This is a genomic window from Novosphingobium colocasiae, assembly GCF_014652555.1.
GTDB classification, from domain to species: domain Bacteria; phylum Pseudomonadota; class Alphaproteobacteria; order Sphingomonadales; family Sphingomonadaceae; genus Novosphingobium; species Novosphingobium colocasiae.
Window position 1 is genome coordinate 110,728 of record NZ_BMZA01000002.1, and the last position, 114,546, is coordinate 225,273.

General features: G+C 64.9%; 106 protein-coding genes (2 of these 106 cut by a window edge). 62 read left to right on the forward strand and 44 right to left on the reverse strand.

Features of this window, described 5'->3' with window-relative positions; all coding sequences use genetic code 11:
• Positions 1-35 carry the 3' portion of a lysine--tRNA ligase gene (locus IE122_RS04355; RefSeq protein ID WP_189619890.1) on the forward strand. 1,582 nt of this gene lie to the left of the window's left edge, so only the last 35 of its 1,617 coding nucleotides appear in the window; its start codon lies off the left edge, out of view; its stop codon occupies positions 33-35.
• Entirely contained in the window at positions 10-540 is a 531-nt protein-coding gene (locus IE122_RS04360) for a DUF1003 domain-containing protein (RefSeq protein WP_189619891.1), read from the forward strand. The genes IE122_RS04355 and IE122_RS04360 overlap by 26 nt, the downstream gene beginning before the upstream one ends.
• 172 nt (positions 541-712) lie before the next feature.
• On the opposite strand, the gene IE122_RS04365 is transcribed toward IE122_RS04360, so the two are convergent.
• Complete coding sequence (locus IE122_RS04365; RefSeq protein WP_189619892.1) at positions 713-2,572, reverse strand: DUF885 domain-containing protein; 1,860 nt, start codon at positions 2,570-2,572, stop codon at positions 713-715.
• Positions 2,573-2,695: 123 nt separating this feature from the next.
• On the opposite strand from IE122_RS04365, the gene IE122_RS04370 reads away from it, so the two are divergent.
• Positions 2,696-3,223, forward strand: coding sequence for a cytochrome b (locus tag IE122_RS04370; RefSeq protein WP_189619893.1), 528 nt, complete (start codon positions 2,696-2,698; stop codon positions 3,221-3,223).
• A gap of 81 nt (positions 3,224-3,304) precedes the next feature.
• Here IE122_RS04370 and IE122_RS04375 read toward each other — a convergent pair whose 3' ends face one another.
• Together IE122_RS04375 and ettA are read right to left on the reverse strand one after the other, a co-directional pair.
• Positions 3,305-4,315 (reverse strand): RcnB family protein, encoded by a 1,011-nt coding sequence (locus IE122_RS04375; protein WP_189619894.1) that lies wholly within the window; start codon positions 4,313-4,315, stop codon positions 3,305-3,307.
• 275 nt (positions 4,316-4,590) lie between these two features.
• On the reverse strand, positions 4,591-6,264 hold the full coding sequence (gene ettA / locus IE122_RS04380) for an energy-dependent translational throttle protein EttA (protein WP_189619895.1): 1,674 nt from the start codon (positions 6,262-6,264) through the stop codon (positions 4,591-4,593).
• 169 nt (positions 6,265-6,433) lie between these two features.
• On the opposite strand from ettA, the gene IE122_RS04385 reads away from it, so the two are divergent.
• Entirely contained in the window at positions 6,434-6,820 is a 387-nt protein-coding gene (locus IE122_RS04385; RefSeq protein ID WP_189619896.1) for a VanZ family protein, read from the forward strand.
• Between the two features lie 13 nt (positions 6,821-6,833).
• Here the strand turns inward: IE122_RS04385 and IE122_RS04390 are convergent, their stop codons facing one another.
• On the reverse strand, positions 6,834-7,706 hold the full coding sequence (locus IE122_RS04390) for an HpcH/HpaI aldolase/citrate lyase family protein (RefSeq protein ID WP_189619897.1): 873 nt from the start codon (positions 7,704-7,706) through the stop codon (positions 6,834-6,836).
• Between the two features lie 748 nt (positions 7,707-8,454).
• On the opposite strand from IE122_RS04390, the gene prfB reads away from it, so the two are divergent.
• Genes prfB through IE122_RS04405 form a run of 3 tightly spaced genes read left to right on the forward strand, consistent with a single transcriptional unit; the run spans position 8,455 to position 11,817 of the window.
• Complete coding sequence (gene prfB / locus IE122_RS04395; RefSeq protein ID WP_189619898.1) at positions 8,455-9,582, forward strand: peptide chain release factor 2; 1,128 nt, start codon at positions 8,455-8,457, stop codon at positions 9,580-9,582.
• 26 nt (positions 9,583-9,608) lie between these two features.
• Complete coding sequence (locus IE122_RS04400; protein ID WP_229813746.1) at positions 9,609-10,379, forward strand: class I SAM-dependent methyltransferase; 771 nt, start codon at positions 9,609-9,611, stop codon at positions 10,377-10,379.
• A 31-nt stretch (positions 10,380-10,410) separates the two neighbouring features.
• The gene (locus IE122_RS04405; RefSeq protein ID WP_189619899.1) at positions 10,411-11,817 is read left to right on the forward strand and encodes an NAD(P)H-dependent flavin oxidoreductase; all 1,407 of its coding nucleotides are present in this window, start codon (positions 10,411-10,413) and stop codon (positions 11,815-11,817) included.
• Positions 11,818-11,826: 9 nt separating this feature from the next.
• Here the strand turns inward: IE122_RS04405 and IE122_RS04410 are convergent, their stop codons facing one another.
• From IE122_RS04410 to IE122_RS04420, 3 genes are all read right to left on the reverse strand, one after another.
• Complete coding sequence (locus tag IE122_RS04410) at positions 11,827-12,297, reverse strand: DUF805 domain-containing protein (RefSeq protein WP_189619900.1); 471 nt, start codon at positions 12,295-12,297, stop codon at positions 11,827-11,829.
• Positions 12,298-12,302: 5 nt separating this feature from the next.
• Complete coding sequence (locus IE122_RS04415) at positions 12,303-13,631, reverse strand: ammonium transporter (protein WP_189619901.1); 1,329 nt, start codon at positions 13,629-13,631, stop codon at positions 12,303-12,305.
• A gap of 133 nt (positions 13,632-13,764) precedes the next feature.
• Positions 13,765-14,772 (reverse strand): 2-hydroxyacid dehydrogenase, encoded by a 1,008-nt coding sequence (locus IE122_RS04420; protein ID WP_189619902.1) that lies wholly within the window; start codon positions 14,770-14,772, stop codon positions 13,765-13,767.
• 104 nt (positions 14,773-14,876) lie between these two features.
• Here IE122_RS04420 and IE122_RS04425 point away from each other — a divergent pair, with 104 nt between their 5' ends.
• Positions 14,877-15,356 carry an SH3 domain-containing protein gene (locus IE122_RS04425; protein WP_189619903.1) on the forward strand — a complete coding sequence of 160 codons (480 nt, stop codon included), beginning with the start codon at positions 14,877-14,879 and terminating at the stop codon, positions 15,354-15,356.
• Between the two features lie 53 nt (positions 15,357-15,409).
• On the opposite strand, the gene IE122_RS04430 is transcribed toward IE122_RS04425, so the two are convergent.
• Positions 15,410-16,603, reverse strand: a complete 1,194-nt coding sequence (locus tag IE122_RS04430; protein WP_189619904.1) for a thiolase family protein — start codon at positions 16,601-16,603, stop codon at positions 15,410-15,412.
• A gap of 316 nt (positions 16,604-16,919) precedes the next feature.
• Between IE122_RS04430 and IE122_RS04435 the strand changes: the two genes are divergently transcribed.
• The 22 genes from IE122_RS04435 to IE122_RS04540 all read left to right on the forward strand — a co-directional run bounded on the left by IE122_RS04435 (position 16,920) and on the right by IE122_RS04540 (position 37,318).
• Entirely contained in the window at positions 16,920-17,294 is a 375-nt protein-coding gene (locus IE122_RS04435; protein ID WP_189619905.1) for an NADH-quinone oxidoreductase subunit A, read from the forward strand.
• Positions 17,291-17,866 carry a NuoB/complex I 20 kDa subunit family protein gene (locus tag IE122_RS04440; protein ID WP_229813748.1) on the forward strand — a complete coding sequence of 192 codons (576 nt, stop codon included), beginning with the start codon at positions 17,291-17,293 and terminating at the stop codon, positions 17,864-17,866. The genes IE122_RS04435 and IE122_RS04440 overlap by 4 nt, the downstream gene beginning before the upstream one ends.
• A 6-nt stretch (positions 17,867-17,872) precedes the next feature.
• A complete protein-coding gene (locus tag IE122_RS04445; RefSeq protein WP_189619906.1) occupies positions 17,873-18,682 on the forward strand; it encodes an NADH-quinone oxidoreductase subunit C in 810 nt (269 codons plus the stop codon).
• A 2-nt stretch (positions 18,683-18,684) separates the two neighbouring features.
• A complete protein-coding gene (locus IE122_RS04450) occupies positions 18,685-19,890 on the forward strand; it encodes an NADH-quinone oxidoreductase subunit D (protein ID WP_189620225.1) in 1,206 nt (401 codons plus the stop codon).
• 467 nt (positions 19,891-20,357) lie between these two features.
• Positions 20,358-20,681, forward strand: coding sequence for a nuclear transport factor 2 family protein (locus IE122_RS04455; protein ID WP_189620226.1), 324 nt, complete (start codon positions 20,358-20,360; stop codon positions 20,679-20,681).
• A gap of 34 nt (positions 20,682-20,715) precedes the next feature.
• Entirely contained in the window at positions 20,716-20,919 is a 204-nt protein-coding gene (locus IE122_RS04460; protein ID WP_189619907.1) for a hypothetical protein, read from the forward strand.
• A complete protein-coding gene (locus tag IE122_RS04465; protein WP_189619908.1) occupies positions 20,912-21,580 on the forward strand; it encodes a complex I 24 kDa subunit family protein in 669 nt (222 codons plus the stop codon). The genes IE122_RS04460 and IE122_RS04465 overlap by 8 nt, the downstream gene beginning before the upstream one ends.
• Before the next feature lie 210 nt (positions 21,581-21,790).
• Entirely contained in the window at positions 21,791-23,089 is a 1,299-nt protein-coding gene (gene nuoF / locus IE122_RS04470; protein WP_189619909.1) for an NADH-quinone oxidoreductase subunit NuoF, read from the forward strand.
• Complete coding sequence (gene nuoG, locus IE122_RS04475) at positions 23,089-25,107, forward strand: NADH-quinone oxidoreductase subunit NuoG (protein ID WP_189619910.1); 2,019 nt, start codon at positions 23,089-23,091, stop codon at positions 25,105-25,107. Before nuoF ends, nuoG begins: the two co-directional genes overlap by 1 nt.
• Complete coding sequence (locus IE122_RS04480; RefSeq protein WP_189619911.1) at positions 25,107-25,508, forward strand: clan AA aspartic protease; 402 nt, start codon at positions 25,107-25,109, stop codon at positions 25,506-25,508. Before nuoG ends, IE122_RS04480 begins: the two co-directional genes overlap by 1 nt.
• A complete protein-coding gene (gene nuoH / locus IE122_RS04485) occupies positions 25,505-26,557 on the forward strand; it encodes an NADH-quinone oxidoreductase subunit NuoH (protein ID WP_189619912.1) in 1,053 nt (350 codons plus the stop codon). The genes IE122_RS04480 and nuoH overlap by 4 nt, the downstream gene beginning before the upstream one ends.
• Complete coding sequence (locus tag IE122_RS04490) at positions 26,554-27,057, forward strand: hypothetical protein (RefSeq protein ID WP_189619913.1); 504 nt, start codon at positions 26,554-26,556, stop codon at positions 27,055-27,057. Before nuoH ends, IE122_RS04490 begins: the two co-directional genes overlap by 4 nt.
• Positions 27,054-27,539 (forward strand): NADH-quinone oxidoreductase subunit NuoI, encoded by a 486-nt coding sequence (gene nuoI / locus IE122_RS04495; RefSeq protein ID WP_189619914.1) that lies wholly within the window; start codon positions 27,054-27,056, stop codon positions 27,537-27,539. Before IE122_RS04490 ends, nuoI begins: the two co-directional genes overlap by 4 nt.
• A gap of 141 nt (positions 27,540-27,680) precedes the next feature.
• Positions 27,681-28,298, forward strand: coding sequence for an NADH-quinone oxidoreductase subunit J (locus tag IE122_RS04500; protein ID WP_189619915.1), 618 nt, complete (start codon positions 27,681-27,683; stop codon positions 28,296-28,298).
• 160 nt (positions 28,299-28,458) lie between these two features.
• The gene (gene nuoK / locus IE122_RS04505) at positions 28,459-28,764 is read left to right on the forward strand and encodes an NADH-quinone oxidoreductase subunit NuoK (RefSeq protein WP_189619916.1); all 306 of its coding nucleotides are present in this window, start codon (positions 28,459-28,461) and stop codon (positions 28,762-28,764) included.
• 6 nt (positions 28,765-28,770) lie between these two features.
• Complete coding sequence (nuoL, locus tag IE122_RS04510; RefSeq protein ID WP_189619917.1) at positions 28,771-30,825, forward strand: NADH-quinone oxidoreductase subunit L; 2,055 nt, start codon at positions 28,771-28,773, stop codon at positions 30,823-30,825.
• A gap of 4 nt (positions 30,826-30,829) precedes the next feature.
• Positions 30,830-32,362, forward strand: a complete 1,533-nt coding sequence (locus tag IE122_RS04515) for an NADH-quinone oxidoreductase subunit M (RefSeq protein WP_189620227.1) — start codon at positions 30,830-30,832, stop codon at positions 32,360-32,362.
• Positions 32,362-33,825: an NADH-quinone oxidoreductase subunit NuoN gene (gene nuoN / locus IE122_RS04520; protein WP_189619918.1), complete on the forward strand. Its 1,464-nt coding sequence runs from the start codon at positions 32,362-32,364 to the stop codon at positions 33,823-33,825. The genes IE122_RS04515 and nuoN overlap by 1 nt, the downstream gene beginning before the upstream one ends.
• A gap of 28 nt (positions 33,826-33,853) precedes the next feature.
• Positions 33,854-34,567, forward strand: coding sequence for a biotin--[acetyl-CoA-carboxylase] ligase (locus IE122_RS04525; protein ID WP_189619919.1), 714 nt, complete (start codon positions 33,854-33,856; stop codon positions 34,565-34,567).
• A gap of 35 nt (positions 34,568-34,602) precedes the next feature.
• On the forward strand, positions 34,603-35,382 hold the full coding sequence (locus IE122_RS04530) for a type III pantothenate kinase (protein WP_189619920.1): 780 nt from the start codon (positions 34,603-34,605) through the stop codon (positions 35,380-35,382).
• Positions 35,379-37,004, forward strand: coding sequence for a ribonuclease J (locus IE122_RS04535; protein WP_189619921.1), 1,626 nt, complete (start codon positions 35,379-35,381; stop codon positions 37,002-37,004). The genes IE122_RS04530 and IE122_RS04535 overlap by 4 nt, the downstream gene beginning before the upstream one ends.
• Before the next feature lie 11 nt (positions 37,005-37,015).
• Entirely contained in the window at positions 37,016-37,318 is a 303-nt protein-coding gene (locus tag IE122_RS04540) for a DUF1467 family protein (protein WP_189619922.1), read from the forward strand.
• A 24-nt stretch (positions 37,319-37,342) separates the two neighbouring features.
• Here the strand turns inward: IE122_RS04540 and IE122_RS04545 are convergent, their stop codons facing one another.
• Positions 37,343-40,003 (reverse strand): coiled-coil domain-containing protein, encoded by a 2,661-nt coding sequence (locus IE122_RS04545; protein ID WP_189619923.1) that lies wholly within the window; start codon positions 40,001-40,003, stop codon positions 37,343-37,345.
• 71 nt (positions 40,004-40,074) lie between these two features.
• Here IE122_RS04545 and IE122_RS04550 point away from each other — a divergent pair, with 71 nt between their 5' ends.
• Together IE122_RS04550 and IE122_RS04555 are read left to right on the forward strand one after the other, a co-directional pair.
• Positions 40,075-40,377, forward strand: coding sequence for an Hpt domain-containing protein (locus IE122_RS04550; protein ID WP_189619924.1), 303 nt, complete (start codon positions 40,075-40,077; stop codon positions 40,375-40,377).
• 91 nt (positions 40,378-40,468) lie between these two features.
• A complete protein-coding gene (locus IE122_RS04555) occupies positions 40,469-41,647 on the forward strand; it encodes a hypothetical protein (RefSeq protein ID WP_189619925.1) in 1,179 nt (392 codons plus the stop codon).
• A 31-nt stretch (positions 41,648-41,678) separates the two neighbouring features.
• Here IE122_RS04555 and IE122_RS04560 read toward each other — a convergent pair whose 3' ends face one another.
• Entirely contained in the window at positions 41,679-42,782 is a 1,104-nt protein-coding gene (locus IE122_RS04560; protein ID WP_189619926.1) for a helix-turn-helix transcriptional regulator, read from the reverse strand.
• Positions 42,783-42,851: 69 nt separating this feature from the next.
• On the opposite strand from IE122_RS04560, the gene cysD reads away from it, so the two are divergent.
• The 4 genes from cysD (at position 42,852) to IE122_RS04580 (ending at position 47,134) form a co-directional block, all read left to right on the forward strand.
• On the forward strand, positions 42,852-43,811 hold the full coding sequence (gene cysD, locus IE122_RS04565) for a sulfate adenylyltransferase subunit CysD (RefSeq protein WP_189619927.1): 960 nt from the start codon (positions 42,852-42,854) through the stop codon (positions 43,809-43,811).
• Between the two features lie 143 nt (positions 43,812-43,954).
• Positions 43,955-45,874 carry a sulfate adenylyltransferase subunit CysN gene (gene cysN, locus IE122_RS04570; protein ID WP_189619928.1) on the forward strand — a complete coding sequence of 640 codons (1,920 nt, stop codon included), beginning with the start codon at positions 43,955-43,957 and terminating at the stop codon, positions 45,872-45,874.
• The gene (locus IE122_RS04575) at positions 45,874-46,611 is read left to right on the forward strand and encodes a 3'(2'),5'-bisphosphate nucleotidase CysQ (RefSeq protein ID WP_189619929.1); all 738 of its coding nucleotides are present in this window, start codon (positions 45,874-45,876) and stop codon (positions 46,609-46,611) included. Before cysN ends, IE122_RS04575 begins: the two co-directional genes overlap by 1 nt.
• Before the next feature lie 82 nt (positions 46,612-46,693).
• Positions 46,694-47,134 (forward strand): MarR family winged helix-turn-helix transcriptional regulator, encoded by a 441-nt coding sequence (locus IE122_RS04580; protein WP_189619930.1) that lies wholly within the window; start codon positions 46,694-46,696, stop codon positions 47,132-47,134.
• Between the two features lie 74 nt (positions 47,135-47,208).
• Here IE122_RS04580 and IE122_RS04585 read toward each other — a convergent pair whose 3' ends face one another.
• The 6 genes from IE122_RS04585 to IE122_RS04610 form a co-directional block, all read right to left on the reverse strand.
• Positions 47,209-47,481, reverse strand: a complete 273-nt coding sequence (locus IE122_RS04585; protein ID WP_229813753.1) for a type II toxin-antitoxin system RelB family anti-toxin transcriptional regulator — start codon at positions 47,479-47,481, stop codon at positions 47,209-47,211.
• Between the two features lie 28 nt (positions 47,482-47,509).
• Positions 47,510-47,893, reverse strand: coding sequence for a type II toxin-antitoxin system RelE/ParE family toxin (locus tag IE122_RS04590; RefSeq protein WP_189619932.1), 384 nt, complete (start codon positions 47,891-47,893; stop codon positions 47,510-47,512).
• 146 nt (positions 47,894-48,039) lie between these two features.
• The gene (locus IE122_RS04595) at positions 48,040-48,534 is read right to left on the reverse strand and encodes a MarR family winged helix-turn-helix transcriptional regulator (protein WP_189619933.1); all 495 of its coding nucleotides are present in this window, start codon (positions 48,532-48,534) and stop codon (positions 48,040-48,042) included.
• A 68-nt stretch (positions 48,535-48,602) separates the two neighbouring features.
• Positions 48,603-50,009, reverse strand: coding sequence for an efflux transporter outer membrane subunit (locus IE122_RS04600; protein ID WP_189619934.1), 1,407 nt, complete (start codon positions 50,007-50,009; stop codon positions 48,603-48,605).
• Positions 50,006-53,209, reverse strand: coding sequence for an efflux RND transporter permease subunit (locus tag IE122_RS04605; protein WP_189619935.1), 3,204 nt, complete (start codon positions 53,207-53,209; stop codon positions 50,006-50,008). The genes IE122_RS04600 and IE122_RS04605 overlap by 4 nt, the downstream gene beginning before the upstream one ends.
• A gap of 7 nt (positions 53,210-53,216) precedes the next feature.
• Positions 53,217-54,350 (reverse strand): efflux RND transporter periplasmic adaptor subunit, encoded by a 1,134-nt coding sequence (locus IE122_RS04610; protein ID WP_189619936.1) that lies wholly within the window; start codon positions 54,348-54,350, stop codon positions 53,217-53,219.
• A 624-nt stretch (positions 54,351-54,974) separates the two neighbouring features.
• On the opposite strand from IE122_RS04610, the gene IE122_RS04615 reads away from it, so the two are divergent.
• From IE122_RS04615 to IE122_RS04655, 9 genes are all read left to right on the forward strand, one after another.
• A complete protein-coding gene (locus IE122_RS04615; protein ID WP_189619937.1) occupies positions 54,975-55,223 on the forward strand; it encodes a hypothetical protein in 249 nt (82 codons plus the stop codon).
• Positions 55,224-55,592: 369 nt separating this feature from the next.
• A complete protein-coding gene (locus IE122_RS04620; RefSeq protein ID WP_189619938.1) occupies positions 55,593-56,780 on the forward strand; it encodes an O-antigen ligase family protein in 1,188 nt (395 codons plus the stop codon).
• Between the two features lie 32 nt (positions 56,781-56,812).
• Positions 56,813-57,901 (forward strand): hypothetical protein, encoded by a 1,089-nt coding sequence (locus IE122_RS04625; protein WP_189619939.1) that lies wholly within the window; start codon positions 56,813-56,815, stop codon positions 57,899-57,901.
• 92 nt (positions 57,902-57,993) lie between these two features.
• On the forward strand, positions 57,994-60,039 hold the full coding sequence (locus IE122_RS04630) for an acyltransferase family protein (protein WP_189619940.1): 2,046 nt from the start codon (positions 57,994-57,996) through the stop codon (positions 60,037-60,039).
• A 131-nt stretch (positions 60,040-60,170) separates the two neighbouring features.
• Positions 60,171-60,728 (forward strand): polysaccharide biosynthesis/export family protein, encoded by a 558-nt coding sequence (locus IE122_RS04635; RefSeq protein WP_268249002.1) that lies wholly within the window; start codon positions 60,171-60,173, stop codon positions 60,726-60,728.
• Positions 60,729-60,747: 19 nt separating this feature from the next.
• Positions 60,748-62,160, forward strand: a complete 1,413-nt coding sequence (locus IE122_RS04640; RefSeq protein ID WP_189619942.1) for an outer membrane beta-barrel protein — start codon at positions 60,748-60,750, stop codon at positions 62,158-62,160.
• Between the two features lie 28 nt (positions 62,161-62,188).
• A complete protein-coding gene (locus IE122_RS04645; RefSeq protein ID WP_189619943.1) occupies positions 62,189-64,327 on the forward strand; it encodes a GumC family protein in 2,139 nt (712 codons plus the stop codon).
• Positions 64,328-64,358: 31 nt separating this feature from the next.
• Positions 64,359-65,630, forward strand: a complete 1,272-nt coding sequence (locus tag IE122_RS04650; RefSeq protein WP_189619944.1) for a hypothetical protein — start codon at positions 64,359-64,361, stop codon at positions 65,628-65,630.
• On the forward strand, positions 65,627-66,631 hold the full coding sequence (locus IE122_RS04655; RefSeq protein WP_189619945.1) for a glycosyltransferase family 2 protein: 1,005 nt from the start codon (positions 65,627-65,629) through the stop codon (positions 66,629-66,631). The genes IE122_RS04650 and IE122_RS04655 overlap by 4 nt, the downstream gene beginning before the upstream one ends.
• A gap of 7 nt (positions 66,632-66,638) precedes the next feature.
• Here IE122_RS04655 and IE122_RS04660 read toward each other — a convergent pair whose 3' ends face one another.
• The 20 genes from IE122_RS04660 to IE122_RS04755 all read right to left on the reverse strand — a co-directional run bounded on the left by IE122_RS04660 (position 66,639) and on the right by IE122_RS04755 (position 85,040).
• Positions 66,639-67,748: a glycosyltransferase gene (locus IE122_RS04660; protein WP_189619946.1), complete on the reverse strand. Its 1,110-nt coding sequence runs from the start codon at positions 67,746-67,748 to the stop codon at positions 66,639-66,641.
• Positions 67,745-69,313 (reverse strand): O-antigen ligase family protein, encoded by a 1,569-nt coding sequence (locus IE122_RS04665; RefSeq protein ID WP_189619947.1) that lies wholly within the window; start codon positions 69,311-69,313, stop codon positions 67,745-67,747. Before IE122_RS04665 ends, IE122_RS04660 begins: the two co-directional genes overlap by 4 nt.
• The gene (locus IE122_RS04670; protein WP_189619948.1) at positions 69,314-69,799 is read right to left on the reverse strand and encodes a glycosyltransferase; all 486 of its coding nucleotides are present in this window, start codon (positions 69,797-69,799) and stop codon (positions 69,314-69,316) included.
• The gene (locus IE122_RS04675) at positions 69,796-70,230 is read right to left on the reverse strand and encodes a glycosyltransferase family protein (protein ID WP_189619949.1); all 435 of its coding nucleotides are present in this window, start codon (positions 70,228-70,230) and stop codon (positions 69,796-69,798) included. The genes IE122_RS04670 and IE122_RS04675 overlap by 4 nt, the downstream gene beginning before the upstream one ends.
• 210 nt (positions 70,231-70,440) lie before the next feature.
• Positions 70,441-71,886 (reverse strand): O-antigen ligase family protein, encoded by a 1,446-nt coding sequence (locus tag IE122_RS04680; protein WP_189619950.1) that lies wholly within the window; start codon positions 71,884-71,886, stop codon positions 70,441-70,443.
• A 24-nt stretch (positions 71,887-71,910) separates the two neighbouring features.
• Entirely contained in the window at positions 71,911-73,275 is a 1,365-nt protein-coding gene (locus IE122_RS04685) for a lipopolysaccharide biosynthesis protein (protein ID WP_189619951.1), read from the reverse strand.
• An 80-nt stretch (positions 73,276-73,355) separates the two neighbouring features.
• Entirely contained in the window at positions 73,356-73,580 is a 225-nt protein-coding gene (locus IE122_RS18480; protein ID WP_189620228.1) for an SMP-30/gluconolactonase/LRE family protein, read from the reverse strand.
• A complete protein-coding gene (locus IE122_RS18485; RefSeq protein WP_189619952.1) occupies positions 73,577-74,188 on the reverse strand; it encodes an SMP-30/gluconolactonase/LRE family protein in 612 nt (203 codons plus the stop codon). Before IE122_RS18485 ends, IE122_RS18480 begins: the two co-directional genes overlap by 4 nt.
• A complete protein-coding gene (locus tag IE122_RS04700; RefSeq protein ID WP_189619953.1) occupies positions 74,185-74,928 on the reverse strand; it encodes an SDR family NAD(P)-dependent oxidoreductase in 744 nt (247 codons plus the stop codon). Before IE122_RS04700 ends, IE122_RS18485 begins: the two co-directional genes overlap by 4 nt.
• Positions 74,925-75,869: an NAD(P)-dependent oxidoreductase gene (locus IE122_RS04705; RefSeq protein WP_229813755.1), complete on the reverse strand. Its 945-nt coding sequence runs from the start codon at positions 75,867-75,869 to the stop codon at positions 74,925-74,927. Before IE122_RS04705 ends, IE122_RS04700 begins: the two co-directional genes overlap by 4 nt.
• Positions 75,869-76,561, reverse strand: coding sequence for an acylneuraminate cytidylyltransferase family protein (locus tag IE122_RS04710; RefSeq protein WP_229813757.1), 693 nt, complete (start codon positions 76,559-76,561; stop codon positions 75,869-75,871). Before IE122_RS04710 ends, IE122_RS04705 begins: the two co-directional genes overlap by 1 nt.
• Positions 76,558-77,529, reverse strand: coding sequence for a glycosyltransferase family 2 protein (locus IE122_RS04715; RefSeq protein ID WP_189619954.1), 972 nt, complete (start codon positions 77,527-77,529; stop codon positions 76,558-76,560). The genes IE122_RS04710 and IE122_RS04715 overlap by 4 nt, the downstream gene beginning before the upstream one ends.
• Positions 77,526-78,323 carry a 6-hydroxymethylpterin diphosphokinase MptE-like protein gene (locus IE122_RS04720; protein WP_189619955.1) on the reverse strand — a complete coding sequence of 266 codons (798 nt, stop codon included), beginning with the start codon at positions 78,321-78,323 and terminating at the stop codon, positions 77,526-77,528. Before IE122_RS04720 ends, IE122_RS04715 begins: the two co-directional genes overlap by 4 nt.
• 62 nt (positions 78,324-78,385) lie before the next feature.
• The gene (locus tag IE122_RS04725) at positions 78,386-79,264 is read right to left on the reverse strand and encodes a hypothetical protein (RefSeq protein WP_189619956.1); all 879 of its coding nucleotides are present in this window, start codon (positions 79,262-79,264) and stop codon (positions 78,386-78,388) included.
• A 5-nt stretch (positions 79,265-79,269) separates the two neighbouring features.
• A complete protein-coding gene (locus tag IE122_RS04730) occupies positions 79,270-79,794 on the reverse strand; it encodes a glycosyltransferase (protein ID WP_189619957.1) in 525 nt (174 codons plus the stop codon).
• Positions 79,773-80,210: a glycosyltransferase family protein gene (locus IE122_RS04735; RefSeq protein WP_189619958.1), complete on the reverse strand. Its 438-nt coding sequence runs from the start codon at positions 80,208-80,210 to the stop codon at positions 79,773-79,775. The genes IE122_RS04730 and IE122_RS04735 overlap by 22 nt, the downstream gene beginning before the upstream one ends.
• A gap of 24 nt (positions 80,211-80,234) precedes the next feature.
• On the reverse strand, positions 80,235-81,329 hold the full coding sequence (locus tag IE122_RS04740; protein WP_229813759.1) for a Gfo/Idh/MocA family protein: 1,095 nt from the start codon (positions 81,327-81,329) through the stop codon (positions 80,235-80,237).
• 342 nt (positions 81,330-81,671) lie between these two features.
• Positions 81,672-83,177, reverse strand: a complete 1,506-nt coding sequence (locus tag IE122_RS04745; RefSeq protein ID WP_189619960.1) for a phosphomannomutase — start codon at positions 83,175-83,177, stop codon at positions 81,672-81,674.
• Positions 83,178-83,260: 83 nt separating this feature from the next.
• Positions 83,261-84,202, reverse strand: a complete 942-nt coding sequence (locus tag IE122_RS04750) for a glucosamine inositolphosphorylceramide transferase family protein (RefSeq protein ID WP_189619961.1) — start codon at positions 84,200-84,202, stop codon at positions 83,261-83,263.
• 46 nt (positions 84,203-84,248) lie between these two features.
• The gene (locus tag IE122_RS04755) at positions 84,249-85,040 is read right to left on the reverse strand and encodes a metallophosphoesterase (protein ID WP_189619962.1); all 792 of its coding nucleotides are present in this window, start codon (positions 85,038-85,040) and stop codon (positions 84,249-84,251) included.
• Positions 85,041-85,448: 408 nt separating this feature from the next.
• Between IE122_RS04755 and IE122_RS04760 the strand changes: the two genes are divergently transcribed.
• On the forward strand, positions 85,449-85,883 hold the full coding sequence (locus IE122_RS04760; protein WP_189619963.1) for a glycosyltransferase family protein: 435 nt from the start codon (positions 85,449-85,451) through the stop codon (positions 85,881-85,883).
• Positions 85,880-86,362 (forward strand): glycosyltransferase, encoded by a 483-nt coding sequence (locus IE122_RS04765; RefSeq protein ID WP_189619964.1) that lies wholly within the window; start codon positions 85,880-85,882, stop codon positions 86,360-86,362. The genes IE122_RS04760 and IE122_RS04765 overlap by 4 nt, the downstream gene beginning before the upstream one ends.
• Positions 86,363-86,389: 27 nt before the next feature.
• Here the strand turns inward: IE122_RS04765 and IE122_RS04770 are convergent, their stop codons facing one another.
• Positions 86,390-87,403 carry an NAD-dependent epimerase/dehydratase family protein gene (locus IE122_RS04770; protein ID WP_189619965.1) on the reverse strand — a complete coding sequence of 338 codons (1,014 nt, stop codon included), beginning with the start codon at positions 87,401-87,403 and terminating at the stop codon, positions 86,390-86,392.
• Positions 87,404-87,768: 365 nt separating this feature from the next.
• Between IE122_RS04770 and IE122_RS04775 the strand changes: the two genes are divergently transcribed.
• Genes IE122_RS04775 through IE122_RS04800 form a run of 6 tightly spaced genes read left to right on the forward strand, consistent with a single transcriptional unit; the run spans position 87,769 to position 95,305 of the window.
• Positions 87,769-88,476, forward strand: a complete 708-nt coding sequence (locus IE122_RS04775) for a polysaccharide biosynthesis/export family protein (RefSeq protein WP_229813761.1) — start codon at positions 87,769-87,771, stop codon at positions 88,474-88,476.
• 10 nt (positions 88,477-88,486) lie between these two features.
• Positions 88,487-90,652 (forward strand): GumC family protein, encoded by a 2,166-nt coding sequence (locus IE122_RS04780; protein WP_189619967.1) that lies wholly within the window; start codon positions 88,487-88,489, stop codon positions 90,650-90,652.
• Positions 90,653-90,674: 22 nt separating this feature from the next.
• Positions 90,675-91,937, forward strand: a complete 1,263-nt coding sequence (locus tag IE122_RS04785; protein WP_189619968.1) for an O-antigen ligase family protein — start codon at positions 90,675-90,677, stop codon at positions 91,935-91,937.
• A gap of 58 nt (positions 91,938-91,995) precedes the next feature.
• Entirely contained in the window at positions 91,996-93,165 is a 1,170-nt protein-coding gene (locus tag IE122_RS04790) for a glycosyltransferase (RefSeq protein WP_189619969.1), read from the forward strand.
• Positions 93,166-94,350, forward strand: a complete 1,185-nt coding sequence (locus IE122_RS04795) for an acylneuraminate cytidylyltransferase (RefSeq protein WP_189619970.1) — start codon at positions 93,166-93,168, stop codon at positions 94,348-94,350.
• A 13-nt stretch (positions 94,351-94,363) separates the two neighbouring features.
• The gene (locus IE122_RS04800) at positions 94,364-95,305 is read left to right on the forward strand and encodes a hypothetical protein (protein ID WP_189619971.1); all 942 of its coding nucleotides are present in this window, start codon (positions 94,364-94,366) and stop codon (positions 95,303-95,305) included.
• A 10-nt stretch (positions 95,306-95,315) separates the two neighbouring features.
• On the opposite strand, the gene IE122_RS04805 is transcribed toward IE122_RS04800, so the two are convergent.
• Entirely contained in the window at positions 95,316-96,623 is a 1,308-nt protein-coding gene (locus IE122_RS04805; protein WP_189619972.1) for a polysaccharide pyruvyl transferase family protein, read from the reverse strand.
• Between the two features lie 107 nt (positions 96,624-96,730).
• Here IE122_RS04805 and IE122_RS04810 point away from each other — a divergent pair, with 107 nt between their 5' ends.
• The 3 genes from IE122_RS04810 to IE122_RS04820 all read left to right on the forward strand — a co-directional run bounded on the left by IE122_RS04810 (position 96,731) and on the right by IE122_RS04820 (position 99,612).
• Positions 96,731-97,426 carry a class I SAM-dependent methyltransferase gene (locus tag IE122_RS04810; RefSeq protein WP_189619973.1) on the forward strand — a complete coding sequence of 232 codons (696 nt, stop codon included), beginning with the start codon at positions 96,731-96,733 and terminating at the stop codon, positions 97,424-97,426.
• Positions 97,427-97,649: 223 nt separating this feature from the next.
• On the forward strand, positions 97,650-98,528 hold the full coding sequence (locus tag IE122_RS04815; RefSeq protein ID WP_229813814.1) for an N-acetylneuraminate synthase family protein: 879 nt from the start codon (positions 97,650-97,652) through the stop codon (positions 98,526-98,528).
• Between the two features lie 46 nt (positions 98,529-98,574).
• On the forward strand, positions 98,575-99,612 hold the full coding sequence (locus IE122_RS04820) for an acyltransferase family protein (protein ID WP_189619975.1): 1,038 nt from the start codon (positions 98,575-98,577) through the stop codon (positions 99,610-99,612).
• On the opposite strand, the gene IE122_RS04825 is transcribed toward IE122_RS04820, so the two are convergent.
• The 6 genes from IE122_RS04825 to IE122_RS04850 form a co-directional block, all read right to left on the reverse strand.
• Entirely contained in the window at positions 99,605-101,509 is a 1,905-nt protein-coding gene (locus IE122_RS04825) for an acyltransferase family protein (RefSeq protein ID WP_189619976.1), read from the reverse strand. The genes IE122_RS04820 and IE122_RS04825 overlap by 8 nt on opposite strands.
• Entirely contained in the window at positions 101,506-103,413 is a 1,908-nt protein-coding gene (locus IE122_RS04830) for an acyltransferase family protein (RefSeq protein ID WP_189619977.1), read from the reverse strand. The genes IE122_RS04825 and IE122_RS04830 overlap by 4 nt, the downstream gene beginning before the upstream one ends.
• A complete protein-coding gene (locus IE122_RS04835; protein WP_229813763.1) occupies positions 103,413-104,522 on the reverse strand; it encodes an acyltransferase family protein in 1,110 nt (369 codons plus the stop codon). Before IE122_RS04835 ends, IE122_RS04830 begins: the two co-directional genes overlap by 1 nt.
• 5 nt (positions 104,523-104,527) lie before the next feature.
• Positions 104,528-105,460, reverse strand: coding sequence for a capsular polysaccharide synthesis protein (locus IE122_RS04840; protein WP_189619979.1), 933 nt, complete (start codon positions 105,458-105,460; stop codon positions 104,528-104,530).
• Positions 105,457-106,755: a lipopolysaccharide biosynthesis protein gene (locus IE122_RS04845; protein ID WP_189619980.1), complete on the reverse strand. Its 1,299-nt coding sequence runs from the start codon at positions 106,753-106,755 to the stop codon at positions 105,457-105,459. Before IE122_RS04845 ends, IE122_RS04840 begins: the two co-directional genes overlap by 4 nt.
• A gap of 64 nt (positions 106,756-106,819) precedes the next feature.
• Positions 106,820-108,640, reverse strand: coding sequence for a right-handed parallel beta-helix repeat-containing protein (locus IE122_RS04850; protein ID WP_189619981.1), 1,821 nt, complete (start codon positions 108,638-108,640; stop codon positions 106,820-106,822).
• 144 nt (positions 108,641-108,784) lie between these two features.
• Between IE122_RS04850 and IE122_RS04855 the strand changes: the two genes are divergently transcribed.
• From IE122_RS04855 to IE122_RS04880, 6 genes are all read left to right on the forward strand, one after another.
• Entirely contained in the window at positions 108,785-109,138 is a 354-nt protein-coding gene (locus tag IE122_RS04855; RefSeq protein WP_189619982.1) for a hypothetical protein, read from the forward strand.
• 94 nt (positions 109,139-109,232) lie between these two features.
• The gene (locus tag IE122_RS04860; protein ID WP_189619983.1) at positions 109,233-109,661 is read left to right on the forward strand and encodes a hypothetical protein; all 429 of its coding nucleotides are present in this window, start codon (positions 109,233-109,235) and stop codon (positions 109,659-109,661) included.
• Positions 109,658-111,649: a hypothetical protein gene (locus IE122_RS04865; protein ID WP_189619984.1), complete on the forward strand. Its 1,992-nt coding sequence runs from the start codon at positions 109,658-109,660 to the stop codon at positions 111,647-111,649. Before IE122_RS04860 ends, IE122_RS04865 begins: the two co-directional genes overlap by 4 nt.
• A 224-nt stretch (positions 111,650-111,873) precedes the next feature.
• The gene (locus IE122_RS04870; protein ID WP_189619985.1) at positions 111,874-112,941 is read left to right on the forward strand and encodes an acyltransferase family protein; all 1,068 of its coding nucleotides are present in this window, start codon (positions 111,874-111,876) and stop codon (positions 112,939-112,941) included.
• A 66-nt stretch (positions 112,942-113,007) separates the two neighbouring features.
• Positions 113,008-113,400, forward strand: coding sequence for a hypothetical protein (locus tag IE122_RS04875; RefSeq protein WP_189619986.1), 393 nt, complete (start codon positions 113,008-113,010; stop codon positions 113,398-113,400).
• Between the two features lie 59 nt (positions 113,401-113,459).
• Positions 113,460-114,546: the 5' portion of a TolC family protein gene (locus tag IE122_RS04880; protein WP_189619987.1), read on the forward strand. The gene runs 215 nt beyond the window's last position; the window shows 1,087 of its 1,302 coding nt (coding positions 1-1,087); the start codon lies at positions 113,460-113,462; its stop codon lies off the right edge, out of view.

Here is a 114,546-nt window from a genome sequence, read left to right on the forward strand (position 1 = left end):
AGGCCCTGCATGAGACCGACGTCACGAACGCCTGAACAACTGGCCGAGGATCTGCTCGGCCGCATTTTCGACGAGCTTGACGCCGAGGAACAGCACGTCCTCAGGCGCATCGCCTCGCGCGAACTGGTGGGCCCCAGTTCGGACGAAGTGGCGGCGATCCACATGACCTATGGCGATCGGTTGGCTGACAAGGTGGCGGCGATCGGCGGGTCCTGGGCGTTTATCCTGAGCTTCCTGGGCGTGCTGATGGCATGGATCATCATCAACAGCCGCGTGCTCGAAGCGATGGGGCTGCATCCGTTCGATGCCTATCCGTTCATCTTCCTCAACCTGCTGTTGTCGATGCTGGCGGCGATCCAGGCCCCGGTGATTATGATGAGTCAGAACCGCCAGTCGGAAAAGGACCGCATCACCGCGCGGCACGATTACGAAGTGAACCTGCGTACCCAGCTTGAGATCATCCACCTCCACCGCCGGTTCGACCACCTCGTCGAATACCTCGCCACCCGCGCGGTGGTCGCCGACGGCGAGGAAACCTGACGATTTTCCCCGATGGGGGAAGGGAAAGCATCGCACATCAAGCGGGACCCCGGGGCAAGCCCGGGGAGACGACAGTCGGCTGATTTTGACCGTTCGCTGACAGGTGCCGTCATCCGCTCGTGCCCCTCCACCATGCTACGCATGGTCCCCCTCCACGGTTCGGGGAAGACCTTCAGCGCGACGCCGGAAGCACGGGTATGCGCGCGGTGCGATCGATCCAGCGGTCCAGTTTCTCCTCCAGCACCGGCAGTGGCAGGGCACCGGACCCCAGCACCTGCTCATGAAAGTCGCGAATGTCGAAGCGGGGGCCCAGCCGGGATTCGGCCTTGTCGCGCAGGCGCTGGATGGTCAGCGCGCCGATCTTGTAGGACAGCGCCTGCGCCGGCAGCGCAATATAGCGGTCCACCTCAGTCTCGGCGTCCTGGCGTCCCATGCCGGAATTGGCCAGCATGTAGGCCACCGCCTGATCGCGAGTCCAGTGCCGCACGTGCAGCCCGGTATCGACCACCAGCCGCATCGCGCGCAGCATCTCGTCGTCCAGCGTACCCCAATGCTGCAGCGGATCGGCATAGAGCCCCATGCGGTAGCCCAGCGTTTCGGCATAGAGCGCCCAGCCTTCGACGAAGGCGGTGCTCATTCCCTGACGCTGGAACGGGGCCAAGGAGGCATCCTCGGCGGCGAGGCTGAGTTGCAGGTGGTGGCCCGGCATCGCCTCGTGCAGGTATAGCGTGGTCATCCCGCTCAGGAAGCGATGCGGCAGGTCCGATGTGTTGTAGAAGAACACTCCGGGGAGACCATGCGCGGGATCGCCTTCGCTGTAGCTGCCGCCGGGCTCGTAAAGCGCGCGGAAGTCCGGGTAAGGCTGCACGATCAGCGGCGTGACCGGCAGGCGGTGGAACAGTGCCGGCAGTTGCCCGTCCACCCGCGCACCGATCGCGGCATAGCCTTGCGCCAGTTCGCCGGCCGACCGCGGGTGAAAGCGCGGGTCGGTGCGGACGGTCGCGAAGAAGGTGTCCAGCGGCTCGGCATAGCCTAGCTGGCGGCGGACGAGGTCCATCTGCGCTCGGATGCGGGCCACTTCGGACAGGCCCAACTGGTGGACCTGCTCGGGATCGAGGGCGAGGCCGGTTTCGTGCGCAACCAATTGGCGGTAAAGCGCATCGCCGCCCGGCATCGCCCACAGCCCCGGCTGTTCGCGCGCGGCGGGCAGGTAAGTCTCGGCCAGGAACCGCCGCAAGCGCGCGTAGGCGGGGCGGACCTGCCCCGTCACCGCCTGCTCGAAGGCGCGCCGCTGTTCGGCCCGCACCTCCGGCGCGGTGTCCGCTCCCTGCGCTTGCAGGGGGGCCAGAAAGGCACTGCCCGCCAGCGGCTGATTTTGCAGCATGTCGATCTGGCTGATCATCAGTTCGACGGTGCGCCTCGGTTCGACCACCCCGGCTGCCATGCCCTCGCGAAAGCGCAGGATCGCGTTGTCGATCGCTTCGGGGAACACCGCATACAGCGCCAGGATGTTGCGCAGTGCGGCGGCGTTCGCAGTACCGCTGGGCGCGCTGCCGCTGCTGGTACCGGCGAACAGCGCCGGGAAGGCGATGGGCAGCCCGCCAAAATGGTTGAACGGCCGCACCCGGGTCAACGCCCGGTTTTCAGGGCGCAGCATCGCGAGCTGGTCCTGCTTGATAACTGCGAAGGCGTCGTAGGCAAGCTGCAGGCTGGGCGGCAGGCTGTCGTGCGGGATCGCGTTTAACCGCGAAAGGCTGTCGCGCACCTCGGCCATATGCTCGCGATCAAGCTCGTCCGTGAAGATCAACCGCATCGTCCCGGCCTCGGGCAGTTCGCCGCGCAGGATCTGGCCGAGCGGATCGAGACCGGCTTCCGCCTGCGCGTCCTCGTCGAACAGTGTCCGCAGCGCCGTCACCGCGTCGGGTGCCGGCGTCGCGTGAGGAGCCGGTGTGGCCCTTTCCTGCGCCGCCGCCGACACGTAGGTGAGCGCGAGGGTCGCAGCGAGCAGGGCGGTTCGAAAAAGGTCAAGCATGCGCCGCCCTTGTGTCGGCAGCGGGACAGCCGCGCAAGGGACGGGCGGGCAATGATCCGCTGATACAATCGATGACCGGACCGGCGTTGCACCGTTGCGGCGGTTCGTGCAGAACTGCGCACTATGAACACCACCGCATCGGCGCGGTATACGCGCACCGCCATCGTCCTGCACTGGCTGATCGCCGTGCTGATCCTTGCCAACTTCGCGCTGGCCTGGGGTTCGGAAGACCTCTCCAAGGCTGCGCACGCGGCGGCAATGGGCTATCACAAGTCGATCGGGCTCAGCATTCTGGCGCTGTCCCTTGTCCGCCTGTTCTGGCGCATCGGGCACAAGGCCCCGCCCTATCTGCCCAGCGTCAGCCCGCTGGAAGCGCGGGCGGCCACCGTTACCACCTGGGGTTTTTACGCCCTGATGATCGCCATTCCGCTGTCCGGCTGGGCGATGGTATCGGGCGGGCAGAAGCCGCTGGAGTATTTCGGACTGTTCCCGGTGGCCAAGCTGCCAGTGACCAAGGCGTTGGCCGAGGCCGGGCACGAAAGCCACGAAGTGCTCGCCTTCCTGTTCCTCGCGCTGCTGGCGCTGCATCTGGCCGGGGCGTTGAAGCACCGGCTGATCGACAAGGACGGTACGCTGCAACGCATGATGTGAACGCGAAAACCCCCGACCGCTGCGACACGGCCGGGGGCTCCTGATCCGGGGCTGCGCCCCCGGAAATGACTGCGATGCTTTTTACCAGAAGATATCGTAGATCACGTCCACCACTTCTCCGGTGTAGGTGTCGACCAGCAGGGCATCGTCGTAGTACCGCACCCAGCGATACGGGCCGTAGGCCGGCGGCAGGCGATAGCTCCATGGATCATTGATCCAGTACCGATCGCTGTAGAACATCGCCCCTAGGCTGAAGCCGATGCTCAGCCGGCGGTACGACCAGTTGTTGTAGGGCGAATAGTAACGGCCCATGCGATAGTGCGAGCGGTTGCGATCGCGGTAGCTGCGCCAGTCGTAGCGATTGTCGCGCCGCCAGTTGTCGCGGTCCCAGTTCCTGCGATCGTTGTTGCCCCAACGGTTGTCGCGATCGCGCCAGCCGTCGTTGGAGTGCCAGCGGTTATCGTTGCCCCGCCAGCGCGTCTGGCTGCGGTTGTCGTTGTCGCGCCAGCGATCCCGATCGCGGTCGCGATCATTGCGGCCATCGCGATCCCGGTCGCGCCAGCGGTTATCATTGTCGCGCCAGCGGTTGTCGTTATCGCGCTGGTTGTCGCGATCGCGGGCGTTGTTGTCGCCGCGATTGTCGTTGCTCCACCGGCCCGGCGTTCCGGTCGGAGCCGCGCCACTGTTGCCGCGCCAGTTGCCATCACCCCGGCCGCGATCGGGACGATTCGCGCCCTGATCGGTTGCCTGAGCGTCGCGCCAGTCGCGCTGGGTGCGCGCCTGAGCCTGAGCCTGAGCCTGAGCGCGGGCTTGCGCCTGAACCGAGCGTTCGGCCTGCGCGTTCTGTACGGCCTCGCGACGGGTCTGGGCCCAGTTGCCGCCGTTGTCGCCGTTGCCCGGTGCCCGGCCGCGCCATGCGCCGGCGTTGCCCTGGCTTTCGCTGCGGCGGCTTGCGCCGTCGCCCTGGCTCTGGCCGCGCCAGCCACCGCCGCGCTCGCCGCCGTTGCCCTGCGCCTGCGCCTGGCCGCGCCAGCCGCGCTCGTCCGCCGAAGCGACCGAGGGGAGAACCAGTCCTGCGGTAACCAGCGCCATGGCCGTCCATGCGGCCGCTGTTCTCGATATATGCCGTTTCACGTCGTGGTGCCTTTGCGCTCTCCCGTCCCTCTCCGGAGCGGGAACTGTTGTCAGGCTGGGAGCGCCCGGCGACTGCGCTTGTTCCGACCTTATGCCAGACATCTACGCGCGGCGCGCTGTCCGCTACGTGAACCGCTGCATGTCCTGTTGTTCAGATTGTTGAGTTAAAAAATGAACAGGCCGCCGGTCCCGAAAGACCGGCGGCCCGCATTTCTGCTATTCCGGCCGAAGGATCAGCGCGTCAGCTTCTTGTAAGCCAGACGGGTCGGCCGGTCGGCGGCATCGCCGAGGCGGCGGCGCTTGTCTTCTTCATAGGCTTCGAAGTTACCTTCGAACCATTCGACATGGCTGTTGCCTTCGAACGCGAGAATGTGAGTCGCGAGCCGATCGAGGAAGAAGCGGTCGTGGCTGATGACCACGGCGCAGCCCGCGAAGTTCTCGATCGCCTCTTCCAGCGCGCCGAGCGTTTCCACGTCGAGGTCGTTGGTCGGCTCGTCGAGCAGCAGGACGTTGCCGCCCAGCTTCAGCATCTTGGCCATGTGCACGCGGTTGCGTTCACCGCCCGACAGCTTGCCGACGTTCTTCTGCTGATCCGCACCCTTGAAGTTGAACGCGCCGACATAGGCGCGGGTCGACATGTCGTGCCCGTTGACCTTCATGTAATCGAGCCCGTCGGAGATTTCTTCCCAGACGTTGTTCTTGGCGTCGAGGTGATCGCGGCTCTGGTCGACGAAGCCCAGATGCACGGTCGAGCCGATATCGATCTCGCCCGAATCGGGCGTTTCCTTGCCGGTCAGCAGCTTGAACAGCGTGGACTTGCCCGCACCGTTCGGGCCGATGACGCCGACGATGCCGCCCGGCGGCAAGATGAACGACAGGTCTTCGAACAGCAGCTTGTCACCATAGGCCTTGGAGATGTTCTTCACCTCGATGACCTTGCCGCCCAGGCGTTCGGGCACCTGGATGACGATCTGCGCCTTGCCAGGCTTGCGGCCGGCCTGGGCCTCCTGCAACTGCTCGAACTTGCGGATACGCGCCTTGGACTTGGTCTGGCGGGCGGCCGGCGTCTGCCGGATCCACTCCAGCTCTTCCTTGAGCGCTTTCTGGCGGCCGGATTCCTCGCGGTCCTCCTGCTCCATGCGCTTGGCCTTTTTCTCCAGATACGTGGAGTAGTTGCCTTCATAGGGGAAATACTTGCCGCGATCGAGTTCGAGGATCCAGTCCACCACGTGATCGAGGAAGTAACGGTCGTGGGTGATCATCAGCACCGCGCCGGCATATTCCTTGAGGTGGTTTTCCAGCCATTCGACAGATTCGGCGTCGAGGTGGTTGGTCGGTTCGTCCAGCAGCAGGATCGACGGCTTCTGGATCAGCAGCCGGGTCAGCGCGACGCGGCGCTTTTCACCGCCAGAAAGCTTGTCCACAGGCCAGTCGCCCGGCGGGCAGCGCAGCGCTTCCATGGCGATTTCGAGCTGGTTGTCGAGCGTCCAGCCATCGACCGCGTCGATCTTGTCCTGAAGCTCGCTCATCTCGGCACCGAGCGCGTCGAAATCGGCGTCTTCCTCGGCCATTTCCATGCCGATCTGGTTGAACCGCTCCACCATGTCGGCGGTGGCGCGCGCCCCGTCCTTGACGTTTTCCAGCACCGTCTTGGACGGATCGAGTTCCGGTTCCTGTTCGAGGTAGCCGACAGTGATGTTCTCACCCGGCCAGGCTTCGCCGGTGAAATCGGTATCGATGCCGGCCATGATCTTGATCAGGGTGGATTTACCCGCACCGTTCGGGCCGACGATGCCGATCTTCGCGCCCTGATAGAACTGCAGGCTGATATCGGACAGCACCGGCTTCTGGGCACCGGGGAAGGTTTTGGTCATGCCCTTCATGACGAAGGCGTATTGGGCGGCCATCGGATTCCTCTGGGATCGAGCGTATGGAAGATTGCCGGCCGCTCTACAGGCGGCGGGCAGGGGCCGCAAGCGTGGCAGTGCCGGCATCCTCCCTCATGCCGTCGCGACAGGACTGCGCCCGATCTTTTTGCAAGTGCGAAGGCGGCGATGATCTGCGACAAGGGCCGCCATGCCCCGTTCCGCGATTCTGTCCATTGCGCCGAAGCTAGGTTTCTTCGCGCTGTTTGCCGTCATCCTGGTCCTTGCGCTCGAACCGCACCCGCCAGCCGTCGGCGCGCGCTGGGACAAGCTCAACCACATGGCCGCTTTCTTCGTGCTCACCGCCGCAGCGCGGGTCCTGTGGCCGCGCCGCAGCGCTTTGGCGCTAGTGCTGGTGATGATCGGTGTCGGGGGTGCGATCGAGCTTTTGCAGCTTTGGTTGCCGTTTGGCCGCGATGCCGAGTGGATGGACTGGGTGGCCGACAGCTTCGCCACGCTGGTCGGTCTCGCCGTCGGCTCCGCCGCGTTGCTGCTGCTGCCGCCTTCGCCGGAATACGACGCGGAGGATGCCGCCTGAACCGGCCGCCGGTTCAGAGCCCGGCGATCTTCCCGGCAACCGCGACGAGCCGCTGAGCCTGTTCCAGATGCAGCAACTCGGTCATCTTGCCATCGACCCGGATCGCTCCGCGTCCCTGATTTTCCGGCAGCGCGAAGGCGGCTATCACGCTGTGCGCCCAGGCAAGATCGCTTTGGGAAGGGCTGAACACCGCGTTGCACGGCTCGATCTGCGCCGGGTGGATCAGGCTCTTGCCGTCGAAACCGAACATCAGCCCCTGCCGCGCTTCAGCGCTGAAGGCCTCGATATCGCGAAATTCGTTGCAGACACCGTCGAGGATGGCGATGCCACCGGTTCGGGCCGCCGCTACCGCCATCGTCAGGAACGGCAGGAACGGGGTGCGGCAGGGGGTAAGCTGCGCCCGCATCTCCTTGGCGAGATCGTTCGTCCCCATGATCCACAGCGAGAGCCGTCCGCCGGCGGCGCAGTTCGCAATGGCCGGCAGATTGGCCACGCTCGCGCAGGTCTCGATCATCGTCCACAGTTGCATGCCGGGATGCGCACTTGCCAGCGCGGCGTCATAGCGGGCGATATCGGCAGCGTCGTTCACCTTGGGCACCAGCACCGCATCGACCCCGCTGGCAGCAATCGCTGCCAGATCCTCGGCACCCCACGGCGTATCGATGCCGTTGGCCCGGATCGCCACCTCGCGCCCGCCGAACCCGCCTTCGGCCACGGCGGCGATGGCGGCGGCACGGGCCTCGTCCTTCATTTCGGGGGCGACAGCATCCTCCAGGTCGAGAATCACCACGTCGCACGGCAGCGTGCGCGCCTTCGCGATCGCCTTGGCGTTCGACGCGGGAAGATAGAGCGCGGAACGGCGCGGGCGATCGGATGCTTTGGTCATGCTGGAATGTCCCTGTATTCGCGGTGCAGTCCCTGGCGTGATGGCATGCGGGCGGTCAAGCCCTGATCGGTCGCCCCCTCGGACGGCGTTCAGACGCAAGGGCGACGTTTGCCCGCACAAAAGCCTCATGTCGTTTGGTGACGTGTGCCTGTTCTTTGGGGCGTTGTTTGCCTTTGCCACCCTCGTACTGAAGGTGGTTGAGGTGGCCCGCCACAAGTAGGCATCGGGCGGGGGGCGCGTTGCCGCGCGTCCCCCAAACGATTGACCCCCCGCCATTGCCGTGGCGAGGGGTCATCCAAAGGCAAAGCCCATGTCGTTTGGTTAGACGTAGATACAATGGATCGGATCGTATTTCAACCCGGCGGCCAAGTGACTCATCCGTATCGAACAAGCTGGGGAGGCGTAAATTCAACTCACCATGAACATAGTGCTTTTGACGGATTTAAATCGATTGCAGGTATGCTATAAGCGAATCACGTCGCGGCAAAGCCGAACCCTCCCGGCCGCAGGGTGTCCCCGCACAGGTGCCCTGCACGTGACGAGCCCGCAAGGGTCGCAAAGTCCGCCTCGCGTCGGTCCTCCACCACAGTCATGTCGGTGCGAGGCGGCACTTTCCCCCATCCACAGCCTGCAAACGGACACTTGAACAGGTGCCGTCCCCGCGGGTAAGAGCGCCGCTTTCCCGTGCGCTGCGGGATGGCTGTTCGCCGCATCCGCAGCGTGCCCTCGTCGAACTGGAGTTGCTGTCATGCGTGCCGAAGGGCAGGCCCATGTGGATCGCATCGAGAAAGCCCTGGCACTGGTGCGCAAGTTCCTTGACTGGGACCGCGCGCTGCGCCGGTTCGATGAACTCAACGCGCGAGTCGAGGACCCGACCTTGTGGGACAAGCCCAAGGAAGCCGAAGCGGTGATGAAGGAGCGCCGCCGGCTGGAAGCGGCGATCGAGGCCGTCAACCAGATCAGCCGCGAGATGACCGACGCTGTCGAATTCGTCGAGCTGGGCGAGATGGAGGATGATGACGACACCATTCGCGAAGGCCTGGATTCGCTCGCCGCGCTGGCCGAGCGCGCCGACAAGGACAAGGTCACCGCGCTGCTCTCGGGCGAGGCGGACGGTAATGATACCTACCTAGAAGTCCACGCCGGGGCGGGCGGCACCGAAAGCCAGGACTGGGCCGAAATGCTCCAGCGGATGTACACCCGCTGGGCCGAGCGCCGGGGCTACAAGGTGGAACTGGTCGATTATCATGCCGGCGAAGCTGCGGGCATCAAGAGCGCGACGTTGCTGATCAAGGGCGAGAACGCCTATGGCTATGCCAAGACCGAAAGCGGCGTCCACCGCCTGGTCCGGATCAGCCCTTATGACAGCTCGGCGCGCCGCCACACCAGCTTTTCCAGCGTCTGGGTCTATCCTGTGATCGATGACAACATCGAGATCGAGATCAACCCGGCCGACCTGAAGATCGATACCTATCGCGCCTCGGGCGCCGGTGGCCAGCACGTCAACACCACCGATTCGGCGGTGCGCATCACGCACCAGCCGAGCGGCATCGTCGTCGCCAGCCAGATCGACCGGTCGCAGCACAAGAACCGCGAAATCGCGATGGGCATGCTGAAAGCGCGCATGTTCGAAGAGGAAATGCGCCGCCGCGAGGAAGCCGCCAGTGCAGAACATGCGAGCAAGAGCGACATCGGCTGGGGCCATCAGATCCGCTCCTACGTGCTGCAGCCCTATCAGCAGGTGAAAGACCTGCGCACCGGCGTCGTTTCCACCTCGCCGGGCGATGTGCTCGATGGCGAACTCGACCCGTTCATGGCCGCCGCCCTGTCGCAGCGCGTCTCGGGCGAGAAGGTCGAAGTTGAGGACATCGACTAGGAACGGTTTACGGCCTAGAGAAGCGCATGCTCTTTTTCGGACGCCCGACCGGCACGATTGCCTGCGGGGCGATGGCACTGGCCATCGTCGCGCTGGGGCTGTCCGGGTGCAAGGAAAGCCGGAAGGACGACAAGCGGGCCGAGGCGGTGCGCGCCTTTCCGATCGCCGATCGCCCGGTTTCGAAATCGGCCGATAATACCTTCGCCACCGAAGTCCAGCGCGACAGCATGAACGAAGCGCGCACCGTCATGGACCTGGCGCGGATCGAGCCGGGCATGACCGTGGCCGATATCGGTGCGGGCGAGGGATATTACACAGTCCGGCTGGCCCAGCGGGTAGGGGCCAAGGGCCGGGTGCTGGCGGAGGACATCGACAGCGCGGCGATCAATCGCCTCGGCCTGCGCATCGAGCGCGAGCAGTTGCAGAACGTGTCGATCAAGTCCGGCCTGCCCGAAGACCCGCGCCTGCCCGAAGGCAGCTTCGATCGCATTTTCCTGGTCCACATGTACCACGAGGTGACCGAGCCTTATGCGTTCCTGTGGAATCTCAGGCCGGCCGTCAAGGCGAAGGGCCGCGTCATCGTCGTCGATGTCGATCGCCCCACCGATCGCCACGGGATACCGCCCGCCTTGCTTTTCTGCGAATTCGCGGCAGTAGGCTTTCGTTTGACGGAATTTGTCCGTAAGCCGGAATTACAAGGGTACTATGCCCAGTTCGAAGCGAGCGGCCCGCGGCCGACGCCGGGGGAAATCAAGTCCTGCCGTCTCGCAGCCACTCCGGCTGCGGCTGCACGGTGATTGCAGGGTTATTTGAAAGTCGAAAGTTAAGATGGGTTTCAAGGGTCTCAAGCCGATTGTTTATGGCGGGCGCGAAGTCTGGCCGCTGGTGGAAGGGGGCAAGGGCGTTTCAGCCACAAACCACATGAGTTCGGGCGCATGGGCGGCTGCCGGCGGCATCGGCACGGTCAGCGCGGTCAATGCCGACAGCTATGACGCCAGCGGCAAGATCGTGCCGCAAGTCTACAACGAGCTGACCCGCCGCGAACGCCACGAACAATTGATCCGCTATGCAATCGATGGCGCTGTCGAACAGGTGCGCCGCGCGCACGAGATTTCGGGCGGACAGGGCGCGATCAATATCAACGTGCTGTGGGAAATGGGCGGCGCGCAAGCGGTGCTCGAAGGGACGCTGGAACAGACCAAGGGGCTGGTCACCGGTGTCACTTGCGGGGCCGGCATGCCCTACAAGCTGTCCGAGATCGCCGCGCGCTATAACGTCCAGTACCTGCCGATCGTCAGCTCCGGCCGCGCGTTCCGGGCGTTGTGGAAGCGGGCCTATCACAAGGTCCCGGAACTGCTCGGCGCGGTCGTCTATGAAGATCCCTGGCTGGCGGGCGGTCATAACGGCCTGTCGAACGCGGAAGACCCGCTCAAGCCCGAAGACCCCTATCCGCGCGTGCAGGCGCTGCGCGATGTGATGCGCAAGGAAGGCATCGCCGATAGCGTGCCGATCGTCATGGCCGGCGGCGTCTGGTACCTGCGCGACTGGAACGACTGGATCGACAGTCCCGAGCTGGGCTCGATCGCGTTCCAGTACGGCACCCGTCCGCTGCTCACGCACGAAAGCCCGATCCCGCAAGGGTGGAAGGATGCGCTGCGCGACCTCGATCCCGGCGATGTGCTGCTGCACCGGTTCTCGCCCACAGGCTTCTATTCCTCGGCGGTGCGCAATCCGTTCCTGCGCAGCCTTGAGGCGCGTTCCGAACGCCAGATCCCGTATTCCAAGGTCGAGGCCGGCGAACATACCGCCCGCCTTGATGTCGGCGTCAAGGGCAAGAACTTCTGGGTCACGCCCAAGGACCTCGAACGCGCGCGGGGCTGGGTCGCGCAGGGTTATACCGATGGCCTGCGCACGCCGGACGATACCATCGTCTTCGTCGGCGCGACTGAGCGGGACGAAATCCGCAAGGACCAGGCGGACTGCATGGGCTGCCTGTCGCACTGCGGTTTCTCGTCGTGGAAGGACCATGACGATTACACCACCGGCCGCCTTGCCGATCCGCGCAGCTTCTGCATCCAGAAGACGTTGCAGGACATCGCCCACGGCGGCCCGATCGACGAGAACCTGATGTTCGCCGGTCATGCCGCTTACAAGTTCAAGCAGGACCCTTTCTATTCCAACGGCTTCACGCCGACGGTGAAGGAACTGGTCGACCGCATCCTGACGGGCGACTGATCTGCCGGGTTAACCGGCCGGCGCTTCCTCTGCAGCGTCGGCCGCCTCGGGCTGTTTGCTCGCGGGCAGGATCGCCAGCAGCGCGGCAAGGATGAACGCGGGCAGCGCCAACAGCCAGTCGACATACGACAGCACCCGCTCGACCATAGATCTGGGCGTGTCGCCCGCCAGCGCCAGCAGGTCCAGGCCGAGCGCCCGCAGCGCCAGTGCCAGCAACAGCAGCCCAAGCGCGGGTGGCAATCCGCAATCGCGCAACCGGCGGGTCACCAGCGCCGGGGCGGGGATTAGCATCAGCCAGGACAGCCCCGCCAGCACCGGTTGTGCGGTGGCAGCCGGGACCAGCAGCCGGACCGGTACGGCCAGCAGCAGCAGCGGCACTTGCGACAGGATCAGGTAGGACAGAAATTCCGCCCGGCCGGCGCGGCCGGTGAAATCGAAAGTCCGGCGCAGCGCTTGTGCGGAAAGCCTGAGGCTGTCCATGCGCGTCAATCGCCAAGGCCGTGGCTGGCCCGGTCCAGCCCATCGCGTTCGGCATCTTCCGAAACTCGCATCGGGAACAGGGTGGAGACCATCACCGCCAGGATGACGGTGGCGATGATCGCCCAGACGCTGACCACCAGCATGGCGACCACTTGCGCCGTCATTTGCGCGATCATCCCCATGCCTTCGTCGTAACCGACGCCGCCGAGGCTCGGGCTGGTGAACACGCCGAGCAGCAGCGCGCCGAGCAGGCCACCGATGCCGAAGGTGGCGAAAACGCTGAGGCGATCGTCGATGCCTAGCCGGTCCTGGAACAGGCGGGTCGCCGCGCGGCAGGCGGCGGCACCGACGATGCCGAACAGGATCGCCGCGCCGGGCGAGACATAGCCTGACGCCGGCGTCGCGATCGCCAGTCCGGCTATGGCCCCGCCGGCAAATCCCGCGGCCGTGGGCTTGCCATGGCGCCAGTTGTCGAGCGCCAGTCCGGTCAACGCGCCGGCGGCGGCAGCGGCGTGCGCGGCGATGATGGCGGCGGCGGCATCGTCATTGGCAGCCAGCGCCGCGCCGCCGACCAGCCCGAGCCAGCCCAGCCACACCAGGCCCGCTCCGGCGAGCGCGCCGAATGCGGGGGGCGCAGCATCGCTGGTTGCGAACTTGCCGCGTCCCAGCATGATCGCCACCACCAGCGCGGAAACCCCGGCCGTCGTCTCGACGACGATGCCGCCACCCCAGTCGAGCGTGCCCACGCCTTGCGACAGCCAGCCGCCGCCCCAGATCCAGTGCGCGACCGGGGCATAGACGACGAGCGACCACAGCGTGCAGAACGCCAGCACCCAGCCGAAGCGTGCGCGCCCGGCCCAGGCCCCGGTCATCAGCACCGCCGCCAGCGCCGCCAGCGCGATCTGGTACAAGGCAAAGGCGCTCTCGGGCGCGCCGGTGTTCTGGCGGACATTGCCCAGCTCGATCAGCATCCAGGCATTGCCGCTGCCCAGCCAGCCGTTCGTCACCGTGCCGAACGCCACGGTATAGCCGACGATGATCCAGACCAGCGATACCGCCATCGTCACCGCGGCGGCCTGAAGCATCACCGAGACGGCATTGCCGGCCCGCACGCGTGCGCCATGATAGAGGCCAAGGCCCGGCACTGCCGCGAGCAGCACCAGCAGCGCCGCGATCAGCAGCCAGCCGGTGTCGCCGCTATCGGCCACGTCGAGCGCGCCGTCCTGCGCCAGCGCGGCCTGGGGAAGCAGCGCGAGGACCGCCAGCGCGGCGCGGCGCAGCCGTGATGCGCTGGGGGGGCGATGCGGCGAAACGGGCCGTGGTGAACTGGTCATTGCATCATCCCCCGAAAGGCGGGCAGCCTGGCCACGCCTGTCGCGCCGGAGTAAAGCAGGAAATCCCGCGCAGACAAGCCGATGGTGGCGTCCACGATGTCTTGACTGGGGAAAGCCGATCCGCTCGCCGCGATCACGGCAGGGCGGGCAACACCATGTCAGGCGGGCGATGGCCATCGGCCCAGAAGCGGATGTTGGCGATGATGCGATCACCCGCCGCCTCGCGCCCTTCGACGGTAGCGCTGCCGAGATGGGGAATGGCCACAAGGTTCGGGGTGGCCAGCAGGCGCGGGTTGACGTCCGGCTCGGTGGCGAAGACATCCAGCCCCGCGGCGGCGATCCGCCCTTCGGTCAGCGCGGCGATGAGGGCATCCTCGTCGATCAACTGGCCGCGTGCGGTGTTCACGATGCAGGCGTTCGGCTTCATCAGGCCGAGCCGGCGCGCGTCGATCAGGTGGTGGGTTTGCGGCGATGCCGGGCAATGGAGCGTCACGAAGTCCGATTCGGCCAGCAGCCGGTCCAGATCGGGCTCGTAGTGCGCCGCCAGCATGTTCTCGATCGCGGCGGGAAAGCGGTGGCGGTTGTGATAGCGAACCGCCATGCCGAAGGCGCGGGCGCGATGCGCCACGGCTTGCCCTATCCGCCCCATGCCGACGATGCCCAGTCGCTTGCCGCCGAGCGACTGGCCGAGCAGTTCGGCCGGTCCCCACCCGCCCCACGATCCTTCGCGCAGCACGCGTTCGCCCTCGGCGAAGCGGCGGGCGGTGAGGATGATGAGGGCCAGCGTCAGGTCAGCGGTATCGTCCGTGAAGACGCCGGGGGTGTTAGTGACCATGATCCGCCGGGCATGAGCGGCGGCAAGATCGATATGTTCGGTGCCCATGCCGAAGCTGGCGATCAGGCGCAGGTCCGGCCCGGCCTGTTCGATCAGTTGCGAATCGATGTGGTCCGTCACGCAGGGAACGAATACCTCGCACTCGCGCATCGCCGCTGCCAGTGCATCGCGGGTCATCGGCACGTCCACCTCGCGCAGTCGCACGTCGAACAGCTCGCGCATGCGCGCTTCGGTCAGCGGCAGCAGCCTGCGGGTGACGATGACGCGCGGTCTGCCTTCGAAACGCTTTTCTTCATAGTTCGCCATGCCTGCCGGGCTAGGCGCTTCGTGGCGCTGTGGTCAAGATTGCACGGCGTCTGCGGTGCGGTTGCCCTCTTGAACAGGGACCGGCGACGGCGGTAGAACGGGCCATGATGAAACGCCCCCTGCTTTCGGCCATCGCCCTGGCTTCGCTGGTGATTTGCGCTCCGGCGCGCGCGGACGAGGATGACAAGGTGCCGTACTGGGCCACCATCGATACCGATCTTGCCAACCTGCGCGTCGGCCCGGGCGATAGCTACCGGATCGACTGGGTTTACCGCCGGCTGCATTTGCCGGTGAAAGTGGTGCGCCGCGAAGGGCCGTGGCGGCTGATAGAGGACCCTGACGGCACGCAGGGGTGGATGCGCGACCTGCTGCTGTCGCGCCAGCGCGGCGGCATCGTCAAGGGCAAGGAGCTGGTGGCGATGCGGGTCAAGCCCGACGATTCGGCACCGATCGCCTGGCGGATCGAGCCGGGGGTGGTCGGCGTGATGCCCGAAGACTGCAAGCAGAGCTGGTGCCTGTTCGATGTGAACGGCCACAAGGGCTTCGTCCATGAAACCCAGCTCTGGGGTACCGGAGCTCCGTAACGCGAAAAGGGCGGGTGTGACCCCGCCCCTCGGTGCCGCTTAGCGCCGCGAGATCAGGCCAGTTCCACCGCGATGGCCGTGGCCTCGCCGCCGCCGATGCACAGCGAGGCGATGCCGCGCTTCAGGCCGCGTTCCTTCAGTGCATTGATGAGGGTGACGACGATCCGGGTGCCCGATGCACCGATCGGGTGGCCCAGCGCGGTGGCGCCGCCGTTGACGTTGATCTTGTCATGCGGGATGCCGAGATCGTGCATCGCGAACATCGCCACGCAGGCGAACGCCTCGTTGATCTCGAACAGATCGACCTCCCCCAGCGACCACCCGGTCTGCTTCAGCAGCTTGTTGATCGCGCCGACCGGAGCGGTGGTGAATTGCGCCGGTTCCTGCGCATGCGCGGCAACGCCGACCACGGTGGCGACCGGCGAGAGGCCCTTGGCGGCCGCGACGCTGGCGCGGGTCATGACCACGGCGGCGGCACCGTCCGAGATCGAGCTGGAGGTGGCGGCGGTGATGGTGCCGTCCTTGGCGAAGGCGGGGCGCAGTTCGGGGATCTTGTCCGGCTTGCCCTTGCCCGGCTGCTCGTCGGTATCGACCAGCACTTCGCCCTTGCGGCTCTTGACCGCCACCGGCACCACTTCGCCGGCGAACGCGCCCGAGGCGATGGCATCCTGCGCGCGGCGCAGCGATTCGATCGAATAGGCGTCCTGCGCTTCGCGGGTGAGCTGGTATTCGTCAGCGGTCACTTGCGCGAACGAACCCATCGACCCGCCAGAATAGGCGTCCTCCAGCCCGTCGAGGAACATGTGGTCATAAGCGGTATCGTGGCCGATGCGGGCGCCGCTGCGGTGCTTCTTGAGGAGGTACGGCGCGTTGGTCATCGATTCCATGCCGCCCGCCACGATCAGGTCGAGCGTCCCGGCGGCAAGCGCCTCCGCGCCCATGATCACCGTCTGCATGCCCGACCCGCAGACCTTGTTGACCGTGGTCGCTTCGACCGACTTGGGCAGGCCCGCCTTGATCGCGACCTGACGCGCCGGTGCCTGGCCCAGCCCGGCGGGGAGCACGCAGCCCATGTAGATGCGTTCGATATCCTCGCCCGCCACGCCCGCGCGCTCGACAGCGGCCTTGACGGCAGTGGCCCCCAGTTCCGGGGCCGAGACGTCGGACAGCGCCCCCTGCATTCCGCCCATTGGCGTGCGGGCATAAGACAGGATGACGATCGGATCGGATGCGGAAATCTGGGGCACTGGCTTCCCTCTCTTCTGAGCCGAAAATGACGGGGTGGAGGGGGAGATAGTGCTGCGCTGCCGCAAAGGCAATGTGGCTAATAGTCGCATGCCATGCGGGGCATGGCGGGGGCGCGGATTGCCGTCGGTCGCCGAGCTCGCCATGCCGAGTGGGTGCGGCTCATCAACATTGTTGCAGTGCGGTGTAATTCGCCCCAATATTGCGCGGGGACGGCTTGCGATAGCGGGGCGGCTGGCCTAAGAGCGCCGCCAACGCCTGTGGGCCGTAACTGCGCCTGCGAGTCCGCCAGCCGTTTCGGTATGAGGCAAGAAACCATTGACTGACCTGTCGCAATACCTGCCGATCCTGATCTTCCTGGTCATCGCGGTGGCGCTATCGTCCATCATCGTGCTGCTGCCGATGGGCGTTTCCCTGCTGACCGGCACGCACCGCCCGAATGCGGAAAAGAACAGCGAATACGAATGCGGTTTCCCCGCGTTCGAGGACCCGCGCAGCCAGTTCGACGTGCGCTTCTACCTCGTCGCCATCCTGTTCATCGTGTTCGACCTTGAAGCCGCGTTCCTGTTTCCCTGGGCGGTCAGCCTGAAGATGACCGGCTGGGCCGGTTGGCTGACGATGATGGTGTTCCTCGGAGAACTCGCCATCGGCCTTGCCTATGCCTGGAAAAAGGGAGCTCTGGACTGGGAATGAGCACTCTCGTGAACTCCGCCGGACAGCCGCTGGCCGCCGCCCATCCGGGTACCGCTCATGGCGCGGTGACCGCGCCGGATCAGGGCTTTTTCAACGACCTCAACCAGGAAGTGTCTGACAAGGGCTTCCTCGTCACCAGCACCGAGGAGCTGTTCCAGTGGGCCCGTACCGGCTCGCTGTGGTGGATGACCTTCGGGCTCGCCTGCTGCGCGGTCGAGATGATCCACGTCAACATGCCGCGCTACGACATGGAACGCTTCGGTGCCGCCCCGCGCGCTTCGCCGCGCCAGTCGGACGTGATGATCGTGGCCGGCACGCTGTGCAACAAGATGGCCCCGGCGCTGCGCAAGGTCTACGACCAGATGTCGGAACCCAAGTACGTCATCTCGATGGGAAGCTGCGCCAACGGTGGCGGCTATTATCACTACAGTTATTCGGTGGTGCGCGGGTGTGACCGGATCGTGCCGGTGGATATCTACGTGCCCGGCTGCCCGCCCACTGCAGAGGCGCTGCTCTATGGCGTGATGCAGTTGCAGCGGAAAATCCGCCGCGTCGGCACGGTGGAGAGGTAAGGCCAGATGCCCGTTCTGCATTCCGCTCCCAAATTCGCCTCCAACGATGGTGTGCTCGAAACGCTGTCCGCCGCGCTCGGCGCGATGCTGCTGTCCGGCGTCGAACAGCATGGCGAGCTGGTCCTGACCGTTGCGCGTGATCGGATCGAGGACGCGCTGCGCCTGCTGCGCGATGACCACGAATACCAGCAGCTCATGGAAATCGCGGGGGTGGACTATCCCTCGCGGCCCGAGCGTTTCGAAGTCGTCTACATGCTGCTGTCGGTGACGAAGAACCACCGGCTGCTGGTGAAAGTGACGGCTGCGGAGAATACCCCGGTGCCCACCGTCACCACGCTGTGGCCGAACGCCGGCTGGCTGGAACGCGAAGTGTTCGACATGTACGGCGTGATCTTCGCCGGCAACCCGGACCTGCGCCGCATCCTGACCGACTATGGTTTCGAAGGGCACCCGTTCCGCAAGGACTTCCCGCTCACCGGCTATGTCGAACTGCGCTATTCCGAAGAGGACAAGCGGGTGGTCTATGAGCCGGTGAAGCTGGCCCAGGACCTGCGCCAGTTCGATTTCATGAGCCCGTGGGAAGGTGCAGACTACGTGCTGCCCGGCGATGAAAAGGCTGCCGAAGCTGCGCCCCCGCCGCCCGTGGCAACGCCCAAGACGACCGACGCCAAGGCCGACACCGGTGCCGGCGACAAGGCGAATGACAAGGCCGCCGAAACGGTTGCCGCGCCCGCTCCGGACAAGGCGACGGGCGGCAAGGATGCCGGCGCACCCAAGGACACCGACAGCCGTCCCGCCAAGGAGGACGACAAGTGAGCATGCAGCTCGAACAGTCGCCGACCACCGGCGACGAGGTCATCACCAACTACACGATCAACTTCGGGCCCCAGCACCCTGCGGCGCACGGCGTGCTGCGCATGGTGATGGAGCTTGACGGCGAGATCATCGAACGGATTGATCCGCACGTCGGCCTGCTTCATCGCGGCACCGAAAAGCTGATCGAGCACAAGACCTATCTGCAGGCGCTGCCCTATTTCGACCGGCTGGACTATTGCTCGCCGCTGGGCATGGAGCATTCCTATGTGCTCGCCATCGAGAAGCTGCTGAACCTTGAGGTGCCGCTGCGCGCCCAGTACCTGCGGGTGCTGTTTGCCGAGCTGACCCGCATCTGCAACCACATGCTCAACATGGGGTCGCACGTGATGGACGTCGGCGCGATGACGCCGAACCTGTGGCTGTTCGAAGTGCGCGAGGATTGCCTCAACTTCTTCGAACGCGCATCGGGCGCGCGCATGCACTCGGCGTGGTTCCGGCCGGGCGGCGTCCATCAGGACGTGCCGCTCAAGCTGCTGACCGACATCGCCGACTGGCTCGACACCCGCCTGCCGCGCCTGTTCGAGGATGCGATGAGCCTGGTGGTCGACAACCGCATCTTCAAGCAGCGCAATGTCGATATCGCCATCGTCTCCAAGGAAGATGCGCTGGCCTGGGGCTTCTCCGGCCCGATGATCCGCGCCGCCGGCATCCCGTGGGATTTGCGCAAGAGCCAGCCTTACGACGTCTATGACCGCATGGACTTCGAGATCCCGGTCGGCACCAATTCGGATTGCTATGACCGGTTCATGGTCCGCGTCGAGGAAGTGCGCCAGTCCGCCCGGATCATGAAGCAGTGCCTGGCGGAAATGCCCGAAGGCCCGGTGGCATCGGATGATCGCAAGGTGGTGCCGCCCAAGCGCGGCGAGATGAAGCAGTCGATGGAATCGCTGATCCATCACTTCAAGCTCTACACCGAAGGCTTCCACGTGCCGGAAGGCGAAGTCTACGTCGCCACCGAAAGCCCCAAGGGCGAATTCGGCGTCTACCTGGTGAGCGACGGCTCCAACAAGCCGTATCGCTGCAAGATCCGTCCAACCGCGTTCAGCCACCTTCAGGCGATGGACTTCATGAGCAAGGGCCACATGCTGCCCGACGCGACCGCCATCCTTGGTGCCATCGACGTGGTGTTCGGGGAGTGTGACCGGTAATGGGCGTGCGGACTGCATGGCTTGTGTGTGCGCCCGGCTTGGTTTGGTGGGCTAACGCCAATGCACAGACCGATTTGCAAACGCAGGTCCGGTTGCTTGTAGGTCGGGTTGAGGATGCTGTGAACAAACACGACGCTTTAGCACTTCGAGCACTAGGGGGTGATTTTCTGCGTGAAGGAAATCCGGTTTCCGCTGAAGAAATGATCTCCGAACTACGTTCATGCACCCTGTCGAAACGTGCTGATCACTCTGACCATGGATTTGAGTGGCTCGGATATGAGTGTCCAGGTCGTAAGAGACCAAATGTTTGCGAAAATGGTGAACTCGATCTGTTGGTCGATACCTCCTTTGGCCAAAGAATCCACTTGTTCGAAGGTCGGAAGAATGTTCCAGAGTGCGAAGTTTCGCCTCCACCCAAAATCAAAGTGGTGCAATAAGTGTCAAGAAACCTAACCACCGCCAAGGCGATGATCGCGGCCTACAACGCGCAGGACGTGGACACCTACGTCTCGTACATGACCGACGATGCCTGTGAGGCGAACTATCGCGGGGCGGTGGTGCGCGAGGGCAAGGAAGGCACGCGTTCGGGGCTTGCCGCCGCTTTCGCCAAGTGGCCGCAGAATCATGCCGAGATCAAGGACGCGCAGGCCATCGGCTCCTACGTTCTGATGCGGGAATATGTGACGCGCGGGGCGGCGACCGACGGGTCGGAGCTGGTCGAGCCGTTCGAGGTGGTGGCGGTCTATTCCTTCGAGGGCGACAAGTGCTCGCGGGTCGAATTCATTCGGTAATCCGGGACAAACGCAGCTTTTGCGGGGTGTGGGTATGACGAAGTTCAACGCGATGGAGATGGTCCGCATCTGGGCCGCGCTGACCGGGCTGTTCCTGGTCGCGTTCTATTTCGGCCAGATGTGGGTGCAGGGCGCGCCCTCCGCCACCGTGGCAATGCTGGCGACCGCCATCGCCGGTTTCGAGATTTTCTTTTTCGGCCAGGACCAGTGGCTGAAGCGCAGGAAGAAGCATGGCTGATCGCTTTATCGAACCCGATACGCCCGAATTGCGGGCGCGTTGGGGCACCTTTGCCTGGACCGAGGCCAACGCCGCCAAGGCGAAGGACATCGTCGCGCGCTATCCGGCCGGGCGTCAGCGCTCGGCGGTGATGCCGCTGCTCGATCTGGCCCAGCGCCAGGTGGGTGCGGAAGAAAACACGCAAGGCTGGCTGCCGATCCCGGTGATGGAATACATCGCCACTTATCTAGATATGCCGGTGATCCGCGTGGTCGAGGTGGCGACGTTCTACACGATGTACAACATCGCACCGATCGGCCGCTTTCACGTGCAGGTCTGCGGCACCACGCCGTGCATGCTGCGCGGGTCCGATGCGATCATCGATGCCTGCAAGGCGCGCGGCATGAAGAAGGGCCACACCACGGCGGACGGGATCTGGTCGTTCACCGAGGTGGAGTGCATGGGCAACTGCTCGTCCGCGCCGATGGTCCAGATCAACGACGACAATTACGAAGACCTGACGCCCGAGCGGCTGAACGCCGTGCTCGACGCGCTGGCCCGTGGCGAAACGCCCAAGGCCGGCACGCAGGAGCCGGGCCGCCACACGGTGGAGCCTTCGGGCGGGCCGACCTCGCTGGTCGCGATGGTCACCGAAAACCACGATTATCGGGGTGAATGGTGATGGTCGAAACGAAAAAGTTATTGTGGTCCGAGCGAGACGCGGGGCAAAAGTTTTCGCTCGCGATGATCGGCCTATGTTTGACTGGTGTGGTGGGCCTCAGTTTCTACGCTCTCGTTTACCATGCGCTGCGAGCCGACTGGTGGAAAGCTGCGGGTCCGCTTGGCGTCGTTCTATCGTTGGTAAGTCTATTGCTTGCACGGAGGCGGCGCAATGCTCGCTGACAAGGACCGCATCTTCACCAACGTCTACGGTTACCAGCCGTGGAACCTTGCCGAAGCGCAGGCGCGCGGGGCGTGGGATGGCACCAAGGACCTGATCGCGCGCGGACGCGATGCCATCATCGAGGAGATGAAGGCATCGGGCCTGCGCGGCCGTGGCGGTGCGGGCTTCCCCACCGGCATGAAGTGGTCGTTCATGCCCAAGCAGCCGCCGCTGGACCACAACGGCAATCCCAAGCCCAGCTTCCTCGTCATCAATGCCGACGAGAGCGAACCCGGTTCGTGCAAGGACCGCGAGATCATCCGCCACGATCCGCACCTGCTGCTCGAAGGCGCGCTGGTGGCGGGCTTCGCGATGGGCGCGCGCGCGGCCTATATCTACATTCGCGGCGAATATATCCGCGAGGCGGAAACGCTGTTCGCCGCGCGTGACGAAGCCTATGCGGCGGGCCTGCTCGGCAAGAATGCCAGCGGTTCGGGGTACGATTTCGACGTCTTCGTCCATCGCGGCGCGGGCGCCTACATCTGCGGTGAAGAGACCGCAATGATCGAAAGCCTCGAAGGCAAGAAAGGCCAGCCCCGGCTCAAGCCGCCGTTCCCGGCCGGCGCCGGCCTCTATGGCTGCCCGACCACGGTCAACAACGTCGAATCGATCGCCGTCGCGCCCACCATCCTGCGGCGCGGCGCGACCTGGTTCTCGTCGTTCGGGCGCGACAACAACAAGGGTACCAAGCTCTTTCAGATCAGCGGGCACGTGAACAAGCCCTGTGTGGTCGAGGAGGAGATGTCGATCCCGTTCAGCGAGCTGATCGAGAAGCACTGCGGCGGCATTCGCGGCGGGCGCGACAACCTGCTGGCGGTGATCCCCGGCGGTTCCTCGGTCCCGCTGGTCCCGGCGGACCAGATCTGGGACGCCCCGATGGATTTCGATGGCCTCAAGGCGGTCGGGTCCGGGCTCGGCACCGCCGCTGTCATCGTCATGGACAAGTCGACCGACATCGTCCGCGCCATTTCGCGCCTCTCGTATTTCTACAAGCACGAAAGCTGCGGCCAGTGCACGCCGTGCCGCGAAGGCACCGGGTGGATGTGGCGGGTGATGGAGCGCCTGCGCACCGGCGATGCCGACGTGGCCGAGATCGACATGCTGTTCAACGTGACCAAGCAGGTCGAAGGCCACACCATCTGCGCGCTGGGCGATGCGGCCGCCTGGCCGATCCAGGGCCTGATCCGCCACTTCCGTCCGGAAATCGAACGCCGGATCGCAGAGAACGTCCGCGAGGCTGCCGAGTAATGCCTAAGGTCAAAGTCGACGGCGTCGAGATCGACGTCCCCAATGGCGCCACGGTGCTCCAGGCCTGCGAGCTTGCCGGCAAGGAAATCCCGCGCTTCTGCTATCACGAGCGGCTGAGCATCGCCGGCAATTGCCGGATGTGCCTCGTCGAGGTGAAGCCCGGGCCGCCCAAGCCGCAGGCTTCGTGCGCACTGCCCGCGTCGGAAGGCCAGGAAATCCGCACCGACAGCGAGATGGTGAAGAAGGCGCGTGAGGGGGTGATGGAGTTTCTCCTTATCAACCACCCGCTCGATTGCCCGATCTGCGACCAGGGCGGCGAGTGCGACCTGCAGGACCAGTCGGTCGCCTACGGTCGTGGCGGCTCGCGCTATCATGAGCACAAGCGTGCGGTGACCGAGAAGTACATGGGCCCGCTCATCAAGACGGTGATGACCCGCTGCATCCACTGCACCCGTTGCGTGCGTTTCTCGGAAGAGATCGCCGGCGTGGACGAGATCGGCGCGCTCTATCGCGGCGAGAACATGCAGATCAGCACCTATCTCGAACATGCTGCCAAGCACGAGATGAGCGCCAACGTGATCGACCTGTGCCCGGTCGGCGCGCTGACCAGCCGGCCTTACGCCTATGAAGCGCGGCCGTGGGAACTGAAGAAGACGCTCGGCATCGACGTTTCGGACGCGGTGGGTGCCAATATCCGCATCGACAGCCGGGGCCGCGAAGTGCTGCGCGTGCTGCCGCGCGTGAACGACGAGGTGAACGAGGAATGGATCTCGGACAAGGCGCGCTATCAGGTCGATGGCCTGACCAAGCGCCGGCTCGACAAGCCTTACCTGCGCCGTGACGGCAAGCTGGTGCAGGCCACCTGGGCCGAAGCGTTCGCTGCCGTCGCCTCGCTGAACCCCGGCAATTCCATCGCTGCGGTTGCCGGCGACATGGTCGATTGCGAAACGATGTTCGCGGCCAAGGCGCTGCTCGGCGCGCTGGGCTCCAGCCTGCTGGAAGGCCGCCAGACCGGCATGGACTACGATACGTCCAGCCTTGCGGCAGTGAACTTCAACACCACGCTTAGCGGCATCGAGAATGCCGATGCGGTGCTGATCATCGGCTCCAACGTGCGCTGGGAAGCGCCGCTGGTGAACGTGCGCCTGCGCAAGGCGGTGAAGAAGGGGGCCAAGGTCTTCCTGATCGGGCCGGAGTGGGACACCACCTTCGGCGGCGAGTTCCTGGGCGACGATCTGTCCGTGATCGGCAACCTGCCCGATGCGGTGTGGGAAACCATCCGCGATGCCAAGCGCCCGGCGATCATCGTCGGCGGCGCGGGGCTGGGCCGGGGTGGTCTTGAAGCGGCGCTGGCGCTGGGCGAAAGGATCGGTTTGGTCCGCGAACTCGAAGACGGCAGCAAGTGGAACGGCTTCAACGTCCTGCACATGGCGGCCAGCCGCATGGGCGGGCTGATGCTGGGCTATGCGCAGAAGGGCGGAATCGCCGATCTGGTGGCCGCCGCACCCAGGGTCGTGCTCTCGCTCGGCGCGGACGAGGTGGATTACACGCGGTTCGCCAATTCGATGGTCGTCTACATCGGCCACCACGGCGACAAGGGCGCGCATGCGGCGGACGTGATCCTGCCTGCCGCCGCCTATACCGAGAAGGCCGGCACTTACGTCAACACCGAAGGCCGCGTGCAGTTTGCCGACAAGGCGGTGTTCGCGCCCGGCGATGCGCGCGAGGACTGGACGATCCTGCGCGCGCTGGCCGATGCCTTCGGCGTTTCGGTCGGTTTCGACTGCTTCGACGAGTTGCGCGCGGCGATGATTTCGGCGGTGCCGGCTCTTGGCATCGAAGGCCTTGCGGACTACGGGGCAGACCTGCCTGCCGGTGGCGGTTCCGCTGCCGGCCTCATCGCCTCGCCGATCAAGGACTTCTACATGACCAACCCCATCGCCCGCGCCAGCGCGACGATGCAGCGTTGCTCGGCCGAGCTGCTGCACGGGGAACTCTTCGCGGAGGCGGCCGAGTAATGGGACTGGTCTATCAGCAAATAAGGATCGCCAACGCTGCACGGCCCGACCTCGAAGAGGTCGATGCCAAGGCGCTTGTCGATTCGGGTGCCATTGATTTGTGCATCCCGAAACTCGTGGCTTTGCAGCTCAAGCTTCAAACCATGGAGCAGCGCATGGTCACTTACGCGGACGGACGCTCCGAACTGGTCGACTATGTCGGTCCGGTTCTGGTGGAAGTTTTCGGCCGCAAGGCTTTCACCGGCGCGATGGTGATGGGCAACCAGGTTTTGCTCGGGGCCATTCCGATGGAATCGATGGACGTGCTCATCGATCCGCGCGGCCAGCAACTGATCCCCAATCCCGATCATCCCAACGTGCCGGGCGCGCTGGCGATGGGTTTCAGGACTAGCCGCCCATGACCGAACTGTTCCAATCGCTTGGCCTGAACCATGACTGGGCCTGGGGCCTGTCGACCGTCGCCGGCATCCTGCTGATCGCGCTGCCGCTGATGCTGGCGGTGGCCATGATTATCTATGTCGATCGCAAGATCTGGGCGGCGATGGCGCTGCGCAAGGGCCCTAACGTGGTCGGCCCGTTCGGGCTGCTGCAGTCTTTCGCCGATGGCCTGAAGGTGTTCCTCCAGGAAACCATCGTCCCTTCGGCCGCGAACAAGGGCATCTTCCTGATTGCGCCGGTGGTCACCTTCACGGTGGCGTTGATGGCCTGGGCGGTGATCCCGTTCTCGGACGTGGCGATCCTGTCGAACATCAACGTCGGCCTGCTCTACATCCTCGCGATTTCCTCGCTCGGGGTTTACGGCACGGTGATGGCGGGCTGGGCTTCGAACTCGAAGTACCCGTTCTTCTCGGCCATGCGCGCCTCGGCGCAGATGATCTCTTATGAAGTCTCGATCGGCTTCATCCTGATCTGCGTGGTGCTGTGGGCGGGGTCGTTCAACCTGAATGATATTGTCATGGCGCAGAAGGGCCATGGCCTGGGCATGGTCAATGCTTTCGGGTTCAACCTGCTGCTGTTCCCGATGTGGGTGATGTTCCTCATATCCGGCATGGCCGAAACCCAGCGCGCGCCGTTCGACCTGACCGAGGCGGAGAGCGAACTCGTCGCCGGGTACCAGACCGAATACTCGTCGATGGCCTTCGCCGCTTACTGGCTGGGCGAATACGCCAACGTGCTGCTGATGTGCGCGCTCAATGCCGTGCTGTTCTGGGGTGGCTGGCTGCCGCCGCTCGATATCGACGTGCTCTACCTGCCCTATGGCCTCAATATCCTGTGGCTGCTGGCCAAGATCTTCTTCTTCTTCTTCGTATTCTCGTGGGTGAAGGCGACGGTGCCGCGGTATCGGTATGACCAGTTGATGCGCCTGGGCTGGAAGGTGTTCCTCCCCGTTTCGCTGCTGTTCGTGGTTCTCGTCAGCGGCTACCTCATGGCTACCGGACATTTCGCATGAAGCGTCATCGTCCCTTCCTCGCGCTGGCAGTCATGATGGCTGGCCTGATGCCTGCTTGGGTGGTGGCCGCGCCCAAGGAGTTCGATGGACAGGGCTTTGACTGCTACTTCCAAACCGGCTTGCAGAAGCTGGATCGCGTCTCGGTGTGGTATGGGGGGCTCAAGTACGCCAACGACAAGACCCCGCAGTTTGCCGATCCGGCACGCCTCATCGTGCGGCAAGGTGTCGTGAATGGAGCGAAGATGACGTTCTACGTGTCGGACAAATGGCCAGACACGTTCGATTTTCAGTATTTCGAGACGTCGAGCACGTCGCCGCTCTCCGCGTTAACTATTCGTGGCACGGACAAGCAGGACGAAGGGCTGCAGGCTGAAATAGTTTACCTGCCCCCCAACGTGCAGCCCGGTGTCTCGATCAAACCCAGTCGCCGGATCAACGGCATGTGCACCTACACCGCGGTCGTAAAGCTGGCCGCCTTCCGGACGCAGACACAACCATGACCGCCGCCCAACTCATCAAGTCGTTCACCCTCTGGGAGTTCGTGAAGGCGCACTGGCTGACCTTGAAGTATTTCTTCAAGCCCAAGGCGACCATCAACTACCCGTTCGAGAAGAACCCGCTTTCGCCCCGCTTCCGTGGCGAGCACGCGCTGCGCCGGTATCCCAACGGCGAGGAACGCTGCATCGCCTGCAAGCTGTGCGAGGCGGTCTGTCCGGCGCAGGCGATCACGATCGAGGCCAGCCCGCGTGCTGACGGTTCGCGGCGCACCACGCGCTACGATATCGACATGACGAAGTGCATCTACTGCGGCTTCTGCCAGGAAGCCTGCCCGGTCGATGCCATCGTCGAAGGGCCGAACTTCGAATACGCGACCGAAACGCGCGAGGAACTGCTCTATGACAAGGCCAAGCTCTTGGCGAACGGGGACAAGTGGGAGCGGGCGATTGCCGCGAACCTTGAAGCCGATGCGCCGTATCGCTAGGGCGCGGCCAACAGTGGGGCACCCAATGATTCACTCCTCCTTCGTCATTCCCGCGCAAGCGGGAACCCTTCTCCGCACATCGGAGACGGGCATCGGCGTCGCGAGATGGGCCCCCGCTTTCGCAGGGGTGACGGTGACGGCATGATTCACGTTCTCGCCTTCTACCTGTTCGCGGTGATGACCATCGCCTCAGGGGCTATCACGATCCTTTCGCGCAATCCGGTCCATTCGGTGCTGTGGCTGATCCTGGCGTTTTTCAACGCCGCCGGGCTGATGGTGCTGGCCGGGGCCGAATTCATCGCGATGCTGCTGGTCATCGTCTATGTCGGCGCGGTTGCGGTGCTGTTCCTGTTCGTGGTGATGATGCTCGACATCGACTTCGCGGAGTTGCGCGCCGGTTTCGTGCGCTACATGCCGTTCGGCGCGCTCGTCGCCGTGGTGCTGCTGTGCGAGATGGTGCTGGGCATCGGCGCCTATCGCGCCGGCAACCTCAAGCTGGGCACGCCCGACGGCACGGCGGCCACCCCGGTCGGCGCTTCCAACATCGAGGCGATCGGCGCGCTGCTTTACAGCCGCTACCTGTTCCTGTTCGAGGCGGCCGGCCTGATCCTGCTGGTCGCGATGATCGGCGCCATCGTGCTGACCCATCGCCAGCGTTCGGACACGCGCGGCCAGAACATCTCGAAGCAGGTGGCGCGCCGCCCGGATGAGGCGACGGTCAACGTGAAGCCGGAAGTGGGCCAGGGTGTGACGCTGTGATCTGCTGCGGAACGCTCAACCACCCTACACTCGCCATCCCCGCGAAGGCGGGGACCCATCACCTAGGGCTTCGTTTGCCTCTGGGGCATCAGATAGGCCCCCGCCTTCGCGGGGGTGACGAAGATTTTGGAATGAGAATGCGCATGGCGGGAGGCGATGCATGATCGGCGTCGAACATTACGTGGTCGTGAGCTCGATCCTTTTCGTGCTCGGCGTCCTCGGCATTTTCCTGAACCGCAAGAACGTCATCGTCATCCTGATGGCGATCGAACTGATCCTGCTCGCGGTGAACCTCAACCTCGTCGCCTTCAGCGCCTTCCTGGGCGATCTGACCGGGCAGATCTTTGCGATGTTCGTGCTGACCGTCGCGGCGGGTGAGGCGGCCGTGGGCCTTGCCATTCTCGTGATCTACTTCCGTGGCCGCGGCACCATTGCCGTCGACGACGTCAACCGGATGAAGGGATAAGACCCGGTGCACCCGATCCTCTTCATCGTCTTCCTGCCGCTGCTCGCCGCGATCATCGCCGGGCTGGGCAACAAGCAACTGGGCAAGGTCCCGGCCAAGGTGCTGACCACCGGCGCGCTGTTCATTTCGTGCGCGCTGTCCTGGCCGATCTTCCTCGGGTTCGTCGCGGGCGCGGGCGAAGTCACTGTCGTTCCGGTGCTCAAGTGGGTGCAGTCGGGCTCGCTGAGCTTCGACTGGGCACTGCGCGTCGATACGCTGACCGCCGTCATGCTGGTGGTCATCACCTCGGTCTCGGCGTTGGTCCATCTCTATTCGTGGGGCTACATGGATGAGGAGCCGGATCAGCCGCGCTTCTTCGCCTATCTGTCGCTGTTCACATTCGCCATGCTGATGCTGGTGACCGCCGATAACCTGGTGCAGATGTTCTTTGGCTGGGAAGGCGTGGGCCTCGCCTCGTACCTCCTGATCGGCTTCTGGTTCCGCAAGCCTTCGGCCGGTGCCGCCGCGATCAAGGCGTTTGTGGTGAACCGCGTGGGTGACCTTGGTTTCATGCTGGGCATCTTCGGCATCTATCTGGTGTTCAACACCGTCTCGATCCCCGAAATCCTCGCCGCCGCGCCGGGCATGAAGGGCACCACCATCGGTTTCCTCGGCCATCGCTGGGATACGCTGACGGTGCTGTGCATCTGCCTGTTCATCGGCGCGATGGGCAAATCGGCGCAGCTTGGCCTGCACACCTGGCTGCCTGACGCCATGGAAGGCCCGACCCCGGTTTCGGCGCTGATCCACGCCGCCACCATGGTGACCGCTGGCGTGTTCATGGTCTGCCGCCTTTCGCCGCTGTTCGAAACCAGCGAGACGGCGATGCACGTTGTCGCCTTCGTCGGCGCGATCACCTGCTTCTTCGCCGCCACGGTCGGCTGCACGCAGTGGGACATCAAGCGCGTCATCGCCTATTCGACCTGTTCGCAGCTCGGCTACATGTTCTTCGCGGCCGGCGTCGGCGCTTATGGCGCGGCGATGTTCCACCTGTTCACGCACGCCTTCTTCAAGGCGCTGCTGTTCCTGGGAGCCGGTTCGGTCATCCACGCGATGCACCATGAACAGGACATGCGGTTCTACGGCGGCCTCAGGAAGCACATCCCGATCACCTTCTGGGCGATGACGGCGGGGACGCTTGCGATCACCGGTGTTGGCGTGGCCGGCTTTATCGGCTTTGCCGGGTTCCATTCGAAGGATGCCGTGCTCGAAGCTGCGTTCGGTTCGGGCAGCTCGGTCGGCCAGTTCGCGTTCTGGATGGGCATCCTCGCCGCGCTGATGACCAGCTTCTATTCCTGGCGGCTGGCGTTCCTGACCTTCTTCGGCAAGCCTCGCTGGGCCAGCTCGGAGCATATCCAGCACGCCGTCCATGACGCGCACGGGCACGGCGATCATGGTCATGACGATCACGCCCACGGCCATGACGATCATCACTGCCACGCCGATCATGGTGACGGAACGGCAGGCTATCATCCGCATGAAAGCCCGCTGGTCATGCTGATCCCGCTGATCGTTCTGTCGATCGGCGCGGTGGCTGCCGGCTTCACGTTCCAGCACGCGTTCATCTCTGAAGGGGCGGGCGAATTCTGGAAGGGGGCGCTGGTGTTCCACGAACACCTGATCCACGCGATGCACGGCGTGCCGACCTGGGTGAAGTGGGCGCCGTTCACGGTGATGTCGCTCGGCCTGCTGACGGCGTGGTATGGCTATGTGAAGAACCTCAGCTTCCCCGCCATGGTCGTGGAGCAGATCGGCCCGGTCTACACCTTCGTCTATCGCAAGTGGATGTTCGACGAACTCTATCACTATGCCTTCGTCGTGCCGGCGTTCTGGCTGGGCAAGGTGTTCTGGAAGGTGGTCGATATCGGCATCGTCGACCGGTTCGGTCCGGACGGGGCCGCCTGGACGGTGTCCAAGGGTTCGGTCTATGCGCAAAAGGTCCAGTCGGGCTACCTCTACAGCTATGCTCTTGTCATGCTGCTGGGCCTTGTCGGTGCCATCAGTTGGGTGATCGCGGGATAAGATGATGACTGGTTTTCCGATCCTCAGCCTGATGCTGCTGGTGCCGCTTGCCGGCGCGCTGGCCTGCCTGTTTCTTGACGCGAAGGGCGCGCGCACGGTTGCGCTGGCGGCAACGCTGATCAATCTCGCGCTGGGCGCGGTGCTGTGGCTCAACTTCGAAGTCGGCGGGCCGCAGTGGCAGTTTCAGGAAAAGGTGGAACTGTTCCACGGCTTTTCCTGGGCGCTCGGCATTGACGGTATCGCCCTGCTGCTGATCGAGCTGTCGGTGTTCCTGATGCCGATCTGCATAGGCGCAAGCTGGAACTCGATCGAGAAGCGCGTCGGCGAATACATGGCCGCGTTCCTGCTGGTCGAAGTGTTCATGCTGGGCGTGTTCACCGCGCAGGACCTGCTGCTGTTCTATATGTTCTTCGAAGCCGGCCTGATCCCGATGTACCTCATCATCGGCATCTGGGGTGGTGCGGACCGCATCTACGCCAGCTACAAGTTCTTCCTCTATACGCTGCTCGGTTCGGTGCTGATGCTGGTCGCCATGCTGTGGATGATCCACGAAGCGGGCACGACTGACATCCCGACGCTGATGGCCTACGATTTCGATCCGCGCGTGCAGACGTGGCTGTGGCTTGCGTTCTTCGCCAGTTTTGCGGTGAAAATGCCGATGTGGCCGGTCCATACCTGGCTGCCCGCCGCGCACGTTCAGGCCCCCACCGCAGGCTCCGTGATCCTCGCCGGCGTGCTGCTGAAGATGGGCGGCTATGGCTTCATCCGCTTCTCGCTGCCGATGTTCCCCGAAGCCAGCGCGCAGTTCGCGCCGCTGATCTGGGGCCTGTCGATGGCGGCGGTGGTCATCACCAGCCTGATCGCGCTGGTGCAGGACGATATGAAGAAGCTGATCGCCTATTCGTCGGTCGCCCACATGGCGATCGTGACGATCGGCCTCTTCGCCTTCAACCCGCAGGGCCTCGAAGGCTCGATGCTGGTGATGCTGAGCCATGGCCTGGTATCGGGCGCGCTGTTCCTGTCGGTCGGCATCATTTACGATCGCCTGCACACCCGCGAGATAAGCCGCTACGGCGGCCTGTCGATCAACATGCCGCGCTATGCCCTGTTCTTCATGCTGTTCACCATGGCATCGGTGGGCCTGCCGGGCACTTCGGGCTTCGTCGGCGAATTCCTGAGCCTCGCGGGCATCTATCAGGTGTCCACCTGGACCACAGCCGTGTGCGGCACCGGGATCATCCTTGGCGCAGCCTACATGCTCTATCTCTATCGCCGGGTCGCTTTCGGTGAACAGAAGAACGCCGATGCCGCCGCCATGCCCGATCTCGACCTGCGCGAGATCCTGATGGTGGTGCCGCTGGCGCTGGCGGTGCTGTGGATGGGCATTTATCCCGAAAGCTTCATGGCGCCGATGCGCGCCGATATCGCCGCGCTCGACGCCCGCCTGGCCCAGGCCAAGCCCAGGGGCGATGCCAGCATCGCGGTCGCCAAGGACAAGCCTGCGCCGGCCGAAGCCGCGCATGAGGGGGCACACTGATGGACTGGGTACAGTCGCTGCGCCTGATCGCGCCGGAAGAAACGCTGAGCATCGTCGGGCTGGTCCTGCTGCTGGTCGCCGCCTGGGGTGGCGACAAGGCCGCGCGGCTGATCTCGATCCTCGCGGTGGCCGCGCTGGTCGCCGCTACGTTCATGGTCGCGCCGGCGCTGTGCGGCGGGGCGATGGGGCCCGATACTTCGGCCTTCTTCGGCCAGTTCCGCGCCGATGCCTTCGCATCATACGGCAAGATCCTGATCTATCTGTCGGCAGCGGCTTCGCTGGTGATCGCGCCGGCGTTCTTCGAACGCTACAACGCGATGCGTGCCGAGTACCCGATCCTGGTGCTCTTCGCGGCGCTGGGCATGGGGATCATGGTTTCGGCCGGTGATCTGCTGACGCTCTACATCGGGCTGGAGATGAACTCGCTGGCCGCTTACGTGCTGGCCGCGTTCCTGCGCGTGGATGGCCGTTCGGCGGAAGCGGGGCTGAAGTATTTCGTGCTCGGCGCGCTGGCTTCGGGCATCCTGCTGTTCGGGATGAGCCTGATCTACGGGTTCACCGGGTCCACCTCGTTCTCCGGCATCAACGCGGCGATCAGCGGTGGCGTGAGCCATGGCGTGGTGTTCGGCGTGGTGTTCATGCTGGCAGGGCTGGCGTTCAAGATCAGCGCGGTGCCGTTCCACATGTGGACGCCGGACGTCTATGAAGGCGCGCCCACCCCGGTCACGACCTTCTTCGCCACCGCGCCCAAGGTCGCCGCGCTGGGGCTGACCATGCGGGTCATGCTCGATGCCTTCGGCGATCAGGCGCAGGTCTGGCAGCAGATCGTGGTGTTCGTGTCGCTGGCCTCGATCGTGGTCGGCGCGCTGGGCGCGATCGGTCAGCGCAACATCAAGCGGCTGATGGCCTATTCGTCGATCAACAACGTCGGCTTCATGCTGGTCGGCCTGGCCGTGGCGACCCCGCAGGGCGCTTCGGCGATGCTGTTCTACCTGGCGACTTACGTGGCCATGTCGATGGGCGGCTTCGTCGCGATCCTGATGCTCAAGGACGCAGATGGCGAAGCGGTGGAAGACATTGCCAGCCTTGCCGGTCTGTCGCGCACGCGGCCGATGCTGGCGCTGGCGCTGGCCGTGATCATGTTCAGCCTTGCCGGCATCCCCCCGCTGTTCGGGTTCTGGGGCAAGCTGCTGGTGTTCAAGGCGGCGGTCGATGGCGGCATGATCGCGCTCGCCGCGCTGGGCTTCGCGGCTTCGGTGATCGGCGCGTTCTACTATCTCAAGGTCGTCAAGATCGTCTATTTCGACGAACCCGCCGACGTTGTTACGGGCGAAAGCGATGTTTGGCACAAGGCGATCCTTGCGGTGTGCTGTGTGTTCATCTCGCCGCTGGGTTTCCTGCTGACCGGGTGGCTCGGCCGCCTTGCCGATACGGCCGCGCAGGCGCTGACCGCTGCCATCTGATGCCCGCTTTTCGGGCGTCTCACCTGTCGTGATTACCGTCGTTCCCCGCACCGGTTCGACCAACGCCGATGTGCTGGCGGCGCTGGATGCGGGCGAATACTGGCCGGAAGCGCAGTGGCTGGTCGCCGATCGTCAGGATGCCGGTCGCGGCCGGCTCGGGCGGGAATGGTCGGATGGGGCGGGCAACTTCATGGGCTCGACCGTGGTCCGCCCCGGCCCGCACGAACCGCCGCCGCACACGCTGGCGCTGCTGGCTGGCCTAGCCCTGTTCGAAGCGCTTTCCATGCCGCTGCGGGCGCAGGCACTGCGGCCGATGCTGAAATGGCCGAATGACGTGATGCTGGACGGTGCCAAGCTGGCCGGTATCCTGCTTGAAGCGAGTGGCCCCGCCATCGTCATCGGCATCGGCGTCAACCTTGCCAGCGCGCCTGATCTTCCCGAACGGCGCGCGGTGTCGCTGGCCGATGTCGGCATTGGGATGGACCGGGATGCCTTCGCAGCCCTGTTGCGCGATCGGTTTGACGTTGAATTGCAGCGCTGGCGCATGGCCGGCCTTGCCCCCATGCTGCGCCGCTGGCACAGTGCCGCGCATCCGGCGGGGACAGGCCTGAAGGTCTCGCCGCCGGGCGAGGAAGCGCTTGAAGGCACATTCGCGGGCCTGACGCCGGAGGGCAACCTGCGGCTGACACTGGCCGACGGATCGCTCCGCACGATCCATGCCGGCGACGTTGTCCTCACCTGATTCCGTTTGTTTTTTCGTAAAGGCGGTGCCGTCCCATGCTGCTAGCCATCGATGCCGGCAATACCAATGTCGTTTTCGCCCTGCTGGACGGGCGCGAGATCCGGGGCCGCTGGCGCATTGCCACTGACCCGCGCCGGACGGGCGACGAATATGCCGTGTGGCTGATGCAGCTCATCCAGATCCAAGGCTATGCCAAGGGCGATGTCACCGGGATCATCATCTCCACCGTCGTGCCGCGCGCGCTGCACAACCTCGAAATCCTGGCGCGTCACTATTTCTCGATCGAGCCGCTGATCGCCGGGCACGGCAAGGCGGACTATGCGATCGACATCGATGTGGACGAACCGCGCTCGCTCGGCGCGGATCGCGCCGTCAACGCCATCGCCGCGCATGCCGCTTATGAAGGCGATCTGATCGTGGTCGATTTCGGCACTGCCACCACGTTCGATGTGATCGACTTCAACGGTGCCTACAAGGGCGGGATCATCGCGCCGGGGATAAACCTCTCGCTCGATGCGCTGGTGGGGAACACGGCCAAACTCCCGCGCATCGCCATCGAGGTGCCGCGCTCGACCAGCGTGATCGGCCGGAACACCGAGGATCAGATGCTGATCGGGGTGTTCTGGGGCTATGTGGCGATGATGGAGGGCCTGATCGCCCGCATGCGCGCCGAAATCGGCCGGCCGGCACGGGTGATCGCCACCGGCGGGCTGGCGGTGCTGTTCAACGAGGCGACACAGATATTCGATGCGGTGGACGCCGACCTGACGCTTCAGGGCCTGGCGATCCTTGCCGAAAGGGCTGGCAACAAGTGATTCCCGGTAATGAACTGATATTCTGTGCGCTCGGCGGGTCGGGCGAGATCGGCATGAACGTCAACCTCTACGGCTGCGAAGGCAAGTGGCTGATGGTTGACCTGGGGATGACCTTTAGCGGCAACGAATACCCCGGCGTCGAACTGGTCTTCGCCGATCTCGATTTCATCGAGCGCGAACGGGACAACCTGCTCGGCGTGGTGCTGACTCACGCGCACGAAGACCATATCGGCGCGGTTCCTTATTTCGCGCAAGAACTGGGCGTCCCCCTCTACGCCACGCCGTTCACGGCGCGGCTCGTCGCCGCCAAGCTGCAGGAAGCGGGTTTGCTCGACGAGGTGGAACTGATCGTGATCGATCACCTCGACCGGTTCGAGCTGGGGCCGTTCGGTATCCGCTATGTGCCGCTGGCCCATTCGATCGCCGAGGGTAACGCGCTGCTGATCGACACGCCGCAGGGCCGGATATTCCACACCGGCGACTGGAAGCTGGACGACGAACCGCAAGTGGGAACCCCGGCGACTTCGGAAGAACTGACCGCGATCGGTGACGAAGGGGTGATGGCGCTGGTCTGCGATTCGACCAACGTGTTCAACTCCAAGGCTTCGGGTTCCGAGGGCGAGGTCTTTCGCGCGCTGCTGGAGGAAGTGAAGCGGCACAAGGGCAAGCGGGTGCTGGTGACCACATTCGCCAGCAATGTCGCCCGGCTGCAGACGCTGGGCGCGGTGGCCAAGGCGACCGGGCGCGAGCTGTGCTTTGCCGGCCGCTCGCTCGATCGCATCATCGAGACCGCCCGCTCCTCCGGCTATCTCGGCGAGCTGCCCGAGGTGATCGACCAGCAGGCGGCGATGGACCTGCCGCGCGGTGAAGTGCTGATCGTTGCCACCGGCGGGCAGGGTGAGCCGCGCGCCGCGCTGGCCCGGATTTGCGAGGGCAGCCATACCATCCAGCTCGAAAAGGGCGATGTCGTGCTGTTCTCCAGCCGCCAGATTCCCGGCAACGAGATCGCCATCGGCCGCATCCAGAACAAGCTTGCCCTAGATGGAATCACCATTGTCACCGATCGGCAGAGCCTGATCCACGTATCGGGCCATCCCGGCCGACCCGAGCTGGAGGCGCTTTATGGCTGGTTGCGCCCGCAGATCCTGATGCCGGTGCATGGCGAAGTGCGGCATATGCGCGAACAGGCGGCGCTCGGCCGGGCCTGCGGCATTCCGCATACGGTATTCCAGACCAACGGCGATCTGGTCCGTCTTGCGCCGGGCAAGCCGGGCAAGTTCGGGGCCGTGCGGGCAGGGAGGCTCGTCCTCGATGGCGATATCATCGCCCCCGCCGATGGCGAGGCGATGGTCATGCGTCGCCGCATTGCTTTCAACGGCGTCGTTTCGGTCGCCGCCGACGGCAAGGGGCAGGTGCGCGTTTCGGCGTTGGGCCTCCCGCTGGACGAGGATTATGCCGCATTCGTCGAAGAGGCCGAACGCGATGTCGCGCTGGCGCTGGGCAAGACCCGCAAGGGCGATGCCGAAGCCCGCCGCGAAGCCGTTCGCCTTGCCGCCCGCCGCGCCGCCACCCGCTGGAGCGGCAAGCGCCCGCAGGTGCAGGTCCTGCTGCTCGAGAGCTGAAGGCGACCGGCATGCAGTGGACTTCGATCATCGCGATCTACAGCCTGTTCTGGGTGCTCAGCGCGTTTCTGGTGATGCCCTTCGGCCTGCGCACCCCCGATGAGGTGGAAGGGCACAAGGTCGAAAAAGGCCACGCCGACAGCGCCCCTGTGAACTTCCGCCCCAAACTGATCGCCAAGCGCGCGACCGTCGTCGCAGCGGTGCTGTGCGGGCTGTTCTACCTGAACTACGTCAACGACTGGATCAGCGTGGACGATGCCAATCTGCTCGGCAAACTGACCGGAGAGCCGCCGGTCAAGGATTTGGGATACTGACCTGACCGGGCTTCCCGCCCCAGCCTAGCCCCGCAGGCGTTCGATCCCCTGGGCCAACGCCACGTAGAGCTTGCCCATGTCCGACGACAGCAAGGTCACGCCCAGCGCATTGCCGTCGCGGGTGGACAGGACCTGGCGCAGGATCGCCTCGAAATCGTGGATGTAACGGTTGACCTGTTCGCGGAAAGCATCATCGCGTTCGTAGACCTGCTGGATAGACCGGGCCTCGCCCGCTTCGAGCAGGGACACCGCGCGCCGGGTGAAGATACCGCGATCGCCGCGCAGGTACGCAGCCCAGGCGGTGTCGGCGATATCGGTCGATAGGGCGGTCGAGATGTCGATCGCGCTGGAGTTGAGCGATTCGGTGATCAGCGCGGCGCGGCGGGCGAAGTCGTTGTCGACCTGATCCTCGGCCTGCCGGCGGGCATCGGCCACCCGCTGTTCGAGGTTTTCGAGAAGCTTATCGACCTGCGTCAGCTCTTCGCGCAGTTGCCCGGTCGCCTCGCGGCTGACCCCGCTGGCATGGGCGACCGCCTGTTCGAGCTGACCGGAAATCTCGGCCACGCGGGCGCGCATTGCCTTGTCCACCGCCTTGACGCTTTCATCGCCCAGGGTTCCGGCGAACGTGGTGATCCGGGCCGCGCCTTCATCCTCGAAAGTGGCGGCGGCATCGGCCTGCGCCTGTGCCAGTTCGCGCAAGGCCGTGGCGAGGTCATCGCGGGTCTGCGCGGAGACGCGCGCGGCGGCGGCCTCGATATCCTCGATCGTGCAGCGCAGCGCGTCCATCGCCGCCACCTGGTCGGCGCCGCGCCCGTCTACCTGCTCGTGCGCGACGGCAAGGTCGGTGGCGAGGGCGGACAGCCGCGCGTTGCAGGCTTCGATCGCCTCGCCCAGCGTGACGCTGTTCTCACCGGACTGGTGCAGGGTTGCCAGCATCGCCTGAATGCGGGCTTCGGTGCGTGCGAGGCGATCCTCGGAAAAGGCGAGCGCTTCGGGCAGCTTTTCGTGCGCGTGCTTGCTGCCGGCCTGGATCATTTCCAGCAGGCGCAGGCTCGAATCGGTCAGCCGCATCACGTCGCCATCGGTGGAAGCCAGCGTGGCGCGGGCTGCATTGAGGCGATCGCCCAGCGTGCCGAGGTGGGTGGTCATCTCGTCTTCCAGCCCGCGCACATTGGCGACGATCTGGCGCACCGATGCCTCGGCCTCGCGCAGCCGGCCGTTAAGCGCTTCGGCCTGGAACGCGGCCTGATCCGCGTGCTGGCGGTGCGATGCCTGATGATCGGCCATGCGCGCTTCGATACCGGCCAGGGTCTGCGCAAAGCTGTTGGCGGCTTCGGTCTCGAGTTCGGCCATGCGCTGGCGGCGCGCTTCGGCATCGGCCGCGATCCGGCCCGCGCGACTGGCGATATCGCCGTCGATCCGCCCGGTGTCCGCCTCGATCGCCGCCAGCCGTTCGGACAGGCTGGCGAGGGCGGCGGTCTGCGCCGCGCCCATTGCCCGCGCCGCGCGGTCATGCGCCGTTTCCAGCTCGGCCAGATCGGCCTGCCACTGCGCCAGCGTCCGCGCCTGCTCTGCCGTCAGCGCGCGCGAGACGACGTCGCTTTCATCGCGCAGGGCCCCGAGGCGGGCGCGCAGCGAGGTCAGGCTTTCAGCTTCGTGGCGGTCCAACTGGCCGCGCGTCGCCTCGATCTCGGTGGTGAGCGCGGCGATCCGGCTGCGCATGGCGGCCAGTGCATCGACTTCGCTGAGGTCGAGCGCGGTGCGGAAGGCATCGCTTTGTTCATTGAGCGCGGCGAAACGCTGGTTTGTCAGCACTTCGAGCTGATCGCAGCGCACCGCGAATTCGCCCAGCGATTCTTCCACTGCCTGGCGCAGGGTCGCCACTTGGCGCTCGCTGGCGGTGCCGAAATCGTTCAGCCGGTTGAAGCCGTTGATCATGTCTTCAAGCTGGGCATGCGCGGCGCGACCGGCGTTGCCGATGTTGTTCGTCACGTCCTTGGCCGAGCTGGCGATGACCGGCAACTGGCCGCGCAGCTTCTCCATGTTGTCCAGCGCCGCCTTGCTGACATTGCCGATCGTATCCACGCGGGCACCATTGTCGGCGATCAGGGTGCGCAGCGTCTCGGCGTTCTGCGACAGCCGATCGGCGGCGATCCGGCCCAGCGCTTCAAGGTCGCGGGCCTGCGCGGCGACGAATTCACGCGCCAGGCTCAGCTCGCGGTTGACCGAACCCAGCCGTACCTCCAGTTCGTGCGATTGCAGCGAGAGCTGGCGGGCGACATCGCCGAAACGCCGCCCTTCGCGGGCGCTGTGCCGCATGACCAGCAGCCAGACGATGCCGATCAGCAGCACCGGTCCGCTCCATGCCGAAATCAGCCCGGCGATAGCGTCAGCAGCGGCACCGCTGCGCAGGCGCGGGGCCTGTGCGATGGCGAAGAACACGGTCCAGCCGAGCGTGGCGGCTCCGGCCAGCAGCGCCGGAAGCCGGGGCGATGGCCCGCGCACGGGCGCTTCATCGTCTGCCGCGCTATCGGCGTCCCAGGCCGTATCCAGGGTGGCATCGCCCGCATATCCGGTGTCCGGCATCATATCGTGTATAGGCTCGGACTGACCGAAACCGCCGTTCGCGCCCGCTGGCGAGCCCTCGTTCGCGCCGAACGCGACGATCCTGTTTTCCCCTGTCATCGCCTATGAATACCACGCTGCGGGCTGCGATAAACCCCGGATTAACATCTGTCCGTCTATGCCATGTGGATATGGCCTATGAAGCAGGAGCCCTCGAAGCGACGATCGCGGCCGCCGCCGGCGGAGATGCGGAGTTGTTCGCGCAATTGCGCGAGTCCTACGTCCAGAGCGTGGAGCGGCAGGTCGATCTGCTGGAACGCGCCCGCTGCGACGGCAACTGGAACGTCGCGGCGATGCGGCTCAAGGGGCTGGCGGCCAGCTTTCATTCGCGCGAACTGCTGCAACTGGCCGAACAGGCGCTCGATACCGCGCCGGGCGATCCGGCGGTGGTCCGCCGGCTCAAGCTTTACATCCGCGATCTCGCGCTCGACTGAGCGCGCCGCCGCGCTTGGCACTTGCCGCCCGTCGGAGTAGACAGGGCCCCCGCCAACCTGGGAGCCGACCCTGCGCATAGCCCTGCTTGCCATGACCGATCACATCGGCACCGAACGCGCACCCGCGCGCGCGTTCCTCCGGGTTGCAGGGGCCAGCGTGGCGAAGCACCAGCTTGGCCTGGTGCTGGCGCTCGATTGCCAGCGGGTGATCTGTTTTGCACGCGGAAGCAGCCCCGAGATGATCGAGCTGCAGCACGCCGCCGAAGCTGCCGGGCTGCAATTCTATCTGGCCGTATCGACCAGCCAGTTGGCCGGGCTCATCACTGCCGCCGATGAACTCATCGTGGTCACCGAGGGGCTGCTGGCCGACCCTGCCGCTGCGGCGGGGTTGCTGGAGGGCAGGGGACCGGTCGTGCTGGTCCAGCCGGCGGAAACCGCCATTCCCCAAGGGTTTGAACGGATCGACATCAATCGCGGTGCCGGCGGGGTGATGCGCCTGCCGGGCCAGCTTGCCGAACATCTCCATGCCTTGCCGCCCGATGTCGATGTGGTCTCGGCATTGACCCGGATCGCGCTGCAGTCCGGCATCGGCACCCGCGAAATTCCGGCGGCCGTGCGGGTGGGGCCGAACTGGCGGATGATCGGCAGCGAGGCCGAGGCGCAAGGGGTCGAGCAGGACTGGCTGCGCGCGTCGTTCGGTAGCGAAGGGCGCAGCGTTGGTGGCAAGGTGCTGGCGCGGATGGCCGTTCTGGCGCTCGGGCCGTCGCTGTTGCATGCCGGCAATGCCAGCGTGGTGGCCAGTCTGGCGGTGCTGGCGCTGGTGTTGCTGGTTGCGGCAAGCACCTGGTTCGGCGTGTTCTGGCTGGCGTTCGCGCTGCTGGCCATGGCCACGATCGTGGTGGAGGCCGGACGGTTGCTGCGCGCGGCCGAACGCCGGGCTACCGGGATTCAGCCTCCGGCGATCCCGCGCGCCGATGCGCTGACGCTGCTGTGCGATGGCGCGCTGGTCGGGGTCATGCTGGCAGCATCGCCGCAGTGGCAGGGGTTGAGCTGGCTGGGCTGGCTGTTCGCGCCGTTAATGCTGATGCTGATGCTGCTATTGGTCCCGCGGGTCGTGGGTACCGCTGCGGAGCGATGGGCGGGGGACCGGACGATCCTGTGCCTGCTGCTCACGGCTGCTGCTGCCGCCGGGATGGTGAACCATGCGGTGCAGATTATGGCTCTGGGCCTTGCGGCTGCGGCCCTGTTGCTTCCGGCGAGGGCGCGTTAGGGCTCCAGCCACGCCGGGTCCCGCTCGTCCCTCAGGCGTAAAGCGCGGTGCCTTCATAGACCAGCCGCACCAGTTCCGCCTGGCCGCGCACGTCGAGCTTGGCGTAGAGGCGTTTGGAATAGTTGCGCGTCGTCTCCAGCGTCAGGCCCAGCGCCGCCCCGGCTTCGGGCAGCGACAGACCGTCGGCGAGACCGAGCGCCAGCTCCGCTTCGCGCAGCGGCAGAGCGTGGACGGTGGCGAAGCGGGCTGCACCTGAACTGCCGCCGCGCCGAGGCAGCCGGCACACGGCCAGAATGCGCCGATCGTCCGGCCCGGACGCCGCTTCGCCGGGCGCGGGCGAGAGCAGGGCCTCGATCCTTGGATCGTCGTTCAGGGTAATCGCCTGTGCCGGGTGTGTGGGGTTGTCGCATTGCGCCGCCGTGATCGCGGCCAACCGGCGCTGCACCGCAGGGGCGAGGCCGATCAGGCGTTCGCCGATGCGCGGTGCGGCAGCATGCAGATCGGTCCAGCAGGCGCGCGTGGCATGATCGATGGCGGCGATGCGGGCATCGCGATCGAACAGCACCCAGCCGGTGCCGCTGCGCGCCATCCCCGCTGCGGCGAGCCGCGCTTCGCGGGCGATCCGGTCAAGCGTTTCGCGCTGGTCGATCGCGGCGTTGAGATAAGGGACGAGGCTGGACACCAGCGCGCTGTCTTCGGCCCTGCAGCGCGTGGTCCGCGTTAGCACCAGCCAGCCGGCCCAGTCCTCTTCACCGGTCAGCCGCACCACCCGCTCGTCCACTGTCGCCAGCGGCCGCAGCGCCCGCGCCCTTTCGGCGCGGGCGAGGAGATCATGCTCGATCAGCTCGCTGATCGCATAGACGCGGCCGGGGCGTAGCTGTTCGTAGAAGGTCCGGTTGCGCAGGTGATACGGGGATTCGCCGGCCGCTATGGCCCGGCCATCGATATCGTCGCCGGCAAAGGCGATGACAGGATCACGCCCCGTCTCGCTATCGCGTCGCAACACAAGCGCAACATGCTGAGCGTGAGTTCGACGGTGTAACCGCTTCAGGAACAACGGAAACATATGCTCCTGCAGCCCGCCGGACAGCAGCGGCAGCAGGAGATCGGTCTCTTCGGTTCCGGTTAGTGCCATTACCCTCCCATATGGGAGGTTTCGTAAAAAGTCATGCTTGTATTCACACGAGCACAATACGATTTTTGGATGCGACAGCGCCGATGGCGGCAGTACGTCGCTCCATCCGCCGGGAAGGACAGTGCCATGAAAACGCTCACACACCTCGAACGGCTCGAAGCGGAAAGCATCCACATCATCCGCGAGGTCGTGGCCGAGGCGGAAAAGCCGGTGATGCTCTATTCGGTCGGCAAGGACAGCGCGGTGATGCTGCATCTCGCGCGCAAGGCGTTCTACCCCTCGCCGCCGCCGTTCCCGCTGCTGCACGTCGATACCACCTGGAAGTTCCAGGAAATGTACAAGCTGCGCGACCAGATGGCCGAGCTTTCGGGCATGGAGCTGCTGGTCTATCAGAACCCCGAAGCGCAGGCGAAAGGGATCAACCCGTTCGATCACGGCGCGCTCCACACCGACATGTGGAAGACCGAGGGGCTGAAGCAGGCGCTCGACAAGTACGGGTTCGACGCCGCCTTCGGCGGGGCCCGCCGCGACGAGGAGAAGAGCCGCGCCAAGGAGCGCATCTTCTCGTTCCGCACCTCCAGCCATGGCTGGGACCCCAAGAACCAGCGCCCGGAGCTGTGGAACCTCTACAATGCCCGCAAGGCGCGCGGCGAATCGATCCGGGTCTTTCCGATCTCGAACTGGACCGAGCTGGATATCTGGCAGTACATCCACCTCAACGACATTCCGATCGTCCCGCTCTACTTTGCCGACAAGCGCCCGACGGTGGAGCGCGACGGCATGCTGCTGATGGTCGATGACGATCGCTTCCCGCTGCAGCCCGGCGAAGAACCGGTGATGCGCTCGATCCGCTTCCGCACGCTCGGCTGCTACCCGCTGACCGGCGCCGTGGAGAGCGAGGCGAAGACGCTGCCCGAAGTGATCCAGGAAACGCTGCTGACCACCACTTCGGAACGGCAGGGCCGGGCGATCGACAAGGACGCCGGCGGGGCCGGGATGGAAGTGAAGAAGCAGCAGGGATATTTCTGAGGGGCTTCTCGGCCGCTCTGATCGATCAAACTTTACCCTCGTCATTCCCGCGAAAGCGGGAACCTAGCTTCGAACATCGCCGGTGACCCACCGGCAGGAGATGGGTCCCCGCTTTCGCGGGGATGACGAAACGGGAGGCATGTATGACTGAATCCGCTACCGATCCCGTCTACGTCACGGACAAGCTGATCGCCGAGGACATCGACGCCTATCTGGTGCAGCACGAGCATAAGACGATGCTGCGCTTCATCACCTGCGGCAGCGTCGATGACGGCAAGTCGACGTTGATCGGCCGGCTGCTCTACGATTCCAAGATGATCTTCGAGGATCAGCTCGACGCGCTGGCGTCCGATTCCAAGAAGGTCGGCACCCAGGGGCAGGAGATTGACTTCGCCCTTCTGGTCGATGGCCTCGCCGCAGAACGCGAGCAGGGCATCACCATCGATGTCGCCTATCGCTTCTTCAACACCGAAAAGCGCAAGTTCATCGTCGCCGATTGCCCCGGCCACGAACAGTACACGCGCAACATGATCACGGGCGCGTCCACCGCCGATCTGGCGGTGATCCTGATCGATGCGCGCAAGGGCGTGCTGGTGCAGACCCGCCGCCACTCGTTCCTGTGCCACCAGATCGGCATCAAGAACATCGTGCTGGCGGTCAACAAGATGGACCTGGTCGATTACAGCCAGGAGGTCTTCGACAAGATCCTGGCCGACTATACCGAGTTCGCCGCCTCGATCGGCATCGAGAGCTTCACCGCGATGCCGATCTCGGGCTTCAAGGGCGACAACATCACCACGCTGTCGACCAACACCCCTTGGTACACCGGGCCGACGCTGGTCGAGCACCTGGAAACGGTGGAAGTCCTCAGCTCCGTCGATGCGGAAAAGCCGTTCCGCCTGCCGGTGCAGTGGGTCAACCGTCCCAACCTCGACTTCCGCGGTTTCTCGGGCCTGATCGCCACCGGCTCGGTCAAGCCCGGCGACAAGGTGCGGGTGCTGCCTTCCGGCAAGACCAGCACCGTCACCCGCATCGTCACGTTCGACGGCGACCTGGATGAAGCGGTTGCCGGCCAGTCGGTGACGGTATGCTTCGCGGACGAGATCGACTGCTCGCGCGGGTCGGTGATCTCGATTGCCGACAATCCGCCGCAGAGCGCCGACCAGTTCGAGGCGACGCTCGTGTGGATGGCCGACGAGGCGATGATCCCCGGCCGCGCCTATTGGCTCAAGCTTGGCACGCAGTTGGTCTCGGCGACGGTGGCCGAGCCCAAGTACGAGGTCAACGTCAACACGATGGAGCACCTGGCGGCCAAGACACTGGAGCTGAACGCGATCGGCGTGGCCGAAGTGACCACCGACAAGCAGATCGTGTTCGAGCCTTATGGCGACAACCGCTCGCTGGGCGGGTTCATCCTGATCGACAAGATGACCAATGCCACCGTCGCCGGCGGCATGCTCAACTTCTCGCTGCGCCGCTCGCAGAACGTCCACTGGCAGGCGCTGGACATCGGCCGGGCGCAGCACGCCGGCCTCAAGAACCAGAAACCGGCGGTGCTGTGGTTCACGGGTCTGTCCGGCTCGGGCAAGTCGACCATCGCCAACATGGTCGAGAAGAAGCTGCACCGGATGAACCGGCACACCTTCCTGCTCGATGGCGATAACGTGCGCCATGGCCTCAACAAGGACCTGGGCTTTACCGAGGCCGACCGCATCGAGAACATCCGCCGCGTGGGCGAAGTCTCGAAGCTGATGGCGGATGCGGGCCTGATCGTCATCACCGCGTTCATCTCGCCGTTCAAGGCGGATCGCGACATGGTGCGCTCGATGCTGCCTGAAGGCGAGTTCATCGAGGTGTTCATCGACACCCCGCTTAAGGTGGCCGAAGCGCGCGACGTCAAGGGGCTCTACAAGAAGGCGCGGTCAGGTGAGCTGAAGAACTTCACCGGCATCGACAGCCCTTATGAAGCCCCGCGCGACCCGGAAATTCGCATCGACACCACCGTGGTCTCGCCCGAAGAAGCCGCCAGCCTTATTGTCGACAAGCTGCTGGGAGACGCCTGATGACACTGTCTGACGGCGATCTTGCGGCGCATCTCGCGGATCAGGCGGGCAGGATTCTGCTCCAAGTTCGCGCCTCGGGGATGTTCAGCGGCAAGTCGCTGGGCAAGGCCGGGGATCAGACCGCGAACCAGTTTCTCGTCCATGCGCTGCGCGAGCAGCGCATGGAGGACGGGCTGCTCTCCGAGGAGGAAAAGGACAACGCGGCGCGGCTCGGCAAGGAGCGGGTGTGGATCGTCGACCCGGTCGACGGCACCCGCGAATATGGTGAGGAGCGCACCGACTGGGCGGTTCACGTGGCGATGGCGGTGAACGGTGCGCCGGTGCTGGGTGCCGTGGCGCTGCCCGGCCTCGACGTGGTGCTGCGGTCCGACCAGCCGGGCGAGGTGCCGCCTGCCCCGGAAGTGCTCCGCATGGTCGTCAGCCGCACTCGCCCTGCACCCGAGGCGACCGGCGTTGCCGAGAAGATCGGTGCCGAACTGGTGCCGATGGGCTCGGCCGGAGCCAAGGCGATGGCGATCCTGCGCGGCGAAGCGGATATCTACCTGCATTCGGGCGGCCAGTACGAATGGGACAGTTGCGCCCCGGCAGCGGTGGCGCTGGGCTGGGGGCTTCACGCCTCGCGAATCGACGGCAGCCCGCTGGTCTACAACCAGACCGACGTCTACATGCCGGACCTGCTGATCTGCCGCCAGGAGCACGCCGAAATGGTGCTGGCGCAGGTGCGCGCGCTTTCCTGAAGCCGTCCCGCTGCGGCACGATCCATGCACTCCGGCGCGGATTGGGCTTGTGGTTCGATCGCCGGGGCGGTTAGCATCGCGCATGGAACGAAAATTCGGCCCGGTGCTGGGCCAGATCACGCGCCTCATCCGCAGGTCGTTCGATGTGCGGGCGCGCAAGATCGGGGTTACCCGGGCACAATGGCAGGTTCTCTACCACTTGCGCGAACACCCGGGCGTAAAGCAGAGCGGCCTGGCCGAGCTGCTTGAGGTGGAGCCGATCACCGCGGGCCGGATGATCGATCGTATGGAGGAAGCCGGGCTGGTCGAACGGCGGCCCGATCCGGCCGATCGGCGCGCCTGGCGTCTGCATCTGACGGCGCAGGGGGCCGACGTGATGGACCGGCTCGAACCGCTTGCCGATGAAACGATCGAAACCGCGCTGAACGGCCTGCCCCGCGAAGAGCGCGACAGCCTGTTCGCCAGCCTGCAGAAAATCCGCACCAACCTGCTGCGCGATTCCGGGGCGGCCGAGTGCGATTGAGTGGAAGGTTTGCACTATCCCTGAATGCGGATCAGCGAAGCGAGCTGTGCAATCTTGGAGCAACTTTGACGACCCTAAGCAACCGCCCCCAGACCCTTGCGCTGAATGATCGAGAGCAACCTCAGGGCCGGACCGCCCGGTCGCTTTTTCCCGCGCTCCCAGTCGGATACAAGATTCTTCGAAACATTGAGATAGCGGGCGAACACCGGTTGCGAGACGTTCTCCGCTTCGCGGATCGCCTTGATCTCTTCGGGTTGAAGCGGGGTTGCCGGGACAAGGCAGGCTTCGTCGAACTCACGCAGTGTGCGCTTGTCGACAGCACCGGCCTCGTGGAGCCCTTCGATCATCTCATGGACAGCGGCTAGCGTCTCGGTCTTATAGGTCCTGGGCATCGTCATTCACCTCGAACAACCTTTCTGCGCGTACTTCGGTGTCGATCTGCGCCTGCGTTAGTGTGAGCACGATCCTGGCGGCCGCTTTATAAACTTTCAACTCGGCCGCGCTGAGGTTGGCCTTGTCACTTTTGGCGAAGCCAAACGCGAATATGGCCCGCTCTTCCTGGCGGAAGAAGACCAGCGTCCGGTAGCCGCCCGACTTGCCTCCACCTTCGCGCGCGATGCGCTGCTTGATCAGGCCGCCACCAAGATCGGCGTTCAGCAGGCCGCTATTGGCCTGATCGATCGCCGCAACAAGCATTGCATCGCTGATGCCTTCACGGTTCGCGAACTTGGAAAACCAGCGATTCTTGTAGATTTTCATCTGCTGTCCGCTGGTTCTGATTGAATTCAATATCACACATTGTGTGATGATTCAATGAGTGGACTCGCTATCGACAACACGGTGAAGGGGCTTGTTCGAGCAGGCGAAAGCCGCTCTCCCGGCCGACCGCCCCGCCCGGAAAACCCTCAGCCCTTGCGGCTGGTGTTCACGTTGATCCGCTGGATATAGCCCAGCAACTGCTCGATTTCCGCGTCTTCGAAACCTTCGAACACGGTGGCTTCGTAATTCGCGATCATCGCCCCGGCGCTGCGCACCAGCGGCAGGGCCGGTTCGGCGAGGTATACTGCGCGTGCGCGGCGATCGTCGGCGCGTTCGTGGCGTTCCAGCAGGCCGTCGGCGCAGAGGCGATCGATCAGGCGGCCCGCCGAGGCTTCGGACATTTCCAGCCGATCGGCGATCGTGCGCTGGGTGGAGCCGGGCTCCTTGCTGACCGCAGAGATCATGTTCCATTGCGAGCGGGTGACGTTCAGCCCGGCAATGCGCCGATCGAAATAGCCGCGCAGGGTGCGCGCGAGCACGGTGATCTGGATGCACACCTGACGGCGTGGCGTATTGATGAAAATCTCGTCATCGACGATCGACGAGCGTTCGCGCGTCGCAGTCTGTTCAGCGGCTATCATCGTGCAGTCCTCATGCCCTATTTGGACACTTGCATAGGTCAGCATTCGTGGCAAGCCCGGCCGGCCGATCAGGACTGCGGAGTAGCTGCCGCCTGGTCGCCGCCCAGTACGCTGTAAAGGGTGATACGGTTGCTTGCGACTTGCAGGCGCAGCGCCAGTTCTGTGTTGCGCGCGGTGTAGAGGCTGCGCTGCGCATCAAGGCTGCTCAGGTAGCTGTCCACCCCTTCGCGATAGCGCGCTTCGGTCAGCCTGGCGGTATCCTGCGCTGCAGCAGTATTCGCCACGGCGGCGCGCAGTCGCTCGCCCAGCGTTGCCTGATCGGCGAGCGCATCGGCCACTTCGCGAAACGCGGTCTGGATGGTCTTTTCATAGGTCGCCAGTGCGGCATCGCGCTGCGCCTTGGCGACATCGACGTCGGCGGTCTTGCCGCCGGCGTTGAACAACGACCAACTGGCATCCGCCGCGCCGGTGGCGGCAAAGGCCCCGCTGGTGAACAGCGAGGACAGCGCGTTACTGGCAAAGCCGAGCAGCCCGGTGAGCGAGATCGACGGGAAAAGCTGCGCCCGCGCCACCCCGATATCGGCGTTAGCGGCGCGCAGATCGTATTCCGCGCCGATCACGTCGGGGCGGCGCAGCAGCACTTGCGAACTGGTCCCGGCGGGCAGCACCGCAAGGTGCGCGGTCACGTCGGCCAGTGATGTCGGCAGCAGGGTTTCGTCGAACCCGCCGCCAACGAGAAGGCGGACCGCGTTGATATCTTGCGCCAGCGCCGCCTGCTGCGCCGCGACTGCGCCGCGGGCCGTTTCCAGTATCTGCTCGGCCTGGCGCACGTCAGTGCGGGGCGCGACGCCGCCTTTGAGCCGGGCCGTGGTGAGCGTGACGCTGCGTTGCGCGTTGTCTGCGGTGGACCGGGCGATATCCAGCAGTTCGCGATCATAGGCATAGGTCGCCCAGGCCAGTGCGAGGTCGGCGATGACGCCGAGCCTGACGGTGCGGGCCCCGGCTTCGGTCGATAAAGCGGCGTCGCGCTGGGCCTGCGTGGCGTTGGCCAGCTTGCCGAACAGGTCAAGCTCGAAGCCAGACACGCCGCCTTGCGCCGAATAGCTGGTGTTATCGCCCGCCTTGCCGCCACCCTGTTCGACGCGGGTGACATTGCCGCCGACGCCGATCTCCGGGAACTGGTTGGCGCGGGTCACCCGCACTTGCGCGCGGGCGGCGGCGAGGTTGGCGGCGGCGACGCGGATATCGCGGTTGTTGTCGAGCGCGCTGGCGATCAGGGTCTGCAAACGCGGATCGGTGAAGATATCGCGATAGGACACCACCGGCAGCGCCGCCTCGTTCGCGGCGAGCTGCACCGAGCCGGCGGGCCAGGTCGGCGGCACCGGCGGCGCGGGCAGGACGGTGCGGGGTGCCAGCGAACAGCCCGCCAGCAGCAGCGCGCCAAGCGTCGCGGCGATCATCGGGGCGCGGGTCATGCGGGGTCTCCTGCCGTGCCGTTACGCGCGGCCTTGCGGGCTTCGAGGCGGCGGCGGATCGCAGCCACGCCATCGCGCATGCCGCGCCGCACCAGCACGAAGAACAGCGGAATGTAGAAGATCGCCAGCACCGTTGCCGTGATCATCCCGCCGATCACCGATGTGCCGATGGCGACGCGGCTATTGGCCCCGGCACCGGTGGCGACCGCCAGCGGAACGACGCCGAAGATGAACGCGAAGCTGGTCATCAGGATCGGCCGCAACCGCAGCCGGGCGGCTTCGAGTGCCGATTCCAGCACGCCCTTGCCCTGCTTTTCCGCCTGTTCGGCGAATTCGATCATCAGGATCGCGTTCTTCGCGGAAAGGCCCATCGTCGTCAGCAGGCCGATCTGGAGATAGACGTCGTTCTCCAGCCCGCGCAGGGTGACAAACAGGATCGCGCCGAGCAGCCCCAGTGGTATCACCAGCAGCACGGCGACCGGGATCGACCAGCTTTCATAAAGCGCCGCGAGGCACAGGAATACCACCAGCAGAGACAGCCCGTAAAGCAACGGTGCCTGTCCGGATGAGAGCCGCTCCTGGAATGACGATCCTGACCAGGCGACGCGGGTACCCGGCAGCTTCTTCGCCAGATCTTCCATGATCTGCATCGCCGTGCCGGAACTTTCGCCCGGAGCCGGGGTGCCGGAAATCTCGAACGCCTGAAGGCCGTTGAAGCGCGACGACGAACTGGGCGCCACCGACCAGCCGGTCTGCGCGAACGAGCTGAATGGCACCATCTGCCCGTCGCTGCCGCGCACGAACCAGCGTGCCAGGTCTTCGGGGCGCGAACGGAACGGCGCATCGCCCTGGACATAGACCTTCTTGATGCGGCCGTTTTCGAGGTAATCGTTGACGTAGGAGCCGCCCCAGGCGGTTGCCAGCGTGGAATTGGCGCTGGCAGGCGTCACCCCCAACGCGGTCATGCGCGGCACGTCTGTGTTGACTTTCAGGGTGGCTACATCGGGAAGATCGCTCAGCCGCACGGCGACCAGCCGAGAGTCGGCATTGGCCTGCGCCAGCAACTGGTCGCGCACTTTCAGGAACTGCTGCCGGGTCATGCCGCCGGCGTTCTGCAGTTCCATGGTAAACCCGGACGACTGGCCGAGCCCGCGAATGGCACCAGGGACAAGGACATAGACCTGCGCGTTGCGGAAGCCGGCGAAAGCCTGCGAAGCGCGCGCGACGACGGCGTTGGCGGTATTGTCCTGATCGCCGGTCCGGTCAGCCCAGTTCTTGAGCTGGATGAAACCCATGCCGGTGTTTTGACCCGTAGCGCCCAGGCCGGAACCGACCACAGTGAAGACGGTGTGCACGGCCCCTGCCTCGTGCGACAGGAAGTATTTCTCGATGTCGTGCTGGACCTTTTCGGTTTCCGACCGGACGGTGCCGCCGGGCAGGCGCCACTGGACCATGACGATGCTCTGGTCCTCGGTCGGCAGGAAGCCGGTGGGCAGGCGCAGGAACATCGTTGCCGTAACCACGCAGACCGCTGCATAGATGCCCAGCCAGAACCATTTGTGCTCCACTACTCGCTCGGTCCTGAGGACATAGGCATTCTGCATCCGTTCGAAGGTGGCGTTGAACCAGCCGTGGAACCGATCGAAAATTGCGCCGACGCGGGCGCTCATGCCTGTACGCGGCGCGGTATGTTCGTGCTTGGGCTTGAGCAGGCTGGCGGTCATTGCCGGGGTCAGGATCAGGGCGACCAGCACCGAAAGACCCATTGCCGCCACGATCGTCAGTGAAAACTGCCGGTAAATCACGCCGGTCGAGCCACCGAAGAACGCCATCGGCAGGAATACAGCGCACAGCACCAACGCGATGGCGACCAGCGCGACCTGGATTTCCTCCATCGACCTGATCGTCGCCTCGCGCGGCGACATGCCGGGGTTTTCTTCCATCAACCGCTCGACGTTCTCGACAACGACGATGGCGTCATCGACCAGGAGGCCGATCGCCAGCACGAGCCCGAAGAGGGTGAGCGTGTTGATCGAGAAGCCGGCTGCGTAGAAGATGGCGAATGTACCCAGGAGCACGATCGGCACCGCGATCGCCGGGATCAGCGTCGCCCGCCAGCTCTGCAGGAACACGAACATCACCAGCACGACGAGCACGATGGCTTCGAAAAGTGATTGCTGCACTTCCTCGACCGAGAGCTTGATGAACTCCGTCGAATCCGAGCCATAGGTGACGACCAGACCGTCCGGCAGATCGGGGGTCAGCCTGGCCATTTCGTCCTTGACCCTCTGCGCAGTCTGCAGCGCATCGGCACCCGGGCTCAGCGATATCGCAAGGCCTGTGCCGGGGTGGTTGTTGACGCGCACCACAGCCGCATAATCTTCCGAACCGACTTCCACCCGGGCGACATCGCCGATGGTGACGCGCGAGCCGTCGGAGTTGTTCTTCAGCACCACCGCCCGAAACTGTTCGGGCGTTTGCAGCCGTGAGCCGGCGGTGACTACGGCGTTGATCGCCTGCCCAGCAGCGGCAGGACTGCCGCCCAGTTCACCCGCTGAAACCTCAGTATTTTGCGAGGTCAGCGCACCCGTCACGTCGCTCGGCATCAGCGACACGGCGGCCATCTTTGCCGGATCGAGCCAGATGCGCATGGCGTGCGGCGCGCCGAACACCCGCACTTCTCCCACGCCTTCCAGGCGCGACAGCGGGTCCTGAATGTGGGAGCTGAGGAAGTCGCTGATGTCCTGGAATTTGCGCTGGTCGGTCTTGTCGTAGAGAGCCATGACGAGGAGGTAATCGGCGTTGGCCTTGGTGACGGTCACGCCCTGGTTCTGCACTGCCTGCGGCAAGCGGGCGAGGGCGCTCTGGACCTTGTTCTGGACCTGCACCTGGGCAATGTCGGGGTCGGTACCCTTCGCGAATACCGCCGTGATCGTGGCCGAGCCGCGATTGCTCGACTGCGAACTGAAATAGAGCAGCCCGTCGATGCCGGTCAGTTGCTGCTCGATGATCTGGGTGACGCTGTTCTCGATCGTTTCGGCCGACGCGCCGGGGTAGTTCGCGCGGATGTTGACCTGGGTGGGCGCGATATCCGGATATTGTTCATTCGGCAGGGCGTTAAGCGCACCCACGCCGCACAGCATGATGATGATCGCGAGGACCCAGGCCAGAATCGGACGATCGATAAATACCTTCGACATCAGCGGTTCACCGGCTCTTGCCGGCAGGAGCAGCACCCGCAATCGTCTGCCGGGTCGCGGCGGGAACCGCCTTTACCGGCGTGCCCTGTCGCAGATCGCCCAGGCCCTGGACGATGACTTTGTCGCCCTTGGCCAGTCCTTTGGTAACCACGAAGCTGGCTCCCCGCGACTGGTCGGCGGTGACCGTCTTGCGCAGTGCCTTGCCGTCCTTGCCGACGACCATGACGTAGGATGCATTGTCGAAATCGCGCTGGACGGCGGTTTGCGGGATCAGGAAAGCATTGGGATCGACCGCCTGGTCGAACACCGCGTTCACGTACATGCCCGGCAGCAGCAGACCGTCGCGGTTGGGGAACTGGGCGCGCAGGGTCACCGTGCCGGTGGCGGGATCGACCGAGACTTCGGAAAACCGGACAGTGCCGGTCACGCCATAGTCGCTGCCGTCTTCCAGCTTGAGGTGGACCACCGTGCTGCCCGAGGAGAGGCCGCCGCTGGCCAGCTTGCGGCGCAGGGCAACGAGGTCGGCAGCGGATTGCTGGATATCGACGTAAATCGGATCGAGCCGCTGGATGACTGCGAGCGGTTCGGTCTGGCTGGCGCTGGCAAGCGCGCCCACGGTCGACAGCGATCGGCCGATGCGGCCGCTGATCGGGGCCGGCACGGTCGTGAACCGCAAGTTGATCCGCGCGGTATCGAGCGAGGCGGCGTTCTGGGCGATGCCCGCCCGCGCGACTTTCGCCGCCGATGCGGCATCGGTGTAGTCCTGCCGGGATACGGCCTCCATTTCGGCCAACGGCTTGTAGCGCGCGGCCTTTGCCGATGCGGCTTCGGACGAGGCTTGCGCGCTGGCCAGATTGGCCTGCGCCTGGTTGACGGCGGCGCGGTAAAGGCTGGGATCGATCTGGAACAGCGGCTGCCCGGCCCGCACAAGGCTGCCCTCGGTGAAATAGCGCCGCAGAATCACGCCGGAAACTTGCGGGCGCACCTCGGATGTCTCGTAAGCCACGGTGCGCCCGCCAAGCGTGACCTCGCGCGGCACCGAGGTGGGGTTGGCGACGATGAAGCCGACTTGCTTTTCCGGCTGCTGCGGGGGCGCAGAGCCGGCCGAGCATCCTGACAGCAGCAGAAGCGAGGCTGCCATGGCGGTTCCGATCGGCGCGAAAGCCCGCGATTGTGATGGGGGGGTGAGCAAGATCGTTTATCGCCGCTGAATGAAGTTGGTCCGGAAATGGATACGGGCTGGTATTGTTGCAAGCGCGAAATGATGCGCTGCGACAAAATGCGACGTTCTGACCATCTGGGCAACCAATGCCGGCGGCGGCAGCGGCTTCGGCAGGCGTCATTGGACGGCATCGACGTGGGCTGTTCGGGGTTAGGGCCTGTTAATCACGCCATTGAGGATTGACGCAGAATGGCCCAGTGCAAGGAAGAGAGACGCGGGATATGTCCATATTCAAGCCTCGCCGACGCGGCAATGAGCCATTTTGGTCAAATCCTTTCGGGACGTGGCGCGATCAATCGGTCCCGGCTCTAATCCCGAAAATTCAGCGCAACAATGTCATCGCCGAAATGCACGCCCCGCCCGGGGATTGTCTTGCTGCCGGCAGAAGGCTAAGCAACGGCACGGCCTCCCGGCGTTCCGATTTGCGGAATACTGGGGAACAAGTTCAATTTTATGCGTTTATCCTTGTCAGGTATGACGCGCTGCGGTATGGATCGGCTTCAGCGTCGGTCTACGGATCGGGCAAAACAGGAGACAAAGATCATGAAGATTGCTTCTCTGATGGCTGCTCTGGCTGTTGCTGGCGCGGTTGTCGCTCCGGTAGCCGCTCAGGCAGGAACCAAGCCGTCTGCGGCCGTGATCGCTCCGGCTGAATACGGTTCGCGCGTCTCGGCTCAGGTGGCCACGAAGAATGCCGCCGTGAACAAGAAGAACTACGCGCTCGCAGGCGCTGCCGCCATCGCGGTTGGCCTGGGCCTGTACTTCGCGTTTGATGACGGCTCGCGGGGCTAAGTTCCCGAGACGACTGTGAAAAGTTTTGAGGGTCTGGCATTTCTTTTGGATTTGCCAGGCCCTTTTCATGTCCGGTTCTGACAGGTTGCCGCACCGTTGACACCCAGTTCCCGCCGGACTTCGCGCCGCCTCCCGGCAAGGCGTACAGATGGGCGGTGGAGGGTAGCGTCGCTGCTCCTCGGGCTCATTCTTTTGTGCCTCGCGCTGGGCGGCGGCGGCTTGCCGCTGAGCCCGCTAAACCTGATCGTGCAGTGCATCTGCATTCTCTCGATCGGCTTCGTCCGGCCCGAGGCTATGCGATTCGTGAAAGAGGCACCGCGTGGTCTTGTGGTGCTGGTTTGCCTCACCATCGCTTTGCCGGCATTGCAATTGATACCGCTTCCCCCCGGTCTGTGGCAGGGGCTGCCAGGGCGTAGCGCCGTCGTCCAATCTTTCGGCCTCATCGGCGCGACGCAGACGTGGATGCCGCTCAGTCTCGATCCCAACCGCACTGCAGTCGCGCTCATGGCAGTGTTGAGCTGTCTGCCGATCGTGATCCTGACCCTTGCGGCCGATCGCCGGATCGCCCGGATGATCCCGGTAACCCTGGTCGGGTTCGGGCTGTTCAGCGCCGTGCTGGGGGCAGGGCAGCTTGCGCGCGGCAACCAGGGCGTGGTGCTGCAGCCGCGCGGTGTCATGCGGCATCAGCTTTATGCCACTTTCGCCAATCACAACGCTTCTGGGCTGTTTTTCGTCATCTGCCTCGTCGCTCTCGTCGCAATCAGGCCCGACTGGTTGGCGGAGCGCTTGCGCGCCGGCCGTCGGCTGCGGCGGGGGGATCTTGCCGATACGCTCGCACGCAATGTCCCGGCCATCAAGCTGGTGCTGGGGGCGCTCTTCGCGCTGTGCACGGTGTTGACCCAGTCGCGTTCGTCGGTGCTGGTGCTGGCCGCGGTGCTGGTCTGGCTGGGCTTCCGGTCTCGCCATGCCGCGATCGGGCTCGTGCGGCGTTCTCTTGCGGGAGGACCCGGCCGGGTCTGGCTCGTCGCCGGACTGCTCGGACTCGCCGCGGTCGGTGCGGTGACCGTCTCCGGCAGTCGCGGAGTGCGGGATAGTTTCGCCCGGTTCGAAAGGATGGACGATCCCCGGTTTGCGATCTGGGCTGACGTTCACGCCACGATCGATCGCTACATGCCCATCGGCGCCGGTCTTGGCGCGTTCGACGAGGTATTTCCGCTCGACGAATCGCTGGAGACAATCTCGACCCTCACCGTGGGACGCGCGCACAGCGATTATCTGGAGGCGACGGTGGAATCCGGTGTGGCCGGCCCGCTGCTGATCCTCGGCTGGGCGATCTGGATCGGGCTGCGGGCGTGGCAGGCGAGGGCAGGGCGCAGCGCCCGGCAGACAACAACGGCGTTTGCCGTGATGGTCTGTTTCGCGCTGCAATCGGTGGTCGATTATCCGTTGCGCAACATGGCGATGCTCGCCATCGCCGCCTCCATGGTCGGGCTGCTGGGACGGCCGTCCCCTCCCGCCGATCGTACAGACGGCAGTGCGTCCGAGGCCGAGGCATGACGCCGGCGCTGCGTTCCGGACTGTGGTGGTCCATGGCGATCCTTCTCGCCTGCTGTGCAGCGCTGCTGCAGCTTGACCTGTGGACCCAGACCAGACCCACGCTGGCCCGCCTCGTCCCGGCTCCGTTCCAGAGCCGTGCGGCGACCTTCTCTGCCAATCAGGCCATCGAGCAGGGCGATTGGACCAAGGCGCGCGCACTCTCGATCCGGGCGCTGCGGCACCGGCCGATCCCGGCATCGAGCCTTTCGGCACTGGCTCTGGCACGTTCGCAGGCCGGGACCATTGCCGATGAAACCGCTTGGGCTGCGCTGGCCGAAGCAGCCGCGCGCGGATGGCGTGACGGCGCGGCACAGACCGGCGCGCTCGCCATGGCGATGGAAGTCGGCCGATACGATGTGGCAGCGATGCGGATGGACGCTTTGTGGCGCACCCGGATCGCGACATCCGGGGCCGAGCCGATTCTGACGGCGGCGTTCGCCGAACCCCGACTGCGTGCCGAGCTTGCCAAACGCTACGCCGCCGGGGTGCCTTGGGCCTCCGATTTTTTGAGCTGGGCCGGGGCCAATGTGCCGCCCGATCAACTGGGTGATTTTCTCGATCAGGCCGCAGCCGGCGGGGCGCGTCCCGATTGCGGGGTGATTGCAGACGTTGCGCTGAAAAGCGTGCAGGCCGGAAAGGGCGCGATGGCGCGCCAGCTCTGGACGCGGTTCTGCGACGGCCGTTCCGCCGGGAGCGAGACCCGACTGGTCGCACCGGCCGGCGACGACAATCTTACCGGCCCGTTTGACTGGACTTTCCCGGTCGGCGCGGAGGTGACGCGATCTTTCGATCGACGCGGGACGTTGCACTATCAGGCGCATGGTCTGGTCCGCGCGCGACTGGCGCAACGCTGGGCCGATCTCGCGCCGGGTGAACACAGCGTCACGCTGCGCCACGCCGGGGGCGATCCGGTGTTGAAAGTGCAGTGCATTGCGGCCGGTCAGTCCAGCCGGCCGATTTCAGCCGCGTTCGTTTACGGCGTCGCCAGTTTCACCGTCGCGGCCGAGGGTTGCGCGGCGCAGCGGCTGACGTTGGAGGTGGAGCGGGGCGAGGGCGCGATTGCGGGTGTCAGCGTTCGCTGAAGCGGGAATTTCGTAAGTCTGCCGGTATCGCCGACGATCGATCCGTAGTCGCCGGTTGCGGGCAGGTAGGGGCCGAAAGAGCGGGGTAAAGCATGGCAATCGCCGGATATCGAAGAGACATCGACGGCCTGCGCTCGATCGCGATCGGCTCCGTGGTGCTGTACCACGCCGGGTTCCAGGTGTTTTCCGGCGGCTTCGTCGGGGTCGATATCTTCTTCGTGATTTCCGGCTTCCTGATCACCAGCGGGTTGCTCAAGGATGCTGCGGGCGACGGGATTTCGATCGCCCGTTTCTACGTCCGGCGCATCCGCCGCATCGTGCCGGCCTATCTCGCCGTCGTCCTCGCCGCGCTCGTCGTCGGCGCGTTCCTGTTGTTGCCGAGCGAATACCTCGCTCTTGGTCGCAGCGCGCTGGCGACATCGCTGTTCGTCGCCAATATCCATTCGTGGAGCGAGACCGGCTATTTCTCCGGATCGGCAATCAGCCATCCGCTGCTGCATATGTGGTCGCTGGCGGTGGAAGAGCAGTATTACCTGATCTGGCCGATCGTGATGATGGGCTTTTTCGGGTTGCAGCGCCGGACCGGCCTGTCCACGGCATGGCTGCCCCGGTTGATCGTGGTCGCCATCGTGCTGAGCCTTGCGGCCAGCGAAGTGATGCTGAGCTATTCGGCCAAGACCGTGTTCTACATGGCACCGTTCCGGGCCTGGGAACTGCTGCTCGGCTCGCTGCTGGCCAGCGTGCGCTGGCCGCGGCTGCCCGGGCCCTGGGCCGCCCATGCGGTCGGTGGCCTGGCGCTGGCGCTGATGGTCGTGCCGATCCTGCTGCTGACCGAAGCCTCGCGTTTCCCCGGCCTGTCGGCGCTGGCCCCGTGCCTGGGGGCTGTGCTGATCCTCTATCGCGACGAGCGCTACCCTTCGTTCGCCGCGATGCTGCTGTCGCGGCGCATTCCGGTCTTTCTCGGGCTGATCTCCTACTCGCTGTACCTGTGGCACTGGCCGGTGCTGTCGTTCTACTGGTTCGCCACCCGCAGTGATCCCTCGCCCGGTTGGGCACTCGCACTCGTGCTCCTGATGCTCGCTCTGGCGACGCTATCGTGGCGCTATATCGAACGCCCGTTCCGCGTTTCGGCAGTGCCGCATGCCGCAGGGAGTGAGCGGCATGTGCTACTGCTGGGAGCCGGCGGACTGGCGGCAGCGGCCATCGCGGCGGTGGCGGTACTGGCGGGACAGGGCTTTCCGGCCAGACTGCCGCCCGCCGCCGCGCGCGTCGACGCGCTGGCGCGCGAGCCTTACGTTTCGCGCCATGGCTGCGTTCTGACGGATGCCTTGCCGGATGATCCCGCGCGATCGTGCTTTGCCGCCGCCGATCGTCTGCCCGGACGCAAGATCGTCCTGTGGGGCGATTCCTTTGCCGGCCAGCATGTCAACACCATAGAAGGCGCGCTCGACCGGCCGGGCCGACCGGTCATTTCGGTCGTCGCCACCGGCTGCACGCCGCTGGCGGGGGTGGACCAGTACTTCGGCAAGGGCCGCCTTGACGCGCGCTGCGGCCAGTTCAACCGCGCGGTTTTTCAGGAACTGCTGCGGCGCCCCGACATCGACAGCGTGATCATCGCCGGCCGCTGGTCCAATCTCTACGGGTTGCCGGCCAGGAAGGGCACGTTCGATCCGACCGCACGGTTCCTGATGGACGCAGACCACCGTGCCCGCAACGTCCGGTCCTCGCTCGATGTGATGGCGCGCTCGCTCGATCGCATGGCGGGACAGTTGCTGGACAGGGGTGTGGCCGTGACCATGCTGCGCGAACCGCCGCGCTATGCCGCCAATGTGCGCGACTGCGTGGCCCTGGCGCTGTGGCGTGGCCAGTCCGTCGTGAGCAGGTGCGGCATGCCGGAAGCGGAGGCGCGGGCCATGCGCGAACCGGTGGATGCGGTGTTTTCGCGTCTTCACCAGCGTTACAACAACCTGCTGATTTACGATCAGATCACCCAACTGTGCCCGGCGGATTATTGTCTCGGTTACAAGAATGAAACCCTGATTACGCGCGATACCGAACATCTTACCCGGGCCGGAAGCGTGATTGCTCTGGGGCCCCTGCTGAAATCGGCGCGTTTCTCCAATTTCCCTGCGGAATGATTTGAAGTTGACCCATTCGGGGTCATGCTGCGTTTGCGAATGAGGGTTGCGGATGGCCGCGCAGCATGTCATGAGCGGGTGAAACCACCTAGGGTGCGGGGACTAAGTTCGTGAAATTGAACCGCTCGTTGATGTTGTTGGGCGCATTCCTTGCGACCGCAGGCTGCGCAACCGTTCCAGCCAGTGACCTGATTACGTCGGGGCCCCGATACGAAGCACCAAGCGTCCAGGCACCTTATGCATTGGGCACCGGAGATCAGCTTCGCGTCATCGTCTATGGCGATCAGGTCATCAATAACGTCTACAAGGTCGGGCCGGACGGCATGGTCGTGCTGCCGCTGATCGGTGCCATCGCCGCCGCCGGCCGCTCCACCGGAGACGTGCAGGCCGAAGCAACCCGCCGGTTCGCCGCCGGTTACCTGAATTCGCCCAGCGTCGCGATCGAAATCGATCGCTACCGTCCGGTCTATGTTCTCGGCGAAGTGCTCAAACCGGGTGCTTACGACTATGCGCCCGACATGACGGCGGCATCGCTCATCGCCAACGGCGGCGGCTTCACCCCGCGCGCGAAGAAGTCCTACGTCTTCATCCGCGCTGAAGGCGGCACGGATGAAAAGGCCTATGAAGTGACGCCGGCCCTGCACATCCTGCCTGGCGATACCGTTCGCGTGGTCGAGCGGTATTTCTGATAGCGTGACATTGCGTTCCGTGCGCGATCCTGAATGGACCCGAATGCCCGGCGAAATGCTGCACGGGCAGGGTGTCTTAGCGTTGCTTTCTGCTTGCTTGCGCGGTGGTTCGGCCGACGGCCCCGCCCTGCGCGTTGCCGTCGGCCGGGGGGTGCTTTGCGCATTCTTCGGGCTAGGCGCTGTTTGCCTTCCTCAGGGGGCGGCGCTGGCACAGGTTACATCGAACATTCTTATCAATCCCAAAGTTCCGGATTACATGGTTCCCTATCAGGAGCGCAGTGTTCCAGAACAGGGGGACGGTGATTGGGCGGCGTTGGGCATCCGCGCCGGCAGCTTCAGGGTTTCACCGACGGCCAGCGTCGGCCAGAGCATCACCAGCAATGCCTATGCCACGGCGAAAGGCACGGCGGCGGCCTTTGAGACCATCGAAGCGGACGTGAAAGCGCAGTCGGAATGGGCGCGCCACTCGCTCGCTCTGGACGCCTACCGGCGCATCGATTTCTACGTCGGCCACAAGGATCGCAAGGAAGACGAATGGTCGCTCAAGGCGTCCGGTGATATTGACGTAACCGATGCCGACCAGATCAGTCTCGATGCCGACCTGAACCGGGTTGTGTTTAACACGCTTACCAGCAGTGACGTGACGACCACGGGTGCGATCGTATCAATGGTGTATGATCATCAGGCCATCGGCGCGACCAGAACATTCGGTGCCGGCCGCCTGCTGGTTCAGGGTGAGCGATACCACGTCAACTTCCTCGCCAAAGGCCTGCTACCGGCTGCAAGCCGGACCTATCGCGATCATGATATTTATCAGGCATCGGTCCAGGGCGAATACAGTTTCGCACCGTCATTTATGGTGTTTTCCCGGTTTAACTACGTCAAGACGGATTTCGGCAGCACAGTTAGCGTCAGCGGCTCCACGCAAAACAGCGAGGGCGTGCGATTGATTGTCGGCGCGCGCAAGACCATTCCCGGACTGGGCCGTGCCACGGTGGCCGTGGCGTACTCCCGTCGGACTCACGCCAGCCCGGCCTTCGGCCCAGTTAGCGGGCTTTCGGCCCAGGCGCGGGTCGAAGTATTCCTTTCGGCGTTGACCACGATCAAAGGTGAGATCGGCAACCGCATAGCCGACACGCAACTTATTTCAACGGCAGCGACCCGCGACAAATATGTGCAGATTGGCGTTGACCATGCGCTACTCCGGAACTTCAAGCTTGGCGCGGATTCGCGAATTGTCTGGCAGAAGGGACTAATCGGCAGTGATCCGAGCAAGTTCCTCAGCATCGGTTTTCGCGGCGATTATCTCGCTTCCCGACGCTTCGTGATTGCCGGCAGAGTTTCGTATACAAGCCGCACCTACCCACAAAGCGTTAACCGCCCCGGCATCAAAGAACTGACGGGCGGCCTCACTTTGACTTATCGTATCTAACATTCACCCGCACGAAGAGCATAGCACCATGGAAATCGTAGCCACACAGCAAAACGAAGCCACGCTTGCCGAACTCTACGTTCGCGTGCGGGATGTCCTGAAAAGACGATGGAAAATGTTCGGCATCGTCGCTGCTGCCACCTTCATCGTGCTGGCGGCGGGCATCATGCTGATCAAACCGACGTACACCGCGCAGACGCAGGTTCGCATCGATCCAACGCGCGATCCGGTCGCGAACAAGGACCCCAGCGGGCGCACGACGCTGTCGGACGAGGCGATCGATACAGAAGTCTCTTCGTTCTATTCGATGGCGCTGGCTAAGCAAGTGGTCGAGGAACTGAACCTCGTAAAAGACCCCGAACTTTACAAGAAGGCAACGGCGGCGACGCTGGTCAATAACGACGAAGATGTCCGAACCGCGATCGCGACTCTGCTGCTGCATGAACTAGCGGTTTACCGTGAACAGCAGACTTATGTCCTCGACGTTGACTACTCGGATGGCGATCCAGTCAAGGCGGCGATGATCTCTAACTCGTTTGCGAACAATTACATCAAGGGGGCCGTGGGGTCGCGCACCAGCGTGGCGACTGAACAGGCCAAGTGGTATCAGGAGCAGCTCAACAAATTGAGCTCGGAAATTGCTGCGGCGGACAACGCATCAGCTTCGTTCAAGGCCCAGCATGGGTTGACGGTCGGTACCGTCGAAAACGGTTACACCGGAACAATTGTCGACCAGCAAGTACCGTCTCTGGCCGCCAGCCTCGCGCAAGCAGAATCGGATGCGGCAGCATCGCGCGCCGAATATCAGGCTGCCCTTTCGCAGTCGCGCCGCTCCGGGTCAGGTGCGGTAACCGGGGTGCTGGCATCGTCGGTGGTTGCGCAATTGCGGGCTCAACTGGCACAATTGAACCAGCAGCGCGACCAGCAAGCGGCGCTTTATGGGCCGTTGCACCCCATGACGAAGCAGTATGCGACCAGCGCAGCAGAAATTGAAAAACAGATTTCGGCAGAAAGCTCCCGGATCATTTCGGCGCTGGGTTCTGCGGCTGCTGCTTCAGAAGCGCGGGCACAGAGCCTGCGGTCTGCGCTCAATCAGATCGAAGGAATTCGCACGGACCAGGCACGCGCCAGCGTAGTTGCGAACACCTTGGACAGGGACGCCGATTCCAAGCGCGAGCTTTACAAGCAGTTGTCGCAAGAGGCTCAGGAAAGCCTGCAGTCCTCGCAGAACTCGATGTCCTCGGCAACCGTGGTCAACCAGGCCATTCCGCCGCAGGAACCGAGCGCGCCGAACCGGCCGCTGTTCCTGGCGTTCGCTCTCATCGTCGGCATTCTTGCCGGTGGCGGAACGATCGCGGCGCAGGAAATGCTGGCTGCGGTGATCCGCTCCACCGACGATGTCGAGGACAAGCTCGGGCTGCCGATGCTGGCCGCCGTGCCGTTCGAAACGTCGAGCCGGCCGGCGCTCCAGGTTCGCGAGAACCCGACGTCGTTCTACTCGGAATCGTTCCGCATCGCCCGCACGGCGCTGTTCGGGGCAGGGGGGTGGCCGAGCGACTCCCCGGTCATCGCCTTCACTTCGTCGCTACCGGGCGAAGGCAAGACCACCTGTTCGCTGGCGTTCGCCCAGTCGATCGCCAGCAGCGGCCGGCGCACGATCCTGATCGACTGCGACGTGCGGCGCGCATCGCTGTCGGGCGCGATGGGCACCGCCGCCGGCGCGAACGGTCTCGTCGAATATCTCTCGGGCGAAGCGCAGATCAGCGACATCATCACGCCGACCGATGTCGACAATTTCCACACTATCATGGTGCGGGTGCCGTACTTCAACGCCACCAACCTGTTTGATGGCGAGCGCATGGCCAAGCTGATCGCTTACGCGCGAGCCAACTATGATCAGGTCGTGATCGATCTTCCGCCGATCGTCGGTCTGGCTGACGGCCGCTTCCTTGCCGGTCTGGCCGACCAGCTCATCTTCGTCATCAAGTGGAACTCCACGCCGATGCCGGCGGCGCGCGCTGCGGTCGAAGCCCTGCGCGCCATTGGCAAGGAACCTTCGGGTGCGCTCGTCAACGCGGTCGAACAGAACTCGGACATGCTGGTGGCCGGGTATTACCTCGATCGCTATTCCAATTACTACAACCAGTCGAGCACCTCGAACGGTTGACCAGCAGGCGTGAACCCGGCGGACCCGTCGGATGCCGATACCTAGGCGGAGCAGGTCCTTCGCGGACCTGAGCCGTTACGCCGTCGCCTTGGTGGGCAATGCGGGTAGCTCGGGTGCCCAGTTTCTCCTCAGCCTGGTGCTGGTCGCCAGGCTCCCGGCAGCGGGGTTCGGACAGTTTACGTTCCTGCTGTTGCTCGCCCAGTTCATCATGGCGGTGGCGGCGGCCCTGTTTGCCGCCCCGGTTGCCTCACTACAGCGGGAACCTGAGCCGGACGGACAGGATGCCTGGGTCGCGCTTAGCGGTCTGCAACTGGTTTTCGTGATACCGGCGGCTGGCGTGGCGATGGGTGCAGCGATGCTGGTTGGCGCGGATGGCCGGACTGCGCCTGTCTTCGCACTGGTCGTGGTGCTCGGATGCTTGCGGCAGTTCGGGCGCATTTCGCAATACAGCCGCAGCGATCAGCGCGGCGTGGCGCTGTCCGATGCGCTGTTCTGCCTGATCCTGCTGGGCGGGATAGCACTGCTTCTGGTCGCCCCGACGGCGCAGGCGCTGCTGCTTGCATTCGCAAGCCTGTCCCTGGCGCATGCGCTCGGCATCATCCCGCTTGCCGGGCAGTTTTCCGCGCTGGGCCGTTCCGCTTCTGGCCTTGGCGTAAAGATGGGCATGCTGGCGCGCTACCGGTCCATCTGGGGGCAATACAGCCGGTGGTCACTGCTCGGGGTGATCTCGACCGAGGCCACCGCCAATGCGCACAGCTATCTCGTGACGCTTGCCCTGGGGCCGGGCGGTTACGGAGCAATCGCCGCCAGCGCCGTGCTGACCCGCCCCGGCAATGTCGCGTTGATCGCCCTGGGCGAATTCGAACGCGCGCGCCTTGGCCGGCTGCATGCTCTGGGGGGCGATCTGGCGGGCAGTCGCGGGCTGTTCATTGCCGCCGCCGCAATCGTCTGGCTGGCGAGTGCCGGATTGACGGCAGCGGTCCTGGTCTGGTTCCCCGACCTGCTGCTGGAGCGGGGCTACGAGCCGGCGGCATTCACCATCGCCGCCTGGGGGTGGCTGGCGGTACTACTGGCCCGCTGCGCCTATCTGCCCGCTTCCACCGAAATGCAGGCGCTGGGCGCCTTCCGGGAACTCGCCTGGCCGACTGTCATCGCCATGCCGGTGAGCATCGCCGGGACGGTCATCCTGCTTCACTATGCCAGTCCGAGCTGGACCTTGGCCGCGATCACGCTCGGCCAGATTGTGGCTGGTGCCCTGATCCTGATCCGCTATCGCGGCCTGATGACCCGAGCCGAGACATGACCGTGGCCGTGACCATCGCGATCAAGGCCTATAACGAAGCGGACAACATCGCCGCTGCGATCGAAAGTGCGCTGGCAGCGATCGCCGAGTTGGGCGGCGGCGAGGTGGTGCTTGCCGATTGCGCATCGACCGACGGCACCGCACAAATCGCGTCACGCTATCCGATCCGGGTCCTGTCGCTCGCCAAACCGGACGAGCGATCGTGCGGGGCCGGTGCGCAACTGGCCTATCAGGGCGTGCGGACCGAATTCTTCTATCTGATGGATGGCGATATGACCCTGATCCCGGGGTTCCTGCCGCAGGCGCTGGCCTGGCTCCAGGCGCACCCGGATTTTGCCGGTGTCGGCGGCAACGTGAAGGATCGTTACCTTGAAAATGCCGAGTTCCTGATCCGCGAAGCGTCGCTGGCGCGCGATGCGCATCGGCGCGAAGGGCCGGTCGATCGCCTTGACGGTGGTGGGTTGTACCGTGCTGCGGCGATCGAACACCTCGGCTATTTCGCCGATCCGGCACTGCGGTCCTTCGAGGAGTTCGAACTTGCCGCCCGCCTTGGCGTGGCGGGGTGGAAGATGGCGCGTATCGACGTCGATGCGGTGCTGCACAGCGGGCATCGCATCGATGGCCTTTCACTGATGTGGTACCGGTTTACCTCCGGGCAGATGGGCGGCGCGGGCACCCTGCTGCGTGCGGCACTGGGCAAACCACACTGGCGCTATACCCTCGCGCACTTGCGGCAGGTGCGCGCAGTCGCGACCGTCACGGGATGGTGGATGCTGTTGCTCGCCGGTGCGATAGCAGGGGCCTGGCTGGCTGTTGCTTTACTGGTGGTAATACCTGCAGCATTTCTGGGGTTTCGGCGGCGCAGCCTCAAACTGGGCCTCTACTCTTTCCTCGTGTGGAATCTCGCGGCTATCGCGACGTTGCGCAGCTTTGTGGAACATCCCCGGCGGTCCAGCTTACAAGGCAAACAGCTCGCCTTCACCGTGCTTCACGAGGGCTGAGTAGCTCTCAGCGCAAGCGCAGCACAGCCGCATGCATTGCGTCGAGCGCTGCGTCCACAATTCGCGACCAGCCGTAGGCGGCACGGGCCCGCTCACCGGCTTCCCGGCCCTCGCGTCGAAGCTGGTGCAGGTCCTTTCCGGCAAGCCAGGCGTAAGCGTCGGCAGCGGGTTGATCGTCGCCCGTGGCGTGGCCGCCACACGTCCGGACCATGGACAGGCTTCCGGCCATGGGGCGCACGATCGGCAGCGTATCAGCCGCCAGCGCTTCCAGCACGATCAGCGGAAAACTGTCGATCGCCGACAGATGCACCAGCACGTCAGCCTCACGCAGAGCCTGGGCGATGCCGTCCGCATCCAGCCAGTCGATGAGGATGACCTGATCTGCCATCTTGGCCTCGGCGATTTTCCGCGCGATTTCCTCCACCACTTCCGTATCGCCTCGACCGATGAGACGGGCGGCAAACGGAATTCCGGCGCGCTTCAACTTCGCGCACAGGTCGAGCATCAGCAGTGACCCTTTGGCGGCGGAAAAACGCGCGGCGTGGATCAGACGCAGCGGCGCATCGGTCGCGGGCGCGGGCGGCGTGGCGAAGGCCTGCGCGGGCAGGAACGTCCCGATCACATGGCGCGGAAGATCCGAAGGCAGGCTGATCTCGCCGTCCTGCCCCGCGAACAGCAGGCCCAGACCGTGCGCCCGCCCCATGATCGCCAGCCGCAGCCGGCGAACCCATCCGCGCGTTTCCAATCGACTGGTGGCACCGAAATGGGGGGTGACGAGGACGGTCCACCCCAGCGCCCGGGCGAGGGGCACGAACAAGGCCTCGGCCAAGCAACTGACATGGACCCAGGCCAGATCGAAATCGCCGCGGCGTGCCACCAGCGCCTTGGCGCAGCGGATCATCCGCGCCAGGCCGCGATCGTTGACATAGGCGGCCTCGGTCGGAAACAGGGCGACTTCGGCCTTGGGAGCGTGGCAGCGGAACGCCTGCAGCGCACGTTCGCAATAGGCCTCTAACCCGCCCGGATGGCTGGGCGAGCCACCGATGATGCACAGGCGAACCGGTGCGTCGCCGGGCGAATCGGCGCGTTGGCCGGCTTGCGCCGCCGGCGGGGTCATCGGCTGCGCGGCTGTCCGCCAGAGGAACGGGATGATCGCCCTGACGACGATCCACCGCCAGAGCGACGGCGCGATTGTCCTCGACTACCGGAACGGGCGGTGCTGACAGGCTGCGGCTCGTCCTCGTCACGGGTCGCCCAGGCCAGGAGATCGACATTGCCGGACGGAACGCGGCCGCCCGGCCGGGTGACCAGAAACACCATTGCCGCAGCCAGGACGACGAAGACCTGACCGATCGAATCGCGATCGAACAGCGTGCTTTCAGTGGCGTTGTGGGCGATCAGGAATACCAGCGTCGACAACAGCAAGGCCCCGACCTGCTTGTCGCCGCGACGCCAGTTGAGCAGCCGCAGTATCGGCCAGACGAACGCGGCATAGACGCACAGGCCCAGGCCGACCGGCCCGATCGTGATCAACAGGTCGAGGTAGCCGTTGTGCCCTTGGGCAATTTCCAGCAGCCAGCCACGTCCGAACTGATTGATCGGGCTGGCCCGGCCGATATCCCAGAACGATCCGTATCCCGCGCCGAAGTAAGGGGCGTTGCGGTAATAGGCCCATAGGGCCTCCCAGATTATCGTGCGGCCGCTCAGGGTTGTGGGATCGTCCACCGTAACGCGCATGAAGGGATCGGAAATGACGTTCTGCACGATCGCGCCGATCCCCCCGAGCACGATAACCAGTGTAATGATCGCCGGTCGCCAGCGATAGGAATAGAACGAGAAAAGCCCCCCGGCGACCAGTGCGGCAGCGCAGCCGGCAATCGATGTGCGGGACTGGGTCAACCACAGAAACGCACCGGCTGCCGCGAGCACGGCGAACCGGATGACGATCGGCATGCGCCTGGGGTCGAACGTGAACAGCAGCACCGTCAGCGCACAGGTCATCCCGGCGATATTCTTGTGCTCCATCATGCCGCGCCAGTCGCCGACCAACCCTTCGTCGCCGGACTCGTTGATCTGGTGGATACCCATGGTAGGGTCGCTCAGCACTGTGATCCAGTTGGCGGCGAGCAGCACGGTCAGCAGCACGCGCAGGATCAGCAGGCTCGTCCGGTAGCCGATCTGGCGCACCATAATGAAGATCAACCAGGTGACCATCGTAAGCAGCAGGACGCGGCGTATCGCGATCAAGGGCTCGATCGCCCAGGTCATGCTCAGCCAGCACCAGCCCAGCGCGAAAATGAAGGGCCAGGGCATGACGAAAAGTCGGCTGCGGACCTGAACCCCGTGCACCGCCCAGACAGTGAGTCCGGCGATGGTGAGATAGCCGATCTGTCGGGACAACTGCCCGCCAGTGCCGTCGGTCGACGAGTAAGTCATGAACGGGCCGAGCAGCGACAGCCCGACCAGAGCGGCGAATGCGACGATCAGCCAGAGCGGTCTTACGGCCAGGTCGGGGGTTTTCGGCCGTCGCCGGCGTCGTCGGCTGCCCTCGTCAGACGACGGAGCAGTGGCTCCGGCAGCATCCTGGCCGCCTCCCACCACGTCGGATTCCGACGGCGACGGAGATTCGATTACGCTGGCAGGCTGGTCAACGGGCGAAGCGGGCGTTGCGGGCGAGGACATCTACGAACTCCTGCGCGCTGTATCGAGAAACGCGCTGATGGCGTTGCAGATTTGCTCGCGGCTGGTGATGCTGGGCTGGGGTGTCTGGCTGGCGGGGGGATTGAGGACGGCGTGGCGCAACTGGGTCTCGTCGTTGGCGACGGCGAGGCCGGGGCGGCCGGAGATCATGGTGACGGTGGCCATCTGGTGTTCGTTGCGGTGCTCGCCGAGGTAGCAGGTGCGCGGGAACAGGATGATCGGCTTGCTGTGCCGCTCGGCGGTGAGCAGCGAGCCGATGCCGGCGTGCGAGACGATGAAGCGGGCGTCGGCGACATAGCGCTCGAACTCGACCGGCTCGATCACCCGGTGCCAGGTCATGTTGCGCGGCAGATAGCTGCCGCGGCCGATCTGGGCGATCACCGGATCGGCGAGCGACGGGGCGATCTCGTCCATCAGCCGGACCAGGCGATCGAACGGAAGCTGGGTGCCGACCGTCAAGAGGATCATAGCAGCGCGCCGCAATACTTGCGCTTGCGCCCTTTAGCGAGATGCGGCCACTGGGTCAGCCACAGCGACGCGAACGGCAGCGCGATCCGCCCGCTGAGCGAGGGCACCTCGTAATTGGCGATGGAATCGATCCAGATCGTGCGCGCCCCCAGCAGCCGCGCGACGATCAGGCAGAACAGCCCGGGCAGCGCCCCGGTGGTGATGAGGACTTCGGGCCGGTGCCGCCGGATCAGCTTGACCGAGGCGACCAGGCAGCGCCAGGCATCGCCCGGATTATCGCGGTTGGCATCGGGCAGCAGCAGCGCCGCATCGATCCCGTCACGATCCGCCATGCCCTTGAACGTCGTCACATAAGTCACGTCGCACCCCGCGTAGGCCGGGTGCAGCAGCATGAGTTCGTCCCAGTGTCCGCCCCCCGAAGCGACCGCCATCACCCGCATGCCCCCGCTTATCAATGTGGTCCCCGACAGGCGAGCCTCCAAACACTAGTCCGCGCAACACGCGATATCAAACCAAGCCGCTCCGCAACGCCCGCCCCGATCAGCCCACATCAACCGCCAAGCCCGATCAGGCATTCTCCCGATACACTTAGCCCGCACACCCAACCTTCGCAAACGCAATATCAACCTTCATCAACCATTTCAGCGCCGCCCCGAAATGAGATGCGCGGTGGGCAGGCCGGTTCTTTTCCGGCCGGTACTTTGGCCAAGTGTTCCCGCTTTTTCCGAGTTAGTGCGCCAGTCGCGGAAGCGCACGATGATCGTGACCTGATTGCGCCGGGGCGCACGGCGACCACCGAACAGCGCCGTGGCGAGGAACAGGCACGAGGTGATCGCGATCGATTCCTTCATGTATACCCCCAGCACCATTTCGGTTCCCGCGATCGACGCAAAGGTCAGCAGGACCAGGCTGACGATGCGCCAGCCGGGAGCATCGGGCCCGCCGCGCCGCGCCAGCGTTTCGGCGCGGCTGACCGCGAAGAACAGCATCAACCCGAATGCGGCGAGGCCGACGATCCCGACATCGAGCAGCATTTGCAGAAACGCATTGTGCACCGAAATCGCGCTGCGGTCTTCGGCCGGCCAATAGGCGAACATGGCGGCATACTGGCGGGAAATCCCGGTGTTGGCCTGCCCGAACAGCCCGTTTCCCAACAGCAGCGGGCCCGACTTTGTCCAGGCGAGATAATCCCAGCACTTTTCCCAGATGAACTGGCGGCCGCTGAACAGGCCATAGGCGGTGGACCGTCCACCGGCGATCTCTGCGACGGACGGGAACAGATCGGCGTAGACGACCACCGCGACCTCCAGCCACGGCAAGGCCAAGGCGGTCGCCGCCAGCGCCCATGGGATGCGGCTGAGGACCCTCGAAAGGAATGCGATGGCGATGGCGAGGATGAACATGCGGGTGTCGAGCAGGAGCAGCAGCAGCAGGCCAAGGCCGAAGGCTGCTCCGCGCAGCCACACCCAGCGCCCGCCGGCCCCCATCGCGATGACGCACAGCAGGGTCGGCACCACCGCCCCGTTCTGGAAGGCGGAGGACAGCGGCATCATCACCCGATGGGCCTTGAAGCCGAGGAGCGTGAAGAACAGCCCCGGCGTCTTCGTCTGTGGTTGCCAGGCGCTGCCCGGGTTGACGTATCCGCCGAGGTGGAGCGCCAGATCGAGACTGCAGATGGCGAGCGCAGCAAGGAGCAGCCCGCTCATCAGCGCGCTCACCGGCCTTGGTTCACCCGATGCGGCAAGGCAGAAAGCGAGCGCGGAGATCGCCGCGAGGATGTTGAAGCCGAAGGTGTTGAGCACCGGCTCACGCACCGGACGCAGGCCGTGGTTGTACGAATAGACAGCAGCCAAACACAGGATTGCGAAGTTGGCGACAAACAGCGCCAGCCTCCCCCAGCTTATGTTGAGGCCCAGCGGCTGCTTCCACATCGCACCCAGCCAGAACCGGGCAAAGATGATGGTCGGGATGAAGAACAGCAGCGGCACCATGGCGATCTTCGGGAAATCGAGAATCAGGAGTGACGGCACTGTCAGGATCACGAAAAACCCGATGCCCAGCAGCGCGGATCCGCGGGTAATACACAACCCGGACGGGTGCAGTTCCACGCTCTACACCATCCGCTGCAGCAGAAAGGCTGCACCGATCAGCATGGCGAGGCCCGCTGCGGGCCTTACGGCTGCGTCCAAGTCGCACGCCGGCCACTCCATGCCGAAGCGCCGGACGGCCATCACCGTGGGTAGCCACGCATAGCACACCAGCAAGCTCAGCGTATTCGCCCATGCCGCCCCCAGCGCGCCATGGCCGGGTATCCACCACAGGCACAGGGCCAGGTTGACCAGCCCGGTCGCCCCGTCGAGCCAGTGCCAGACGATGTGGTTGGTGATCGAATAGTGCTGCAGATGCACTGCCCCATAGCGTTGCAGGAACAGCCCGGCCGCCATCACGCTCCACACGGGCAGCGATACGAACGGGTGATGCGGTTGCCAGCGTGCCAGCAGCGGCGTTGCCAGCGCGAGGATGCCGCACAACAGCGCCGCGACCCAAAGCGAGCGGCGCATGGCGATGGCGGCGATTGCGACATGCGCTTGCGTCCGCTCCGCCGCAAAGGCCTGAACCATGCGATGGAGGGCGGACTGGACCGGCACCGCGCTCAGCATCATGATCACGGCGATGCCGTTCAGCGCGAGGAGGTATCCAGCCAGAGTGCCGGCGGACACGTACTTCGCCAGAAGCACGCCCGAGCCCTGCCGCACGCCGGTACTCAGCAGCACTCCCAGCCCGGCCCGCCAGGTCGGCGGCCATATCACTCGCGCCGTTGGCCCAAGCCGCGCAGTGCGCGGCTCTTGCCATCCCGTCCAGCCATGACGGCGTGCAAGGTATCCGTTCGCAATGGTCGCGGCCATGATCGGCACTTGCGCGATGATCGCCATCACCAGCAGCGACCCGGAAAACCGGAGCGCGATCATAGCCAGCAAGCCGGACAGCGCCCAGCCAATGCCGTCGATCAGGCGCGGCCGGGCGAGGACACCGCAGCCGTTGAGATAGGTCAGGTGACACAGCAGCGCGGTCCGCAGGGGCGCACTCGCCACAATCACACTCCACGCTGCCCACATATCGTCCGGCCGGACCGACGCGGCGATCACCGGGGCGACGAAGTGACTGCCCGCCGTCGCCATCAGCACGGTGATCGCCACGGTTGCGGCCAGGAACACCCGATGCATCAGTGCCCGGATATCCGCCATCGACGGCGCTGCGCCCGCGCTGGACGATGGCTGCCGCCCCGCCCCAACCTGCGCCACCGCCAGCATGCGGATGAAGATTTGCGGCGCGCCGAGCAGGAGGAGGTTCTGCATCCCGATCATCGTCGTCGCTAGCAGCCAGAACGCCGCACCGGGCGCGCCGTGATCGCGGTACAGCAGGGGCACCGGCAGGACGCAGCTCCCCGCCCTGGCGAGGTTCGAAAAGGCCAGCATCAGCGCAGGCGATTCCAGAACAAACCGTGGGCGAGAGCGCAGCGCCTTGGCGGGGGGCCGGCGGGACAGATTTGGCGCGATCAGCACCAGCGAACGCTCAACAGCGTGCCATCGAGCGCGTTCCGGGACAGGCCGGTCGCGGCGCTGGTCACGAACGCGTGGGTCGGGTCGGCGAAGGCGATGCTGGTGGGGCGGCGGACCGGCAGCGCGACCTCGGCGATGATCCGGCCCGTCCGGTCGAGCTGGCGGATGCATCCGCCGTCCCAGAATGCGACCCACAAGGTTCCGTCGGGGGCGATCGTCATTCCGTCGGGGAAACCCTGATCGGGTTCGAAATCGCGCCAGGGGGCAATATCGCGGCAGCCGTGGACCGGCTGAAGGTGCCCCGATATATCCGCCGGATCGCGCTATCGGTCAGGTAGACGTGGTTGTTGGCGGGATCGAAGGCGGGGCCGTTGGTAATGCCAAATCCGGCCGCTATTTCGGTCCGTGCGCCGCTGGCCGGATCGTAGCGGAACCAGCGACCGCAAGTATCCTGCTCCGCATCGTCCATCGTGCCGATCCACAAGCGGCCACCAGGATCGAGCTTGGCATCGTTGAAGCGGATATTGCCGGGGAATTCGCACAACGTCGCGATCGGAGGCTGTAGTTGGGGAGGCGCGCCAAGGGCGATCGTCACCAGTTCCCTTCGCGTGGCCGCGATCAGGGTGGCTGCTCCGGGCAGCGGGATGGCGCACGTCAGCATGTCCGCGATCGGCCAGCTTTCGTTGCGGTTCGCCTGGGGCATGTGGCGCTTGAGTCGGCCGCGCCGGATGTCCACCCACCACAGTACACCGCGTCCCGCGTCCCAGTACGGGCCTTCTCCGAGCAGTGCTTGCCCGCTGTCGACGCACGAGATGCGGGGCGCGCTCACGCCGGATCGTGCAGCCGCGACAGGATGCCGCCGTCGAGAAAAAAGGTCGAACCCGAAGCGAACGCGGCGGCTGGCGACGACAGGAACAGCGCCGCATCGGCAACGTCCTCAGGCCGGCCGATCCGGCCCGTCGGGTGCGCTGCGCCGAGCGCTGCCAGCTTGTCCTCGTGCCCTGCGAAACCGTCAGCGAGCATCGGCGTGGCGATAGCTGCGGGGGCGAGGCAGACCGCACGGATGTCCGGCCCAAGGTCCACCGCCAGCGCGCGGGTCAGGCCGTGCAGCGCCGCCTTGGAGGTGGCATATGCGACGAATTCGCGCTTGGTCGCCTGGGCATGGACCGACCCGATGTTCACCACGCAGCCTTGCGCATCGCTCAGGTTTTCGCGGAATAGCTGAGTCAGCGCGAACGGAGCGGTGACGTTGATGTCCTGTGTCGCCTGCCAGTCATCGATCGCCAGTGCGCCGGTGGGTGCCAGCCGCTGGATCGCGGCGTTGTTGACGAGGATCTGGAGCCCCACGGCACCCAGCGCGCCGATGACGGCATCGTGAAACGCCGCCCGCGCGGGCGCTTCGCGGGCAATCGCGCGCAAGTCTGCCGGCACATAGGCGCTGACGTGCGGCGGCGCGGCCGGCGGCAGGTCGGTGCCGACGACGAACCACCCTGCCGCCAGAAAGCGCGCGCAGATGGCCCTGCCGATGCCGCCCAGCGCGCCGGTGACGAGAACAGCGCCGTCCGTCATGCGATGCCCAGAAACCCGAACAGCCGCTCGATCGCGAGGTGCGACACGCGGCGAACCGCATCGCGGGTGTTCGAGGCATTGTGCGACCCGAAGATATTCAGCGGGTACTGGCGCAGCGCATTGCCGGGGCCGAGCGGCTCGGTCTCGAACACATCGAGCGCGACCGAATGGATCGCCCCGCTCTGCAGCCCGGCGACCAGCGCCGCCTCCTCGATCACCGGCCCGCGACCGACATTGACGATCCGCACGCCGGGCTTGACCCGGGGCAGGACCGGGCGGCGGAACATGTGCCGGGTCGATGGGTTCAGCGGCGCGGTGAACACGAGGAAATCGCACTGTTCGATACCGTTCGGCCATGCCGGGTTGGCGAGGATTGGCAGATCGCCGGTATCCCGGTAAGCCGGATCATAGACGCGGACTGCCATATCAGCCGCCAGCAGCCGCCGCGCGACGTTTCGGCCGATGTCGCCAAAACCGATCAGGCCGACCACCTTGTCCGCCAGCGACAGGCCCGGCGGCTTGGGCCAGCCACCGTTCAGGCGGATCTCGCGGTCAATGTGGTAGGTCTCGCGCGCCAGGCCGGTGACATAATGCATCGCCAGATCGGCCACCTCGCGCCCGAACACGCCCGGCGTATTGACTGCATCGAGGCCGAATTCTGCGGCAGCGGCAAAGTCGACGTTGTCGATGCCCACCCCCCACTTGACGATCGCCCGCAGCCGCCCCGCCGCACCGGCAGCCAGCACCGGCCGCGTCGCCGGGTCGTCACCGATGATCCAGCCGTCGAACCCCGGCAGGACTGCCATCAGTTCACGCTCGCTCATGGTCTGGATCACCGGCGCACAGCACAGGGTGACGCCGCGCTCGGCGAACAGCGGCCTGAACTCATCGATCAGGCCCAGCATCGGCGGGCAGGTGACGATGACCTTCGCCTCGGGCATCACCGCGCGCCCCGCCAATGGAGCGCCAGCGCTTCGGCAATGCACCATTGCTCGGGCGTATCGATATCGATGGCTTCCAGCGCCGGGCTTTCGAACAGAATGGGGTGCCGGCCGATCCGGGCACTGGTCCGGGCGAAGCTGTTACGGCTGAAAATGTAGAGGTTCGAATTCTCCTCGAACCACGGTTCCAAGTCCTGCGTGCGGATCAGATTGTTAGGGTCGTGATTGATCGGCCGGCCGCAGCCTGCGTAGAACCGCGTCTGGATGCGGTTGACGGTGAACAGCGAATCCGCCTCGCCGCTCTCGACCGCCCGCTGATACTGCGCCAGCGCGGCAGTGATCGATGCGGCCGACAGGAACGGGTTGGTGGTGTGGGTCATCAGATAAGTGTCGGCCGCCAGCGCCGCGATATCGTCGACCAGAATACGGTTCATCGAGACGAGATCGCCGCAAATCTCCGGCCGGCGATCGCGGATGATGACCCGGCCCCCGGCGAACCCGTCTTTCAGGCCATGCCCGGCCAACATATCGCGCGCATCGGTATTGATGACCACCGCATCGATCGCCGGCACCGCCAGCAGGGTATCGAGTATCCAGCGGAACAGGGGCCGATCGCCAAGGTGCCGGAAATTCTTGCCCGACACCCTCTCGCTGTGCGCCTTCATCGGCAGCAGGGCGACGGTGCGGGTCAACGCGGGCCCTCCAGTTCGGCCACCAGCGCGCGGGCGGCGGGGCGCTTCTGGGGAAAGAAGTACTGCTCCTTCATCCGGCGGGAGAGATGGCGATGCTCGTGGTTGCCGCGATAGGTGCCGTAAAACTGCATCAGCCGATACTTGCAGATGTCCAGCCAAGCCCGGCTCAGGCGGCGCTCGGCCAGCGCGGCGGACCAGTCAAACACGATCCCGGCAACGAAATAGCGGACGAAATCCGGGAAACTGACATGCACTTCGGGCATGATGCTCTTGAGCGCCACCGCCTCGCGCTCGAACCGGCGCTTGATCTGCCGACAGCGCTCCTGATGAATGTGATAGACCGCCGACGTCGCCACGTACCCCGTGGCATGGCCGGCGTCGCGCAGCCTCTTGGCCAGCGCCATATCCTCCAACCCCGTCAATTCCTCGTCGAACGGATGGAGACGCCAGACCGATCGCAGCAGCGCCGCGTTGGCGTTGTTGCAGAAGAAACCCTCCTGCGGGACGGCGGAGGTTTCGGGGTAGTATTTGCGGAACAATTGCCCTTCCGAAAACCGCGTCAATTCGGGATGGCCCTGCTGCCGGCCATAGGCATAGACGCAAACCCCGCGCGCCAGCGGCGTGACAAGGTTGTGCAGCCAGTCGGCATCGGTCGGGATGCAATGCCCGCTGATAAACACCAGCCAACGGCCGCGGGCGGCATGGCATCCGGTGTTCAGCGACCGGCCGAACGAGAAGCGATGCTGCTCGATCCTGACGATCCGGCAGCCATGCTCCTGCGCAATCTGCACGGTGCCGTCCGTCGAACCGGAATCGACCACCACGATTTCGCGGGTCATGCCGTGCATCGCCTGACGGTCGATGGCGGCCAGCAGCTCGGGCAGCCAGCGCGCCTCGTTATACGTGCGGATGACGATGCTGACATCGATCGCCCCGCTATCGGGATCGCCGCCCATGGTCGAAGTCATCGGTCGAGCGCGTCCTTGAGCGCCATCTTCTCGAACACCGTGCAGGCCCCGTCCACAGTGGCATCGATGATCCGGCGGCCTGCAGCTTCGTAAGCCTGCCGCGCGAAGCGATAGGCGATCTCGGAGCGGCGCAGATCGGGCAGTTCCCACTTGGTGCCCTTGGGGAAATAATCGGGATGCATGTGATCGCGATCGACCTCGGACTGCCGGACCTCGGTTGCATTCGGGGTGCCCTGCGCGGCAAAGCGATGGTCCATGCCGATGATGATGACTGTCGCGAACCCCAGGTGATAGGCCACCTGCAACGCGGCATAGGTGACTGTCCCGCCGGACGAGATCGGCTGCGCCAGGTCTGTCCCGAATGCCTGCACCACGCGCGGCGGGATGCGCAGGTAGAAGCAATCCCGATCGCCTGCGAAGCGTGACCGGTAGCTTGCGTTCACGAACTTGGGCATCGGCAATTGCCGGATGTCCTCTGCGAACTGCTCGATCACATGCTGGGCGGTGACCGCGAAATAAGTGGGCACGAATCCCCATTGTTCGAACATCAGGTAGGACCGGTTCATGCCGATCGACGGTAAGTCCCGGATCAATTTCAGATCGGTCCGATTCAGCGACGGCCCGTTGCAGATGATGACGCAGGTCTCGCCGCGATGCCGGTCCTTGAGCTCCCGCAAAGCCGTGCGGTTGTGCCGGGCACCGCTGCCGAACAGCCACCACAGCCGATCCGGCACATCCGCAATCCGACGTCTCAATGCATCGAGAATGCGGCTTGCCGGGAATTCGTTCATCATCAGTAGATGAGGTTTTTCAGTATCTTTCGCCGTGAATCTACGAAGAGTGGAGAGGTCACGAGTCATGCCGCCACCTGCTTTCGCCCATCGAATTCCCGGATCAGGTTTACGGTATCGATGATGTTGCTGCGGCTCGATGCGCCGAACAGGATGGATTCGACGTAAGGTTCATTGACGACCCATTCGATCGCCTCGCGCGGGCGAATGCCGCCCGATGCCAGCACCGACATGGCGATTACCCGGGCGGGGTATCGGGCCGTGGCTTCGCGGTAGCTTTCGATGCCCCCCGCCATGCGGAACGCGATCTTGTTCACATTTGCGCAGACGATCGGATTTTCGATCCCCGCCTGATGGAGCAAGGGCAGCAACCGTGGCAGGTTCATCGTGATGAAGCCGGCCCGCGCGCCGTATCGCGTCTGGCAGTGGTCGGCAAAGATGCGGAACGCATCGATGATGCCCAGACCCTGGATCAGGTCGGTAACGACGTTCTGAAGGAAGATGACGGGGGTTTTGAGGCCTTCGAACATCTGCATTTCGGCATCGACGAGCAGGGTCATCATGCCTTCGATGTCGCGGTTCAGCAGCGCCATGCCCCCGCGCAGCATCGTATCGACCAGCCCGTCCTTCGGGAGGAATTTGCGCAGCGCATCGAAGTAGCCGAGTTCGGTGACGGCGTTGGCGTATTTGTGGGCGTAAGGCATGCCCGGATAGAAGGTGAAACCCTCCCACGCCCCGGCATCGGCGCGAACCCGATCGGCGATCTTTTCGATCGTGTCATGGGTGGTGCACATGAACCCGCCGACCCCGGCCTTCAAAGCCTCCTGCAGAACATCGATGACGCTATCGATGTTCTGGAACCGCATCGCCTGATTGCGGGCCTTTTCCTCCGACAAGTGGTTGATGCCGAAGAACTGGTTATCGCCGAACAGTATCCGCTCCATCGTCGTCAGGCCCCCGCAGGCGACGGGCGCGGCCCGTCGAGAAACGATCGCACTCCGGCAAGCAGTTCGGGCGATGCGCGATCGGCAATCGCCGCGTCGATCACGAGAGGATTTGCCAACAGGCCGGTCATCTCGCGGTGCAGGTCCTCGATCGTATCGACCACTCTCAGCCCCGGCCGCTGCGCGAAGCGCTCGGCGCTGTCGATCTGGTGGTCGGTGGTGTGTTCCCCCCGGTCACGGTGGCGCGGCAAGACCAGCATTTGCTTGCGTTCCTCAAGCGCCTGGAGGATCGATCCCATCCCGGCATGAGCGACGAACAGATCGCAGGCCCGCAAGCGCTCACGAAATTCGGTGAGCGGCAGGATGCGCGCAAACCGCGCGTGACGCGGCTCGTATGCGGTTTCACCGATCTGGATGAAAACCGGCGCTTCGGGATTGGCCCCGGCCCATTGATCGACCCAGCGCACCATGCGTTCGAACGGCAGCATCGATCCGACCGAGGCGAAGATCACAGCACCGCGCCCCAGCATGGCAGCCGCTCCGCCCTGGCAACCTCCGGCCACTGGCTCACCACCGTGGTCGCCAGCCTTTTCGCCACTCGCCCGGACAAGGAGATGCCCTTTGGCTGAGCGATGGAGTCTATCCACAGCGTCCGCGCGCCGAGCAGCCTGCCCAGCACCAGAAACGCCAGCATGGGCGCGGACCCGGTGGTGACGATGGCAGAGGGTCTCTCTTTCAATGCGATAGGAAGGGCTTTGGCGAGGACCTTGAAAAACGCGATCTTGTTGAACCGCGAGGCATCGGGAACGATGTAGTATCGCGCGCCCGGCACGGTCGTGGCGTAGTTCGCGAAGGTCGATACATAAGCGACGTCCCACCCAGAAAAGGCCGGGCGCAGCCGGAGCAACTCGATCCAGTGACCGCCGCCCGATGCGACCGCGAGCATTCGCCGTGGAGGTTGCACCATGGTTCACCTGCCCATCATGCGGCCAACGAAGCCCGCCCGTCGCGGCATGGCCTCGTGGTGGCGATAGGTGCCGACGGTTCCACCGCTTTCGGCGGCGGCGCGGATCATCTCGATCGTTTCGTCCGTCTCAGCCGAGCTGTGAAACGAGTTCTGCTGCGATATCTTGTGTTTAACGATTGATTCGCTGAACGATTCGAGCTGCGCGCTGTATTCCTCACCACGTAGGTAGAACGTCACCGGCGGCGTTAGCTCGGTGATATACCTGACGGTCCAGCCCTTCTTGTAATCCGGCGGCGTCTTGGTTGTGCCGGTGAGATACGTCTGGATCTCCTGCCGATCGGCATGAATGATGCCAGACGTTCCCCAGATCGCAATACGGGTGCTCATCTTGCGGACAGAGTGGTCCGACCAGTTGACCGAAATCTGCCCGGTCGCCCCGCAGGCGAAGCCGAGCGTGGCGTAGACCTCGTCATCCACTTCGGCTGAAAATCCGCTCTTCAGGAAGGCCCCGTTGCAGGTTTCCGGCGTGCCGAGGAACCAGTTCATCAGGTTGATCGGGTGCGCGGCATAATCGTAGAGACAGCCGCCCCCGCCGGCTTTCGCCCGCCAACTCGGCTTCGGTCGCTTGAGCACGACGGGGCCGTAAGCCTGCCCCTGGATGTGGCTCACCGTGCCGATCGCGCCCGCATCGAGCAGCCGTTTCACTTCGCGGAACGTGCCGATGAAGCGGTTGTGATAGCCGACTTGGGCGACCAACCCTTTCGCTGCAGCCGTCGCGCCGAGGCTGCGCGATTGGGCGGACGAGAGCGTCAGCGGCTTTTCGCAGAAGACGTGCAGGCCCTTGTCGATCGCCTTGCGGACCATCCAGTCGTGCGCGGTGGTCGGGGTCGCGATGATTACGCCTTGCAGCCCGGGCAAGTCGAGGAGCTTTTCATAATTCGCGATGAAGGGGATCTGTGTGTATTTCTGAAGTATTCGCCCGACGACCTCTGAAGAATCACATATCGCAACGACCTTGAGGTGCTCTAAAGCATTGGCGACCGCGAGGTGGGATAGCCCCATCTTGCCCAGACCGACGACGGCAACATTTGCTGGCACCGAGTATCCCCCAATACCTCTGGGCATGAGCCCGCAATTGCAGCGATGAGTACATCGATACAACCAGTATGGAGGAAAATTAGCTTGGTTATACGGGGTTGTCTAATTGACAATTTGTAAGGCTACGCGAATTACATAAATTTCATCGTGACGCGAGAACTGCGATGATCTCCCGGCGCGATTTTTGAACTGCGGATGGAACGCAGCACGACCGCTTCGCATGGCGCGGAGAATGGCCCGTTTCATGATCGGGTGCGCAAACGCCCGGTGCACACACGCACGGCACGGCGGGCCGCCGTCGCGGTCAGAACGGAAGGTGAGGTCATTTCGGCGGGTCGATGCCTACCCTGCTGTAACAAGTGAATTTTCCTTCACACGCACCAGCACGGCCTTATTCAACGCAATGGCCGCATCGGCATTGTCGCACTCGGTGTAGCAACGCAGTTCAGGAGCGTTGCCGCTGGGGCGCAAGTGGATAATCTTGCCGCTGTCGAACGTCACACGCAAGCCGTCGGTTTCGTCGACCATCGTGGCTCGACCGGCAAGGTCGCCGAACGCAGCCGAGAGGCGTTCGAGCACCTCTTGCGGCGTGCCCTTGCGCAATTCGGCGAGCAACGCTTGGCTCTGGCTGGTCGGAAAATCCTGAATCCGTTCGCTGAACGTGAACCGCGCCGGCAGATCGTCGGTCAGGCGAGACACCGGCACACCCCGACGTCGGGCGTCGGCCAGTACCGCCAGCATCGGCAGCACCGCATCGCGGGTGGGCAAAGCGCCCAGTTCCGCCCCGCCGTGCACGATCGGCGTGCCGAGGATGAACCCGCCGTTTGCCTCATAACCGCAGGCTGTGGGCGCCGAAGCAATCAGCGCATTCATCGCCTCGATCACGAAGGGCGAGCCGATGCGGGTGCGGCGGATCTCGGGAAACAGTCCGCAGCGTTCAAGCGCGGTGTTCGAGCTGACCGGGGTGGCGACGGCCGCGATGTTCAGCGCCCGCGCGCACAGAATGCCGAGCACATCCCCGCGCATCCACGCGCCGGTTTCATCGGCAAGCAGCGGCCGGTCCGAATCGCCGTCGGTCGACAAGATGGCGTCCAGCGCGAACTCTCGCGCCCAGGTGAGAGCCAGCGCTTCATCCTGCGGGCGGACGGCTTCGGTATCGACGGGAATGAACCTGTCCGACCGGCCAAGCCGCACGACTTCTGCACCCAGAGCCTCGACGATGCGCACCAGAATGTCGCGCCCGACGGCGGAGTGCTCGTAGACACCCAGTTTCATGCCGGCCAGCGCCCCTGCTCCGAAAAACGCCGCATACCGCTCCAGGTAGGCCGCCTCGACATCGATCAGCGCGGGTTCGGGCTGGGCATCGCGCAACATACCGGCGGTGTCGAACAGGTCGGGGAGTGCAACCTCCTGGGCCCGCATCGCTTGTTCGTCAGGCTTGAGAACTTCACCATCCACCCGATTGAACTTTATCCCATTCCGGTCATCCGGAATATGACTTCCGGTGACCATGAGTGACGGTATCTGCCGCGCGAAGCCGTAGCCCGCCAGGGCGGGTGACGGGACGAAGCCGCAATAGTCGACCACGCCACCCATATGCCGCACCGCCGCCGCGCAGGCGGCGATGATGCGCGGAGTCGAGGGGCGAAGATCCCCGGCGATCGCCACGGCGCGGCCCGGCTCGAACTGGCCGATCTGCGTCATGTGCTGCAGGAAGGCGCAGGTATAGATGAAGCACACCTGATCGGTCATCGCGCTGACAAGCCCGCGCGCGCCGCTGGTGCCGAACGCCACCCCTGAGCTGGCCATCACGTCAGAAACTGAGTGCGGCTTGATCGTCATGTCCATACCTTCCGGATTTCGTGTAATTTCGGGTCTGGCCTTACCGCCAAAATGCTAACGCCGGGCAATGCCATTGCAATATCGCACTATCATGGCGGCGGTTGCCCGGACTTGCGCCATGACCGCAGCAAGCGCTGCGCTTCGCGGCGCGGCCGCATCGTCAGGCCGCCAAGCGAAAACCGCCGGATCTTGAGATCGACCAGCGTGACCGGTCCGGCGGCGCTCATCGTATGCAGCCCGTCGCGATACGGCACGGCAGCATCCGGTGGCGACCACAAGGGGCCGCTAGTGAATGCGAGCGAAGGCGCATCGGCCGATTGGCAAGGCGTCGCCGTAATCGTGACAATGCGCAGGCCCGACCCATAACTGCCCCGGCAGTCCTGCACCGGCAGCCTCACCGTATCGCCGGAAACCAGCGCGGTGCCGCCGGGCCTTGCGCCGAGCGGATCGATCAGCACCGGATTGGCGGGGTGGGGCGTCCACGGCCCTTCCAGCTTGTCGGCAAAGGCAGCGTGGAGGTGGGTCAGCCGCTGCTCGGCAGTGCCGGCAGGGGCATAGAACAGCCACCACTTCCCCTGCCAATGCACCGGCGTCGCGTCGATCGGCACGACATCGAGGCGGATCGGGCAGTGCGGCTCCCATTCGCCGGGAAAGGCGCGGGCGCGATACAGCGTCAGCCCGCCGGAGGCGCAGGCTTCGGGCAACATCCATGTTTCGCCCTCGGCTTCGAACACCGTCGGGTAGGACAAGTGCCACGGCTCGGACAGCACACGCCGGCTCGCGGTGTGGCGCAGCCCGGCATCGAAGATATGGCAATCGATCCTGCCGTGGGCGTCGCGATAGTCGAATGCCTCGACGAAGACGAAAAGCTGCCCGTCACGCCACAGGGCAAACGGATCGGCATCGTAGGCGAGCTTGCGGCGGGGGGGCAGCGCGGTCAGCGTCAGGCCGTCGAGATTGCCCCGCTCGATCAGCGCGTCCATCGGCGCGTGGACGAGGAAGGGCCGCCAGATATCCTTCTTCAGTTCCACTTCGCCGCGCCTCCGCCCTGCCAGCCTGCGGCCGTCGAGGCGCGGATCATTGCGCCTGTGCGATGGCCACCGCCTCTGTCGCCGGTTCGGTCACGATGAACTCCCGCTCTGCCCCGTCGAGATAGAGCGCGGTCAGCACGCCGGTGCGATAGGCACCGGTGTCGATGCCGATGCGGTTATGCCGCGTCTCTGCCTCTGCCGAGATCGAATGGCCGTGGACAATCACCGCGCCGTGATCGCGATCGCTGTTGAGGAATTCGCTGCGAATCCACATCAGATCGGTTTTTGCCTGCCGCGCCAGTTCGACGCCGGGGCGCACCCCGGCATGGCAGAAGAAATAATCGCCCGAACGCGCCACCGTCGGCCAGCGATTGACGAAGTCAATCGTCGCCTTGGGAATGGCGGCGGCGATATCGGCCATGAAGCGGGGCGGGATCGGTTCGCCAGAGCCCGGCACTGTCAGCCCGAAGCTCTCCAGCGTCTCGCGCCCGCCTACCTGCAGCCAACTGCGCAACAGCCGCCGTTCGCCGGCATGGACCTTGAGCATCAGTTCCTCGTGATTGCCCTGGAGCATGACCTGGCCTTCGGTATTGGCAGCCCAATCGCGCAGGAACTGCAGAAGCTGGGCCGAGGCCGGGCCACGATCGACCACATCGCCCAGCAGCACGACGTGGAGCTTCTCCGGGCTGGGCAGGCCGCGATTGAACTGCTCGATGCTCTTCAGGATCTGGCGCAGCAGGTCATACCGGCCATGAATGTCGCCGATGGCGTAGATGCGCTCTCCCTTTGCAGTGCTGGGCAGATTGCTCTTGCGGTGACGCGATCTCGGATTGGCCATTTTGCTGCATTACAACAATTTGCCGCCCAAGGACAACGCCGGCTGCAGCGGCCTGTGCTTGACCACGCGTGAATGCTGTACGAGCCCTGCTTACGGCACAATTCGGTGAATATAGATTCTGATCCGGAAGGCAAACCGAACGGCCTGATACCGGGTCCGAATCGAAAATCTTCGTTCTTCGGTTTTGTTTGTTGGCTGAAATGGTTGATGAAGGTTGATATTGCGTTTGCGAAGGTTGGGTGTGCGGGCTAAGTGTATGGGGGAAGTACCTGATCGGGCTTGGCGGTTGATGTAGGCTGATCGGGCGGGCGTTGCGGAGCGGCTTGGTTTGATATCGCGTGTTGCGCGGACTAGTGTTTGGAGGCTCGCCTGTCGGGGACCACATTGATAAGCGGGGGCATGCGGGTGATGGCGGTCGCTTCGGGGGGCGGACACTGGGACGAACTCATGCTGCTGCACCCGGCCTACGCGGGGTGCGACGTGACCTATGTGACGACGTTCAAGGGCATGGCGGATCGCGACGGGATCGATGCGGCGCTGCTGCTGCCCGATGCCAACCGCGATAATCCGGGCGATGCCTGGCGCTGCCTGGTCGCCTCGGTCAAGCTGATCCGGCGGCACCGGCCTGAAGTGCTCATCACCACCGGGGCGCTGCCCGGGCTGTTCTGCCTGATCGTCGCGCGGCTGCTGGGGGCGCGCACGATCTGGATCGATTCCATCGCCAATTACGAGGTGCCCTCGCTCAGCGGCCGGATCGCGCTGCCGTTCGCGTCGCTGTGGCTGACCCAGTGGCCGCATCTCGCTAACGGGCGCAAACGCAAGTATTGCGGCGCGCTGCTATGATCCTCTTGACGGTCGGCACCCAGCTTCCGTTCGATCGCCTGGTCCGGCTGATGGACGAGATCGCCCCGTCGCTCGCCGATCCGGTGATCGCCCAGATCGGCCGCGGCAGCTACCTGCCGCGCAACATGACCTGGCACCGGGTGATCGAGCCGGTCGAGTTCGAGCGCTATGTCGCTGACGCCCGCTTCATCGTCTCGCACGCCGGCATCGGCTCGCTGCTCACCGCCGAGCGGCACAGCAAGCCGATCATCCTGTTCCCGCGCACCTGCTACCTCGGAGAGCACCGCAACGAACACCAGATGGCCACCGTCACCATGATCTCCGGCCGCCCCGGCCTCGCCGTCGCCAACGACGAGGCCCAATTGCGCCAGGCCGTCCTCAATCCCCCCGCCAGCCAGACACCCCAGCCCAGCATCACCAGCCGCGAACAAATCTGCAACGCCATCAGCGCGTTTCTGCGAGGACCGGTAGCGGCCTGAAGCGGGAAGGGCAGGGCGGAGCCCGGCCTACACCCTATAATATTCGCGATACCATTCGACGAATCTGGCCACACCTTCGGGCACCCCGGTTTTCGGCGCATAGCCGGTCAGCGTCTGTAGCAGCCGGGCATCGGCCCAGGTGGCGGGCACATCGCCGGCCTGCATCGGCATCAGGTTGCGCACCGCCTTGCGGCCGGTCGCCTGCTCGATCGCCGCGATGAAGTCGGTCAGTTGCACGGCATCTGAATTGCCGATGTTGACCACCCGCCACGGCGCTACCGGCGACAGGCTGTCACCCTCGGGCACCGCCTCGCCCTCGGCCGGGCGCACCGGCGGGACATCGATCAACAGCCGGATCGCCTCGACCAGATCCTCGACGTACGTGAAGTCGCGCTTCATGTCACCGTGGTTGTAGACGTCGATCGGGCGGTCTTCGAGGATCGCCTTGGTGAACTTGAACAGCGCCATGTCCGGCCGGCCCGACGGCCCATAGACCGTGAAGAAGCGGAACATCGTCACCGGCAGGCCGAACAGGTGCGCATAGCTGTGCGCCATGTTCTCGGTCGCCTTCTTGGTGGCGGCATAGAACGACATCTGGTGATCGGCCTTGTCAGTCTCGCGATATGGCATCTCGGTATTGGCCCCGAAGGCCGAGGAGGTCGAGGCCAGCAGCATGTGCTGGGGCGGATGGGCGCGGGCGGCTTCGAGCAGTTCGAAAGTGCCGACGATGTTGCTTTCCAGATAGGAGCGCGGGTTCTCGATCGAGTAGCGCACCCCAGCCTGCGCGGCGAGGTGAACCACGACATCGGGCTTTTCCGCCGCGAACAGCTCCATCAGCAGGCCCGGCGTCTCGACGAAATCCTCGACCGCGCGGAAATGCTCGGACTGGAGCAACTGCGCCAGCCGGCGCTGCTTGAGCGAGACCTCGTAATAATCGGTCATCGCATCGACGCCGATGACCCGAAACCCGTCGCGCAGCAGCCGCGCGCAGACGAAAGAACCGATGAAGCCGGCCGAACCGGTGACGAGGGCAGTGCGCATGGCGACGCCTATCCGGTCTTCGGTGGTTGCAGTCAACGGGTGCGATTTGCTCTGCGAATCCCGCAAGATCGACCCGCCGGGTTTTCCCCGCGTCATCGGGCGTTTTCCCGCGGGATTGTGCAAAAGCGAATAGTGCGGATACGATTCTGATAAGCTTGGGAAATTGCCCGAAAAGGAGACGAAACCCGGCCATGACAGCCAGTCTTTGCATGTTGCAACACAGCGAAAATGCGGATAGTGAAAATGCTACTGTAAGCTGCTCGGGAACATGCAACCACGTGCCAGTCACCGCACCTGAGGGGCATGGCCTCGCTGAAACGGCAAAGTCTCATGAAATCGCAGGGTATTGCCGCGAGGGGGGCAGGGTGAGAATTCGAAATCAGCTAATCGCCGCGCTGATGTGCGTGACCGCACTGCAAGGTTGCGCGGGCAGCTATCGTGCCGCGCCGACTGTGGCGCGGGGTGCCGCCGGCCGTGAGATCATGGACAATGCGGCGCGGCAGATCGATGCCCAATCCTACCGGATCAACGTCGACGATACCCTGAGCGTCAATGTCTTCCTCGAGCCTGATCTTTCGGTTCCGGCGGTCAAGGTCGATCGCTCGGGTGACATCGCGCTGCCCGCGATCGGCTCGATCAAGGCCGAAGGGCGCACGATCCCGGAGATGACCAGCGCCATTTCGACGGCGCTCAAGGGCCGCTACTTGCGCGATCCGCGCGTCAGTGTGGGCATTGTCAGTTCGTCGCGCGACAAGGTGGTCGTCACCGGTCAGGTCACGACGCCGGGCGTCTACGACATGCGCAAAGGCATGACCCTGCTGGAAGCACTGGCGGTCGCGGCGGGGGAAACCGACGTGTCGCGGCTTGAGGATGTCGTCGTCTATCGCACCGTGAATGGCGAGCGCATGGCGGCCGCGTTCAACGTGGCGGCGATGATGAGCGGCACCGAGCCCGATCTCGCCCTCGAAAGCAACGACATGGTCGTGGTGGGCTATTCCGGCAACCGGGCTTTCTGGAAGGCGTTCCGCGAAAGCGCGGGGATCATGGCGCTCTTCATCCGATTTGCGTATTGAGGCGGCGGGCATGAATTCGGCACTTTTGAACCAGTCGACCCTTGAGAACGATGCATTCGTCACGGGCGGCGGCGCTGATTTCGGCGAAATGGATTTCGCCTGGCTGAAGGCGGCGATCTATCGCAGCCGCTGGATCCTCCTCGGTGGCGCCATCCTGGGCGCGGTGATCGGGCTGGTTCTGGCACTGCTGGCGACCCCGCTCTACACCGCGACCGCGACGATCCAGATCGAAAGTCAGGGCCCGCAGATCCTGGGCGGCGAATCCGATGCGTCGGGCATTCAGGAAACCAACGAAAAGGAATACCGCAAGACGCAGGTGGCGATCCTGACCAGCCGCACCTTGCTGGAGCGTGTGGCCCGGACGCTGAACTACACCAAGGACCCCGCATTTTTCGACCGGCTCGACATGGACCGGCCGTCCAGCGCAGTCGGTAGCGATGACTATGTGCGCAGCGTCGTTTCGGCGCTGTCGGAGCGGACCAACGTCAGCGAGCAGACCGACACCCGGCTGGTCGATATTCATTTCACCGGGCCCGATCCGAAGCAGGCGCAATCGATCGTCAACACGATCGGCACGCAGTTCATCCAGGAAACGCTGGAACGCCGCTTTGCTACCACGGACTATTCACGCCGTTATCTGCAGCAGCAGATCGACCGCACGCGCGCCCTGCTTCAGAACAGCGAGCGCGCACTGATCAATTATGAGCAGAGTGCGGGCATTACCAATGTCGGCGCGTCGAACGACGACAAGACACATGTCTCGCTGACCGACTCCAACCTCAATGCAATGAATGATGCCTTTGCCAAAGCGCAGTCGGCCCGCATTCTGGCGGAAACCCAGTGGAGCAAGACTGCGGGTGCGGCGCTGATGTCGATCCCGGAAGTGATGAACAATCCGACCATCCAGTCGATGCAGATCGACCGGGCCGGCAAGGTTACCCAGTTGCAGGGCGAGCTGGAGCGCCATTCGGAAACCTATCCGACCGTCCAGACGCTGCGGGCGCAGATCGCCTCGATCGACGTCATGATGGACACGGCCGCGAAGCGCATCCGCCAGTCGATCAAGGACCAGTACGATATCGCGCGCGATCAGGAAGCCAGCATGGCGCAGAGCGTCACGGCGTTGCGCAATGCCAGCCTGAACGAGCAGACGCGCGGTATCCAGCTTTCCACGCTCAAGCGCGATGCCGATACCAACCACCAGTTGTATGACGCGCTGCTCGGCCGTTTCCGCGAAATCAACGCGACCGCCGGGGTGACGATCAACAATATCTCGGTGATCGATCCGGCCGAAGTGCCGCAGACGCCGGTGTGGCCATTGCCCGTCTTCAACTTCCTGATCGGCCTGGTCGCCGGTGCGATTGCCGGCATGCTGGTGGCATTCCTCCGCGAACGCCTGGATGACACGGTGCGCACGCCTGACGAAGTGGAGCGCCGGCTTGGCCTCCCCCTCGTCGGTCTGGTGCCGATGCTCAAGGACAGCGACGTCGCGGCCGATATCGCCGATCCGACCTCGTCGTTCTCGGAATCGATCTACTCGATCCGCACTTCGCTTCAGCTCGCGACCGCGCACGGCATTCCGCGCACGCTGGCGTTCACCAGCACTCAGCAGGGCGAAGGCAAGTCCACCACCGCGCTGGCGCTGGCGAAGGAACTGGCGCAGTCCGGGCAGCGCACGCTGATCATCGACGCCGACCTGCGTCGCCCGGCGTTGCACCGCCATTGCGGGCTCGAAAACGAATCCGGCTTCTCCAATCTGCTGACCGGGCAGACCGACGTGGCAAGCCTGGTGCGCAAATCGGCGGCGCTTGGCGATCTGGGCATCATGACCAGTGGGCCGCTCCCGGTCAGCGCGCCGCGCCTGCTGACGCTGGAGACGATTTCGGCCGCGCTCGATCTGCTGACACCTTCTTACGATGTCATCATCATCGACTGTCCGCCGGTCCTTGGCCTTGCCGACGCGCTGCAGATCAGTTCGGCGACCGAAGGCACGCTGTACGTCCATGAGGCCGGCCGGGCGAGCCAGCGGCAGACGATCTCGTCGCTGCGGCGTCTGCGGCGCGGCGGGGCGAACGTGATCGGTATCCTGCTGACCAAGTTCGATTTCCATCGCGATGGATATTCGAACTACGGGTACTCGCAATACTACTATAACTACGAAGCGGCCAAGAATTGAGCGCTGGCATAAGGAAACCGTGATGCGCGCAGGGGGCACTGCGGGAGTGGCTGGCAACGCGCGCACAGGGTCGATCCTGGGCCAAGCCTGGCATTCCGGCGCATCGGTGCAGAAGCTGCTGCTGGCCGGCTTCATTGCCCTGTGCCTGTTCAATCTGGCGCTGCCCAAGGGCGGTTTCCGGCTGCTCGAATACCCGGTTACCTGGGGCTACATCATCCTTGCCATGCTGGCGGTGCCGGCGGCCGTGAACCTGCTGGTCCGCGGCAATCTGGCGGTGCAGCCGATCATCCATTTCGGCCTGTTCTGCCTGCCGGTTTCGCTGCTGATCGTGGTGAAGGCGGTGGTCTATTCCAGCCCGCCGTCGGAAACCGTGGTCTATCTCACGGTGTTCATGATCCTGCCGCTGATCATGCTGGTGCTGATGGCCCCGTTTCTGGAGGATCTGCCGGCGCAAGTGATCGGCACGATCTTCGTCTGGTGCATCCGGTTCACCGTGGCGTGGGGGCTGATGAACTTCGTCCTCTATCCGATCATCAAGAATATCATCCAGATACCATACGTTACCGTCAACGTGGCGGATTATGGCACGATCTTCCTGCGCAACAACACGCGCGGTCCGTTCCTCAAGCTGCTGTCCACATACAACAACGGCAACCTCTACGGTGACTGCATGCTGATGCTGGCCCCGATCTACTTCCTTTACGAACGCTCGCGGGTGTGGATGCTGATGCTGATCGCTGCGCTGGTGTGCACCCTTAGCCGTACAGTGTGGATCGGCATGCTGGCGGTTGCCGGGCTGATGATGCTGACCGGGCAGGTGAACTTGCGCCGGGCCAGCCTGTGGGGCGGTATTTTCGCAGGGCTGGGGCTGATCCTGGTGCTGATTCCGGCGATGGGCTGGACCGCGGAGAATGTCGTCAACGCGCAGCTCGGAGGGCGCATCCGCAGTTTCACGACGTTCGAGTTGACCCTGTTCGGCCGTTCGAAGCTGGCGATTCCGGAAATGGTCTATTTCGGGATGCTCAATTCTTTCGGCGTGCTGGGCTTCCCCTTCGCGCTCGGCACCCTGTTTGCAGGACCGATTTTCGCGATCACCCATTTCAATCAGCTATCGCCACTGCGCAAGGCAGCCTTTTGCGGCTTGGGCGGTTATCTGGTCGCCGCCATGTCTGACGGCGCTTTCGTCTTCCCGCCGACCATGATGCTGTTCTATCTGGTGACCGGACTGCTTTACAGGAGAGGATTGCGGCCAGCAGGAACCAATTGGAATCGAATAGCAAGTTAGGTATGTTGCAAGACGGTAATGCAAAACGGGATGGCATGACGACCATTGGCGCAGTCATATGAAAATCCTGCATGTCGCACAGAAACTGCCGGGCGGCCCGGCCAGCTATCTGGGAGAGATATTGCCGTACCAGCAGGCGCTGTTTGGTGCCGGCAACGTTCTCGTCAGCGGCTGCGAGGCAGAGCTCAATCATGTTGCCGATTTTCCGGGTTCCGATTTTCGTCCGTTCCGTTCATCATCGCGCAGTCCCCGTCACCTGCTTGATTTCATGACCGAAACGATGGCTGTCATCCGCCGCGATCGGCCGGATCTGGTCCATCTTCACAGCAGCTTTTCGGGCTTGCTGCGCTATCCGATTTCAAGGCTGCCCGATAACGTGCGGCCCGCAGTGGTCTATTGCCCGCATGGCTGGGCCTTCAATATCGCCACCAACGGTTTGCGCCGGCGGTTGTATGCGTTGGTTGAGCGGACACTGGCAGGCAAGTCCGACGCGACGATCGTGATCTCGCGTTTCGAGCATGCGACGGCGATCGCCAAAAGGTTGCCCGCAGGGAATATGCACGTGGTACGCAACGGCATTGCCGAGACGCCGCCGTCAATTGTGCCCCCACCGGTGCCGTTCGACCCGGCGAAGATCAATCTGCTGTTTATCGGGCGTCTTGATCGTCAGAAGGGCTTCGACGTGCTTCGCGAGGCGATGATGCGGATTGCCGATGCGCCGGTGCACCTCCACATGCTCGGGGCCAACGTGGTCGACGGGGATGGGGCCGGCGTCGGCGATATGGACAATCTGACCATGCATGGCTGGATTCCCCGGCGCGAGGTGTTCGGGTTCATCAATGCTGCCGACGCGGTGGTGATGCCGTCGCGGTGGGAAGGCTTCGGGCTGGCTGCGATCGAGGCCATGCGCCAGGGCAAGCCGGTCATTGCCAGCCAGGTCGATGCCTTGCCCGAGGTGATCGGCGATGCCGGATTTTTCGTGCCCCCAGCAGACCCGGTGATGCTGGCGCAGACCCTTGCTGCGCTGGATCGGCCGATGCTGGCACGACTTGGCGAGAAGGCGCGTGGGCGGTTCGTGGCGAACTTCACCGCCGAGCGCCTCAACCGCGAACTGTTCGAGGTCTATCGCGCCGCGCTTGCGGCCCGTTACGGCCCCGGTCTGGGCCCGGTCCCGCCGCTGGTCCCGGCGGATCGCCAGCCGATGGCCGAAGCGCGCAAGATCGCCTGAATGGAATCGCTCGCAATAATCCCCGCGCGCGGCGGGTCCAAGGGAATTCCGCGCAAGAACGTGGCGATGCTGCTGGACAAGCCGCTGATCGCGCACACCATCCAGGCTGCTCGCGACGCCGCCCGGGTTACGCGCGTGGTGGTATCCACCGATGATCCCGAGATCGCGCAAGTCAGCCGCGCTTATGGTGCCGAAGTGGTCATGCGCCCGGACGAACTGGCGGGAGACATGGCCCGATCCGAAGATGCGTTGCTCCATGTGCTGGAGCGTCTTGCGGTGGCCGAAGGGTATGCGCCCGATCTGGTCGTTTTTCTCCAGTGCACATCGCCGCTAACCAGCGCGGAGGATATTGACGGGACGATCGCCAGCCTGATCGAACAGGGGGCCGATACCGCGCACAGCGTCATCCCGTTCCACTACTTCCTGTGGCGTGAGGGAGCGGGTGGCGCGGATGGCATCAATCATGACAAGTCGTTCCGATTGATGCGCCAGCAGCGCGAGCCGGAATATCTGGAAACCGGGTCAGTCTACGTCATGCGCACGGAGGGGTTTCTGAACGCCCGGTTCCGGTTTTTCGGCCGCACCGCGATGAACGCGATCCCGGTCGATCACTGGCAGGAGATTGACGAGCCGGTCGATTTCCAGATCGCCGCAGAGCGCATGGCCCGGTTGCGCCGACGCGACCGCAGCGCAGGTCTGCCGCGCCCGTTGCGCGCGCTGGTGATGGATTTCGATGGCGTCCACACCGATGACCGGGTCCTGGTCAGCACCAGCGGCGAGGAGGCGGTGGCCTGTTCGCGCGCCGATGGCATGGGCATCGAACTGTTGCGCAAGGCGGGGCTGGCGATGACCGTCATCTCCAAGGAGCGCAATGCAGTGGTGGCGGCACGTTGTGCCAAGCTGCAGATCGATTGCACGCACGGGGTGGAGGACAAGCTGCCGCTGATGCTCGCATGGCTGGCGCAACGCGGCGTCACTCCCGCCGAGGCGATTTATGTCGGCAACGATATCAACGATCTGGCCTGCATGGCGGCGGTGGGCTGTGCCGTCGCGCCGGCCGATGCGCACCCGGCGGCGCTGGCGCAGGCGGGCATTGTGCTGTCGGTTGGCGGCGGCAAGGGCGCACTGCGCGAACTGGCGGAGATGATCCTCGACGCCGGCGTGCTGAGCGCTGCACCGGCATGACCCGCCTGCCTGCATGACCCGCATCGCCGCGCTGCCCCGCTCCTCACTTCATCTGGCCTTTCTGGCCCATAACGCTCCCCCGCTCGACCATGTGCTCTATCGCGATGCCCGATTGGCCGACGCGATTGAGGCGGCCTATCCGGGCAAGGGCATCTACCTCGGCCGCGAAGGGAGGTTGCCGCGCCGGCCGCTGGCGGCATGGCGGCAAATTCGCGCTAACCGGGCTTACTACAAGGCGGTGCGCGGCCAGGTGGAGCCGCTGGCGCTGGACAGGCTGATCCTGTTCCTGGAGGCCGAACCGCTGGAACTGTCGATCCAGCACTGGTTCGAGGGCGAGCTGGAACTGTGGGAAGAAGGCCTGTCGCACTACGTCGATCTGACCAGCCCCGTTTGGTATGGCGCGCGCGGGCTGATCCAGATCGCTTCGGGGTTCTATCCGCGTGGTGCCATGTATCGCCGCGCCGATCGTTCGCGGTTCACCGTGAAAGACCGGTATGACAAGGGCGGGCTGAGCCTGCCGCTGCCAACGCGCGCGCCGCCGCAGGATGCAGTGTGCTTCGTGGGTTCGCCGCTGGTGGAGGACGGCCTGATCAGCCGCGGCCGGCTGGTGCAGGGGCTTCGCACGATCGCGGCAGTCTCTCCTTACCCGATCCGCTATCTGCCCCACCCGCGGGAGGACCTTGCAGCGCTACGGGCGGCGCTGGCGCTGTGTCCCGGAGCGTCCCTGGCGGCAGAACCGTTCGGCATCGGACCGCACGCGGCCGCGCACGGCTACCGTGCCTTCGTGGCCCCGGTATCGACCGCGCTGCTCGATCTGGGGGCCTATTCCGATTCGCTGTTCGTGCCGGCGCTGTTCGGGCAGGCGCGCATGCACCGGGCACTGTCGGGCTGGGAGCACAACCCGGTGGCAACTGCAGGCGGGCCAGATGATCTAGAGCGGTTCTTCGCCCGGTAGCGCGGGCGCGCTATGCGAAATGCGGGGCGCAGAGGCGCAGGTTTTCAGCCATCAGGGTCCATAGCCGGTCCTGCTCTGCATGGATCACCTGCCGGGTGGCGGCCGGATCGACGATCACCGCTTCCATCCCGGCGATCAGGGCATCGCGAAAGCCCGGGGTGCGGATATCGACGCCCCATTGGGTCTGGCCGATATCTTCCAGGAAGTAGTTCATCTTGGGATGGGAGGAGAGGGTGAAGATCATGCCTCCCAGCCCGAACGGCGCCATCTGGCCGTGGCCGCGCATGCCGATGGTCAGATCGACGCCCTGGTAGAAGGCGAGGATGGCCGGCAGCCGGGCGTGGGCTATATCCACCACGTCGAACGACAGCCCGGCATTACGCAGCAACGGCAGGAAGAACCGGTCACGCGGATCATGGAGCGCCACGGTCACGCGCCAGCCTTGGCTGGCGAGATGGCGCGCGGCATCGGCGATTTCGGCCACGCATTCCTCGACCTTGCCGTTGAACCGGCGCTCGGCCCGGTCATAGGCGAGGTTGATCGACAAATGCCGGCCCGCCGTTTCGCCCGACTGGGCATATTGTGGCAACAGCTTGCCCAGCACCGTCGTCGGGCAGGGCTGGAAGCGCAGCTTGGCGGCCAGATCGTCGGGCAGATGCGCGGCGAGCGAGCGGATCGAGCCGGTGTTGCGCAGCCCGACGAATGCCGCACGCGACACCGTTTCGGTCACATGCTCGGCGAACTTCTGGGCGAAGGCGGACTGGCCGTGGAAGGTGTTATAGCCGACCGCGCTCAGCACCAGCGGTACTTCCAGCCGCTTGAGATCGGCCAGCGCGATATTCCATTGCCAGCCCGACTGGCTGGCGCTCACCGAATCGGGAATGATCAGCCCGCCGCCGCCGACCAGCACGGCCTTGGCATGCCGGTTGATCCGATCGACATCGGCGGGGCGCACGGCGGAGCGGACCGGCAGCTTGATCCAGTCCTGCTTGCCCAGATGGCTTTCGAACAGCAGCCGGGTGGCGGCGAACAGCGCGGTATCACCGGCATTTCCGTTGCGATGCACGCCATAATGCACCACCGCGCCGCGCTGCGGCGACAGGCGGCGATAAGCGGCCAACCGAGCGCGTTCGAGCAAGGCGCTGCCGGCGCGCGGGGCGAAGCCGGCCGGATCGCTCAGCAAGGATTTCAAAGTCTTGAGAAACAATGTGCGTTGAGCCTGCTGAAAAACCTGTCCGGTGACGTGCCCGATCGAACCGGCACCACCGGCGCTGACATGCCCCAGTCCACCGGCCGAGGTCCAGCGAAATTGGTGCATTGCGGCGAGAGTGCGTCTATCGGTTGCCAGGTTCGCCGGACCTACGCATAACTGCGGCGCTGGCCCGGCCGGTTCCAGCCCCCAATTCTTCGGCAAGGATGCCCCCATTGCAAGAAACCCGATATGCGGACGGCACTTACCTGGAGAACAACCCGACCTGGCATGAAGAGGATTCGGTCCAGAAAGTGATGTGGATCGAGCGGTTCCTGCGCAAGAACCGGATCACGCCGCGCACGATCGCCGAAGTGGGATGCGGGGCCGGGGGCATTCTGGCGGGGATGCAGCAGCACTTTCCGCAGGCGCGCCTGTACGGTTACGAAATTTCGCCGCAAGCTTATGCCATCGCCCAGGCCAAGGCCAACGACAGCCTGCAGATACACTATCAGGATATCCTGCAAGTCGATCACGAGCCGTTCGATCTGCTGATGGCGATCGACGTGTTCGAACATGTGCCCGACTATCTCGATTTTATCACCCGGCTGCGGGATCGTGCGCAGTACAAGCTGTTTCACGTCCCGCTCGACCTGTCGGTGCGGATGCTGCTGCAGCCCCGCATTTTCACCGATATCCGCGCCGATCTGGGTCATTTGCACTATTTCAACAAGACTACCACGCTCGATACCCTGACCTACTGCGGGTACGAGATCGTCGATCACGCCTATACCTACTGGTCGCTCGACTATCCTAGCCTGTCTTTGAAGAGCCGGCTGGCGAAGATCCCGCGAAGGCTCTTCGCCCGCGTCGCGCCCGATCTGGCGATGTCGGTGCTGGGCGGCGGGTCGATGCTGGTGCTCACGCGATAGGGCAGGGGCAAAGCGGCTCCCGCGCGTGTTGCGAAGCGGGATCAAAATGCTTGTGGAACAGGTGCTTCGTACAAGGTATAAGGTGGCCTTGGTATGTGTCATTTCGCACATGCAGCACGAAAGCGTTTGACTCGCGCCCGACCCCGGTCAAGGGTTACAGCACGTTCACCGGGCATCGCAGGCGCTGCCGACACACATGACGGGGAGTTCCCAGTTGACGACCGTGAAGATCATCGCCGAAGTCGGCTGCAATCACAAAGGCGATATGGAAATCGCCAAGGAACATATCCGCGTGGCCGCGATCTACGCCAAAGCCGATGTCGTGAAGTTCCAGAAGCGCAACAACCGCGAATTGCTGACGCCCGAACAGTACGCCGCGCCGCATCCCAATGCCGCGAATTCCTATGGCGATACGTATGGCGCACATCGGGAATTCCTGGAATTCACCGTGGACCAGCACCGCGAGCTCAAGGCCGAGTGCGAAGCTAACGGCATCATCTATTCGACGTCGGTCTGGGACACCACTTCGGCGCGCGAGATCGCTTCGATCAACCCGGTGCTGATCAAGGTCCCTTCGGCCTGCAACCTGCATTTCGACATGCTGGCGGTGCTGGCGGACGAATATGATGGCGAAATCCACCTGTCGTTCGGCATGACCACGCATGAAGAGGAAGAGGCGATCGTCCGCTTCTTCGAACAGCGCGGCCGCGCGGGCGATCTGGTGATCTATTCCTGCACCTCGGGTTATCCGGTGGCGTTCGAAGACATCTGCCTGGGCGAAATCACCCGGTTGAAAGAATCCTTCGAACATCGCGTCAAGGCCATCGGCTTTTCCGGCCATCACCTCGGCATCGCTGCCGATGTGGCGGCGCTGGCGATGGGCGCGGTCTGGGTCGAACGCCACTTCACGCTGGACCGGACCTGGAAGGGCACCGACCATGCTGCCTCGCTCGAACCGGACGGCCTGCGCCGCCTGTGCCGCGATCTGCGCAATGTCGAGAAGGCGCTCGCCAGCAAGGCGATGGAAGTGCTGCCGGTGGAGCAGGTGCAGCGTGACAAGCTGAAATGGCGCAACGCCGAAGTGATCATCCCCACCCAGTAAAGCGCAGCGCGGTGGGGGACGATCGACGGGCATTGCTGGCCATGCGATGACCAGCCGCGTCGACCCTTCCCCTCCCGTTCGCAGCTTGGGGCGCGAGGTCGGGATCGATGCGCTGCGGATCATCGCGGCGCTGGCGGTGGTGCTGATCCACGTTCACTACGAACTGGTACCCGGGGCAGCGCTGCAACCCTGGCTGCGCGCGCCCGCGCGGTTCGCGGTGCCGACCTTTTTTGCGCTTTCGGGCTATTTCCTTTCGGACAGCCACGGGCTGCCGAACGGCGCGGCCCGGCGCATACCGCGCATCGTCCGGATATTCGCACTCGCCTGCCTGCTCTATCTGCCTTTCGCGCTGATCCAGCACCGGGCGTTCGACCCGCTTTCCCTGCTGACGGCAGGGACGTGGCTGCACTTGTGGTTCCTGCCCGCGCTGGCCGTGGGGCTGGCCGGCGCAGACTTGGTTGCCCGCTTGCCCGCGCCGAAGGTGTGGTTCTGGTTGCTGAGCGCGGGCCTGCTGGCGGGGTTGATGATCAGCGATGCGACGTCGATCCTGGCCGGCTCGACCGATGAGGCGGCGCGCCGGACGGTGGTGATCTTCCGCTTTCTGCAGGCGCTGCCGATGCTGTGGATCGGGTTCCGGCTCGCTAGGGCGAATATGGCGTTTCGCACCGGCTTGCTGGCCTTTCTGGGCGGCGTCATGCTGCTGGTGGCGCAACTGCTGTGGTATCGCGGGCAAGGCGTGATCGACGCCAATCCCGAATTCCCGGTCGGCGTTCTGCCGATCACCATCGGCCTGATCGCGATGGCCCGCCATGCCTCGGCCAGCCTCGATGCAAAGCCGCTTCTGGCGCAACTCGGCGGCCGTCTGACGCTGCCGCTCTATCTGCTCCACCCGATGGCGATCGTCGTCCTGGACCGTGCCTGCATGGCGCTGCACGGTCGGTCAGACCTGATGGTCTGGGCCGAAACGGTGCTGCTGGGTCCCGCCATGCTGGCAGGATTGTGGCTGCTTGACCGGTACGCGCCGAAGGCGGTGGATGCGCTGAACGGCTCTTTCACCCGCACCCGACCTGCGCCGGTCACTTGAGGGGCAACGCCCCTTCGGCCGTTAGCCGGCGGGCGAGGTAGAGCGAGCCGCCTTCGCTGAGGTGGCTGGTATCCCACACCAGCGGCACCAGTCCCTTGGGTGATGCCACCAAGGCTTCGCAAAGATCGTCGCGGCACAGCCGGCTGCGTAGCGGAACGAAGCGCGCGCCATGTTCGCGGGCTGCGGTGGCGACCGCGCGGTCGGCCGGGCCGGTGCGGCTATCGGAGGAGAAGGCGCGGTTGGGCCGGTCCAGCGTGGCTCCGGTGGCGATCAGCCGCTGGGGCAGGGTGGGGGTGAATTCGGGCATACTGCCGATCACGGTGATGCGGCGGATGCCCATCTGGTTCAGCTCGGCCAGCGTGCTGGACAGCAGGCCGTGGATGTCGTCATGCGGGTGGTTCCCCCAGTACGCAAACAGGATGAGCTGGCGCGGCGGGTGGCGACGCAAGTGATCGAGCACGAAGGCATTGATCTGTGTGCAGCCCGGCCGAGCCGGGTCCGCATAGCCGAGCAGGGGGGGGCAGGCGGCAGAGGTGAACTGGCCGATATCCGGAACCAGCGCGCGCAATCCGGGTGCCAGCGCTGCGCCGTGGCTATCGGCCCAGATCACCGTATTGCCAGACCCGCCGCAGGCCGGGCCGAAGTCCCCCGAGCTTTGTGCGGCACCGATGTAGCAATGGCGCGGTCCGGCATAGAGCTTGGCCGGCTTGCTTTGCCCATATTCCGCAAGCTGGCGCTGCGCGGCGGAGAGGCTGGCCTGCTTTGCCTGCGTCCGGCTACCCCACAGGCCGATCGCGAGGAACAGCGCCAACCCTGCAAGGCTGAGGGTGAAGATGGCGCGCCGATCGAACCGGCTGGACGAGCCGCGAAAGGGCCGCTCGACATAGCGCCAGCTCAGGTACCCAAGGCCGAGCGAGGCCAGCGCCAGCATCGGCATCAGCCCGGCAGGCGGCTGGCCCAGCGTGCGGATGCGCGCGAACGTCAGCAGCGGCTGGTGCCACAAGTATGCGCTGTAGCTGATCAGCCCGATCGATGTGAACAGCCGGTTGGCGAGGATGCGCCCGGCCCAGGTTTCGGCCGTCCCCCAGATCAGGATCGCCATCACCCCGACGATCGGCAGGAGGGCATAGACGCTGGGGAACGGCACCGTCTCGTCGAACAGGAACAGTGATACGGCCACGCCGATCAGCCCTGCCATCGCCAGCCCCTGATGCGCGCGCGGGCCGCGGTTGCGCACGATAATCGCGGCGATGGAGCCGGCGAACAATTCCCACACCCGGGTTGGCGCGAGGTAGAAGTTGGCGGAGGGCAGATGACGCCATGCCCATTCGCTCAGCAGCAGGCTGGCGAAGGCGCAAGCCGCGATCAGCCATAGCAGCCGGCGCGGGCCCAGCGGCCACAGGGCGGCAAGGAAGATCGGGAAGAACAGGTAGTACTGCTCCTCCACCGCCAGGCTCCAGGTGTGCAGCAGCGGCATGTATTCCGAGGAGGCGGCGAAATAGTCGCTGCCCTGCCAGAACACGATGTTGGACGCGAACAGGCTGACCCCGGTCAGGCTTTGGGCGAAATCGTGCCACTGATCCGGCAGCATCCACGCCCAGGCGAACGGCAGGCAGGTGGCCAGCATGACGAACAGCGCCGGCAGGATGCGCCGGGCGCGCTTTTCGTAGAAATTGGCGATGCTGTAATGACCGCCGGCGATATCGGTCATCAGGATCGACGTGATCAGGAAGCCGCTGATCACGAAGAAGATATCGACACCGACGAAGCCGCCGCGAAACGGGCCGATGCCGGCGTGAAAAAGGATGACGGGGACGACTGCCACCGCGCGCAATCCGTCGATCTCCGGGCGATAGGCGACGCCCGGGTGCGCCGGGGCGGCAAGCGGCCGGGTCATGGATTCGGTCCCTTCGCCAGCGGCGCGATGGTGCCGGGCGCGGCCAGGCGGGCGGCAAGGTAATCCGAACCGGCGCTGGTGAGGTGGCTGGAATCCCACGCCAGCGGCGCGAACCCGGCACCGTCAGGCACCACCGCCGCGCACCGGCCGGAACCGCATAGCAGGTCCAGCAGCGACACGAACTGTGCGTGCTGCGCAGTGGCGGCGCGGGCGATGGCCGTGTCGATATCGGCCAGCCCGGCGACCGGCACCGGGGCGGACGCCGCGCGATCAAGGCCGATGCCGGCGGCGATCAGCCGTTCGGGCAAGCTGGGCGCAAACTGCGGCAGGCTGCCGAGCACATAGATGCGGTCGATCCCGGCGGCGCGCAGCGCGCTGATCGTGCGGGCAAGATCGGCTTCCAGGCTGCTGGTTTGGTAGAGCATCCAGTTCCCGGCGAGGATCACCGTCTGCGGGCGGCGCTTGCGGATCAGGTCCAGCACGTGGGCATTGTCAGCGGCGCAGTTGGGCTGCGAGGCATTGTTGCGGCCGAGCAGTGGGGGGCAGGCGGCGGCGGTGTACTGCGCGAGGTCGGGCCAGTAGCGGCGCAGGCCCGGCGCGATCGCGGCGGCGTGGCTATCGCCCCAGACGACCACGCGGCCGTCTCCTGCGCAATCGGGCGTGAAGGCGGCGGGGCCCTGCGTGGCGTAGAGCAGGCACGAGCCGGCGCGGTACATCGCAGCCGGGTTGCTTTCCACATAGGCGTAGAGCGCGCGCTGCTCCGGCGTCAGCATCGCGATCCGGGCGCGATGGGCGGGCGCGGAAGCTCCGGCGACGCCTAGTGCCAGAAACAAGGCGAGGCCCGCCCCGCTCATCGCGAAGATCGCGCCCCGGCTGAAACCGCCGTCGGCCTTGCGGAACGGCCGCTCCACAAAACGCCAGCTCAGATAACCGAAACCAAGCGAAGCCAGTGCCAGCACCGCCATCAGCGCATGGCCAGGTTCGTCCATCGCGCGGACGCGGGCGAAGGCGAACAGCGGCTGGTGCCACAGATAGGCGCTGTAGCTGATGAGGCCGACGCCGACGAGCGCGGGGTGCGCAAGGATGCGTCCGGCCAGCGTGTCACGTCGGGCGAACAGCAGCAGCAGCACGACACCGAGGATCGGCGGCAAGGCATAGACGCTAGGGAAGGGCACGGCCGGGCCGTAGAACAGCAGGGCGGCGATCACGACGATCAGGCCGACCATCGCCAGCACGCCGTTGGCTGCCAGCGGGTTACCCTGTTTGCCCCGCCGTTCAACCTCCAGCGCCGCGATCGAGCCGGCGAACAGTTCCCAGACGCGGGTGGGGGCGAGGAAATAGTTGGCGTTGGGGTAATGACGCCAGGCCCATTCGCTCAGCAGCAGGCTGGCGAGAGCGCAGGCGGTGACCAGCCAGGTCAGCCGGGTGCGGCCGAGCCGCCAGAACGCGGCCAGAAATAGCGGGAAGACGACGTAGTACTGCTCTTCCACCGCCAGGCTCCAGGTGTGGAGGAGCGGCTTGGTTTCGCTGGCTGCCGCGAAATAGCCGCTCTCCTGCCAGAATTCCACGTTGGAGGCGAACAGGCTGACGGCGGCGATGCTGCGTGAAAAATCGCGGAAAGGCCCCGGCATCAGCCAGGCCCAGGCGAACGGCAGGCACAGCGCCATCACCGCGAACAGCGCCGGCAGGATGCGCCTTGCGCGCCTTTCGTAGAAGCCCGCGATCGAGAAACGGCCTTGAGCGATCTCATCGACGAGGATGGTGGTGATGAGGAAGCCGCTGATGACGAAGAACACGTCGACCCCGACGAAGCCGCCGCGAAACAGTGGAAAGCCTGCGTGGAACAAGATCACCGGCAGCACGGCCACGGCACGCAGGCCGTCAATCTCGGCGCGGTATTTCATCAGGTGCGGGCCGGAGCCTGCACGGCGTTGCGCCGCGCCAGCACCCGCTTGAGCCAGCGGCGAATGGGTTCATCATACAGCCGCAGCGCCAGGGTCGCGAGGGCGAGGAGCGCGGCGATCACCAGCACGAACAGTGGGGTAGCATACGGCGCGTGGCGGGCGAGGATCGGGGTGAGCCATGGGTCCAGCGCGAAGACGAACGGGACGTGGAGCGCGTAGACCGGGAACGACACGGCTCCCAGCCAGCGCCACAGCGCCGTGAGGGGGCCTTGCTCTGGCAGCCGCGCCGCGATCAGGATAATTGCCGGAAACAGCACCAGCACCGCGCCGAGGCGGATCCAGGTGGGCTGGATCGGCATGAACAGCACGGCGGCCAGCGCCAGCGCCACAAGTACGCCGGTGCCGGTGGCGGCGAGGCCCGATCCGCCGGTAGAGGCAGTATGGGCGGGGAGCAGGCGGTAGAGGAAAATCCCCAGAACGAATGGGGCCAGCGCGCGGAAGAAGGCGTAGGCCTGATCCTGCCAGGCGATCGTCGCATCGAGCCGGCCGGCCTGCGCCACGGCGATGAGGGCGACCACGCTGATCGCCAGAAAGGCGATGAAGCGCCAGCTTCGTCCCAGCCACGGGGCCATCGCCGCCAGCAGGAAGTTGGTGGCGAGTTCATGCGTCAGCGACCAAAACGCGCCGTTTAGCGGATAGGCGGATGCGGCCGGGTCTGCCAGCCGAGGCAGCGGGACCAGCGCCAGGGCGAACACCGTCGCTCCGGCAACCTGCGTCATCGTCTTGCCGCCCAGCGTCAGGAAATAGACGGCCCCGATGAGATTGCCGAGCAGCATCATCGGATAGAGCCGCGCGAGGCGCACGACGACGAAGGTGCCAAGGCTCATCCGCCGCTCGGCCAGCCGCGCCCAATAGGCGTGGGCGATCACGAAGCCGCTGAGAAGGAAGAAGAAGTCCACCGCGAGACCGGCTTCGGGCCGGTAGCCCAGCACGAATTTCACCTTGAGGTGCAGGGCCATGACGGCGATGGCGGCGATGCCGCGCAGGCCATCCAACACCACGAAATGGCGGGTGGGCGCGGTGCCGGGCTTGCCGAACGGGGCAAACATCACCGTCACCGGGCGACCATCGCCGCGCGCTGTTCCATCGCTTCGCGGGTATCGCATTCCAGGACCAGCGCCAGCGGCGTGCCGGCGAAGCTATCGGGGATGGCTTCGCGAAAGGAGAACTTGTGCAGCGGGATCAACCCACGCTCCAGCGCCTGCGCGAAGGCAGGTGCGAGATCCTTGGTAAGATATTCGTAGCGCAGGATGTTTTCCTGCGTGCGTTCGAGATGCGAGGAATAGCGCCACATCCGCCCGGCCTGTGGGAAGCGGGCGAGGGCCAGCGAGAAGAAATCGTAGAACATGAGATAGGTGGTGGGCGAACTGGCGCAGGACCAGAACGAGAAGGCGACATCGCGCCACGCCCGCATGATCGGGTTGTCCTGCGCCGAGGCGAGGAACCAGGTGGCGACGGTGCGCTGTTCGGTGACGGTGAAGGCGAAGAAGCCGAACGGCATCGCCGGGGCGAGCCACTGGTCCAGCGGAACCTGGCAGAACGTGGTGGCATCGACCCATACCCCGCCGAACCGCGTCAGCAGTTCGAGGCGGATAAGGTCGGCCAGTTGCGAGGGCTTCATCCGCTTGGCGGATACCTCGGCGGGGATACCGGTCAGCGCCAGCGCGGTTTCCTGATCGAGCAGCCGCACTTCCCAGCCGGGATTGCGCCGTCGCCAGGAATCGTAGGACAGCCGGGCCAGCGGCGGCATCGCGTCCCAGCCGCTATCCCAATAGATCCACACCGTGCGCCTGGTCATCGGCGGGGCCAGCAGCATGGCGCGCCCAAGGCTGCGCGGGCGCTGGGTGCGATCGGTCAGCTTGCGGCGGACGGCGCACCAGACGTAGTGAACCTGAAAGAACGCCCGAAGCGCGAGGCGGCTGAGCGGATTGCGGCGCTTGATGGTGCCGCCGGGCGCAGGTGCCGGAGGGGTGGCCGGATCGATCATGCCGCCACCTTGCCGCGTCGTTCGAACAGCGCCAGAATATCGAGGGCCATTCCCAGCCGGCGGCGGACCAGCACCGCAAGGATGCTGTTCCACACGAACTGCCCCAGCACCGACCCGATCGCCGCGCCCATGTGGCCGATCAGCGGCACGAGCAGCGCGCAGGCGGCGATGTTGATGACGATGCCTCCCACGATCCCCTTCACCGCGTCCCGTTCGAACCCCGTCATCGTCAGCGCCAGCGGCACCGGCCCTGTCATCGTATTGATGACATAGCCCAGGCACATGACCAGCATCGCCCAATAGGCGGCACCGAACTGCGGATCAATCAGATGCAGCGCCCAGCGACCGCAAACGAGATAGGCGAGGGTGATGGTGACGGATATGCCGACCCCGGCATAGGTGGTCTGCAACGAGACCCGGCGAAACGCCTCCATATCGCCCTTGCGGTACATCTCTGCCAGAATCGGGCCGAGCGGCAGGGCGATGACGTTGAGCGCGATCGAGGCAAACAAGGCGAAGCGGCGCGCCATGTCGAGCAGGCCGACTTCGGTGGAGGACGACAGCAGCCCGGTGACCACCACCGGAACCTGTTCGTTCGCCACGAACATGATCTGGGTCACCCCCAGCACCATAGCCGAACGCGCCCAGACCTTGCGGGCTTCGGCGGACGGCGTGACGTCAAGCCTGCTGGCGGCCCGGGTCACCGCGCGCAGGGCCAGCGGGCAGGCGAGCGCGAGGCCGGCGACGAAGGTGATGATCGCGAGATCGGCGCTGGGCCGCAGCACGATCAGCCCGGCCACGAACAGCACAAGGTTGAGCAACGGAGGCAGGATCAGTTGATAAAGCTGGCCCTGCGATACCCGGCCGAGGCCGCGCAGCGATCCCTGCGCCAGCCGCAACTGGGCGGTGAGCACGATGCCGAGCGCTTCGAGCAGAACGATCGTCCCCCAAGGCTGCCCGCGCCAGGCGTTGTATGCGGCGGTTGCGGGGATGAACACCAGCATGACCAGCGCAGCGTTCTTCCATACCGCCGCGGGCAAAGTGCGGGCGAGGGCGGCTTCGCCAGCCTGGTCATCGCCGGCGCGAGCAGCGGCGTATTCGCGGGCGGCGAGCATGTCGTAGCCTAGGCTGCACAGCGGTGCGAACAGGGTTACGCTGGCGACAAGGTAGGCATAGCGGCCGTATTCGGTGGGGCCGAGCAGATGGCCGAGCAGGAACGACATGCCCAGCGTCATCGCCAGGCGCAGCACCCACACCCCGCCCGAGCCGATGATGCCGCGCATCAGCCGGGCCATAACCCCGTTGCCTGCGGCGAGCGTTCGCAAGCGTGCTGTCAGTACCCCGGCCTGCATCGCGCGCCTATTCCGCGCCCGGCGTGACGCGGGGCGGATAAGTCGGCAAGGTAAGCCCTGCGCTGCGCTTTATGCCGGCGGCCGGTCTGTCCAGCTTGGTGACGGCGTCCAGCGTCGTGTCCATTGTCAGGCCGGGGACGGTGTTGTTGGAGACCTGCAGCGCGGCGCGGGGAAGGCCGCGCCATGGCTTGACCACGATCGGGACCGAAGCGGCACCGGTGCCCTTCACCGTATTGTCGGCAATGCGGACGGTGCCGGGGATGCTGGCCACTTCGTAGCCGATCCCGGCCGACCCCGCAGGCATCGGCACCTGCACCTGCACCTGGTTGCCGCTGACCGTGCCCGATCCGGCCGCGCCGCCGATCAGCGTGACAGGCGAGGAGGGCGCGCGATCGAAGGTGAGTCGGTTGTTGCGGATCACGACGCTGCGGGTGAGCAGATAGCGCCAGTCGCACGCGACGTTGTGCAGGACGTTATCGGTGAATTCGAGGCTGTCGTAATAGCTGGGCAGGCACACGCCGATGCCGTCCGGCCCGGAATAGGTCAGGTGGTTGCCGATGAAGCGCACCGAAATATCGGGCGATTTGGCGAATCCCGCGCTGCGCAGGGCGACAAGCGCGATGCCACGGCCGCCGCCGATCTGGCGGGTGGCGAAGCGGCGCGCCATGTCCATCGCCGAGCCGTCCTGTTCGACGACATTGCGTTCGAAGACCACGTTGCGGGCGAGATAGAAAGTGGAAAGCCCGAAGTTCCCGGCGTTTTTGACCGTGTTGTCATAGGCATGGCAATCGAAGCAGCCTTCGAAATCGATCGCGGTGTCGATCGCGTCGGCCACCGCATTGCGGGCGACGATGACGTTCTGGCCGTTGTTGCCATAGATGTTGCCGTTGGAGCCGGTCAGCGTGTTGTCGGCGATGTAGATATCGCGGGCGCGGCGCAGGAACCGGGCTTCGCCGCCTTGCGTGGCCTTGGCCCCGCCGCCCCACCAGCTCACATTGGCAAAGCGGCCGCGATTGCCGGCGACGACGACCCGCCGTGCCATTTCGAAGCGCAGCAGCGGTGCCTGATAGACGCCGTTATCGACATCGTTATCGATGACGCAGAGGTCTTCGTTGAGGTCATCGAAGCCGGTGGCGGAGAAACCCGCGAGCACTGCCGGATCGACGGCCGGTGGCTCGCGGCCCTTGGCCTGGCGGGCAGCCGCGAGCCGGAGGTAATCGCCGCTCAGCATGCGGCGGTGCTTGACCACGGCGAGGCCCATGTTGCGGGTGGTGCAGCCCCGGATGGTCAGACCGCGCAGGTTGATCGCCTGGAGCAGGACCATGAGCCCGGTGCCGGCCCGTTCGCGCACCGCATGGAGACCATCGATCCACATATCGCGGACGAAGGCGGCGGGATCGGCGGCTTGCGGCGCTTCGACGCCCAGAATCGCGCTGACACCGGAGCCGGGATGCGCGGCGGTCCACACCAGATGCGGGCCTTGTCCTTCGCCGAACAGCGCGAACGGTCGGTTGATCCGGAGCGGTTGCGAGAGCCGCAAGGGCCCGTCGATGACAACGGCGGGCGCGCCGCTTTCATAGGCGCGGCGCAGCGCTTCGCCATCATCGCTGCTGCCATCGAGCCGCGCCCCGAACTGGCGGACGCTGACCGCACCTTGGCGCAGGCTGGCTGAACGCGCGAGGATTTGCGCGCGCGATGCCGACCATGACGGCCAGTCCGCCGGGCCGGACCCGGCAACTGCTTTTCCGTGGCAGGCACCGATCAGCCCGCTGCCGCCGACAGCGCATGCCGCAATCTGCAATGCCCGCCGGCGAGAGGTCGGAAACATGGGCAGATTCCGGGAGATAGCCATGGCCGCGACTTGTGCATTGATATCTGTTGCAGCGCAACATCTAAGTCATTGTGCGGATTCGCATCCGTGGCGATTCGGGTAATGCCGATGGTCTCATTTTGCGCCTGCGGAGGAACTGGAGTGATGTGGCACCTTGCGCTGGCGGATCAGTGGGAAGCCCTGAAATCGGCGGTCCTGCCGCACAATCAGGACGTTCGCGGGCTGGTCCATATCCATGCCGCGATCGGTATCTACCTGGCGCTCGCCCTGTTCGCCCGGCGCGGGCTGGCGGCGTGGTGGCCGGTGGCGGTGGTCGGCCTGCTGACGCTGGCGAACGAAGCGATGGATGTGATCGCGCTGCCCGATCCCGGCCAGTTCTGGGTTCTTCGCGATACCGGATGGGACATCGTCAATTCGCTGCTGTGGCCGTGCGCCATCATGGTCGCGGCGCGACTGCTGGACCGGAAGGGTGAGGACATCACGCCCGACGAATAGCGAAAATGCATTTTTGTTCTCTAAATGTTTTCCTACTTCCCCATTCATGCGTATCTCGCTTCGGGTCTTTCGTTTTTCCAGAAAGGACCCGCCCTTGCCGCTCAACCCCATCTCCGCCCCGGCCGGTTATGCACCGGCTGTTGCCATTGGCTTTGCCGATACCTCCGGCGCGTTCGCATTGGTGAATGCCGGTGCGCCGCTGCCGGTCACCACGACCGGAGGCGCGCCGCTGCTGGTATCATCCGGCGTGATCGGGCCCGAGCCCTGGGCCAGCCCGGATACCGCGTGGGACGCCTCGGGCTACGGCGATGTCGAGGTGCAGTTCGTCGGCACTCCGGCGATAGCTTACCAGCCGCAGCGCAGCCTGGATGGCACGAACTTCGTTGCCTGCCTTGCCTATGATGCGCAAGGGGCCAGCTATGCCGCGATCACGGCGGCGGGGATCTATGGGTTCGACGGCAACGGCTTTCTGAAATTCGCGGCCGGCTCCGGCTCGACGCTGACCCGGAGGGCCGCAGCATGAACGACGCCAAAGCGCTGAGGCTGGCGCGGGCAGCCGCCCGCACGGCCGATCTGTTTGCCGCCGAACCGGGCAAGGGAGCCGATCTTTCCCGCTTCACGCTGGATGGCGATGCGCATGCCCGCACGGCGGGATCGCGGCTGCGCGAGACGATGTCGGCGCGCGATTTCGGCGCGGTGGGGCTGGGCGTGGGCAAGCCGGTGGGCGACTTCTTCGCCACGCTGGCAGACGCGCAGGTCTTCTATCCGCTGGCGACTGCGCTGACCGACAAGCTGGCGTACAATCCGCTGTGCGAGCGGTTTTCGGCCTATGAACAGGCCACCGCAGCCTATCCGTGGCTGGCCGATCTCTATGCTTCCACCAGCGATGGGTGGAAGTATCAGGAGCAGGACTGGGCCGCGTTCCAGCATGCGATCTACCAGACCCGCACATTTGATGCCGATACCGGGGTCTACCAGTGCCGACAGTTCGATGCGACCGACGGCGATTTCGCGATCAGCCGCACGCTGCTGCTGCCGCCGGGGATGAACATGGCCGGGCGCGGCCGATCGCAGACCAAGGGGGCGCGGGTCACGCGGTTTCTGCAGACATCGACCTGCATGGACGTGTTCCGGTTCGACGTGCTGGTCGATCCGGCCAACGGGCAGGGGTTCTGGTTTGGCACCCTGCGCGATTTTCATGTCTACGGGTACAGCGGCGTGGGCGCGACCGGCCGGGCAGACAGTACCGGCATCGCTCTCTATACCGCAGACGGAACCCCGGTCGCGCTGCAAAACAACAGTCACTTTGCCGATATCACGGTGCGCGGGATCAAGGGCCACGGCTATGACTTCGCACGCGGTGGTCTGCCCGGCGCGCTGGACCGGCTGGAGGCGGTGTTCTGCACCGGATACGGCCTGATCTGGCGCAGCCGGGCTGACGGAGTGGCGATCACCGGATTCTCGGCCGACGGCAACGGTGCCGGCGGGATGCTGATCGATGCGCTGGGGGCCGACAGTTCGCTGCTGATCGCCAACCCGAAATTCGAAGCGCACTACAGTTACGACTTCCCCGCCAGCGGCGGCTTCCAGCTCAACCCCATCCGCATCAAGGACAATGGCGACGGGGCACAGATCACCATCCTCGCGCCCAGTTCGATCCGGGCGATCACCGATCCCGGCTATGTCAGTGGCGATCTGCTGGGCAAGCCGGGCGACCTGATCGTGCACGAAGGCAGCAATACGCCGAGCCTGAGGGTCATTGCGCCGGCGATCCGCGTGCGGACCACGGACAACCCGGCCGATTCCGAGCCGCTGCTGTTTTCCAGCGCGAGCCTTGGCATCTACGTTCCGCGCGGGCTGGGCGAGTTCACCGTATCCAAGCGCAACGAGGTGTTCCGCAGCGGTAGCAACGATGTCCACCGCGTATTCGGCGCGGCGGACGGGCCGATGACGCAGGCGCTGGCGTTTCCTTCGGAGCAGCTTGCCGGGGCTTCGCCGGGGCGGTTCCTGCGCGAACTGGACGCACCGGCGAATGCGGCGGCGTGGCTGGAGATGGCGAACGCCGGGGCGCTGGACGAGCGCGTCTATAGCAGCGCAGGCGCGATCACCCGGCATCACCGCGTGCTGATGAACGCCAGCGACAAGCCCTGCCACGAATTCTACCGGGCGACATTGAACCTGGGGACCACGCTGACCGGCGGCGATTTCACGCTGGGCGGCGGCTGGGGTTCGGGAGCGTCGCTGACGATCATCAACGCCAGCAAGGACAACCGCTTCGAGGTGCAGATCACTGCCGGCTCCAGCGGGCTGGCCGCGAACCCGGCGGTGACGCTGACGTTCAAGGACGGGGTGTTCGCGTCGACCCCGTTCCCGATCGCGTCAGGGTACAACAGCACCGACAACACCGGGATCGACATCAAGGCTTCGGCCAGCGCTTCGCAGGTGTTCCTCAACATGCTGGGGACGCCGGTGGCGGGCAAGGTCTATCGGCTGCAGTGCCACGTGCTTTGATCGGCCAATGTACATGCGGGCGGCGCGCGGCTTGCGTTGCGGTGCGGCATGGTCAAAAAGCGGTCGGGCAAGGGGTTCGCGCAAGGTCGGCGTTTCGGCTGCGGTCGCGCTTCACCGCAGCCAGAAAGCAGGTTCTTGAGCATGATACCCGGTAATCGACGCAAGTGGGTGAAGACCGGGGCTGGCACGGTCGGGATCGCGTGCCTGCGGGTGGACCGGCCGTGATGGCCGATGCTCCCCTCGTTCCCGCGCGCGAGGCGGGCGGGAACGGGGCCGGTATCGTCGATGCACTTGACGGCCTGCGCGGGCTGGCGGCGATTGCGGTGGTGACTGTTCATTACCGGGCGATGCTGGGCGAATGGTATTTCCCCAGCGCCTTTCTGGCCGTGGACCTGTTCTTCATCATCAGCGGCATCGTCATTTGCCTGAACTACGAAGACCGGCTGCGCGGCGGCATGAGCACGCTGCGGTTCATGGCGCGGCGGCTGGCCCGGCTGGCACCGCTCTATCTCGTCGCGCTGGCGCTGGGCGCGTTGGTCGCTGTCGCCGGGATCGTCATGGGCACCGGAAACTGGACCGGGCAGACGCTGGCACCGGTGGTGCTCGCTGGATCGCTGATGCTGCCCAACCCGTTCCCCGCCCCGCGCCCCGATCTGTTTCCGCTCAACCCGCCGTGCTGGTCGCTGTTCTGGGAACTGGCGATGAACCTGGTCTATGCGCTGGCGCTGCCCTGGCTGGGCGTGCGGGCGCTGCCGGCGCTGATCGCGGGCGGCGCGCTGCTCCTCATCGTCGTGGCGACGCAGGCGGGCGGGTTGAACTTCGGTTACGACCGGATGTGGCTCCAGATCCCGGCGCTGCGGGTGCTGGTCGGGTTTTCCATCGGGGTGCTGATCGCGCGGCTGGCGCAGCAGGGCCGCTTGCCGGCATCACCGGTGCCGGTAGCGGTGCTGCTGGCCGTCCCGCTGGTCGTGCTGGCCGCTCCGTCCACGCTGGGCTGGATCAAGGACGTGACATTGGCACTCATCGTGTTCCCGCTGTTGTGCGCGGCGGCGATGACTGCCCGACCGGCGCATCGCAGGCTATGCCGGACGCTGGGGCTGATTTCCTACCCGCTCTACATCACCCACGCGGTGCTCCCGTTCGAAAAGCTGATCAACGTGGTCCTGCACCGCGAGGCCGGGGAGCTGGCCCCGGCGATCGGCGTGGGCGCGCTGGCTATCGCGATCGGGTTCGCCTGGCTGCTGGGCGTCGCGTTCGACAAGCCGGTGCGGGCGTTGCTGCGCAAGGTCTGACGGGGCTGGCGGCAGTGGTACCCGGGGACAGCATCCCATAGTGCTTCCTGTGGGGCAGGAAACCTTGTGCAAGGTGAAGCTGAGCATTTTTTCATCGTCCAGTTCGTGGTACAGGCGCGATCGATGCATCGGCTAACCGCCTTGATATTGATGTGCCTCGTCTCGCTATCGTTGATGGCGGGGACGGTCGCGCACGCGGCCGAGCCGATCGGATGCCTGGATTCCGATGTGGCCGCCGGCCTCGGTCATGCCGCTGGCGACCGGGATCAAGTGCCGTCCGACGACGGCAAGGCGACGCCGCATCATCACGGCGGTTGCCATGGCCATCAAATCGGCGAGCCTGTGAACGAAGCTATGGCCCCGCAACGGCATCTTCGCGATTCGCGGCCTATGCCGATCGACGTGGCGGCGCGCGTCTCCGCGCCGACCAATCCCGCGTATCGCCCTCCACGCGCCTGACAATTCCAGCCTAGCTCCACCCGTGGGGCGTCTTTGGAACTGTCAGGAGTCTTGTCATCATGCACCGATTGTTCGCGGCCTTGTTGGCCGCGACGCCTTGCGCGAGCATCGCGCAGGCCCAAACCGCGCCGCCGGCTGACGCCGGGGCCACACAGCCGCAAGTCGCCGCGCCTGCTATATCGGGACCGGCATTCACCGTTGATCGCGCCCTTGAACTGGCCGGCGTCGTCTCCCCGGCGCTGGAAGCGGCATCTGCGGACGTGCGCGCCGCCGAAGCTGGCCGCCGCGTTGCCGGGTTGCGACCCAATCCGACTATCACCGTAGAAGCTGAAAACGTCGCGGGCTCCGGCCAGTATCGCGGCACGCAGAGCCTTGAAGCGACGACCTCCCTCGCACTGCCGCTCGAACTCGGCGGCAAGCGGTCGGCCAGGATCGCCGTCGCAGATGCTCGAACCGATCGCGCAACCATTCAGGCCGCCATCGCGAAAGCCGATCTCCGGCTCAGCGTCATCCGCGCCTATGCTGAAGCGGCGTCCGCCGAACGGCGTCTCGTCATAGCCCGCGATCAGGCGCACATCGCCGGTGAGGGGCGACGCGCCGCGCGGGTCCGCGTTCAAGCGGGCCGCGCTTCGCCGCTCGAGGCAGAGCGCGCGAATGTTGCGCTGGTCAATGCGGAAGCTGCGCTTGTGAGGGAGGAACGTGCCGTCGAGGTTTCTCGCTTCACTCTTTCTCGCATCATCGGCCAGCCTTTCGCCGGACCGCTGGACGCGAACTGGTTCGACCATGTCCCTGCTACGCATGGCCCGCTGCGGCCGATCGACAGCACCGGCACGCTGATGATGGCGGCGGCCAATGCTGACTTCGCCAGCGCCGACGCAAGTGTCCGGCTCGCGCGTTCGCAACGGATTCCCGATCTGACACTCGGGGCAGGCGCGCGTCGGTTCGAACAGACCAATGACACGGCGGCGATTTTCAGCCTGTCAATCCCGATCCCGCTGTTCAACAACGGTCGCGCCGCGGTGAGCCAAGCAACCGCCGAACGTCAGAGCGCGGACGCACGGCGGCGTCTCGCCGCGATCGATGTGGATCAGGCCGTTGCATGGGCCCAAGCGGAAGCCGCCAACGCCGCGACAAACGCGGCGGCGG

Bases quoted from the DNA above. Each gene is read 5' to 3' on its own strand.
- IE122_RS04665 (WP_189619947.1), bottom strand. From the start codon at position 69,313: ATGTCCTCGCCCGCAACGCCCGCTTCGCCCGTTGACCAGCCTGCCAGC.
- IE122_RS04785 (WP_189619968.1), top strand. From the start codon at position 90,675: ATGCGCGCAGGGGGCACTGCGGGAGTGGCTGGCAACGCGCGCACAGGG.
- IE122_RS18480 (WP_189620228.1), bottom strand. From the start codon at position 73,580: ATGACGATCGCCCCCGACGGAACCTTGTGGGTCGCATTCTGGGACGGC.
- IE122_RS04780 (WP_189619967.1), top strand. From the start codon at position 88,487: ATGAATTCGGCACTTTTGAACCAGTCGACCCTTGAGAACGATGCATTC.
- IE122_RS04385 (WP_189619896.1), top strand. From the start codon at position 6,434: ATGCCCCGTTCCGCGATTCTGTCCATTGCGCCGAAGCTAGGTTTCTTC.
- IE122_RS04730 (WP_189619957.1), bottom strand. From the start codon at position 79,794: ATGCTGGGGCGCGGTGCTGTGATCTTCGCCTCGGTCGGATCGATGCTG.
- IE122_RS04410 (WP_189619900.1), bottom strand. From the start codon at position 12,297: ATGGACAGCCTCAGGCTTTCCGCACAAGCGCTGCGCCGGACTTTCGAT.
- cysD (WP_189619927.1), top strand. From the start codon at position 42,852: ATGCGACAGCGCCGATGGCGGCAGTACGTCGCTCCATCCGCCGGGAAG.
- IE122_RS04830 (WP_189619977.1), bottom strand. From the start codon at position 103,413: ATGAAATACCGCGCCGAGATTGACGGCCTGCGTGCCGTGGCCGTGCTG.
- IE122_RS04450 (WP_189620225.1), top strand. From the start codon at position 18,685: ATGCAGCTCGAACAGTCGCCGACCACCGGCGACGAGGTCATCACCAAC.
- IE122_RS04845 (WP_189619980.1), bottom strand. From the start codon at position 106,755: ATGGCCCGGCTGATGCGCGGCATCATCGGCTCGGGCGGGGTGTGGGTG.
- IE122_RS04630 (WP_189619940.1), top strand. From the start codon at position 57,994: ATGGCAATCGCCGGATATCGAAGAGACATCGACGGCCTGCGCTCGATC.
- IE122_RS04365 (WP_189619892.1), bottom strand. From the start codon at position 2,572: ATGCTTGACCTTTTTCGAACCGCCCTGCTCGCTGCGACCCTCGCGCTC.
- IE122_RS04755 (WP_189619962.1), bottom strand. From the start codon at position 85,040: ATGGCCAATCCGAGATCGCGTCACCGCAAGAGCAATCTGCCCAGCACT.
- IE122_RS04850 (WP_189619981.1), bottom strand. From the start codon at position 108,640: ATGTTTCCGACCTCTCGCCGGCGGGCATTGCAGATTGCGGCATGCGCT.
- IE122_RS04585 (WP_229813753.1), bottom strand. From the start codon at position 47,481: ATGATCGAAGGGCTCCACGAGGCCGGTGCTGTCGACAAGCGCACACTG.
- cysN (WP_189619928.1), top strand. From the start codon at position 43,955: ATGACTGAATCCGCTACCGATCCCGTCTACGTCACGGACAAGCTGATC.
- IE122_RS04720 (WP_189619955.1), bottom strand. From the start codon at position 78,323: ATGATGAACGAATTCCCGGCAAGCCGCATTCTCGATGCATTGAGACGT.
- nuoG (WP_189619910.1), top strand. From the start codon at position 23,089: ATGCCTAAGGTCAAAGTCGACGGCGTCGAGATCGACGTCCCCAATGGC.
- IE122_RS04825 (WP_189619976.1), bottom strand. From the start codon at position 101,509: ATGACCCGGCCGCTTGCCGCCCCGGCGCACCCGGGCGTCGCCTATCGC.
- nuoH (WP_189619912.1), top strand. From the start codon at position 25,505: ATGACCGAACTGTTCCAATCGCTTGGCCTGAACCATGACTGGGCCTGG.
- IE122_RS04770 (WP_189619965.1), bottom strand. From the start codon at position 87,403: ATGCGCACTGCCCTCGTCACCGGTTCGGCCGGCTTCATCGGTTCTTTC.
- IE122_RS04865 (WP_189619984.1), top strand. From the start codon at position 109,658: ATGAACGACGCCAAAGCGCTGAGGCTGGCGCGGGCAGCCGCCCGCACG.
- IE122_RS04735 (WP_189619958.1), bottom strand. From the start codon at position 80,210: ATGCTCGCGGTCGCATCGGGCGGCGGTCACTGGATCGAGTTGCTCCGG.
- IE122_RS04375 (WP_189619894.1), bottom strand. From the start codon at position 4,315: ATGGCGCTGGTTACCGCAGGACTGGTTCTCCCCTCGGTCGCTTCGGCG.
- IE122_RS04870 (WP_189619985.1), top strand. From the start codon at position 111,874: ATGGCCGATGCTCCCCTCGTTCCCGCGCGCGAGGCGGGCGGGAACGGG.
- IE122_RS04765 (WP_189619964.1), top strand. From the start codon at position 85,880: ATGATCCTCTTGACGGTCGGCACCCAGCTTCCGTTCGATCGCCTGGTC.
- IE122_RS04645 (WP_189619943.1), top strand. From the start codon at position 62,189: ATGGAAATCGTAGCCACACAGCAAAACGAAGCCACGCTTGCCGAACTC.
- IE122_RS04400 (WP_229813746.1), top strand. From the start codon at position 9,609: ATGCTCTTTTTCGGACGCCCGACCGGCACGATTGCCTGCGGGGCGATG.
- IE122_RS04390 (WP_189619897.1), bottom strand. From the start codon at position 7,706: ATGACCAAAGCATCCGATCGCCCGCGCCGTTCCGCGCTCTATCTTCCC.
- IE122_RS04655 (WP_189619945.1), top strand. From the start codon at position 65,627: ATGACCGTGGCCGTGACCATCGCGATCAAGGCCTATAACGAAGCGGAC.
- prfB (WP_189619898.1), top strand. From the start codon at position 8,455: ATGCGTGCCGAAGGGCAGGCCCATGTGGATCGCATCGAGAAAGCCCTG.
- IE122_RS04625 (WP_189619939.1), top strand. From the start codon at position 56,813: ATGGCGATCCTTCTCGCCTGCTGTGCAGCGCTGCTGCAGCTTGACCTG.
- IE122_RS04675 (WP_189619949.1), bottom strand. From the start codon at position 70,230: ATGGCGGTCGCTTCGGGGGGCGGACACTGGGACGAACTCATGCTGCTG.
- IE122_RS04800 (WP_189619971.1), top strand. From the start codon at position 94,364: ATGACCCGCATCGCCGCGCTGCCCCGCTCCTCACTTCATCTGGCCTTT.
- IE122_RS04480 (WP_189619911.1), top strand. From the start codon at position 25,107: ATGGGACTGGTCTATCAGCAAATAAGGATCGCCAACGCTGCACGGCCC.
- IE122_RS04530 (WP_189619920.1), top strand. From the start codon at position 34,603: ATGCTGCTAGCCATCGATGCCGGCAATACCAATGTCGTTTTCGCCCTG.
- IE122_RS04515 (WP_189620227.1), top strand. From the start codon at position 30,830: ATGACTGGTTTTCCGATCCTCAGCCTGATGCTGCTGGTGCCGCTTGCC.
- ettA (WP_189619895.1), bottom strand. From the start codon at position 6,264: ATGGCCGCCCAATACGCCTTCGTCATGAAGGGCATGACCAAAACCTTC.
- nuoN (WP_189619918.1), top strand. From the start codon at position 32,362: ATGGACTGGGTACAGTCGCTGCGCCTGATCGCGCCGGAAGAAACGCTG.
- IE122_RS04795 (WP_189619970.1), top strand. From the start codon at position 93,166: ATGGAATCGCTCGCAATAATCCCCGCGCGCGGCGGGTCCAAGGGAATT.
- IE122_RS04440 (WP_229813748.1), top strand. From the start codon at position 17,291: ATGAGCACTCTCGTGAACTCCGCCGGACAGCCGCTGGCCGCCGCCCAT.
- nuoF (WP_189619909.1), top strand. From the start codon at position 21,791: ATGCTCGCTGACAAGGACCGCATCTTCACCAACGTCTACGGTTACCAG.
- IE122_RS04500 (WP_189619915.1), top strand. From the start codon at position 27,681: ATGATTCACGTTCTCGCCTTCTACCTGTTCGCGGTGATGACCATCGCC.
- IE122_RS04635 (WP_268249002.1), top strand. From the start codon at position 60,171: ATGTTGTTGGGCGCATTCCTTGCGACCGCAGGCTGCGCAACCGTTCCA.
- nuoK (WP_189619916.1), top strand. From the start codon at position 28,459: ATGATCGGCGTCGAACATTACGTGGTCGTGAGCTCGATCCTTTTCGTG.
- IE122_RS04460 (WP_189619907.1), top strand. From the start codon at position 20,716: ATGACGAAGTTCAACGCGATGGAGATGGTCCGCATCTGGGCCGCGCTG.
- IE122_RS04840 (WP_189619979.1), bottom strand. From the start codon at position 105,460: ATGATCGATCCGGCCACCCCTCCGGCACCTGCGCCCGGCGGCACCATC.
- IE122_RS04835 (WP_229813763.1), bottom strand. From the start codon at position 104,522: ATGTTTGCCCCGTTCGGCAAGCCCGGCACCGCGCCCACCCGCCATTTC.
- IE122_RS04555 (WP_189619925.1), top strand. From the start codon at position 40,469: ATGACCGATCACATCGGCACCGAACGCGCACCCGCGCGCGCGTTCCTC.
- IE122_RS04445 (WP_189619906.1), top strand. From the start codon at position 17,873: ATGCCCGTTCTGCATTCCGCTCCCAAATTCGCCTCCAACGATGGTGTG.
- IE122_RS04560 (WP_189619926.1), bottom strand. From the start codon at position 42,782: ATGGCACTAACCGGAACCGAAGAGACCGATCTCCTGCTGCCGCTGCTG.
- IE122_RS04575 (WP_189619929.1), top strand. From the start codon at position 45,874: ATGACACTGTCTGACGGCGATCTTGCGGCGCATCTCGCGGATCAGGCG.
- IE122_RS04420 (WP_189619902.1), bottom strand. From the start codon at position 14,772: ATGGCGAACTATGAAGAAAAGCGTTTCGAAGGCAGACCGCGCGTCATC.
- IE122_RS04465 (WP_189619908.1), top strand. From the start codon at position 20,912: ATGGCTGATCGCTTTATCGAACCCGATACGCCCGAATTGCGGGCGCGT.
- IE122_RS04590 (WP_189619932.1), bottom strand. From the start codon at position 47,893: ATGAAAATCTACAAGAATCGCTGGTTTTCCAAGTTCGCGAACCGTGAA.
- IE122_RS04805 (WP_189619972.1), bottom strand. From the start codon at position 96,623: ATGCACCAATTTCGCTGGACCTCGGCCGGTGGACTGGGGCATGTCAGC.
- IE122_RS04745 (WP_189619960.1), bottom strand. From the start codon at position 83,177: ATGGACATGACGATCAAGCCGCACTCAGTTTCTGACGTGATGGCCAGC.
- IE122_RS04660 (WP_189619946.1), bottom strand. From the start codon at position 67,748: ATGACCCCGCCGGCGGCGCAAGCCGGCCAACGCGCCGATTCGCCCGGC.
- IE122_RS04415 (WP_189619901.1), bottom strand. From the start codon at position 13,631: ATGACCAGTTCACCACGGCCCGTTTCGCCGCATCGCCCCCCCAGCGCA.
- IE122_RS04615 (WP_189619937.1), top strand. From the start codon at position 54,975: ATGAAGATTGCTTCTCTGATGGCTGCTCTGGCTGTTGCTGGCGCGGTT.
- IE122_RS04405 (WP_189619899.1), top strand. From the start codon at position 10,411: ATGGGTTTCAAGGGTCTCAAGCCGATTGTTTATGGCGGGCGCGAAGTC.
- IE122_RS04425 (WP_189619903.1), top strand. From the start codon at position 14,877: ATGATGAAACGCCCCCTGCTTTCGGCCATCGCCCTGGCTTCGCTGGTG.
- IE122_RS04580 (WP_189619930.1), top strand. From the start codon at position 46,694: ATGGAACGAAAATTCGGCCCGGTGCTGGGCCAGATCACGCGCCTCATC.
- IE122_RS04715 (WP_189619954.1), bottom strand. From the start codon at position 77,529: ATGACTTCGACCATGGGCGGCGATCCCGATAGCGGGGCGATCGATGTC.
- IE122_RS04455 (WP_189620226.1), top strand. From the start codon at position 20,358: ATGATCGCGGCCTACAACGCGCAGGACGTGGACACCTACGTCTCGTAC.
- IE122_RS04600 (WP_189619934.1), bottom strand. From the start codon at position 50,009: ATGACCCGCGCCCCGATGATCGCCGCGACGCTTGGCGCGCTGCTGCTG.
- IE122_RS04605 (WP_189619935.1), bottom strand. From the start codon at position 53,209: ATGTCGAAGGTATTTATCGATCGTCCGATTCTGGCCTGGGTCCTCGCG.
- IE122_RS04370 (WP_189619893.1), top strand. From the start codon at position 2,696: ATGAACACCACCGCATCGGCGCGGTATACGCGCACCGCCATCGTCCTG.
- IE122_RS04595 (WP_189619933.1), bottom strand. From the start codon at position 48,534: ATGATAGCCGCTGAACAGACTGCGACGCGCGAACGCTCGTCGATCGTC.
- IE122_RS04725 (WP_189619956.1), bottom strand. From the start codon at position 79,264: ATGGAGCGGATACTGTTCGGCGATAACCAGTTCTTCGGCATCAACCAC.
- IE122_RS04490 (WP_189619913.1), top strand. From the start codon at position 26,554: ATGAAGCGTCATCGTCCCTTCCTCGCGCTGGCAGTCATGATGGCTGGC.
- IE122_RS04760 (WP_189619963.1), top strand. From the start codon at position 85,449: ATGGCGGTCGCTTCGGGGGGCGGACACTGGGACGAACTCATGCTGCTG.
- IE122_RS04790 (WP_189619969.1), top strand. From the start codon at position 91,996: ATGAAAATCCTGCATGTCGCACAGAAACTGCCGGGCGGCCCGGCCAGC.
- IE122_RS04550 (WP_189619924.1), top strand. From the start codon at position 40,075: ATGGCCTATGAAGCAGGAGCCCTCGAAGCGACGATCGCGGCCGCCGCC.
- IE122_RS04700 (WP_189619953.1), bottom strand. From the start codon at position 74,928: ATGACGGACGGCGCTGTTCTCGTCACCGGCGCGCTGGGCGGCATCGGC.
- IE122_RS04540 (WP_189619922.1), top strand. From the start codon at position 37,016: ATGCAGTGGACTTCGATCATCGCGATCTACAGCCTGTTCTGGGTGCTC.
- IE122_RS04545 (WP_189619923.1), bottom strand. From the start codon at position 40,003: ATGACAGGGGAAAACAGGATCGTCGCGTTCGGCGCGAACGAGGGCTCG.
- IE122_RS04650 (WP_189619944.1), top strand. From the start codon at position 64,359: ATGCCGATACCTAGGCGGAGCAGGTCCTTCGCGGACCTGAGCCGTTAC.
- nuoI (WP_189619914.1), top strand. From the start codon at position 27,054: ATGACCGCCGCCCAACTCATCAAGTCGTTCACCCTCTGGGAGTTCGTG.
- IE122_RS04685 (WP_189619951.1), bottom strand. From the start codon at position 73,275: ATGCTGGCCTTTTCGAACCTCGCCAGGGCGGGGAGCTGCGTCCTGCCG.
- IE122_RS04610 (WP_189619936.1), bottom strand. From the start codon at position 54,350: ATGGCAGCCTCGCTTCTGCTGCTGTCAGGATGCTCGGCCGGCTCTGCG.
- IE122_RS04820 (WP_189619975.1), top strand. From the start codon at position 98,575: ATGACCAGCCGCGTCGACCCTTCCCCTCCCGTTCGCAGCTTGGGGCGC.
- IE122_RS04360 (WP_189619891.1), top strand. From the start codon at position 10: ATGAGACCGACGTCACGAACGCCTGAACAACTGGCCGAGGATCTGCTC.
- IE122_RS04670 (WP_189619948.1), bottom strand. From the start codon at position 69,799: ATGATCCTCTTGACGGTCGGCACCCAGCTTCCGTTCGATCGCCTGGTC.
- IE122_RS04705 (WP_229813755.1), bottom strand. From the start codon at position 75,869: ATGCCCGAGGCGAAGGTCATCGTCACCTGCCCGCCGATGCTGGGCCTG.